Below are 114,365 nucleotides of genomic sequence, written 5' to 3' on the forward strand. Positions count from 1 at the left end.
GGTCGGTGTGCTTAATGACAGCGCAATGTATCCGTTGTTCAAAGCATGGATTTTCTTACTTAAGTTCATATTGCCGGTCATCATAGTTTTAGTATTCATCATGAATATTTTGAATTTCTTTTAAATAATTGAGAACAGGGTGTTAATCATTAATGGTTAACACCCTTTTTATACCCGGTTAAAACAAATGCTGTTGCAACCGTTATCATTTTAGAATATATATAAATTATTGGGGCGAATGGGGGATCTGACATGATAAAATTTTCAATTAAACGGCCGGTTTTGACAATGGTGACGATGCTGCTGGTCATTGTTTTGGGCGCAGTATCACTTGTTAACATACCGCTCAAGTTAATACCTGATATTAATCCGCCGATCGGCGTTGTCGTAGCGACATATGATCAGGCTGGACCGGAAGAAGTGAATGACCAGGTCACGATACCTATTGAAGACAGTTTATCTGCAACTTCCGGTCTGGATATGCTGATGTCAACCGCACAAGAAGGTTCCAGTCTGACTTTGCTTCAGTTTGGATGGGCAACGAATATAGATGATGTGGAAAATGAAATCAGTCAGGCGTTGGACAACGTACAGCTTCCCGATAATGCAGGCGACCCAAGATTTATGAAGTTTGATCCTTCCCAGCTTCCGATCATTCAAATGTCCCTGAGCAGTGAAATGGATGAACTGGAGTTTCAGGGCCTTGTGGAGGATTTAAGTGAGGAACTTGAAAGAATCGAAGGTGTGGCCAGTGTTGATACTGAAGGACTGACTACAGAGACGATTGAGATAAAATTGGATGCGGATGAAGTGGAGCGTCATCAACTTGATATAAATACCATTCAGCAAATGCTGACTGCCAGTGAAATTTCCATGCCCGGCACCAGTATAAATGACGGCACCGACTCGATCACGACAAGGATCCAGGCGCAGATGCAGTCTGTAGAAGATTTGAAAGAATTTAACGTCACAGTTGATCCTGAAGATGGAGAAGCGGTTACTTTAGGGGATATCAGTACTGTAGAAAGGCTGAGTGACAGTGGTGAAACAATTTCCAGGACCAACCGGACTCCATCTATATTAATTAACGTACTTGAAGAATCGAATGGAAATACATCACAAGTATCGAATGAGTTTTTAAGTGTTCTTGAAAGCACGATTGAGCAGCCTAAGTATGATGGGGTGGAAGCGGATATTTTATTCGACCAGGGCGATTATATAAACCGTGCAATACAGGATATAGCGACTGCTCTGATTCTCGGTGCCATTTTTGCAATGGTGGTGTTGTTTTTATTCCTGAGAAACTTCAGGAGCCCGATCATTATCGGTATTGCCATCCCTTACTCTGTAATATTCACGTTTGTACTCATGTATTTTTCAGACTTTACGCTTAACTTACTGACGATGGGAGGGCTCGCTTTAGGGGTGGGCATGCTGGTGGACAACAGCATTGTCGTGATTGAAAATATCAACCGGCATCTCGGACTTGGAAAGGAACCGAAAGAAGCGGCATACGAAGGGGCGAGGGAAGTGGCAGGTGCAATTACTGCCTCGACACTGACAACGATAGCAGTATTTCTGCCGGTACTTTTTATAGAGGGGATTATCGGTCAGATATTTACCCAGTTCTCACTGACGATAGCATTCAGCTTATTAGCCTCACTTATTGTTGCATTGACGGTAGTTCCGATGTTTGCGAGTAAATTTATGAAAGCACCGGATGAATCTCTTGAAGGTAAACGGCAAAGGAGTATATACAACCGTTTCATCCAGAGAATGCTTAAATTCTCGCTCAGATACCGTCTGGTAACATTTTTGATAGTCGGGGCACTGGTGATGCTCGGGGCTTTTGGAATTTATCGTACAGGCATGATTTTTCTGCCGGAAACGGATGAGAGCTTCTTTTCAGCCAATATAGATATGACCTCAGGCACGAACCTTGATACAACAGAAGACGCATTGACTGAAATGGAAGAGTATTTGATGAACATTGATGAAATAGATGTTTTCCTGGCCATGGCAGGCTCATCTGACGCTATGGGTGACGGGGGAGGCGGCGATGACTCAGAGGGTGCAATATATATTACGACCCTGCCGGTGGACGACCGCGGCCGTACAACCAACGAAGTTGCAAATGAAGTCGGAGGAGAACTGCAAAGCATTGCAGAAAACTACGTGGAAGATGCTGAAGTCAGCATTATGACATCAACTTCGACAGGGACCGACTCGTCTGTGCTGACGTTCAATCTGATGAACAGCAGTGAGCAGGATTTGAATGCCGATGAAGAAAAAGTATCCGATGCACTCGGCGAAATGGATGCTGTAGTCAGCGTTTCCAATAATACTACTGAAACGATAGAAGAACTGGCGATAACACTGGACCAGGAGGTGCTGTTTGAAAATCAGCTGTCCGCATCTGAAGTTGGTGCGACCTTTAATAATCTGACCGCAGGTATGGATGTTTTTATGATACTTGATGAAAGTACTGAAGAATATCTGATGGTACGCATGAGTCTGCCTGAAGAGGAAATTGATTCTGAAGAAGAGCTGGGGGAAATGGTAATATCACGGACAGAAGGCGGCGATGCCTTGAGGTTGGATGAAGTTGCTGAGATTGAAAGGCAGCCGTCACCTTCAGCTGTTGAAAGGATCAATGGCCAGCATGCCTACCAGTATGAATTGGAACTGGAGCCGGAGGCCAACCTATCAGAAGCGGTTGTGGAAATGCAGGACATTGTGAATGATCTGGAGCTGTCGGCAGGAAGCGATGTGTCGTTTACAGGAGATCAGGAACTCATTGAAGATTCGATCATGAATATGCTGATGGCGATGGTTCTTGCAGTGGTACTTGTATTCCTTGTGATGGCTGCACAGTTTGAATCCTTTAAATATCCGTTTGTAATCATGTTTACGATCCCCTTATCGGCAATTGGAGTAATGTTGGGCTTATGGGTTACCAATACTCCACTCAGTGTACCGGTCTTTATAGGTCTGCTCGTACTGATCGGGATTGTTGTCAATAATGGAATCGTCCTCGTTGATTTTATAAACCAGCTGAGGGAAAGAGGGAAAAATCCTTATGAGGCAATTGTAGAAGCGGTTGATCTACGTACCAGACCGATTTTAATGACAGCATTTACAACGATACTCGGACTTGTTCCGATTGCTGTCGGGCTCGGTGAAGGGTCAGAAATCAACCAGCCGATGGGTATCAGTGTAATAGGCGGATTGTTGGCAAGTACTTTATTGACACTGTTGGTGGTACCTGTGGTCTACTCATTATTTACAAGAGAAACTTTATCGATGAACCGTAAGAAAAACAGACATAAATTCCACAGAAAATAAAGAACTATTTAGCTGTTTGTATGGCCACTGAAATCATATGATTCCCAGTGGCTTTTTTTGAGATGTTAGATAATCTGACATCGATTATGATTTTGGAAAAAAATGTGCTATTATTTTTTTATGGTTGAGGTGGTAGTCATGAATAATGATAAAAATCGAAGGAATTCTCCTGTTTTCCCAATGTCGTCAGCGATAAAACTAACCGGTTTGACGGCCCGTCAAATACGGCATTATGAAACATGCGGGTTAATTTTTCTTACAAGAAGTGACGGAAACCACAGATTGTTTTCCATGAATAATCTCGAGACACTTTTGACGATTAAACTTTTAATGGAAAAAGGTTTTACGATGAAAAGGATTGGGGAGATTCTCGACAAAGATGATGACTATTCAGCCAAAGGTATTTTTAACTACAAAGAACTGAAGCAGTCCCTGCCAAACCGCGGAGATTTATCAAGATTTTTCTAATACAATAAAGGAGAGTGGATGGATGAAGAACAACTACACAAGGGATGATATTAAACGTATAGCAGAAAGCGAAAATGTCAGATACATCAGACTGCAGTTTACGGATATATTGGGCACAGTCAAAAATGTGGAGGTGCCTCTAAGACAGCTGGATAAAGCCCTTGATGGAGAAATGATGTTTGACGGTTCTTCAATTGAAGGTTTTGCAAGAATTGAAGAGTCGGATATGTATTTGAAACCGGATCTTGAGACATGGTCGATTTTCCCATGGACTGCAGGTAAAGGAAAAGTCGCAAGGTTGATATGTGATATCTATACGGTTGATAATGAACCGTTTGAAGGAGATCCGCGTACAAATTTAAAAAGAGTGTTAAAAGAAATGGAAGACATGGGATATTCTGCATTCAACTTAGGGCCGGAGCCGGAATTCTTTTTATTTAAACTGGATGAAAACGGTCACCCTACTACAGAGTTAAATGATCAGGGTGGTTATTTTGATCTAGCACCTACTGACTTAGGTGAGAATTGCCGTCGTGACATTGTGCTGGAGCTTGAAGATATGGGTTTTGAAATTGAGGCGTCCCACCACGAGGTGGCAGAGGGACAGCATGAGATAGATTTTAAATATGAAGATGCTGTCAGCGCCTGTGATAACATACAGACTTTCAAACTGATCGTCAAAACAGTTGCCAGAAAGCATAATCTCCATGCGACATTCATGCCTAAACCGCTTTTTGGTATAAATGGAAGTGGAATGCATTTCAATGTTTCCTTGTTCAAAGGAAAAGAAAATGCTTTTTATGATGAAAATGATGATTTCGGTCTGAGCAGTGACATGCGATATTTTATGGCAGGAATTTTAGAGCATGCGAGAGGTTTTACGGCAGTCTGCAATCCGATTGTTAATTCATATAAACGCCTGGTACCCGGTTATGAAGCACCTAGCTATATAGCTTGGAGCGGTAAAAACCGATCACCTCTGCTGAGAATACCTTCATCCAGGAAGTTATCGACCAGAGCTGAAATACGTTCTGTCGACCCTGCAGCAAATCCTTATTTGGCCTTGGCGGTTATTTTAAAGTCAGGACTCGATGGTATTAAGAAGAAGGTTAGTTTGCCTGAGCCGGTTAATCTGAATCTTTATGAGATGACACGAGAAGAAAGAGAGGCGGTTGGTGTTGAAGACCTGCCATCAACTTTGTATACGGCTTTGAAAGCATTGAAGGAAGATAAAGTGGTCCAGGATGCTCTCGGACCCCATATCTCAAAAAGGTTTCACAGCAACAAAAGTATTGAGTGGGATATGTACCGTGCCCAGGTGACAGATTGGGAATTAAGACAATACTTGAATCAGTATTGATACAAAAAGCCGGATTGATATTATATCAATCCGGCTTTTTGTTCAAAATATCTTTAAATTCTTTTATATAAATCTCCAGTAATTTGAATTCTTCCTCAGATAACACTTTGTCTTTATAGCGCATCTTTTGATAATACTGAAGCTTGGAGATTGAAATATGATCATCCAGCGACATGCGGTTGAACCATTGCTCGATCGTTTCATCCTCATATCTGCCATAACCTTTTGATGATGCCCATTTTTCAAAATCGAAATACAACTTGCGTCCTTTGTCTGCAGGTGCTTTTTTATTTATTTTTTTATATGTTGAATTCTTATCAGCAAAGGTATGCTTCTGATGACTCACCTTGTTGTCGGTTACAACGTCACGGTTTTTAAAGTATGAACAAATGAATAAAATGATTGCGATGAAAGCGATGGCTAAAATAATAGGGCCGAATGGGATATTCAAGATTTGATTGGTTGCTGAAACGATTTCTTCGGGTGATTCATATCCATCCAGATTGGATTCCTCCTCTTCGAATGGCTCGTCCGGATACTCCAACTCGATATTTTCTAAAAAGCCAAAGAGCGGTCTCAATAGAAATACAAATGCATTCAACAGGAAAATCACCAGATAGCTTAGACCAAATATAACAAATTTATATACATATCCGGTGAAAAATGAGACTGACAGAAATATTGCTGTAAAAACTGAAATCACTTTTAAATACGACGGCAGACCGAAACCGCTGTCCATTGCCAGGCTGACAATCTTACTTATGATATATCCCATTATGGCAAGCACAAATATGAGGTTGAAGGTGCTAAAGTTTGCATCAACTTCTGCTGTGGAGAGCACTGAGATGATGATGAGCCAGATCAGAGATGCCAGTATTGCCAAAGGAGCGAGTGTGTCAGACAGGCTGTAGTGCAGCTGTTCGAGACGCCATACAGGTAAAGCACTGATCAATAATGCAGAAAGGAAGTAATCTCCTGTAAACATCAGAATAATAAAAGTTACGGGGACCAGGATGTAGATGAATTTCAGCTGGAACTTTATATTGATCAGGTGGCTGAGTATATACTGTGTCAGAACGACTGCAAGAAATAAGAGTACATGATTCCTGTCACCAGGTACATTATGAATATTTAAAAAGAGATAAATCATCAGTATAAATGCCATTTCAACAAGATATACACTTACAAATGTGGTGTGAAACTTTAAGAAGCTCATTGGCCCGCCCCCTTTAACGCATTCAGTTTAAATGGTTCCAGACCATGTTCATTCAACTGATAAATGACGGTGCCTCTGTCTATATACATTTGCAGCTCTTTGACAATCAGCGAATCGATTTCACCTGTAAATATGATATGCGTCGGGGTTTTTTCAGTCTGGTGTACAAATTTAAGGAAACGATCAAAGCTGATTGTATATGTAATTGTTTTTATACGGGCTAAAGCCTCCAGTGTTGTTCTGTAATGCATTTTGCCTGAACTTTCATCAAGGGTGAAGAAATGAGCTTGATCAAAAGTCCTCATGTTGGCCATTAACTTAAAAGGAATATTTTCCTTTGTGATTTCACCAAATATATACGCCAGTTTTTCAAAGATGATTTCAATATTATTAGGTGGAGCAAATGACTTCTCCGACCTCAGATTAATTAAAAACAGCCACGACATATGAGTCGCCTTTTCATATTCTTTCGTCATCAGTTCACCGTTTCGTGCACTCAGCTTCCAGTGGACGTCACGCAGACTGTCTGTTCTCTCATATGGCCTGCTGCCGCTTGCAAGCAGCGGGTCGTTGAATAAAGTATTCTTTTCTAAATATAATCCCTGCACGATTTTGGCTTTCAGTGTTTGATTATGTAATGCATACCGATCTGGATAGATGAGTATTTCATGGTTTGAGTGACCGACTTGCTCGAGTTTGATGTCACCGAATCCAAAAAGACGGGGAACACTTATTTTAGTATTTATAATTTTGCTCATCCCCCTGTTTCTAGCTTCGAAAGGGATTTTGATTAACGTTGATTTCCTGGGAAATACAGTGAACATAAAAGTATTCTCTGTAACATTCCTGATTTTCAATGCCTGATCATTATAAAATTTAATGTCGTCGCCAGCTGAGATATGGATTTGTGCAGATAAAATGGGCAGCCATCCCTTTTGAATGATTTTTAATTGCAAAGTGCCTTCCTGACCTTTATATTTTCTGATCTGCATCGGTGAAACTTCCACCGTCAGCTCAGCTGCAACATATTTTTCATAAATTAAGTTCAGCACTGTCATCGTAATGACAATTCCTATAATCAGCTCCAACCAGACGTTCAAATCCACAGTGAATAGCAGGTTGAATATAATCATCACGGCTATGATAAAAAAGAGTGATGCCTCAATTCTGGAATCAGTATGGACGACTCTATAATTCATCTCTTGTGACTCCAAATTCGACTGGAACTTCTGTATTATTTAAAATATTTTCGATTACTTCATCGTGGCTGGTCAGTGTCATGCCTTCGATATTAAGAACGATGCGGTGAGTTAAAACGTATGGTGCGATATACTTTACATCGTCCGGCGTTACATAGTCTCTGCCGTTGATGAGGGCGCTGCCGATACTCGCCCGCATCAGGGCGATTGTTCCGCGTGGCGATGCACCGAGTTCAATATGTTCATGACTGCGTGTCTGATGGACCAGATTGATGATATAATCTTTGACAGTATCATTAATCTCTATTTTACCGGCTAACTCTTGAATTTCCTTTATAGTTTCCAAAGTCAGCACTTGTTCTATTGAAGTTTGAATCTGTTTATTCCTGTGAAGGTCGAGCATCAGCCGTTCTTCTTCAAAAGAGGGGTAACCCAGATCTATTTTCAGAAAGAACCGGTCCATCTGAGCTTCAGGTAAATCGAAAGTCCCCTGTTTCGATTCAATCGGGTTTTGTGTAGCAAGAACAATGAAAGGTTCATCGAGGGGGTAAGTTTTGCCGTCGACGGTCACCTGCCCTTCTTCCATCACTTCCAGCAGTGCTGATTGAGTACGTGGAGTGGCACGGTTGATTTCATCTGCCAATAAAATATTGGTTTGAACAGGGCCGGGATGCAGTTCGAATTCTTTTGTTTTCGGATTGTATATATTCATACCGGTAATATCGGTCGGAAGTACATCGGGTGTAAATTGAATTCTTGAAAAATTGCCGCCCATCACCTTGGAAATGGATTTCGACAGAACGGTTTTACCTGTTCCCGGTACACTTTCAAACAGTATGTGCCCCTTTTGTATGATACTGATGAAAATCAGGTCCACCACTTCTTCCTGACCAACGATCACTTTGCCGATTTCTCTTTTCAAATCATTTAAATATGTAAGTGCCACTATAAATTATCCCCTTTATTTGTAAATTTAGTTAATATTATAACAGAGCATTCATTGGATGAAAAAGATTAATAGCAATAGTGTTCGACATTTACATATTAATGTGAGAAACTTTAATATAAATAATAGACGAAACCCGCTTTGAAGGAGGCGCATTATGTCCGTTGTAATTTTTGATGTTGATGGTGTATTTTTAAGTGAAGAAAGATGTTTTGATGTAGCTGCATTGTCTGTACATGAATTGCTTTTTAATCCAAGATATTTAAATTTGACTCAGGAAAAATTTAAAACATCTTATACGGATGAAGAAATTGCAGAAATTAGAAATAAAATCTTTTTGGACGATAAAGTTTTAAGCCGTTATAAAGAGATGGGATTAAACTCTAACTGGGACATGTTATACATATCGTTCTCGATTATTTATATCAACCTGTTGCAAGATTCAGGTATCAATATAAGCAATGTAAATATTAATAACCTTTACGAGATGGGCGAGATGCTTGGTGATGCCGAGCCGGACTACGGTAAAGTATTAGAATTTCTTGATGGTGACGAGTACACTAAAGAAACGATTTATGATGGCCTGGTAAACTATGCAACTTCGTTGAAATACCTGAATGAAAAAGATGATTTCAGAACAAACAGCAAATTATGGCATTTAGGGCAGCACATATATCAGGAATGGTATCTCGGCAGTGAAAGGATGAGAAAGAAGGACAGCGACCTTCCTATAGAAGGCGATAAGGAAGGCTTCCTTCACCAGGAAGAATGGCTTGCTCCTATTGATGGAATAGAAAGCATGCTGAAAAATCTTCTTGACGCAGATAAGACAATAGGTATTGCCACAGGTCGTTCAAGAGAAGAAACTCTCATACCTTTTGAAGCGGCAGGGCTGCTTAAATACTTTGAAGATCAAAGGATTTCCACAGCTTCTGAAGTAAAAGAAGCAGAAGGCCAAAAAGGAGTGGATCGTCAATTGTCCAAACCGCATCCTTACAGTTACTTGTGGACGCTTTACGAACAGAATGAAGCGTACTTTGAAGAGTCCGTCAAAGGAGAAAATGTATCTGAAGAGAAAGTATATGTTGTCGGAGATTCGGTAGCAGATTACTTCTGTGCGGAGAAGATGGAAGTTGAATTTATAGGAACACTTACAGGTTTGACAGGGGACGACATCATTCCGACTTTCACAGACCTCGGAGTACAAAGAGACAACCTGGTCCCGGACGTTCTCCATGTTGAAAGTTTAGTCAAATAAATAAAAACACCGCCGATATTTGATTTCGGCGGTGTTTTTCGCTGTATTATAAGTTCAAATCCACTTGACGTACATTTTTGAATCCATTTATACCTTTTAAATCTTCCAATGCTTCTTCGCTCACTGCAGAATCCAGTGAAAGTGAAAGGAGGGCAGCGCCGCCTTCATTTGATCTGCCAAGCTGCATGCTGGCGATATTGACTGCATGTTTGCCGAGAATGACACCCATGTCTCCAATGACGCCGGGGCGGTCGATATGGTTGATGATGAGTATATGTCTTGTCGGCTTGATGTCGACCTGGTAGTCATCAACTTTGACGATGCGTTCACCATATCCGTCCAGGACACTTGCGCCAAGAACCAGGTTTTCTTCATTGTTGGACAATTCAACTTCCAGATAATTATTATATCCTTTTGTTTTTCCTTTTTTCTCCACTTTGTATGTGACATCCTGCTCCTGCAGGAAATAGAGCGCGTTGATGATATTCACACTTTCACCGAAATGGGGGCTCAGTAAGCTCGCAATAAATGAGCGTGTGAGCATGCTTGTGTCATCGACAGCAATATCGCCATGATATTTCAATCTGATTTCATTAGGCGGCTGATTCATCAATTGAATGCCCACTGAGCCCATATGATTCGAGATGTTGATATAAGGCTTCAATTCCTTGCTGATATTTTCACTGATACGTGGTGCGTTGACCGCGTGAATAATCGTATTGTTTTCAAGGATCTGTATGATTTCCCGGGAAATGCTGACTGCGACCTTTTCCTGGGCTTCGATTGTTGAAGCACCAAGATGGGGCGTGACCACAACATTTGGATGTGAGAGCAACTCCATCTCAGTCGGAGGTTCCTCTTCAAATACATCCAATGCCGCACCGCCGATTTTACCTTCTTTCAACGCTGTCAGTAAGTCTGCTTCATCAATGATGCCGCCGCGTGCGACGTTGATCAGGCGGAGGTTCGGTTTACAGTTTTCAAAGAAGGCTGCTCCGACGATACCTTTAGTCTGCGGTGTCAGCGGGGTGTGTACTGTAACAAAGTCAGCAACTTGTGCAATCTCATCCACTTCCATCTTCTCTATCTCTGATTCTTTTGCTTTCTCATCGGATAAATAAGGGTCAAAAGCCACTATTTTCATACCGAAAACCTGGGCACGGCGTGCAACACCAAAACCGATTTTACCAAGACCGATGATGCCGAGAGTTTTGCCATATAATTCGACGCCTTTATGTGCACTGCGGTTCCATAATCCTTCCGACAATTCTTTATGAGCTTCAGGAATGTCTCTGGAAAGGGAGAGCATCATGGCCATCGTATGCTCTGTTGCTGAGATTGTATTGCCATCCGGTGCGTTGACTACGATTACACCGAGCTTTGTTGCTGCATCGATATCGATATTATCAACGCCGACACCTGCACGGGCGATCACTCTTAGTGAGCGGGCATGCTGAATGATTTTTTCTGTAATTTTAGTCTGGCTGCGAACAATGACAGCATGATAGTCATAAACAATTTTTATAATTTCATCTTCTGTCAGACCAGTATTGATATCCACCTGATAATTTGGATGATTGATAAGTTCACTGATACCATCTTCGCTTACCGGATCCAGAACAAGAACTTTATAAGTCATTAAAAAATACCTCCTGGGCTTTTGTTATTGCTTTGCCGTAATAATTCTCTTTGCGATACTTGCTTAATATACCTTCCATTGCACTTAAGACGACGATGATATCAGCGGGGAACATATAGCCCATATGGCCGATACGAAGAATTTTGCCTTTCAGATGTTTCTGCCCTCCAGCTATCGTTATACCGAAGTTATTTTTCAACTCATCTTTGATGTGCGAAAGCTCGTCAGACGAGGATTTGAACGCTGTAACAGTAGGCGATGCAAACTCATCTTCTACAAGGAGTTCCAAATCAAGTGCTTTCAGACCAGCTCTTAACATATCTCTCATTTTAAGGTGTCTTTCGAAGACATTTTCGAGGCCTTCTTCTGCGATTGAATCGAGTACGGCTTCCAAACCTTGTATCAGAGATACTGCAGGTGTGAAAGGTGTCGTATCTTTATCCAAAGAATCGAAATACTGATTCAAGTCCAAGTAAAATCTTGGAATCTCGTTGCTCTCTACTTTTTGTTTAGCTGTCTGATTCATGGCAACGAATGCCAGTCCTGGGGGGAGCATCAAAGCTTTCTGACTCCCTGAAATCAGACAGTCGATATTTGATTCCACCATGTTGAATTTTGTACCGCCGACGCTGCTCACTCCATCAACGATAAACAAAGTGTCCTTATTGTAACCTTTGACGATCTGACCGATTTCCGTTATTGGATGTAAAACTGCAGTGGATGTTTCACAAGCCTGTGAAACAACAACTTTTATATTGTCTAACTTAGATAGAAAATCTTTGAAGTGGTCGGGATCTACCGCATTTCCCCACTCCACTTCATAAGTATGGACATTATATGGGTATGTTTCGGCAATTGAACGGAACCGGGCGCCGAAAGCACCACTTACAATAACGACTACATCTTCATCCGGTGCAGCTAAATTCACCATTGCCGCTTCCAATGAACTTGTTCCGCTTGACGATAAGATCACCACATCATCTTTTGTTCCGAATACATCCTTGATCTTCGGCTTGATGCTGCTCATCAAGTCGGTAAAATCACTTGAACGGTGACCGATCATTTCTTCAGCCATACGCTGATTTACATTTTCCGGGATGGGTGTTGGACCGGGGGTCATTAACATTTTCTTTTGCAATCTGAATTCCTCCTATGATTAAGCTTAGTTATATAATATCGTAATTTTTAGAAAATAAACATATTGTTATTAATTATCTTTGCCGTCTGCGAGCATTTTATCTACAAGTGAGTGTGCTTCCTGATAAATATCTTTATATGATGTACCGCTCAATTCGTGAGTCAGCTTCAAAAGATTATTATTTTCGATTTCTTTTAAAAGTTCTTTATAGACGATGTTATCATATTCAACGTCTTCAGCCGGAGGCAATAATAATACAAGGGACCAGTTCTGAAGCTTAATATAATAATCGAATACATCATATAATCGATTGGAAGCTTCATTTGAATCGGACAGTTTGGTCATGACTTTGGCAGTCATGACGTCGGTATCTGCAAAGAAAACTTTTCTGGTTGCAGGTGAATGAATATTTTTCCGGTTGATATCGAACTGGCCGATACCAATGGCATGAAAATCTTTTACATCCAGCTCTTCCGAACGGACCTGATGTTCAACCTGGTAGTCTTTCTTATACTCGACAGAATAACTCGTAGAATAACGCCTTGCCAAATCCTGTACCAGTTTTGATTTACCTGTATTAGGCGCACCGGTAACCAAAACGTTCTGAACAAAGAATCGGCGGAAAGGCCGGGTGACGTAGTCCCAGTTTATCAATGCGGACTCTCTGATATTTGTGCCGCTGATTTTAAGGATTTGTCTGTCTACAAGGATGACATTTGTTGAAACATTTTTCCAATATTTTGTGTAAAAATATTTTAGAGGCTCAATATATTCCTCTTCTCCCACATAAAATGTCAGATCAATCATGTCATCAGATGGATATGGCAGATTGCCCTTAATGATATCAGACATCTTTTCCAGCCACAGTTGCCAGCCTTTCGGATATCTGGGTATTTCCGTTTCATCCAATTTGAGTACTGTGACATTTTCATCACCGGCACATAACTGCCTCATCGCTTTTACGCGGTGATTCAGGTTCATTCCATGTTCGTCCCCGCGGTCTCCTTCATAGCCGCTGACAATGACCAGGGCATGGTCATTTTCCCTTTTCGCACGGATGATCTGTTCGAAATGTCCGACATGACATGGTGCAAATGTACCAAAATAAACGCCTAGACTTTTCATGTATACAACTCCTAAAAAATATATAATGCGTTAACAGCTCCATTATACTCCTAATTCATGAAACTTTAATTTTATTTGTGCTACAATCATTCTATAATATGAAAGCCATGCTAAAAATGAATGAAATTTTACGTTATAAAGAGTGAGGAAATAGTATGTTTAAATGGATGAACCTCTTCAGAGGGTTTTTAATGGGGATTTGTGAAATCATCCCCGGGGTGAGCAGTGGTACAATGGCATTGCTGCTCGGAATATATGAACAGTTTTTAGGCGCGATCGGCCATATTGTCTCAAAACACTATAAGAAATCAATTATATATCTGCTGCCACTGGTAATAGGGATGGGTACTGCAATACTCACAATGTCTTCATTGATGGATTATTTACTGACGCAGTATACTATACCGACCCACTGGTTTTTCATAGGGATGGTACTCGGCGTCATCCCTATGATGTTCAGTATATCGAACTACAAAGTGGAATTTAAATCGATACATTATATTTTGATGGGTTTAGCAATAATACTCTTATATTGGTTATCGACCGCAGGTGAAAATGGTACTTCAATAGAGAGTATCGACATTTCATTATTAATGCTGATCGGATTGTTTTTCAGCGGAATGCTGGCTTCAGCAGTGATGCTGCTTCCCGGAATTTCCGGCTCGCTTGTTTTATTAATAATCGGGGCATACCCGATTATTATGAGAGCAATCAGTGAGTTCACTTCATTAAACTTCGAAGTTTTACCGGTATTGATTGCTACAGGACTTGGAATTGTATCCGGTCTGCTGCTTGCGGGCAGAGGCATTCAATTTTTACTCAGGAATTACACATATATCATGTATGCCATAATCATCGGCCTCTTATTCGGTTCGGTTTTCCCGATATACCCGGGTCTGCCTGATACAGCAAGTATCTGGGCTGCATCGATTGTTTCATTATCTGCAGGATTGGCAATAAGTAATTATATGGGAAGTAAAAACAAACAAAGTATATGATGAGGTGATAGGATGTCACATGAACATCCTTTGGTTGAAGATTTTTTTGAATATGTGAAAAGCTCAATCGATTACAGAATCGCTGTGATTGGGCAGGTGGATGCAGGAAAAAGTGCTTTGATAAGTGCTTTGACAGGTGAAGATTCGCACATATCAACTGAAACCGACGCTACAAGAGATGTAATAGGCTATTCCTATAAAGACAAGGGGCAGCTGCTCGATTTTCCAGGTGTCGGTACGACCGAATTTTCCCCAAAACAATATAAGAAACTTCTGAAAAAATATAAAGTGAAACATGTACTTTATGTTTTTTCATCCAAGATCAGGGACGTAGACGAAAAGATTATAAAGTTTCTTGCTAAAAATAACATTAAAGTTACATTCATCTACAGTAAATTGGATACTTTAACCGATGTTTCAGGTAAATATGACCAGTCCTTACTGATGCAGGAAAAAAACTCGGAATTGCATGTCACTTTTAAAAAGTTGATTAATGATCCACTTAAGTATCACTTTATCAGTGTGAAAGATAATCGGGGTATTGAAGAGTTGAAAACTTCGATTGCAAAGTACTTGAAGTCCAAAGATGAAATATTTCAAAAGCATGTTGAAAGCTCAAAGTATTTCAATAAATTTTTGAATAAAAAAAGCAATGCCCTTGCAGCAAAACTGCTGACACCGGGTTTTAAAGACCTTATATTAAGCAGGGAATTTAAAACGATAGAACAAAAGACGAGAAGTCATTATCATTTAGATGAAGATGATGCAGAAATGGTCGGGGAGCGTCTGCCGCGCGTCATTGATTTCGTCAACGAGGTTAAGGAAAGCAATAAGGCTGAGAGCAATTACCGCAAGATGATCGGTCCGCTGACAACATTGATTTCAACGGTATTGAAAGTCAGAAAGCTGAATGTGATCACATTTATCTTATCCACCTTCGGGGAAGCTGGGGTCAGAGCATTTTATCCCATGCTGCGGGGCGTATTCGAGTATGTGCGTGCAATCAATGATCTGGCAGGCGACGTACTCGAAGCGCATTTAAAAAATAGAGTGATAAGAAGAGACAACTGCTAAAAAGATTTTATAAAAGAGGCGACCAGATGGCTGAATTGAGACTTGAAAATGTAAGGAAAATTTATGACAGTGGTTCGGAAGTTGTACGGGACTTCAATCTGGATATAAGTGATGGTGAATTCATAGTTTTCATCGGTCCTTCCGGGTGCGGGAAATCTACAACTTTAAGAATGATCGCGGGCCTTGAAGAAATCACGGATGGTGATTTTTATATCGATGGCAAAAGAATGAATGAAATTGAGCCGAAAAACCGCGATATCGCGATGGTTTTTCAAAATTATGCATTATATCCCCATATGAGTGTTTATGACAACATGGCATTTGGTCTGAAGATCAGAAAAACCTCTAAAAAGGATATCAAAAAACAAGTTTATGACGCTGCAGGCATTTTAGGGCTTACAGAATATTTGGAACGTAAGCCGAAAGCACTGTCAGGCGGACAGAGGCAGCGAGTTGCTTTGGGAAGAGCGATCGTCCGTAATCCAGGTGTGTTTCTAATGGATGAACCTTTGTCAAACCTCGATGCCAAACTAAGAGTGCAGATGCGCTCTGAAATCATCAAGCTGCACAAACGACTCAATACGACAACGATTTATGTCACGCATGATCAGACTGAAGCTATGACCATGGCTTCCAGAATTGTAGTGCTTGATAAAGGGGATATTATGCAGGTCGGTACACCTAAAGAAGTATATGATCTTCCGGAAAACATTTTTGTTGCAGAATTCATAGGTTCCCCTCCTATGAATATTTTTGACGCAGAGCTTCATGACGGCGATCTTTTTATCGGTAATAATATATTTCAAATACCTGAAGATAAAAAAAAGATGCTGATTGATCAAGGTTATGACAATAAACCGGTTAAATTTGGTATACGACCTGAGGATATAAAGAGTGAAGCACAATATGTCAAAGAATCACACTCAAGCTTTGATGCAGGAGTCAAAGTGTGTGAACTCCATGGTGCGGACACCATGATCTATGCCGATCTATATCATCAGGAATATATGGCAAGAATCGATGCCCGTCATAATATTGAAGCCGGTGATAAGAGAAGGTTCGCATTTGATATGGAATGCGGGCATTTCTTCGATGCCGAATCAGAACAACGTATAACAGTAAAAAAGCTGCAGGAAAAATCCTGTGATGCTTTAAAAACTTAGCATTTCTACAAAAGCCGATATGATTACACATCAGAATGTAATCATATCGGCTTTTTATTTTCATGAAAATGGTATAAAATACATGACAATACAAAAAAGTGCTTAAAATGTTATGATTATATATGAAAATGAGGTGGCTGATTATGATTAAGTTCGATCACATCATACATTATGTAAACCAATTGGATGATGTAAAAGAAGAGGCACCATTGCCCATCCACACAGGCGGTGTCCATACCCGTCTGGGCACAGAGAATCTATTGTCTTATATTGATACACGTTATATAGAATATATATCCATCAAGGATGAGAAACTGTTTACCGATCATGTCCGTGAAGCGGAAGACTCTTTTGCCAAAGCGATCTATAAAACGAACTATACAAATGATTTCATCCGCTATGCACTCGCTGCTGAAGATATCGTCATGCTGCGTGACCGTTACCGGGCACAGGGCTATGAAACGCTCGGCCCGCTGTATATGGAAAGGGAAACAGAAGGTGAAACGCTGCGCTGGTCTTTATTATATATAATGCATGAAAGAATCATGTTCCCATTTTTCATCCAGTGGGAAGAACCGGAAAGTGCACGAATTGAACGTATAAAAAGCTTTGGAGCCGAGATGGAACCTTCAGAGATGATCATTAAGCAGGAAGTTGAAGATGTGGCAGAATGGCGCGCTTTCTTCGATGTGATCGGTGTGTGGCAGGGAGAGATAGACGATCGAACAACGATTGAATTGTCAGAAGGTGATAATCCGGCCATATCCATTGAAGTGGGCATGGCCGGTAAGAGTGGAAAATATATGGGCGCAGATTATAAGTTTATATAAAGCATATAACCCAAATGCGAAAGTGCGGTTAACATAGTGATTATGCTGAATATCCTGATTTCCCGCGAGCCGCCTACCAACAGATAGGCTATAGATAACATAAAAGAGACAATGGAAAGAATGATACGTAAACTTAACAGCTGGATAAAGCCGGTATCGGCGTATTGTCCCATTTCCAACATGCTGGCTACATTCAATAAAATTAAAATGATTAGTATAGTAAGTCTCATATTCAGCCACCTTTCATAAATGGAATTATAACAGATTTATTGGATTGGAGATAACCATGTATAAACGTTTGCATTTAAATGAGGAAGAGCATAATAGATTTATCGAAGAACATCCGAACGGCGACCTGCTTCAGCTGACAGACTGGGCAGAATCGAAAAAGCTTACAGGGTGGTATTTCAGAAGGTTTGCACTGGCAGACGAAAATTCAGAACTAAAAGGCGTCGCGACACTTCTGTTTAAGAAAGTGCCGAAAATAAATACAACACTGTGCTATATATCAAGAGGCTTTGTGTGTGATTACCATGACAACGCCCTGGTGGAAGCGATGTTGAAAGAAGCGATCATAGTTGCCAAAGACGAAAAGGCATATGCTATAAAAATTGATCCGGACCTGCCTGTCGATGAGTATGAAGATGCTTTGGAAAATCTGAAGATATTAGGTTTCAAACATCATGGTTTCCAGGACGGTATGAGCAAGAATACGATTCAGCCTCGTCAGACGATGGTTACTGACATTGATAAGAATGATGCGGAGCTTCTGCAGAGCTTTGAAAGAAACAACCGTACAAAAGTCCGGAGTGCCCTCAAAAAAGGAACGGAAGTATATACGGCTGGAAGAAACGAGCTTAAAACCTTTGTGAATCTGATGGAAGAAACCGGAGAGCGTGACGGCTTTCTGACAAGAGACATCACTTATTTCGAATCGATGTATGACAATCTGCACCCGAATGGCCATATGGAACTGTTCCTGGTCAGACTCAACCCTTCAAAAGTGGAGATATCGGTGAAAGAAGATCTTGAGAAGCTTGAAAATGAGATGAAAAAAGCACATAAGAAAAAAGACAGTGGAAAAAAAGATAATCAGTTAAGAGATTTGAGCAACAGACAGGACAAACTCTATAAACAGCTTCAGGATGCTGAAAAACTTCAGAAAGAGCATCCGGACGGCATAGTATTGTCAGGCGCACTTTTAGCACTTTCAGGACACAAGTCATATTATTTATATGGTGCTTCATCAAACGATTACAGAGATTTTCTGCCGAATCACCATATGCAGTATGCAATGATGCAGTATGCGAGAGATAAAGGCGCAAAAACTTACGATTTCGGCGGTGTCAGTGTGATGCCTGAAAAGGAGTCCCCTCATTTTGGACTATGGCAGTTCAAGAAAGTATGGGGGACGGAAGTTTCCGAAAAGATCGGGGAATTCGATTATATACTCAAACGACCTCTCTACACTGCAGCAGAAGTGGCAATGCCGATTCTTCAAAAGGGAAAAGTCAGATTGAATCAGTTAAGAAAGAAATAATGAGAAAAAAGGTTGGCATCTGATTCGGATGCCAACCTTTTTATAATAAGTAGGGACGTGTGAGAAGCATAAAGAAAATGAACAATACGGACAAGATACTTATGATGGATAAGATTAAGCAGGTTGTTTTGTAAAAAAAGTGATTTTCATATAAGTATGGGCCGTTTTTCCATGAACGGACACCCATCATGATGCCGAATATCGCAGTAAAAGCCCACAAATATAAATTGAAAAACATTACACCTTCATTTAAAAAGTAATTTATGAAAAATAAAAGCTGCATCAAGATTAAAAGTATAGATATAACTCTTCTCATATTTTCACCTTCTGATTTAATTCGTGAAAATCATTATGATCAGGACTGCAGCAAACATCGCTGTAAATGCATAGATTAGAAATACATTGTCACGATCATTTTTATTCTCTTTAAAAGCAGCAATTTCAATTGACAGCATCAAAGATAAGCCGAGTACAAAGACAATGACAGCAGCGGGGTTCACGAGTGACAGGCTGTAGATGAGAATCATCATCATGAATGCGACTCCTGAAATCAATCTGAGTATATCCAGTGTCCGATTTCTCATCATCATCACTGTGGAGTATCCGATCACCAGGTATATCAGCATCATCAGTACGAAGATCATAACGCCACCTGCTTTCTTTTACGGTAATATTGGAAAATGAAGAATGTTGCAAATATGGTCAAGCCTGCTCCGAACCAGAACGGAACGCCAGGTGCCATGACAAATAACAGGTTGAAACTGATTGGCCCGACTATTCTGCCCAGGCTGTCCATTGAATATGTTGTGGAGGTCATGCGTCCCATTTCATGGGATTGTGCTTCCTTCGTGATTTGTGAAGTGACCAAAGTTCTTACCAGAGCGTTGCCTACCATAAGGAAGACGATACAGAAACCGGCATATATCAGGCCGTTCATAAATGGCAGCATGATAAACGCGATGAGTGTAAATGCCTGCCCGATGAGCATGAACGGCATTTCCTGACCATCTTTTAGCCTGCGGATGACTCCGCCTTGGACGATGGCATTGAATATGCCGCCGATAAAGAACAGTATGCCCATTTCAGCAGGCGTAATATTGATTCTTTCAATCCCGAGCAGCTGGAATGTACTTTCCATACCACTGTTGATCAGCATGATTAAAAACGTACATACTAATAAAATGCCCACCGGCTGCAGCAGATACTCTGTGGGCAGCGTGATGTTCTTCCTGACATTTGTTGTGGGCTTATAAGTTTCCTTGATTTTAAATATAGAAAAGATCAAAGTTGCCAAAATGACGAGGGTCGTCATAAAATAGGCTAAGCTCAGACTGATACCGGCGAGCAGCCCTCCGATACCCGGACCGAAAATAAAGCCCATACCGATGGACATGCCTATAAGGCCCATATATTTAGTCCGTGTTTCACGGGTTGTAATATCAGCAACCATACTTGTTGTAGCTGTGTACAGTGCACCTGATGCGGCGCCACCCACTATACGGCTTATGTATAGGATCAACAGATTATCTATAAAAACACCAAATATGAAAAAGCTGAATGCAAAAGCCAATAACCCATATAGCAAAATTTTGCGGCGGCCGACTCTATCACTCAGCCGTCCAAAGTAAGGTGCTGATAGAAAGCTCGCCAATGAGTATATCGCAAGCAGCCATCCCATATGAGTCGTAGATGCACCCAGTTCAGTAACGATTTCCGGTATGACAGGAATAATCATGCTGAAACCGAAGTAGATCAGAAACTGAACAATCATGATTACGGTTATCATTCTCTTCATTTCATGCACTTCCTGGAAACATTATTTTTGTTGCTTGATTTTATTTTTGGTTTCTTTTATCTGATTTTCAATATCTACAAGCTGTTTCTCGAGAGGTATTGTGTTATTGCCGGTATTCTCAACTTTTTCCAGGTCGCCCTGGACACGGACATAATCATATTTCAGTTCTTTCAGTTTGTATTCCAAATCCATGTTTACACCACCTTAAATACTAGTTGTATCATATCATAAAGTTACATTATTAGGGGAAACTCTAAATGACTTTTCGGCTACATCTTAGGTATGATTATAATGAATGGAGGAAATATGATGCATACCTTTGAAATTTATGAAGAATATTATAAATGGAGCCCGCTGCAGGGTGAGGAAGCAGCTGAAATTTATTTATTGGAATATGGTAAAGATGAAGAGCCGAATCAATATGAGCCGACAGAGGCGTTGATTGCAAAGTCATATACAGATGATATGAAAAAAACGAGAAGAGAACATAAGCGTCAGCTATGGTTGGAAATCAACGGAGTAAACGGCGTACCGAAGCCGGTGACATATTATCAGGAAGACTATGCCTACCTTTTTTATATTGCATTGCCTGGTGTCGGCGCAGATTCATTTTTAGAAGATGCAGATCAGGAAAAACGAGCAGGACTTTTAAAACAGGCGGGGCGTTATTTGAGTCTATTACATAAAACCAAGATAGAAGACTGTCCGTTTGTATTTTATGATGAAGAAAATGATATGCATAATGACATCGTTCTCGGACACGGAGATTTTGTTCTGTCGAATGTCATCGTGAATGAAAGTTATATTACAGGGAGTGTTGATGTCATCAATATTGGAATGCGCGACCGTTATGTCGATATCGCAAGTATGGTTAAAAGCATTGAAGACATTATAGGTCCTGAGTATGTCAATCACTTTTATGAAGGATATCGTATATTGAATGATGTCGATTTGGAGAAACTGGAATATTTTAAAGAGCATGGGGACGGGGACCAGCATATTTAATGATGAATGGCGTGATGATGTGATAAAAATACATCATCACGCCATTTTATTTACTAAAATGATACTGAACCATTATCATAATTGAGTTGATTAAAACTATTTTTCACATAAAAATTAAATGATTATAATAAAAAAACATAATACAGAACTTTTACACTTTAACAAAATTAGGAGGCACTTTTTACACATTTACTGTTACAATAGTGTTACAACTATAGTAATATAAAAATATGATTTGGTTTCTCAATACAACATATTTTGTATTGAAAGCACTTTTTCGTCTCTGCACCCATTTTTATCCAATCCAGTATTAACTTGGCTTGGGCTTACATAATCATGTGTGCTTAAGTTTTAAAAATTATATAGGAGGAAATTTATATGAAGAAACTCACTTTATTACTTACTCTTACTGTGGCACTCGTACTCGCTGCATGTGGCAATGGTAACGGCGGCGACTCAGACAACGGTGAAGCTGAAGGTAACGGTGATGACGGCAGAGTAGCTGAACTTCAAGAAGAAGGCACAGTAAACGTCGGTTTCTCTAACGAACCCCCTTATGCATATGAAAACACTGATACAGGGGAGCTTGAAGGGGTAAATATCGAGATTGCAACAGCAGTGTTCGAAGAAATGGGGATAGAGGAAGTGAACGGTCACTTGACAGATTGGGGAGAACTGATCCCAGGTGTTCAGGCTGGACAGTATGATGTTATTACTGCCGGTATGGCGATACTTCCTGACAGATGTGAAAACGCAATTTTCTCAGAACCGGAAATGCAATATGGTGAAGGACTGGTCGTAGCTGCTGGCAATCCGATGGATATCCACAGCTATGCCGACATTGCGGACAACCCTGATGTAACACTTGCATTGATGGAAGGTACAACGCAGTTTGATTTCGTTGATCAGGAAGGCGTGTCTTCTGACCAGATCATGTCAGTAGCGGATATTCCTGGACAGCTTTCTGCTGTACAATCAGGAAATGCTGATGTAACTGCAGCTACAGGACCGACATTAAGAGAAGCATATGAATCATTGGACAGCGATGATGTCGAACTGGTCGAAGATTTCGAACAGCCGGATATTGTCGGTATTCCAAGCTTTGGTGCTGCGGCATTCAACATGGAAGATGAGGAGTTAAGAGATGCTTATAACGAAGCACTTGCAACGTTAAAAGAAGATGGCACAATTGATGAAATTCTGGATAATGACGACGGCTTTACTGCAGACGAAAACAGAGTCGCTGATGGTGAAGTGACTACTGAACAGCTTTGTGCTGGCGAAGAAGGTTAAAAATTATCGGGTCCAGTGATTCCTATGGAAGATCTGGACCTTTTCATTTGATTTTTAAGGGAGTGAGTCGATGTTTGAATCAGGGTTAACCATCCTTAGATATATATCACAAGGCCTGGGTACGACAGTAAGCATCTTTTTGGCTGCTGCTGGTTTAGCTTTCCTTATGGCATTCATTGCCGGCCTGTGCAGATTATCGGGTAATATCATTATTCGGGGATTCACTGCTTTTTATGTAGAGATTTTCAGGGGTACATCATTGATTGTTCAGTTATTCTGGTTATATTATGCAGTTCCGATGCTGTTTGGCATCAACCTCGGAAGTAATTGGTGGATAGGCGTAATCGCCGTTGCATTAAACTACGGCGCATATATGTCCGAGGTTGTAAGAACATCTATAATTTCTGTGGATAAGGGGCAGACGGAAGCGGGTATCGCATTAAATTTGAGCCGTTTCCAAAGGATGAAAGATGTCATATTACCTCAGGCACTCAGACTTATGCTGCCGGAATTCGGCAACTATTCGATACAGATACTCAAAGGTACTGCCTTAGTATCATTAATCGGACTGACTGACCTATTGTATTACGGTGATCTCTACCGTTCTACTAACCTTTCAGAAGGCCCATTGGCATACTTGATGGTACTGGTCATGTACTTCATCATTGCATTGCCTCTCATATGGCTGTCCAGGAAAGGTGAAAAAATCGCTAAGAGAGGGGTGGCCAGCTAATGAATTATTGGAGTTGGGAAACATTTCTTGATGCATTTCCTATAATTGTCATGGCTATCAATGTAACACTCGGCCTGACGGTTACCAGCTTTTTATTAGCCTTGATCGGCGGGTTTGTCTGGCTGATTTTGGAATCGACACCTGTGAAGTCTTTCAACTTTATAATTTACTGGATAAGAGAATTCATCAGGTCGACACCGCCGCTCGTACAGATTTTCTTCCTTTATTTTGCCTGGCCGATGGTACCTTATGTAGGCATGTCATTTACGCCGTTCGTCGCAGCGATGATTGCGCTGGGCATACATTTTTCAACTTATGTCAGTGAAGTTTATCGTTCTGGTATAGAAAGTGTGGATAAAGGGCAGTGGGAAGCGTCAACAGCGCTTAATCTGTCAATGAAAGACAAGTGGTTTAACGTAGTTCTGCCACAGGCGCTGCCGCCGACGATTCCGATGCTGGGAAACTATTTGATCATCCTGTTCAAAGAAGTGCCGTTGGCAGCAACGATTGGCGTGGTCGGCATACTAAGTACTGCGCGCAGCTATGGCGCACAGACATGGTCCTATTTGGAACCGTTGACGATCGTGGCAATTTTATTCTTAGTATTAAGCTATCCATCAGCACTGCTGATCAGAGCTTTAGAGAAAAAAGTGAACCGCCGCTTTGATAAAAAGAAAATGAAAGTGAAGGTGACCGAATAATGGAACCGATTGTTCAATATAATGATGTTCACAAGTCATTTGGTGATACACATGTTTTAAAGGGGATCAATCTGGATATCCGCCCAAGTGAAAAGATTGCAATTATCGGACCGAGCGGATCTGGTAAGACGACAATTATTCGGTTGTTGATGACTTTGGAAGAACCGACGGAAGGCGATATCTATGTTGCAGGAAAAAACTTGTGGAAAATGGAGAAGAACGGGAAAATGGTGGCTGCGAATGAAAAGCACCTTGGCAGCGTACGTAAGGATATCGGCATGGTTTTCCAGCACTTCAATCTGTTTCCGCATAAGACGATTTTGGATAATTGTGCAATGCCGCTTGTAAAAGTTAAGAAAATGAAAAAAACAGAAGCGCGCGAGGAAGCCAAGCAGATGCTGGACCGTGTAGGGCTGGGGGATAAGTATGATGCTTATCCGTCAAATCTGTCCGGTGGCCAGAAACAACGTGTCGCTATGGCGAGAGCTCTGGTGATGAAGCCGAAAATCATGCTCTTTGATGAAGTCACCTCTGCACTTGATCCAGAACTGGTGGGTGAAGTGCTCGAGGTCATCAGAGACCTTGCAGAGAATGACGAGATGGCGATGGTTCTCGTCACACACGAAATGGATTTTGCTCTGGAAATTGCAGACAGGGTTTTATTCTTAGATGAAGGAGTGATTGCTGAATCAGGTACAGCCGACGAAGTGATCAACACTTCCGACAACCCGAGACTGCAGGACTTCTTAAGAAGATTCAGAGACTGAAAAAAGCTTGAACAGGAATTCCTGTTCAAGCATTTTTACTTTGAAATTTAATTGTCCACTTCAATCACTTCGCCGGATTCTGCATTGATTGTCACGTCTGTATCGTTGCCATTGTCAGTGTTGCGTAACTCGACATCGTATTCAAGCTGTCCGTCATCTTTGTCTAAAGTCCAGCTTTCAAGTTCTCCGCCGACTTCATCCATGGCAGTCTGCACCGCTTCATCATGCGGAATTGCATCGCCGTAGCTGAATTGGTCTTCTGTATCATTATTATCTTCAGATTCGGTTTCTTCATTTAATACTGATAAATCATCGGCCGACAAATCGACTTCATATTCTTCAGAATCATTCTCCAAATGTACTTTGTAGACCCATTGTCCGTTATCATCATCCAACTCCAGCTCTGTCAACTCTCCGTCAAAGTTTTCCTGTGCTGCTGAAACTGCATCTTCAGGAGTAGATCCCAGCTCGTCAAGTACTGCAACGCCTGTGCTGTCGGCAGATTCACTGCTCTCATCGGTTGTCTCATCAGTAGTCTCTCCGGTTGTATCCTGTTCACCGTCATCGGAGCCGCCAGTGCCATCTGACGAGTCATCTTCAACTGAGCCCTCAGAATCTGCGGTATCACCGGAAGTTTCTTCTTCTGATGTGTCGTCAGGGGATTCTTCAGTACCCTCCGTATCTTCTTCCGTAGTTGTTGTATCTTCAGTCTCTTCCACAGTAGTATCATCTGACTGGTCTTCAGGCGCCTGAGCCTCGTCATCGCCACCGCATGCACCGAGCAGAAGGCCTGTTGATAAAACTAATGTGGCTAATTTGTATTTGTGATTTTTCATAATAAACAGCTCCCTTTTAAGATAAAATAATTATTAAACTATCATTAATATGTACCTCACAAAATATAATTTCAAACATGTTGAAAAGTTTTTTATCATATCTCCATCATCACTTTGATTTGTCTATTGTTATTTCAGGGGGACAGCTATAAAATATATCTATACGTAGATAGGAGGATACTGATTGCGAAATTCGATAATAAAGCGCTGGATATTTTTTGTCACAGGTATGATTATTTTATCCCTGGGAGTCACACTCACTATAAAAGGCCGTCTTTTGGGTCTGGCGCCGTGGGATGTTCTTCATTACGGCCTATGGCAGACTTTTGGACTTACAATCGGTTCATGGTCAATCATTGTCGGTGCAGTCATTGTTATATTCACTGCAGTGGCATTAAAGCGACTGCCTAAACTGGGTGTATATATAAATATGTTTACGATTGGTATTTTTATTGATATTTTCAACTTTTTACTTCCGGATGTGGATGGCTGGATTATGCATGTCCTTGTATTTACTGTAGGGTTGTTCGTCATGGCTTTCGGAATAGCATTTTATATCACCCCTAATCTTGGTGCCGGCCCTCGCGACACACTCATGTTGTTTTTCATTGAAAAGTTTAATTTGAAGTTATCGAGTGCAAGAAACCTTATGGAGATTTTTGCATTGGTCGCGGGATTTCTACTGGGAGGCCCGGTGTTCATCGGTACGATCATAATAGTCTTTCTGCTCGGCAAGGCCATTGAAAAATTCCTGCCGCTTACCCGCCGGATGCTCGTCAGATTTATCGGCCATGAAGATCCGGATATAATTAAAGTCATATGATGATTGATTTGAAAACTTCCTATTATATAGAGGAAAATTAAAAGAACGGAGAAATGAAATGAAAAAGTATTTTGATTTCAAAGGACACGAAACTAATTACCGTCGTGAAATAATCGGCGGTATAACGACATTCCTGTCAATGGCATACATACTTGCAGTCAACCCATCCATGTTGTCCCTCCAGGGAATCGAAGGTGTCCCTGATGAGATGAAGATGGACATGAATGCAGTTTTCGTTGCGACAGCACTTGCAGCATTTGTAGGAACGTTGATCATGGGCGTATTTGCAAGATATCCTATAGCACTTGCCCCCGGGATGGGACTTAACGCGTTCTTTGCATTCACCGTTGTTCTGACTATGGGCATACCATGGCAGACAGCCCTGACGGGTGTTCTATTTTCCGGGTTAATATTTGTCGTTTTAACTTTGACAGGACTTAGAGAGTACATAATAAACTCCATACCTATGGAAATGAAAATGGCTGTCAGTGCCGGTATAGGTTTTTTCATCACTTTCGTGGGTCTGCAGGGTGCAGGTATCATCGCTGCGGACGAAGCGACACTTGTAAGCCTGGGCCCTGTGCATGATTCAGGCGTGCTTCTCGCAGCCTTTGGACTGCTGGTTACAGTCATTTTGATGGCTAAGAAAATTCCGGGAGCTATATTTGTCGGCATGATTATAACAGCTGTTGCGGGTGTATTGTTGAATCTTGTACCTATGCCTGATGGACTGATCAGCGCAGTGCCGAGTATTGAGCCGACCTTCGGTGCAGCTTTTGAAGCATTTGCAGAACCATCGCAGTTATTGAACACACAGTTTTTAATCGTAGTGCTTACATTTTTATTTGTAGACTTCTTTGATACGGCTGGTACCCTGGTGGGCGTTGCTTCCCAGGCAAACTTCATTAAAGATAATAAACTGCCGCGTGCAAACCGTGCACTATTGTCGGATGCTTTAGCGACAATTACAGGCTCTATATTCGGAACTTCAACCACTACATCATATGTTGAATCCACAGCAGGGGTCGCCGCCGGAGCACGAACCGGCTTTGCCAGTGTTGTAACGGCACTGCTGTTCTTATCTGCCATATTCTTTTCACCACTGCTTGTGACATTTACTTCAGAAGTCACCGCGCCTGCTCTCATCATAGTAGGAGCGTTGATGGCTTCGAATTTGACGAAGATACCGTTCAATCAGTTCGAGATAGCAGTGCCGGCCTTTCTGACAGTGTTCATCATGCCGCTGTCATACAGCATAGCAACCGGTATAGCTGTAGGTTTCATATTTTATCCGGTAACAATGATCATGGCTGGACGGCGTAAAGAGATTCATCCGATGATGTATTGGCTGTTCGTCATATTCATACTGTATTTCATATTTGTATCAGAATGACCGTTGTAATAAGTAACTGAATATCGTATAATAGTGGGGTCCGAAAAACCCAAAGCAAAAAGAGTGAAGAAATCTTAGTTTATCTATTGATTTTCTCACTCTTTTCGTGTATTATATCTAACGTTGGACTAAAAAGGTGGATGACACTGCCTTGACTAAGAAAAGTAGGGCGAACGTTGATGTTGCCGCTTTTCGATATCTAAGAAGCGAGAGGTTACTGACACACCCGGCCGCATTGCCATGGCAATGTGTTGGAAAATTTTCGTGGAGAAGTCTATCAAAACTATTGATGACGACCAAAGGAGGTAAAAATAATGGCAAAACAAAAAATTCGTATTCGTTTAAAGGCGTATGATCACAGAGTATTGGATCAGTCAGCGGAAAAAATCGTAGAAACAGCAAAGCGCTCAGGTGCAGATGTTTCCGGACCGATTCCACTGCCAACTGAAAAGACTGTCTACACAGTTCTTCGTGCGGTGCACAAGTACAAAGATTCACGTGAACAGTTTGAACAGCGTACGCACAAACGTCTTATCGACATTTTAAATCCTACACCGAAAACAGTTGATGCACTAATGGGCTTGAACTTACCATCGGGCGTAGACATCGAAATCAAATTATAATTTATAACAGGAGGTGGACTTTCGATGACCAAAGGAATCTTAGGTAAAAAAGTTGGAATGACTCAAGTTTTCGGAGAAAACGGAGAATTGATTCCAGTAACAGTAGTAGAAACAGCAGGTAACGTAGTAGTACAGAAGAAAGTTGAAGAAACTGACGGCTATAATGCTGTACAAATCGGTTTCGACGATAAACGCGAATACTTTGAAGGTGCTAAATCCAATAAGTATGCAAACAAAGCGGAAGCAGGGCATGCTACAGCTTCCGGAGCTCTCCCTAAGCGCTTCGTTCGTGAATTCAAAAACTTAAACGTTGAAGAATTCGAAATCGGTCAAGAAGTCACTGCAGATACATTTGAAGCAGGGGACTTTGTTGATATAACGGGAACTTCAAAAGGTAAAGGGTTTCAGGGTGCAATCAAGCGTCACAATCAGTCGCGCGGACCTATGAGCCACGGTTCCCATTTTCACAGGTCGCCTGGTGCCATGGCAGCAGCTGCGTATCCAGGAAGAGTTTTTAAAGGTAAAAAATTACCGGGCCGTATGGGCGGTAAAACAATTACCCTTCAAAACTTGGAAATCGTCCGTGTGGACCAGGAGCGCAATGTGTTACTGATCAAAGGTAACGTGCCGGGACCTCGTAAAGGATATGTAAAAATTGCAACTGCAAATAAAAAGAGTGTTAAATAAATAAAAAATCAGGAAGGGAGGATTTAACACATGGCAATCGATGTTTTATCTAAAGATGGATCAAAAGTTAATTCGATAGAATTAAACCAGGATATATTTGGTATTGAACCGAACCAGCACGTATTATTCGAAGCAGTTCAATTGCAGCGTGCATCACTTCGCCGTGGTACACATGCAGTAAAAAACCGCTCGGAAGTTCGTGGTGGAGGAAGAAAACCATTTAGACAAAAAGGAACAGGTAACGCACGTCAGGGTACAATCCGTGCACCTCACTACAGAGGCGGTGGAGTCGTATTCGGACCGACGCCAAGAAGCTATTCTTACAAAATGCCTAAGAAAATGCGCCGTTTGGCACTTCGCTCAGCACTCTCAGCGAAAGCTAATGAAGATGTATTGACAGTAGTGGACAATATCTCATTGGACGCACCAAAAACAAAAGAATTCCAGACAGTACTGGCAAATCTTAAAGCAGATAAGAAAGTTCTATTGGTTTTAGAAAGTGAGAACTTGAACATAGAACTTTCATCCCGCAACTTACAAGGTGTGACGGTAATCACTCCGGAAAACCTTAATGTCCTGGATATCCTTTCTGCAGACCGTGTTATTTTCACGGAAGGTGCAATCACTAAAGCAGAGGAGGTACTTCTGTAATGGATGCTCGCGATATTATCAAACGTCCAGTAATCACTGAACGTTCAGCAGACTTGATGCAAATGGACAAGTACACATTTGATGTGGACGTAAAAGCAAACAAAACACAAGTTAAAAAGGCTGTCGAAGAGATCTTCGATGTAACAGTTGAAAAAGTTAACATTATGAACTATAAGCCGAAGAAAAAACGTATGGGTCGCTACGAAGGCTATACAAATAAAAGAAGAAAAGCGATCGTAACATTAAGAGAAGGCTCGATTGAAATCTTTTAATCAGAGTCATACCATTAAGGAGGTAAAACGAGATGGCAATAAAACATTATAAGCCAACCACGAATGCTCGTCGTAATATGACTGGTTCGGACTATGCTGAAATCACATCAACAACTCCAGAACGGTCATTATTACAGCCGCTGCCGAGAAAAGCGGGTCGTAACAACCAGGGTAGAATGACTGTACGCCACAAAGGCGGCGGACACAAACGTCAATACAGAGTCATTGATTTCAAACGTATTAAAGACGGTGTTCCTGGAAAAATTGCTACGATTGAGTATGATCCAAACCGTTCAGCAAACATTGCATTAGTTCAATATGCTGATGGAGAAAAAAGCTACATTTTAGCACCAAAAGGAATTACTGTAGGTACGGTAATCGAGAGCGGTCCTGATGCTGACATCAAGACGGGTAATGCTCTTGCACTGCAGGATATCCCGGTAGGTACAATGATTCATAATATCGAGTTGAAACCAGGACGCGGCGGACAGCTGGTACGTTCAGCAGGTGCGCGTGCACAAGTGCTTGGTAAAGAAGGAAAATACGTATTAGTAAGACTCAAGTCCGGCGAAGTAAGAATGATTCTTGCAACTTGCCGTGCGACAATCGGTGCTGTCGGCAACGAACAGCATGAACTTATCAACGTTGGTAAAGCCGGCCGTTCCAGATGGAAAGGCATGCGTCCAACAGTTCGTGGTTCTGTTATGAACCCTAACGACCACCCACACGGTGGTGGTGAAGGCCGTACACCAATCGGTATGCCGTCACCATTATCACCATGGGGTAAACCTACTCTTGGTAAGAAGACGCGTAGAGGTAAAAACCGTTCTAACAAGATGATTGTCAGAAAACGTAAAAAATAAATAAAATAAAGCTGTGCGGACTCATACTCCGCACACAATTTTGATAGAGGAGGCTCCCTAATGGCTCGCAGTCTTAAAAAAGGACCTTTCGTCGATGGTCATTTGATGAAAAAGGTTGAAAACTTAAATGAAACCAATAAAAAAAGCGTTATAAAAACATGGTCTCGCCGTTCAACGATTTTCCCTAACTTTATCGGGCATACAATTGCAGTTTATGACGGCCGCAAACATGTACCGGTTTACGTTACAGAAGATATGGTCGGACATAAACTTGGAGAGTTCGCACCAACAAGAACTTTCAAAGGTCACGGCGACGATGACAGAAAAACAAAAAGATAAGAAATAACTGGTTATAAAGGAGGAACGGAACATGCAAGCGAAAGCAGTTGCTAAAACAGTTAGAATTGCTCCACGTAAAGTGAGACTTGTTTTGGATTTAATCCGCGGTAAAGAAGTCGGAGAAGCAATGTCTATCCTACAGCTTACAAATAAAAGATCTTCGCCTGTTGTTGAGAAGTTAATCAAATCAGCAGTAGCGAACGCAGAACATAACTATGACATGGATGTTGACCATCTGATCGTATCAGAAGCATACGCAGATGAAGGGCCAACTCTAAAACGTTTCCGTCCACGTGCTCAAGGTCGTGCGACAAAGATCAACAAACGCACCAGCCACGTAACTATCATTGTTGCAGAACCTGCATCCCTTGAAGAGGATACGGCAGTGGAATCAGAAGAAAACGAAAAAGTAGAAGAAAAAGCTTAAAAATTAAGGAGGGAATTAATTTGGGTCAAAAGATTAATCCAATTGGTCTTCGTACAGGTGTTATCCGTGATTGGGAAGCAAAATGGTATGCAGATAAAGAATTCGCCGATCTATTACATGAAGACTTGAAAATACGTGAGTATATCGAGACAAATCTTAAAGATGCATCTATTTCTAAAGTTGAAATTGAACGTGCAGCTAATCGAGTTAATATCGCTGTTCATACTGGTAAGCCAGGTATGGTTATCGGTAAAGGTGGTAGCGAAATTGATAAATTACGTACTGCTTTGAACAAATTAACTGGTAAGAGAGTTCATATCAACGTTGTTGAAGTTAAGAAAATCGACATGGATGCTAAATTAGTTGCGGAAAGTATCGCTCGTCAACTAGAAAACCGGGTATCATTCCGTAGAGCTCAGAAACAAGCACTTGGAAGAGCACTTAAAGCAGGTGCGAAAGGTATCAGAACGCAAGTATCTGGACGTTTGGGCGGAGCAGATATCGCTCGTTCAGAAGGCTACAACGAAGGAACAGTTCCACTTCATACACTACGTGCAGACATTGACTATGCTCATGAAGAAGCTGACACGACTTATGGTAAATTAGGTGTCAAAGTATGGATATACCGTGGAGAAGTTCTTCCTGTAAAAAAAGATAACAAGTAAAGGAGGAAATTGATTATGTTATTACCTAAAAGAGTAAAGTACCGTCGCCAGCACCGTCCGACTACTAAAGGACAATCAAAAGGCGGTAATCAAGTATCATTTGGTGAATATGGTCTGCAAGCTACGACTACTGCATGGATCACTTCAAGACAGATTGAAGCAGCGCGTATTGCAATGACACGTTTCATGAAACGTGGCGGTAAAGTTTGGATTAATATTTTCCCGCACACGCCGTATACAAAGAAACCATTAGAAGTACGTATGGGTTCAGGTAAAGGTGCAGTTGAAGGATGGATTGCAGTTGTTAAACCTGGAAGAATCATGTTTGAAGTTTCTGGTGTAGAAGAAGAGGTTGCTAAAGAAGCACTTCGCCTTGCCAGTCATAAACTTCCGGTAAAAACTAAAATCGTTAGACGTGAAGAATTAGGTGGTGATACGAATGAAAGCTAATGAAATCCGTGATTTAACTACGTCAGAGATTGAAGATAACGTTAAAGAATTAAAAGAAGAACTATTCAACCTACGCTTTCAGCTAGCTACAGGTCAGCTAGAGAACACTGCTCGTATCAAAACGGTCAGAAAAACTATCGCAAGAATGAAAACAACTATTCGCGAGAGAGAGCTAGAAGAAGCAAAAGCCAATCAATAATATAGGAGGGTTATATAGTGGAAGAAAAAAACGATCGTAAAGTTTATCAAGGCCGAGTAGTATCCGATAAAATGGATAAAACAATCACGGTACTTGTAGAAACTTACAAAAGACACCCTATCATCAACAAACGTGTTAAATATTCTAAGAAATATAAAACACATGATGACAAAAACAGTGCGAAAATGGGCGACGTAGTAAAAATCGAAGAAACTCGTCCGTTATCAGCAACTAAACGTTTCCGTTTAGTAGAAATTGTAGAAGAGTCAGTAATTATTTAAACTACCAGAAGATAAAGGAGGTCCATTCGCATGATCCAACAGGAATCCCGCTTGAAAGTTGCAGATAACTCAGGGGCGCGTGAAGTATTGACAATCAAAGTATTGGGTGGTACGGGACGTAAAACTGCGAATATCGGTGATGTCATCGTTGCAACAGTTAAAAATGCAACGCCTGGCGGCGTTGTTAAAAAAGGTGAAGTTGTTAAAGCTGTCATCGTCAGAACTAAAACCGGCGCTCGCCGTGAAGATGGTTCATACATCAAATTTGATGAAAATGCATGTGTTATCATTCGTGATGATAAAGGTCCAAGAGGTACTCGTATCTTCGGTCCGGTTGCCCGTGAATTACGCGAAGGTAACTTCATGAAAATTATTTCACTTGCACCAGAAGTATTATAATCCCAATTTATATAAGGAGGTGCGATTTTCATGCACGTAAGAACTGGTGATAAAGTCGTTGTTATTAGCGGTAAAGATAAAGGTAAAGAAGGAACTATCCTTAAAGCCATCCCTGCAAAAGAAAGAGTTGTAGTTGAAGGCGTCAATATCGTTAAGAAACACCAAAAACCTTCACAGATGAATCCTGAAGGTGGAATTTTAGAAACTGAAGCTGCGATCCATGTATCTAACGTTATGCACGTTGATCCTGAATCAGGTGAACGTACACGTGTTCGTTATGAGGTCAAAGAGGACGGAACGAAAGTACGAGTTGCAGCAAAATCTGGAAAAGAAATACCAGTAGTTGAAAATAATTAATCAGTATAAATGAAAGGAGGACTTTAAGTGGCTCGTTTAAAAGAAAGATTCAATGAATCAATTAAAACAGAACTTGTAAATAAATTTAATTATTCTTCTGTAATGGAAGTACCAAAGATAGAAAAAATCATTGTTAACATGGGTGTCGGCGATGCAGTACAAAATGCTAAAGTGCTTGATACAGCAGTTGAAGAATTGCAGGCAATTACAGGTCAGAAACCTTTAATTACAAAAGCTAAAAAATCGATTGCGACATTCAGACTTCGTGAAGGTATGCCTATCGGTGCCAAAGTAACACTTCGCGGTGAAAGAATGTATGAATTTCTAGATAAGCTCATTTCAGTTTCACTGCCACGTGTAAGAGACTTCAGAGGTGTTTCTAAAAAAGCATTTGATGGTCGCGGTAACTACACGCTAGGTGTGAAAGAACAATTGATTTTCCCTGAAATTGACTACGATAAAGTTTCAAAAGTAAGAGGTATGGACATTGTAATCGTTACAACAGCAAACACAGATGAAGAGGCAAAAGAGCTGCTGACTCAGTTCGGTATGCCGTTCCAAAAGTAAGCTATTAAGGAGGCGAAAATGTGGCTAAAAAATCAATGATTGCTAAACAGCAAAAGAAACAAAAGTTTAAAGTAAGAGAATATACTCGTTGTGAAAGATGTGGACGCCCACATTCAGTAATTCGTCAATTCAGACTATGCCGTATATGTTTCCGTGAACTTGCTTACAAAGGCCAGATCCCTGGCGTGAAAAAAGCAAGCTGGTAATCGCCATAAATTGAAAGGAGGCAAATTTAAATGACAGTTTCAGATCCAATTGCAGACATGCTGACACGCATTAGAAATGCGAACATCGTCAGACATGAATCATTAGAAATCCCTGCATCAAATATAAAAAAAGAAATTGCCGATATCCTCAAATTAGAAGGATTCGTTAAAAATGTTGAGTACATCGAAGATGATAAGCAAGGTGTCATCCGCATGTTCATGAAATACGGAGGTAATAACGAGAGAGTTATTACTGGCTTAAAGCGTATTTCAAAACCGGGACTTAGAGTTTATGCTCAAAGAGAAGAGCTTCCAAAAGTTCTGAACGGCTTAGGTGTTGCATTAATTTCAACATCAGAAGGCGTACTTACAGATAAAGAAGCACGTAAAAGAAATATTGGCGGGGAAGTTCTCGCATACGTTTGGTAATATATTTTAGGAGGTGTAATCGATATGAGTCGTGTTGGTAAACGCGTCATTGATATTCCAAGTGGAGTAACAGTTGATATTGATGGTTCAACAATTACTGTTAAAGGACCTAAAGGTGAACTAGTAAACACTTTTAATGAAGAAATGACATTTAAACAAGAAGAAAATACACTTGAAGTTGTACGTCCAAGTGATTCTAAAGAACACCGCACAATACACGGAACAACTCGTTCTTTAATCAATAACATGGTTGTAGGTGTTTCTGACGGTTTCAGTAAAGACTTAGAGCTTGTGGGTGTTGGTTACCGTGCTCAAATGCAAGGTAAAAAATTAGTATTGAGCGTTGGACTTTCTCACCCGGTTGAATTTGAACCTTCTGACGAACTGGCTATTTCAGTTGATGGCAACACTAAAGTCAAAGTAGAAGGTATCAACAAAGAATACGTTGGAGCCTTGGCTTCAAAGATCCGTGCTGTAAGACCGCCGGAGCCTTACAAAGGTAAAGGTATTCGTTACAAGGACGAAATCGTTCGTCAAAAAGAAGGTAAAACTGGTAAATAATTAAACAAGTGAGGAGTGAACATCAATGATCTCTAAAGTAGATAAAAACAAAGTGCGTCTAAAAAGACATCAGCGTATCCGTAACGTATTGACAGGGACTGCTGAAAAGCCACGTTTGAACGTATTCCGCTCAAACAAACACATTTACGCACAAGTTATTGATGATAACAGTCAAACGACTTTAGCTAGTGCATCATCCCAAGACCCTGACTTTAAATTAGACAGTGGTTCAAATAAAGATGCAGCTTCAGAAGTCGGTGCATTAGTTGCAAAACGTGCAGTAGATAAAGGCATTGAAAATGTAATATTTGATCGTGGCGGTTATTTGTATCATGGACGCGTCAAAGCGCTTGCTGATGCAGCACGTGAAAATGGCCTACAATTCTAATCAAAGGAGGGAAAGCATAAATGGCTCGTAGAGATGATAAAGTAAAAGAATTCGAAGAACGAGTGGTTACTATAAACCGTATTGCTAAAGTAGTAAAAGGTGGACGTCGTTTCCGTTTTTCAGCATTGGTTATTGTTGGAGACAGAAAAGGACGTGTCGGCTTCGGTACAGGTAAGGCACAAGAAGTTCCGGAAGCTATCAAGAAAGCAGTAGAAGCTGCTAAGAAAGATTTAGTAGAAGTACCAATGGTTGACGGTACTATTCCACATGAAGTGATCGGCAGATTCAGCTCAGGTCAAGTGTTCATGAAACCAGCTGCGCCTGGTACTGGTGTTATCGCTGGTGGACCGGTTCGTGCGGTATTGGAACTTGCAGGTATCACAGATATCCTGAGTAAATCACTTGGTGCAAACACACCTATCAACGTTGTACGTGCAACATTAACAGGCATTTCTGAACTTAAGAATGTCGAAGAAGTTGCCAGACTCCGTGGTAAAACAGTAGAAGAGATCATAAATTAAGGAGGGACAATATAAATGGCGAAAATTAAAATTACCCTCAAAAAAAGTGTCATTGGGAAACCGGAAACTCAGAAGAAAACTGTAGCTTCATTAGGTTTGAAAAAAATCAACCACACAGTTGAACATGAGGATACACCTCAAATCAGAGGCCAGGTGGAAAAAGTCAGTCACCTAGTTACAGTAGACGAAAAATAATGATATTATGAAATAGGAGGTGCGAAGATGAAATTACACGAATTAAAACCTGTAGAAGGCGCACGTAATAAACGTCACCGTGTTGGTAGAGGTATGTCCTCAGGCAGAGGTAAAACTGCTGGACGCGGACATGATGGTCAGAACTCCCGTTCAGGCGGAGGCGTAGGTTTAACGTTCGAAGGTGGACAACTTCCATTATTCCGTCGTATTCCTAAACGTGGTTTCACAAACGTTAACCGCAAAGACTTTGCGATTGTCAACTTAAGTGATTTAAACCGCTTTGAAGATGGAACAGAAGTTACTCCAGAGCTGTTATTGGAAAATGGTATTGTTAAGGCTGAAAAATCTGGTATTAAAGTGCTTGGAAATGGTACGCTAGAAAAGAAATTAACAATTAAAGCTCATAAGTTTTCTGGTTCAGCTGCTAAAGCAATTGAGGAACAGGGCGGAAATTATGAGGTGATCTAATGATTGGAACACTCACCAATTTTTTTAGGATTAAGGAAATACGTAATAAAATTTTCTTTACTCTGATAATGTTAGTCATTTTTAAAGTAGGGACTTACATTCCTGTTCCTGGTGTTGATCCAGGTGTATTCGATATGAATCAAGGCCAACAGGGCGTGCTTGATCTTATGAATACTTTCGGTGGTGGGGCATTGATGAACTTTTCTATTCTCGCGATGGGAATAATGCCTTACATTACTGCATCAATTGTTGTTCAGTTATTACAAATGGATGTTGTTCCAAAGTTTTCAGAATGGGCGAGACAAGGCGAGGTCGGAAGACGTAAACTTGCTCAATTTACTCGTTACTTCACAATAGTACTGGCTTTTATCCAGTCCATCGGGATGAGTTATGCATTTAACCAGATGTTTAACGGAATGCTGATTAACGATAATAATATTGGTTCATATTTATTAATCGCGATTGTTTTAACTACAGGAACCGCATTCTTAATGTGGCTTGGCGAACAAATTACTGAACATGGTGTAGGTAATGGTATTTCAATCATTATCTTTGCAGGGATTCTCTCTGTGTTACCAAGTGCTTTGATCCAGTTATATCAACAGAGATTTACTGGTTCACAAGATACTACATTGGCGATTTTGGAATTAGTCGGTTTAATAATATTCTTATTATTATTAACTGCGTTTGCAGTATTCGTACTTCAGGCAGTTCGTAAAATCCCCATCCAGTATGCAAAACGTCAAAGAACGACATCACAACTTGCACCGCAGTCAACTTTCCTACCATTAAAAGTTAACCCTGCCGGTGTTATTCCAGTCATCTTTGCAATGGCATTCTTCATGCTGCCTCAAACATTTACACTGTTCTTTCCGGACGCAGACTGGGCACAGACGATTGCAAGATTTTCTGATCCGACGAACTATGTGGGTATGATTTTCTACATGCTTATCATCATAGGTTTCACTTATTTCTATTCATTTGTCCAGGTCAACCCTGAAAAGGTTGCTGACAATTTAAAGAAACAGGGGAGCTATGTACCAGGTATCAGACCGGGTAAGACTACAGAAAATTATATAACAAGCGTGTTATACAGACTTGTTTTTGTTGGTTCATTATTCCTGGCAGTAATTGCAATCATACCTTTAGTAGTGACTAATGTTTTAAACTTACCACCAGCTATTCAAGTCGGCGGTACAAGTTTATTAATCGTGATCGGTGTTGCATTAGAAACAATGAAACAATTAGAAGCACAAGCAAACCAACGAGAATACCGCGGCTTTAGAAAGCGCAGGTAGGAGGATTATGTGGATGAATATTATATTGATGGGCTTGCCTGGTGCAGGTAAAGGAACACAGGCCTCGAAGATTATCAAGAAATACCCGATCCCTCATATTTCTACTGGTGATATGTTCCGACTCGCTATTAAAAATGAAACAGAGCTTGGAAAAGAAGCTAAGTCATATATGGATAAAGGTGAACTTGTTCCAGACTCAGTAACTATAGGTATCGTTAAAGAGCGTCTGTCACAGAGTGATGCTAAAGAAGGCTTTTTATTGGATGGATTTCCTCGTACTGTAGAGCAGGCTCAAGCGTTAAATGATATAATGGACGAGTTGGATACTCAAATCGACCGTACAATTAATGTTGACGTTGATGAAGAGGAACTTATGAACCGTCTGACAGGCAGACGTATTTGTGAAATCTGTGGAACAGCTTACCATCTAGTCTTCAACCCGCCCAAACAAGAAGGCGTATGTGACCTTGATGGCGGCAAGCTGTATCAGCGGGAAGACGATAACCCGGAAACTGTCGCAAATCGTCTGGAAGTTAATTTGAAACAAACACAGCCACTGCTTGATTTCTATAAAGAACAGGGTGTTCTTGTCAATGTGGATGGCTCTAAAGACATCGATGATGTATTTGTTGAGATTGATGACATTTTACAAAACTTATAAATGTTCACCTCTAAACAGTACTTTAAGGTGAATATTACGTAACTTATTATAAAAATATATGAGTTCAATATTTATTTGACGTTAAGTGAATGCGATCTTCACCTGAAGTATATTTCGACAGAAATATGAAACTGTAAAGGGGGAATTGAAGTGAGTAAACAGGATGTAATTGAACTTGAAGGTACAGTACTTGATACTTTACCAAATGCAATGTTTAAAGTTGAACTAGAGAATGGACATGAGATTTTAGCACATGTCTCAGGTAAAATCCGTATGAACTATATACGTATTCTTCCTGGCGATAAAGTTACAATTGAAATGTCACCATATGATTTAACACGTGGCAGAATCACTTATCGTTTCAAATAATGGACTCCACATTTTAAGGAGGTAATACTCGTGAAAGTAAGACCATCAGTAAAACCCATCTGTGAGAAATGTAAAGTTATTCGCAGAAAAGGTAAAGTTATGGTAATCTGTGAAAACCCTAAGCATAAACAGAAGCAAGGATAAAATTAACGGAGGTGTAAAACTATGGCTCGTATAGCAGGAGTTGACGTACCACGTGATAAGCGTGTCGTAATTTCTTTAACTTATATTTACGGAATCGGTAACACAAGAGCAGAAGAAATCGTAGCTAAAGCTGGCGTTTCTGATCAAACACGTGTTAAAGATCTGACTGAAGAAGAACTGAACAAAATTCGTGAAGTTATCGACAGTTATAAAGTAGAAGGTGACCTTCGTCGTGAGCAAAACTTAAACGTTAAACGTTTAATGGAAATTGCTTCATACAGAGGTATTCGTCACCGTCGCAGCCTACCAGTACGCGGACAGAAGACAAAAAACAATGCCCGTACTCGTAAAGGTCCAGTAAAAACAGTAGCAAACAAGAGAAAATAATTTAAAGTAAAGGAGGAGTAATGATGGCTCGTAGACAACAAAGTCGTAAGCGTAAGGTGAAAAAGCATATAGAGGCGGGAGTTGCACACATCCGTTCTACATTCAATAACACAATCGTCACGATTACTGATGAATTTGGTAATGCTTTATCATGGTCATCAGCAGGTGCTCTAGGATTTAAAGGCTCTAAGAAATCAACACCATTCGCAGCTCAGATGGCGTCTGAAACAGCTTCTAAAGCAGCGATGGAACATGGCCTTAAAACAGTAGAAGTTACAGTTAAAGGTCCTGGTGCCGGCCGTGAAGCAGCTATTCGTGCATTACAGTCAGCAGGTCTGGAAATCACTGCGATTAAAGATGTTACGCCTGTACCTCACAATGGTTGCCGTCCACCTAAACGTCGCCGTGTGTAAGGTTTAATTTGTGACATCGAATCAAATATAAATAGAACACATGGTTGCATAATATTTTCGGCGTTTAAAGGGAGGAAAAGTAACTAATGATAGAAATCGAAAAACCTAGAATTGAAACAGTGGAAATATCGGAAGATTCTAAGTTTGGTAAGTTTGTTGTTGAACCTTTGGAAAGAGGTTATGGAACAACTCTTGGGAACTCCTTACGTCGCATACTATTGTCATCTTTACCAGGTGCGGCTGTAAAAACGATAGAAATAGAAAATGTACTTCATGAATTCTCAACCGTTGATAATGTAGTTGAAGATGTGACTACAATTATTACCAACATTAAACACCTTGCACTTAAAATTTATTCTGAAGAAGAAAAAACTTTGGAAATCGATGTTTCTGGTGAAGGTGAAGTAAAAGCTTCAGATATCACGCATGACAGTGATGTTGAAATTTTGAACCCTGATCTTAAAATCGCAACTGTAGGCAGCGGCGGCGTATTCAGAATGAGAATGATCGCAAATCGAGGCCGTGGATATACGTTGTCAGATGACAATAAAAGTGAACTATCCATTGGTGTTATTCCAGTGGACTCCATCTATACTCCAATCGAGAGAGTTAACTACACAGTAGAGAACACTCGTGTTGGTCAGATGACCAACTTCGATAAGTTGACATTGGATGTTTGGACCGACGGTTCAATCACTCCACAAGAAGGTGTTTCACTATCTGCTAAAATTATGACTGAGCATTTGAATATTTTTGTCGGCTTGACTGATGAAGCACAAAATGTTGAAATCATGATTGAAAAAGAAGAAGATCAAAAAGAAAAAGTACTTGAAATGTCTATTGAGGAATTAGATTTATCTGTACGTTCCTATAACTGTTTAAAACGTGCAGGAATCAATTCAGTGCAAGAGCTTACTGATAAAACAGAAGCAGACATGATGAAAGTCAGAAACTTAGGACGCAAGTCTTTGGAAGAGGTTAAATTCAAATTAGAAGACCTTGGACTGGGACTCCGCAAAGAAGACTGATAAAGGAGGTTATTTCACATGGGCTACAGAAAATTAGGCCGTACTTCAAGCCAGAGGAAAGCAATGTTACGTGACCTTGCAACTTCATTGATTGTGAGCGAACGCATCACTACAACTGAACAGCGTGCAAAAGAACTGCGCAGTATTGCAGATAAACTTGTAACTCTTGGTAAACGTGGCGATATCGCTGCGAGACGACGTGCAGGTCAAACAGTGCGTAACGTTGAAATTCTTAACGAAGATGGAACAACTCAAGATGCACTTCAAAAATTATTTAATGATATTGCTCCACGTTTTGAAGATCGTCAAGGTGGATATACAAGCATTAAAAAATTAGGCGAACGTCGTGGTGACGGAGCTGAACTTGTTATTATTGAGTTTGTAGAAGGTGCAGTTGCAACTTCAGAAGAAGCTGAATAATTAAAAGCAGAGTGAGTGTTAAAATAAAAAGAACAAGATTCTTTTTGTTTAGCTCTACGTATCCTGCAGGCTATATTGAATAAACGCGCGGCTCTTATGCAGGGTACGCGCTTTTTTTACATAAAAATGGTGGTGGAGAAGATGATGGAAATTAACAATTTAACATATCAGTATCAGGCAGATTCCCCTAAAGTGCTTGATAATGTTTCTCTATCATTCAAATCAGGGGACTGGGTCTCGATCATCGGCCATAATGGCTCAGGAAAAAGTACGCTCGTAAAAATATTGATGGGTATTTTGGAAGATTATGAAGGCGAGATATTCATACGGGGCGATAAACTGACAAAAGATAATATTGCCGGATACCGCGAGAAATTTGCCATCGTATTTCAAAATCCCGACAACCAGTTTGTCGGGGCGACGGTAGAAGATGATGTCGCTTTCGGACTTGAGAATCAAGGCCTTCCGCGCAAAGAAATGATTGAAAAGACCGAGGCGGCACTGACTGCCGTCAATATGCTCTCATACAGAAAGCATGCTCCGGCGAGACTGTCCGGCGGCCAGAAGCAGCGTGTGGCGATTGCAGGAGCGCTTGCGATGGATCCGGATGTATTAATACTGGATGAAGCGACTTCGATGCTTGATCCTGAAGGACGCAAAGATATTTTAGATATACTGGATAATATACATGGTTTAAGACAAACAACATTGATATACATTACGCATGATTTGAGTGAAATTGAAAAAAGTGATTATGCTGTCATTATGAAAGACGGCGAAGTGCTTAATCAGGGATCGATAGAACATATTTTCAATGACACTGACACATTGATAAAAAGCCGGCTTGTGCTCCCTTATCAAATGCAGATATCCCGTGCTTTGCTGAAGGGTGAATATGTTACACATGATGAGTTGGTGGAGAAGCTATGAATATTGAGGTGACTGCGCTGACCAGTATTTACCATCACAGGACCCCTTTTGAACACACGGCTTTGAATGGATTGACGACGACGTTCGAGCAGGGCAGGTATTATGCTGTAATCGGGCGGACAGGCAGCGGGAAGTCTACTTTAATACAGCATTTGAACGGGCTGCTTCTGCCGACAAAGGGTACTGTACAGGTGGGGGATTTGCTGTTGAAGAAAAAGACGAAACAGAAAGTCATCCATCAGATAAAAAAACATGTGGGCATGGTCTTCCAATTTCCGGAACACCAATTGTTCGATGAAACCATTTTAAAAGATGTCATGTTCGGACCGCTGAATATGGGGTTGACTCAGGAGGATGCTAAAGAGAGAGCTGAGAAGTATTTATCACTTCTTGGTGTTCCTCTTGATCAGGTTGAGAGATCTCCGTTCGATCTGTCGGGCGGACAGATGCGTAAAATAGCAATCGCAGGTATACTCGCAATGGAGCCGGAAGTGCTGATTGTCGATGAACCGACAGCCGGACTCGACCCGAAAAGTCATATAGAAACAATGAAGCTGTTCAAACAGATCCAAAAGGAGTACAACATCACCATAATACTTGTCACCCATGATATGAATGATGTGTTTGAATATACGGATGAAGTGAAACTGCTCGGTTCCGGAGAGTTGATAAAAGAGGGTAAAACACTTGATATTTTAACTGACGAAGCGCTGCTGACCAATCACTATCTTGAAGTTCCTGATATTGTCAGACTGACTCATGATGTCAGAAAGAAAGGTGTCGACCTCAACGGAATGCCGCGCAATACAGATGAGTTTATCAGCCTCTATAAGGAATGGAGGGATAGACGTGCTTAGTAATATGCTGCTTGGACGTTATATCCCGGGCGACAGTTTTGTCCATCAGATGGACCCCAGGGCGAAAATTGTTTCAGTGCTGCTCTTTATGGTTATCGTGTTCTTTGCAAACCACTGGCTGGGTTATTTGATACTCATTCTGTTTATGCTTTCAGTGATAAAAATTGCGCAGATTGATATATTCTTTTTATTCAATGGATTGAAGCTGCTGTTTTTCATTCTGATCTTCACATTTCTGCTGCATATATTCTTTACAAGAGGCGGTACGACATTATTCGAGTGGGGGTTTATTCAAATAGACTCTGAAGGGCTCATAACCGGTATATACATTACAATCCGGCTGGTGATGCTGCTGATCGTCACAACGATTCTGACGCTCACAACAAGTCCTATAGAGCTTACAGATGCCATTGAAAACCTTGGAGCGCCGCTTAAGAGATTGAAAGTGCCGATGCATGAACTGGCGATGATGATTTCAATCAGTCTGAGGTTCATACCTACGCTGATGGATGAGACCGAAAAAATCATCAAAGCGCAGAGTGCGAGAGGCTCCACGTTTATGACAGGTAAGCTTAAATCACGGGTCAATGCACTCATTCCGATTTTCATCCCGCTGTTCATCTCAGCATTTAAAAGAGCGGAAGAAATGGCGGTTGCCATGGAAGTGCGGGGCTACAAAGGTGAAGAAGGCAGAACGAGCTACCGTGAACTGAAGTGGGAGCTCAAAGATACGATTGCCATCATAATGATCATACTTTTTGGTGTGATGTTATTTTTAGTAAGGATGTGACACGGGTAAATGCGGATTCTACTCAAGCTCAGTTACAATGGTAAAGATTTTCATGGTTTCCAGTACCAGCACCATTACAGGACCGTCCAGGGTGTTATAGAGAAAGCTTTGAAGAAAATGCATAAGACCTCTGTACGCATTCACGCATCATCACGGACAGACAGAGGTGTCCATGCTCTTGAACAGTACTGCCATTTCGATACGGACCTGGATATCGAACCGGACAAGTGGCAGTATATTTTAAACAGGAACCTCCCTGACGATATGAACATCGAAGCAGTGAAAGAGGTATCGACGGACTTTCATTCCCGTTTCCATTCAAAGGGTAAGACGTACAGGTACAGAATCTATACGACCGAAACAGTCAATCCGTTTTACTTCGGCCTGAAAACCCATTATCCGCATCAGCTGGATAAACTGAAGATGCAGGAAGCGATGGAACCATTCATCGGCACACATGACTTCACGAGTTTTTCAAGTGCAAAAGCTGAAATTAAAAATAAAGTCCGGACCATTTCCGAATTCAGAATGGAAGAAACTCCGGACGGCTTTGATTTTGTCATTACAGGCAGCGGGTTCCTATATAATATGGTGAGGATCATCGTCGCATACGTCGTACAGGTCGGGGCGGGGAAAAGAGAAGCGGAAACTGCAGACATCATCGCACAACAAGACCGGACCATCGTGCCGAGGACAGCACCGGCGGAAGGCTTATATTTGGAAAAAGTATACTTTGACCAAACGATAAAAAGTAACTAAATTAGTAATTAAGATTGACAAATACTCAATATAGTAGTATTATAATTAACGGTATAATTTTATATCATTCCCATGATAAGCCCCGGAAACTTATTGTGAAGAGTATATAGAAAAAGCGAAGATTTTTTTATTTAAAGGGAAATATAGTGTGAATCAGGAGGAAAAATAATGCGTCAGACATTTATGGCAAATGAAGCAAACATTGAACGCAAATGGTATGTTATTGATGCTGAAGGAGAGACACTTGGTCGTCTGTCTTCAGAAGTTGCATCAATCCTGCGCGGTAAATATAAAGCAACTTACACACCACATGTTGATACTGGTGATTATGTAATTATTCTTAATGCAGGTAAAATTGAAATGACTGGTAACAAAGAACAGGACAAAATCTATTACAGACATACAGGTCACGTCGGTAATATGAAATCAATTTCAGCCGGTGAATTAAAAGCGAAAAACCCTGTGCGTTTATTAGAAACATCCATCAAAGGCATGTTACCTAAAAACTCACTTGGACGTAAACAGTTAGGCAAACTTTTTGTGTATGCAGACGATAAGCATCCACATGAAGCACAACAACCAGAAAGCTATACGCTTCGCGGATAAGATTAGGAGGGAATTGATTAAATGGCTAAAGTAGAATATTATGGAACAGGTCGTCGTAAGCACGCAGTAGCACGTGTACGTTTAGTACCAGGAGAAGGTAATGTAACGGTTAATGGCCGTGATATGAGAGAATACCTTCCGTTTGAAAGCTTAATCCTGGATTTAAACCAGCCGTTCACAGTTACAGAAACAGAAGGTAACTACGATGTACTGGTAAACGTTAAAGGTGGAGGATTCACTGGACAGGCACAGGCAATCCGTCACGGAATTGCAAGAGCACTGTTAGAAGCAGATCCGGAGTACCGTGGACCACTAAAAAGAGCAGGTCTCTTAACACGTGACCCACGTATGAAAGAGCGTATGAAGCCAGGCTTCAAGAAAGCTCGTAAATCACCACAGTTCTCAAAACGTTAATAGGATTGTTGATATACCAACGTTTGCGAAGGTTTTTTGGTGCAAGTTGGTGCAAATTAACGTTAATCTTATAAAACATTTAACAGATTTAAAGCATCGGCATCTTGCTGGTGCTTTTTTTCTGGCATTAATTCCAGATAATAATTTTGTGTCGTTTGTATATTTATGTGACCTAATCGTTTAGATACATAAGCAATATCAATGTCTTGAGCAAATAAAAATGATGCGTGCGTATCTCTTAGACCGTGAAAAGTCGTTTTTTTAATATTTAATCCCTGTAATAATTCACCTAATAGCTCGGATTGTTTAAAACCTCCAAAGCTAAAAATATAACCATTTTCTTTCACAGGAATTTTACGAATAAGCTCATAAACCTCTTTGTTTATAGAAACATCTCGTTTTGCATTGTGTGTCTTTAATGAAGTATCGTCAGAAGTAGGACTGATTGAATGTCTAACTTCTATGCCATATTCATAAAGGCTCTCTGGTCGTATTGCTAGTAGTTCTCCACGTCGCATACCTGTTTCTAATGCTAATAATACAAGCACGTTAAATTCATCACTCGTTCATCCACGTGAGGTGTTTAAATCAGCAATACTTAATAACGCAGCAAGTGTCATTGTGGCGCATCAGCATCCAAGCGGTGACATTAAACCATCGATGGAAAATATTAATGTTACAAGACGATTAGTCGAGGTTGGAAAGTTACTAGGTATCGAAGTGCTTGATCACTTAGTAGTAAATAGTGATAATAGTTTTACTAGCCTGAAAGAAAGGGGGTATATTTAAAAGGGAGAAACCACTCCCTTTTTTCTTCAAGGTATATTACAGGGAGAAAAAGGAAAATACATAATAAACTCCGATTAATGTTTAGTACAGAATAAAAATTAAGAGTAATGCAAATTGAATGTTAGAAGGTTGCAAAAAAAGTAAAGGCTTGCCAGCCCCTCAAAATACCCCATCGTTATTGGTGTCGAATCAAAAATAGGAGAGTGAAAGGATGCTAGCAATGCCTGAAATTAATCATTTAAAAAATTAGGGAATGGATAACCGTTATCTATCAATGAAGTTTCACTTTATGCTTTCTTTTTCTCTAATAAAGTCACAATCAAAAGGTAAATTCCAATACCTCCGAACATGATGACTGATTCTAAAATGAGTTGAGTTTCATATGGTAATGATGTCTGACTTAGTAAGTAACCTGGTAATGATATGAATGCAACAACAACAATTAGAATCCACGTTTTGGCCCAAAGGGACATACCTATAATGAAAAGTACTGTAATTATCCCAATAATCACGCTCGCTGTATTACCAAAATTAATAATAGGAGTATCGACTGTTCTATTTAAGAAAATCAAACCAAAGAATAAAGCTCCTGGTAACATCACTATAGGAAGTAATATTCCTATTTGTTTCCAGTTAGATTGCTTCATGGTGGAAATATATTTAAACCCCTTTAGTACTGAGAAAAAGAATATGGCAGTAATGACAAGATTTCCAATAATCTCTAAGATGGAATAGGAGAGCTCTCCTTCTAATACATCTCTAATAATTGTAATAGAAAATGATCCAATAATGATTAGAAAAATGTATTTAAACCAAGTTCGATAGTCAATTGCCATTTCATTGGAAATCGTTTCCATATACTCTTTTGGTGACTTTCCGATAATTTTTTCAATCGGCTTTCCTCTTTTTTCCGCTTCATGTAAATGATTTTCTAGTTCCTGGATAATTTCTTCTATTTCATCTGAATTTTTTCCACTAGAAAATAGGTAGACCCGTAAATTTTCTATAAAAGTTTTACTTTGTTCGGAAAGTTTTATTTCATTTTTCAATCGTTTCATCTCCTTTTCTAAGATTTGTACCTGATTCATGGTATACAACATTATTCACGTTAGTTTGTAGATCACCCCAACGTTTAATGAACATTTCTAATTCCTTCTCTCCTTTTGCTGTTAGAGAATAATATTTCCTTCTTGGTCCTGCTGTAGATTTTTTCAATGTGGAAGTTACCAATTCTTCCTTTTGCATACGCAATAATAATGGATAAATTGTTCCTTCACTAAAGGAATGAAATCCATAACTTTCAAGCTTATCAGCTAATTCATACCCATATACTTCTTTGTTCTTAATAATTGCAAGTAAACAGCCATCAAGTATTCCTTTAAGCATCTGTGTTGTTGACACGTTTCTATCACCTCTTTCATTACCTTGCAATGCAAGGGTTATGGTTAAAAAAAGAAATACCTTGTATTGCAATATATGTTTAGCGTAACATGCTTAATCTTGTAATGGAAGGTATTGTTTAAAAGATTTCACTGCAATTGTTAATTGTATGTAACTGTTCCCCATTTTCAGTGACGAAACAGTGACGACTTCATGGTTATATAAGTCGTTTATGTTCAATTGGTTATCTAAAAACATTGATTTTACTGTTTTTTAGTCGCAAATGTTGCTTATATTTTTTAGATATACCCATGGTAAGATAAACATCATGTAATGTAACAAGAATAGTATTACAAAGAATAAATTAAATTGTATTCAACTAACATCTGTCATGTTGGTTCAAATTGGTTCAAGTAATGTCATTTTCTATCTTTATACATACACTTTTATCCATATAACAATTTCTAAAACGTTGATATAAATGGATTAAGATGTATTCAGTACACTTAGAATTTACTTGTATATTTCTCAAAACGTTAATATATGTTTATATATGGAAAAGCACTTCCCGAAGATGGGGGAGTGCTTTTTTTAATAGTATGGTTAATAACAGAGGAGTATTCATTTAAGGTGACACATTTGGATAAGTGATTGTGAAAATAATATAACTGATATAGAAGTAAAGCCGTTGATGATTTAAAATAAAATTATATCCTCTATGTACATCACTGTATTTTGATTTTTAAAAGATAATATAGAACATTATCCTAAAGTATTTTATTCAGAAGGAATAGAATTAAGTCAGGGTTATCGAGAAGGCGTACCATTTTTAAATAAAAGTTATTAGAAGGATAATTTGAATGCTAAAGGAAGTTGAAACTTTTGAAAGTATCACTGCAGACGAAAATACTGATAATGGTATTATCACTTGTACTCTTTGTCATTATTATTTTAACAGCCTCCTATTCTTATTATGAAGCAAAGGAAATAGAGGAAGAGAGGGGTCAGACAGCATTAAAAATTTCTAAGACGATTTCTTTGATGCCTGAATTGATAGATGTTTTTCAAACAGATGACCCTGCACAAGTGATTCAACCGGCTATGGAAAGAATAAGAAAACAAATAGATGCTGAGTTTATTGTGGTTGGCAATAAAGAAGGCATTCGATACTCTCATACCAGGCCTGAACGAATTGGAGAAGAAATGGTCGGAGGAGATAATCACCGGGCGCTTGAAGACGGTGAATATTATATTTCAAGAGCAGATGGCTCATTAGGACCCTCGCTTCGAGGAAAATCACCGATTTTTAACGCAGATGGCGAAATTATTGGAATTGTGTCGGTCGGATTCCTTGTGGAAGACATTCAGGAGCGGATTTTCGACGATGTAATCAATGTAATCTACAGATCACTTATCGTATTCGTGATCGCCATTATAGGCAGTGTAATGCTGTCAAGAAATATCCGCAAGGAAACGATGGGATTGGAACCTTATCAAATTGCCAAATTATATACAGAAAGGGATGCCATTCTGCAATCAGTCAGAGAAGGTATTTTGTCATATGATATAACGGGTGAGATAACGATGATGAATCACACCGCAAGAAAACTTTTAAGTGTTCAGGAGAGTTATGATGATTCCAAAATTGAGGACTTATTGCCCGGTTCCAATCCTTACCACGTATTTAAAACGGGGGAATCTCAAATGGATCAGGAATTGTTACTTGAGGATAAGACAGTGATTGTAAACCAGACACCGATTTTCCAAAAAGATGAGGTGAAAGAGGTTGTCGCTTCATTCCGTGATAAAACTGAATTTGAACAAATGCTCAATACGATTTCTGAAGTCCAAAATTACTCGGAAGATTTACGTGCCCAAACCCATGAATTTACGAATAAATTATATGTATTATCCAGTTTATTGCAATTGGGTGAGTACGATGAAGCTGTTCATATGATACAGAGTGAAACGACAGATTTGCAGATTAAAAATCGTATACTCTTTAATCAGCTTGAGGACACAAAGATACAAGCCGTATTATTGGGGAAAATGGGGAAAGCATCCGAGCAAAAAATTGCTTTTGATATTGATTCAAACAGCTCGCTCGAATCGTTGCCTGAACATATCAAATTGACCCACCTTATCGTCATCATTGGGAATCTTTTAGATAATGCGTTTGAAGCTGTGGCTTTGAATCATAAGGATTCATATGTAACGTTTTTTGCTACAGATCTTGGGAATGATATCATTTTTGAAGTCCATGATAATGGAACTGGCATTTCCGAAGAAAACAAATCACTTCTTTTTAACAGAGATTTCACGCAAAACAAATCTCATGAACGAAGAGGTTATGGACTGGCAAATGTTCATGAAACCGTCACCCAACTCGGGGGACTGGTTGAAGTTCAAAGTGAAATCGGAGAAGGCTCTGTTTTTACAGTATACTTACCTAAAGAAATAAAATGGGAGGGGAACGACAATGGAGACGATAAAAGTCGCAATCGCGGAAGATGATTTTCGTGTAGCAGATGTTCACGAGAAATTTCTTGAAAAAATATCCGGTGTCGAGGTTGTGGGGAAAGCCTTAAATGCCGAGAAGACGCTAGAGATTTTAGATACAAGAAAAGTCGATCTGCTCCTGCTTGATGTTTATATGCCGGATCAGCTCGGTACTGACATCATTCCGATTATCCGGCAGAAATACGAAAACGTCGATATTATTATGATTACAGCAGCTACGGATAAATTATTCGTTGAAAGGGCACTGCGGAACGGTGTACAAAATTATTTAATCAAACCTATTACAATTGAGCGTTTTACAAATACAATAGAGAAGTATATTCAAAACAGAAGTTTATTACAAAACAAAGAAGAAGTAGATCAAAATGTTGTGGATAAGTTGTTTAGGAATTCAGAAGAACATAAGATAGAAAATGAACAGATGCTGCCAACGGGTATTGATGGTAAGACCCTCCATAATATATTAGAGGTTCTTAAAAGCAATCAGGAAGGTTTGTCCGCAGAAGAAATAGGTGAAAAAATGGGAGCATCCAGAACGACAGCAAGACGATACCTGGAATATTTGATTTCCATAGATGAGTGTCGTTCAGAGGTTAAATATGGGGCAGTGGGACGCCCGGAGCGTAAATATTTATTAGGATGACCCCTTTCAAATACACATGGTTTCTTTATTAGCATAATGGTATTAAACCATTATGCTTTTTGTTCATTAAAACCATAAAGCACATAAAATAGTTTTAAAAAACAATAAAGTCACAACATTACATAGACTGAGTTATGTTATACGATGTTAATAAGATTTTTTAATATTTAGCTGATTCATTATAAAACTCACAAGCGATTTACAGTCATAAATGAAAGCGTGTTCATTTATGGGGGTTTTATTAACAGGAGGAAAGAATATGAGTCTAAGTTTAATTGGAATTTTAACAATATTAACCATTGTTGCATTGCTGATTTGGAACAAAACTTCGCCGGTTATCATAATGATCATCCTGCCGGTCGTCGGCGCTTTAATCGCTGGTTTTGGTGTTGCGGAAATTGGCGTCTTCTTTGAAGATGGTATTGCCCAGGTCATGAATGTTGTTGTCATGTTTATTTTTGCCATAATATTTTTTGGGGTTATGCAGGATGCAGGACTTTTTGAACCGATAATTGATAAAATGATAGATTTATCAGGCGGTAATGTTGTAAAAGTCGCTGTGGCAACCGTGCTGATTGCAATGGTTGGCCAGCTGGACGGTTCAGGTGCATCGACATTTCTGATAACGATACCGGCGCTTTTGCCGCTGTATAAAAGGTTGAAGATGAATCCTTATCTGCTTCTCTTACTGATAGGTGGAAGTGCAGCTATTATGAACATGGTTCCTTGGGGGGGACCGCTGGGACGTGCGGCCTCTGTACTTGGTATGGATCCAAATGAGCTTTGGCAGCCGCTGATTCCCGTTCAAATTGTAGGTTTACTTTTAATGGTTGGACTTGCTGTTTTACTTGGATTCAGGGAAAAGCGCAAAATTGAAAAGGAATACGGAGTGGTTGACGATGCAATGGCCCCGGAAGTGTCGTCCGCAGAAAATGATGAAGAAGTTAATGAAAATAAGGGCAAAGAAACCGACTCGCATGGAAATTCACTGGAAAGACCAAAACTTATTTGGGTGAATTTGATTTTAGCCCTTGCTGTTATTGGTGTTCTGGTCTCAGGTATTGTTCCATCAGGCCTTGTCTTCATGGTAGGTGTCGCTGTTGCCTTGCTGATTAATTACCCGAATGTAACAGATCAAACAGCCAGATTAAGAGCGCATGCACCTAGTGCGTTGACAATGGCAGGCATCATCCTCGCAGCCGGTCTGTTTTTAGGGGTGCTTACAGGATCAGGCATGCTGGATGCGATAGCAGAAGATTTCGTAACGGTTCTTCCCGAAGGCGTAACGCAATATATTCATCTGATTGTCGGCTTTTTGGGCATTCCATTTGATATGCTGTTAAGTACAGATGCTTATTATTTTGCATTATTCCCGGTGATAGAACAGATTGGTACGACAGTTGGAATCGATTCCTTGTCAACTGCCTATGCCATGATTATTGGAAATATCGTCGGTACGTTCATCAGTCCATTAGCACCGGCAGTTTGGCTGGCACTTGGATTATCAGGACTGGAAATGGGTAAACATATCCGTTATTCATTTTTCTGGCTATGGGGACTGAGTCTTATATTGATAGTTGTAGCTATATTGTTTGGAATCATCAGCATTTAAGATAAGTATTTTATATATAATGAAATCGATTGTTTCAGACTGGCCAATACAGCCAAAAGGCAGCTAAATATTGAAGGTATGTTAAGAGCACCGGCCACGGTGCTCTCTTTTTGAATCATGTCTTATTTTATAACGCAGCAATCCGTTCATGGTCGTCTTCTGTCAGCTCAAAGTCAAAGATGTTCAGGCTTTGTGCCTGACGGTCTTTATTGTGGGACTTAGGGATGACGATGACATCGCGTTCGATCTGGTAACGCAATACGACTTGCGCTGCTGTCTTGCCGTACTGGTCACCGATTTCCTGCAGGACCTGTTCTACATCGTCTTTAATCCCGCCTAGCGGTCCCCATGCAATCGTCGCAATATCATTCTTTTTATTATAATCGATCAATTCATCATTCCATTGTCCAACGTTGGATTTAATCTGGTTCGCAACGGGCTTCACGCTGCCTTTTTCAAGGATCAGGCCAAGATGTTCCTCCTCGAAATTTGATCCTCCGATTGATTTGAAGACACCGCGTTCATAGTAGTCTTCCAAGATGCTCCAGGCTTCCACGATCTCATCATGATCATCCCACGGGAAATGGATCAGGAATGAATCGACATAATCAGTCTGTAATTTATCCAGGCTCTTTTCAATCTCGGCATGTGCCCAGTCTGAGCCCTTATAACCGTCGATTGTATTCAGTTTCGTCGTGATGAAGAATTCTTCACGGGGTATGGCAGATTTTTTCAAGCCCTCTCCAACCACTTCTTCATTATTGTATAACTGTGCGGAATCGAAATGACGGTAGCCGTTTTCAATTGCCCAGTCGATTTCTTCAGTGTCGCCTCTCAAGGCGCCTGAATATTCGTTTCCTTCTTTACCATAAGTGTTGGTGCCACTGCCTATAATCGGTATCTCTACTTTATCGTTCAATCTTATATGTTTCATCACAATTCCTCCTATACTGTAATCCCCACATTAGCTATACCCGGATTGGGAATCAATCAATCTGTTCGATGAGTCTTAAAGCATAGTCCTTCGTTCATCGAAGAGCGCTTTTTTGATAGAATGGATATAAATGCTTGATAAATGATTCTGATCAGGAGTGAGAATAGTTATGACTGATATGATATTCAGATTAGGCGGTAAAAGATATAAAATGGATAGTGCCTGGGGAGATGAAAGAAAGCAATACCTCAAAAACGTCTCAGCGGTTTCCAGTGATGGGGACGGATACATCTATGCTCTGCAGAGAAACGATCCTTTTATGCTTATTTTTAACACGGAAGGAAAATTGATGGATGAGTGGAGTAATAAAGAGATTACAGATCCTCATTATCTTGATATCAGCCCGGAAGGTGAAATCTTTGTTGTAGAAAGGGACCATCACAGGGTCGTGGTGTTTAATAAACTGGGAGAAATACTCCGAATCATTGGGGATAAGTATAACCCGGGAAATATCGGAGAGCCGTTCAACCACCCGTCAGATATATCCTTTACAAAAGACGGGGATTTCTTTGTATCCGACGGTTATGGAAATGCCCATGTCCACCACTTTAATAAATCAGAAGAGTTGATCAATACTTGGGGACAACTGGGTACAGACGAAGGCAGTTTCATTACACCGCACGCCGTTTTGTCTGATCAGAAAGACAGGGTGCTGGTGACTGACCGTGAAAATAACAGGGTACAGATTTTCAATCAGAAAGGGGAATACTTGAAGGAATTGTCGCATGTCTTTCATCCGATGGATATATGCCAGGATAATGATGGTTTTATATATGTGACAGACCAGGTCCCGTCTCTGCACGTTTTCAGTCCTGATGATGAGTTCCTCGGCAGATGCCGGACGTTTGGGACATTCGGCCACGGTATCACTGTCGATGAGCACGGTGACATTTATATTGCAGAGATGCTGCCTGACGGTCTGACGAAGATGACAGGTCTATAGTCTGTCATTTTTAGACTGTTATCAGAAACCGGGTGTACCGGAACTTGATATTATATTGATGGTTTTATACAGCGGGCGGCTTTAAAAATTCCGGGAGGTAATAAAATGATTCAGAAAATAGATGAATTTCTAGATTATCCAGCTGAGGATTTGGATGACTTCATCTCAAGTTACATGATGCGTGTCCCTTTTGAGAACATAGATGTTCAGAATAAAGTCCCGATTTCGGTGGAGCTCGGGGATGTATTCAACAAAATAATCACTCGCCGCCGTGGCGGTTTTTGTTATGAAATGAATACTTTATTCAGATATTATTTAAATGAAAAAGGTTTTGACGCCTATAATGTATCGGCAACAGTAAAAAGCCCAACAGGATGGTCGCCTGAGGGGAGCCATATGTCTACACTCGTCAGGCTGGATGAACTGTATGTCGCCGATGTAGGTTTCGGTGATCTGCCAACATGTGCGATGCCGATCCGGCCGGCAGAAGAAGCGGTTGTCATTGATGACGCAGGCGGACGGTTCCGTGCTATTGAGTCTGATGATGGTTTTGAAGTACAGAAAGAAAAAGGGAATGTGTTTGAAACTTTATATAAAGGCCGTTTCACACCACGTAAGACCGAAGAGTTCTATGAGAACCTTGATTATAATCAGCATCATCCGGACTCGATATTCGTTAAGAAACTGATTATCACAATGCCGAAGGCATACGGCCGTGCATCCATGTCGGAAAATCATCTCACACTTACCAGATCCGGTGTGAAAGAGAAGATTGAAATCAATGCTGATAACTATACTGAAATTTTAAAGGATTACTTCGGACTGGATATTAAAATAGACAGACTGGATTCTGCGTTATGATCAAATTTTAGCGATTAGGGGCATTTGTATGTATAAAGCTATTTTTCTGGATATCGATGATACGGTATTTAATTTTAAAAAATGCAGCGAGAGTGCGTTGGAAAAGACATTTTCAGCGATGGAGCTGAATTACGATGAAAGTATCTTTGATGCATTTACTGAGATTGATGAAGGCTTGTGGGTAAAACAGAAAAGAAATCAGCTGACAGTGGATGAAGTTTTGGATGTGCGTTTTGTACATCTCAAGGAAAAGCTTGGAATAGATTATGACAGTGATCAGGTCCAGACACATTTTGGTAATTTACTCGGGGAACAATGTATTATGGAACCGGGAATTGAAAAAGTACTTGAAAGATTGTCTGATGAATATAGAATTTATGCAGCATCCAACGGCGTGCTGACAATGCAGGAAAACAGGCTGCAGCTGTCAGGATTAAGAAAATATTTCACTGATTTGTTTGTTTCCGATGATATTGGCTACGCAAAACCGGATATCAATTATTTTAAAGAATGCATGAACAAGACGGATTTAAAGACATCTGAAATATTGTTGGTAGGCGACAGTCTGATGTCTGATATTGCCGGAGCAAATATCGCAGGAATTGAATCATGCTGGTACAATCCTTATGGTTTGGAAAATAACTCTGAAGTAGAAGCAGATTTTGAGATTAATCATTTAGATGACCTGTTACGTCTTTTGGATGTCTAAGTTATGTTAAACATAAAAATCATGTTAAAATCAGTAATGGAATATAAGAGGTAAAGGAGATTTATACATGCAAAACATAAACGGTAAAACAGCATTGATTACAGGTGCTGGACGAGGCATCGGCCGTGCGACGGCGATCGCTCTCGCACAAGAGGGCGTAAACATCGGACTTGTCGGACGCACGACGGGGAACCTGGAGAAAGTACAGGAAGAACTTAAGAACTACGATGTTAAAACAGCAGCATCTGCAGCAGATGTTTCGGATATGGATGCCATCACTTCAGCGGTGGAGTCAATCCGCACAGAGCTCGGTCCGATTGATATTCTGCTGAATAACGCAGGTATTTCAAAATTCGGCGGCTTTATGGAACTGACGCCTGAAGAATGGACAAATATCATCAATGTCAACGTCAACGGTGTGTACTATACAACACGTGCAGTACTGCCGGAAATGATTGAGCGCAACACTGGTGATATCATCAATATTTCATCGACTGCCGGCCAGAAGGGGGGAGCGGTTACAAGTGCCTACTCTGCATCAAAAGCTGCAGTAATCGGTCTGAGTGAATCTCTGATGATGGAAGTGCGGAAGAAAAATATCCGTGTTGCAACGATGACGCCGAGTACGGTGGCAACGGATATGGCTGTTGAACTTAACTTGACGGATGGCAATCCTGAAAAGGTGATGCAGCCGGAAGATTTAGCTGAGCTGATTGTTGCACAGTTGAAACTGAATCCGCGTGTAGTACTGAAAAATGCAGGATTATGGTCCAACAACCCTTAATTGAATGATAATGATAAAAGACTGTCAGATTGAATTCTGGCAGTCTTTTTTTAGACATCGAAGTTTTACTGGTATAATGAAACCAATAGTTAAAATGAACGAGGGGGATTGAAATATGATACCGACAGGAACATTCGTTGTAATGGGAGTGGTGGGGCTGCTCTCAATATTGCTGCCCTTTATTTTCATACTGATATTGAGACGCAGATTTAAGATTCAGTGGATACCGATACTCATCGGGGCGGGGATCTTTATTCTTTTTGCGATGGTACTGGAACAGATCACTCATATGCTTGTGCTTCGACCTGAAGTGGATGGCACGATACCGTTAATCACAGACTCGCCCTGGTTATATGTGCTTTACGGTGTGCTTGCAGCCGGGATTTTTGAAGAAACCGGCCGGCTTTTTGCATTTCTATTAATGAAAAGGAAGTACAAAGTTGTGGATTCGGCAGTATCCTACGGTATTGGTCACGGGGGTATTGAAGCAATAATCGTTGTCGGCCTCGGCATGCTGAACTCGATAATCATCGGTATTATGATTAACAGCGGCGGAGGGATGGCTGAAAGCCTCCCGGCGGGCACAGCGGAAATTCTCACAGGCACTCCGGTTTATATGTACATACTTTCAATCATTGAACGTGTTTTCGCCATTACAGTGCATATTGCTCTGTCAATTCTCGTCTGGATTGCTGTAATGAAGAAAGCTAAATGGTGGCTCTTTCCACTCGCCATAGTTCTGCATGCACTGACGAATACGACCGCAGCGATGTTTCAGGCAGGTCTTCTGACCAATATATGGCTGATGTACGGCGGCTTTATAGTTATGACCCTGATTACTCTGTGGATTGCATATAATGTCGGGATTAAAAATTCTAATAAAAAAATCACTTAAGTGATGAATGAGAAACTGAGAGAAATCAATCCAGTCTTTCCAAAAATCAGCAAGGAAAACCAAAAAGAACTGAAAGACTATATAGATAAGCTGGAAAAAGAATAAATCATGATACTATCCTCTTTTACACATAGTTATGTGAAGGGGGTTTTTTATTTTAAAAAACTTCAGAAGTGATGAAATTGTTAACTTTCATTAATATTTCATTATTAAGAGAACAAATAATATATAATAGATGTATTATAGATATATGTTTAGGATATTGAACGGAAAAATTATAAGCATGAGGTGATTTGGTGTCTAAAATAATGGAAGATGTAAACAGTATAAAATCTTTGCTGACAAGAGTTCATCATGGTGAACCGATTGACAGTATCAAATCCGATTACAGCGAACAGGTGGAAAAGCTCGATCTGATTGATGTCTTCAAAGCCATCCTGCAGGTGAATCATACAAATAAAGAGATAACGATATATGATATAAAAGAATTTTTTGAGATCCACCAGCATTTATACGGCCATGATGTAAATGAAATTCATATAAGCGATGATGTGAACCATCCTCTGCATGTTTTGAGAAAAGAAAACCATCTCCTGTCGGACTCGTTGAATATCATCCAGCTCCTTGTCGATGATGTTGAAAACGGAGAGAAAAATTTAATCGATACGCTGATTGCTGAAGCGACAAGACTGGGTGAGATAAACTGCCATTTCAACCGCAAGGAAAAATTGTATTTTCCGATACTTGAAAGATACGGCATCTATCCGCTGCCCCGCACTATATGGAAACAGCATGACCAGATCCGTCTGTTAATAAAAGGGCTGGTCAACCGGCTTCATAAAATTGACAGCATAGAGTTCCGCAATATCAGAAGAACTTTTGACGACTTGAAAGTAAAGTGTGAAGAGATGATTATGGAAGAGGACCTGTTGATCATTCCAATCACACAAATATTATTCAAAGAAAGAGACTGGCTGGCCATTGCAGAAGAAAGTTCAGCTTTCGGATATGCTGTGGAAGTGAACGGAGAATACCGGAATTATGTCGGCAGCCAGAGGGTCAAACCGCTTAACCATACAGAGCAGCTGCAGTTTGGCGGCGGCTATCTGACAAGCAGGGAAGCAAATATAATACTGAACAACTTACCGCTCGAGATTACTTTCGTCGATAAAAACGGCTTATTCAAATATTTTAATAACATTGTGGAATCATCAGAAATGATGTTCATAAGGACGCCTTTATCAGTCGGAAGAAATGTTGCAAACTGCCATCCGCCAAAGAGTTTGAAAAAGGTGATGTACGTCATCAGGGACCTGAAGAACAAAGTGAAGGAATCTGAAACGATGTGGTTTAAGACAAAGGACAAATACATACACATCACTTACAAAGCTGTCTTCGACGAAGAGGATGAATTTATGGGAATACTTGAATATGTCCAGGACATCCAGCCGTTCTTTGAACTGCCAAGTGAAGTGAAGCGGAACGTCAGCAAGTAGAAATTACGATGTAAATGAAGAATCACCTTTTTGGATTAGAATAGTTATAAATAAATAACCCCTATCCTTTGATATTTACACTCATTACTATTTATAATGGTTTTAAGAAAGGGAGGTACTCTATATGTTATCAGACAGATTAAAGCAGGCTTTAATTGATCAGATGAATCATGAATTTGCGGCAGCTCATGAATATTTGGCAATGGCATCTTATTGTGAGGACCGCAGCTACGATGGATTTGCGAACTTTTATAAGCAGCAGGCTAAAGAAGAACGATACCATGGAACGAAGATTTATAATTATTTGAACGATCGTGGTGTTCACGCAAAATTCCAAGGCATCCCTGAACCGGAAAATGAATATGACTCACTGCTGGATACTTTCAAACAAGGTCTTGAGCAGGAGCGTACAGTGACTAAAAATTTCTATCAGATCAGTGATATCGCAACGGAAGACCGCGAACATATGACATTATCATTTGTCAGATGGTTCTTGGATGAGCAGGTGGAAGAAGAAGCGATGTTCGAAACGCACATTGATTATTTAGAGCGATTGAAAGATGACGGTAACGCGTTGTACGTGTATGAACAGGACATGGCAAAAAGACAGTTTAATGCTCCGGAAGAGTAGAGTATGGACGGAGTCGGCACTTTCCGATGTGGAGAATGCTTTTTTTATTGAAATAATGAATGAAATTGAAAGATTCAGATATTGAGGGTTGACTTATTACTGAAACCCCTATATATTTTAACTATTCAGTAGCAAATATATTTTGTAGCCAAAGAAAGCTGATGGCGGATGAAAATCAGCACATGATATTTGTGAAGTGGACAGATTTTAAAATTGAAACGATTGATCAAGAGAGAACATTAATTTGTTAATTAAGGTGGCACCACGGTGACGCGTCCTTATTTGGATGTGTCGGCGTGGTGTTTTTTTATTCAGATAAGAATTAGTAATTCAATATTTTATAACTGCAGAAAGTCAGTGGTTGATGCGAACTGACATGAATATTGGATGAAGTGGGTTTTATCGGTGGACAATTTAATAACTGTTAAGCGGGGATTTTATCAGTCCCAATTTAGGTGGTACCGCGTGTAAGCGTCCTATTCTCTAGGAAGCTTATTTTTTTATTTTAAATGGGGGTAATTGGGATGGAAATCATATATGAAACATTGAATGCTGAGTTTACACCGGAAGCGCTGGCACAGATGAGGGAGAAAAAAGTGATTTTCGAAAGTGCTTCGCAGCATGAGATGAAAGGCAGATACTCGATAGTCGCTTTTGATTATTTCGGGAAGGTCACTTTGGACAGTGACACTTTAACGGTCGAGTATCCGGACAGGATCTTCAGCCAGAATGAACATCCTTATGAGGAGCTCAAAGTACTGCTCAATAAATATAAGGCTGATATTGAAAATCCGGTACTTTCTGAGCTGCCGTTTGTCTCAGGTTTTGTCGGCAGCTGCAGCTTTGACCTGGTCCGCCATGCATTTGAAAAACTTCAGAATATAGAACTTGAGGACACGACGGAGGATCTGAGGTTCTACATGGTGGAAAGTGTTTATATATTTGATCATTATAAAGAGAAAATCCATGTCATCACATCGAATTTATTTTCAGGTATCACTTCGTCTGACCTTGAAGGCCGTCTTCATAATATGGTGGAGGAAATAAAATCAATCAGACTGTATCATCCGGAAATAACTTACGATAATACAAACCGGGAAATTGAAACGAATATCTCTGAAAGTGATTTTATAAATACGGTATCATATTTTAAGTCACTGATCCAAAAAGGGGACATGTTCCAGGCGGTACCGTCGAGAATCTACAAATACCGTCACGCTTTTGGTGACAATAAGAACACACTCACTTTTCAGCTGTATAAAAACTTGAAAAGGCAGAATCCGAGCCCGTATATGTACTATTTGAATCTGGATAACCCGATTATTGTCGGCAGCTCGCCTGAGAGTTTTGTTAAAGTGCAAAAAGGAAAAGTGATTACAAATCCGATTGCCGGAACAATCAAAAGAGGAAAAAATGCCGAAGAAGATATAAAAAATGCGGAGCTGCTGGCAAGTGATGAAAAAGAACTCAGCGAACACCGTATGTTGGTAGATCTCGGACGGAATGACGTAAACCGTGTGAGTGAGCAGGGCAGTGTGGAGCTCAACCGCTTAATGGAAATCGAAAGGTATGAGCATGTCATGCATATCGTCAGCGTGGTGACCGGTGAAGTGAAAAAGGATATTTCCCCGATAGATGTGGTGACGAGTCTGCTTCCGACGGGGACTGTATCCGGGGCGCCGAAACTTCGTGCAATCGAACGTATTTATGAAGTAAGACCAGAGAAACGGGGCATATACTCAGGCGGTGTGGGCTATATCAACTGCAATCAGGAACTCGATTTTGCGCTGGCGATACGCACAATGCTGGTCGATGATGAATATGTCAATGTGGAAGCGGGATGCGGCGTCGTTTATGATTCAGTGCCTGAAAAGGAATTGGAAGAAACAAAATTAAAAGTGAAAAGTCTACTGGAGGTGCACCCATGATTCTTGTCATCGATAATTATGATTCATTTACTTATAACCTGATAGATATGCTGGAAGCCTATGATGAAGTCATGATCAGATATCCGGATGATGATGATGTGCTTAATTTGGAAATTGACGGTCTGGTGATCTCCCCAGGCCCCGGACATCCGCTGGACAATGATAATCTGATGGAAATCATCGAAAACTACAGGGATAAACCGATACTCGGGATATGCCTCGGATCCCAGGCACTCACGACATACTACGGCGGCAGGGTTGTTGAAGGCAGTGTCGTCAAGCACGGCAAGATGGATGAAATGAAAGTTGTGGATAATTCGGTCTTGTACGACTCACTCGGTGATTCGATCGAAATCATGAGATATCATTCACTCGTAAGCGAAAGGGAATCATTTCCTGTCGATCTGAAAGTGACCGGGGAAACTGCGGATTCAATACAGTCTTTTGAACATATAGTTATGCCGCATTATGGCATCCAGTACCATCCGGAATCATTCGCATGTGCGTCAGGCATGGATATCATCAGTAATTATATTGACGTTGTAAAAAACCCGAAATTTACAGCGATACGATGATGGAGTGACGAGAGCTGTAATGGTATAATTTACGTAATGAATGATTTTGAATGAATGGATAAGAAATATCAGGCAGTATCTGATTTGGTTATAAGGAGAGTTAATAATGGATTTTATGTCAATGGGGTTACTTCTGCTCGTTTTAGCAGCGGGGTTTATCATTATCGCCCAGCGTAAAGAACTGCAGCACTTGAGAGAGGTCAATGGAAAGCTGCAAGTTAAAGCGGGCCGGGATGAATGGGTCAAACAGACAAGAGAAGTCATGAAAAAGGACGGTCAAGTCAAGGCGGTAAAATATATCAGGGATGAAACCGGCATGTCACTTATAGATGCGAAACAGTTTGTGGATAGTATCGGTAATAAGAAGTAACAGATTCAGTGTAAACACAAGCCCGGAGATGCTGGATAAGATTGCAAATGCAGCAGATAAGAAATTGGAAGTTGAATTTGTATAGTCAGTGAAGATCACTCGAAGCGAGTGGTCTTTTTTCTTGAACTTTATTCTATTCACCAAAACAAGTATAATTGAAGAATATATTGTATGAACGAGAGAGGATGAATATTTTGGCAAAGAGTGTAGTACTTGCTGAAAAACCTTCAGTGGCACGGGACATCGCCCGTGTACTGAAATGCAGTAAAAAAGGAAATGGTTTCCTTGAGGGGAATAATTATATCGTAACATGGGCGTTGGGGCATTTGGTTACACTTCAGGACCCGGAACGTTATGACAAAAAATATCAAAAGTGGGATTTAAACGAGCTGCCGATGCTGCCGAGCCCATTGAAACTGACGCATATCCCGCAGACGACGAAACAGTTCAAGGTTGTACAGACGCAGTTGAAAAGAAAAGATGTAGGAGAAATAATCATCGCGACGGACGCCGGACGTGAAGGAGAGCTGGTCGCCAGATGGATCATCGACTACGTCAAGGTGAATAAACCGATCAAACGCCTGTGGATTTCATCTGTCACTGACAAGGCGATTTCACAAGGGTTTCAAAACCTGCAGCCCGGCAATAAATACCGGAACCTTTATCAGGCAGCCGTCGCGAGAAGTGAAGCGGACTGGTATGTAGGGCTGAACGCAACACGTGCACTGACGACGAAGTTCAATGCACAGCTGAACTGCGGACGTGTACAGACACCGACCCTCGGCATGATTGCTGCACGGGACGAAGAAATTAAAAACTTTAAACCGAAAACATATTACGGTCTGGAAGTCGGCACGGATAAATTGAAGTTCAAATGGAAAGACGGCAATAATTATTCTACTTTCAATGAGGAGAAAGTTGGAGACATCCATAAAAAACTGAAAGCGGACAGTCTGACGGTCAAAGATGTTACCAAGAAGAAAAAGAAGCAGTTTGCACCGGGCCTTTACGACTTGACCGAACTGCAGAGAGATGCAAATAAGATTTACGGCCTGTCTGCCAAAGAAACACTGCAGACGATGCAGAATTTGTACGAGCGTCATAAAGTGCTGACATATCCACGGACGGACTCGAAGTTTATCTCCAATGACATCGTGCCGACTTTAAAAGAAAGAGTGCAGGCAAGCGGAATCGGCAACTTCCGTAAAGTAGGTACGCATATTTTAAGATCTCCGATCAAAGGTAACGGATCATTCGTCAACGATAATAAAGTCAGCGACCATCATGCAATCATCCCGACTGAAAGTACTGTGCATTACAGTGATTTCAGCGAGCGTGAGAAAAGAGTGTACGATTTGGTGATCCAGCGCTTTATGAGCGTTTTATTGCCGCCGTATGAATATGAAGAGACGATTGTGCTGGCGGAAGTTAATGGTGAAACACTGGAAGCCAAATATAACCGCGTACTTCAGCAGGGTTTTAAAATCGTCTATAAAGAAGAAGCTGAAGGAAAGACTGTAGATGTGAAAAAAGGCGAAGAGTTGAAAGTCAGTTCTGTGAACAGAACAACCGGTGAAACCGCGCCTCCGCCGAGATTCACGGAAGCGTCACTGCTTCAGGCAATGGAAAATCCGGCTAAATACTTCAGCATGGATAAAGAACACAAGAAAACGCTGAGCGAATCCGGCGGTCTGGGCACAGTAGCGACAAGGGCAGACATCATCGATAAACTGTTCAATACCTTTTATTTGGAGAAAAACGGGCAGGCAATCAAGATTACATCCAAAGGTAAGCAGCTTCTGGACCTCGCACCGGAGATTTTAAAATCTCCGGTGACGACTGCAGTGTGGGAGAAACAGCTGGAACAGATTGAAAAAGGGCAGCTGGATAAACAGAGATTTATCGAAGACATGAAGAAGCATACGAAGAGTATTGTTGCAGAAGTCAAGAACAGTGAAAAGAGCTTCAAACATGACAATATTTCAGGACGCGACTGTCCGGACTGCGGCAAGCCGCTGCTTGAAGTGAACGGCAAGAAAGGCAAAATGCTCGTCTGTCAGGACAGGGAGTGCGGTCATAGAAGAAATGTCGCCAAAATCACCAATGCAAGATGTCCGAACTGTAAGAAGAAAATGACGCTGAGCGGTGAAGGCGATGGTCAAATATTTACATGTACATGCGGCCACCGTGAGAAACTTTCCAGTTTCAAAGCACGCAGGGATAAAGCCCAAAAAGGAAAAGTCGATAAACGTACGGTGAATAAATATCTGAAAAAAGATGATAAAGAAGAACCGATCAACAATGCATTGGCAGATCAGCTGAAGAAACTGAAACTGGATGAATGATAGAGCAAAGTTTTATGTCCTATCGCTCAAGCGGCGATTTATTTGGCCGGTAGGATTACACAATTAAATGGATTATGAATAAGTCTTTGAAACGAAAGTTTCAGAGACTTATTTTGTTTGAATATAATTTACATATTATAGACAAGAGTTTGAAGTAATACTACTATGTAGATATACGAATAGGGGTGGTTTTTATGACAGACATTAACCAGATGGGGTTTTATTGCTAAAAGTCAACGTGCAAAAAATTAAAAGGGGTTTTATAATGACGCATGTCAGGGAATTATTAATCAACCAGTTTCAGGCGAATGCAGATGATCCAAGTTTCTATGCACCGGTGAGTGCCGCTTTACAAGATTTGACCGAACAGGATGCAGGGTTTAAAGTTCATCCGGAAGCAATGACTATTTTAGAACTAGTGAATCACCTTATTTATTGGAATAGGACGTGGCAGCACCGCTATAAAAATAAAAATTTCAAAAGTGTAGAAAGCATTGATAATGATGATACATTTTTAGATCATGACAATTCTTCTTTTGAAAATAAAAAGAATGAACTTATCGAACTGTTATTATATTGGAATGAATTATTGGAAGAGTCGCAACTGGATGAAGGCGTCGAAGGATTTCCGGTCGACGCAAAATGGTGGGAATTGATCAGTAACGCAGCTGCCCATAATTCTTATCATATTGGACAGATTGTTTTTATAAGAAAAGTGATGGATAGTAAATGGAAGTCTGATATGTGATCATGAGAGACAAAGACAGATGATGTGATCCAGTAATTGCCGGGACAATCCATTAAACGCCTCGCGACTCATCCCGCATGCGCGGAAGGACCGTTAAAATAAACTAACAGAAAGGCAGGCGTATTTTTATGCAGATCATAGTCGATGCGGATGCGTGTCCTGTGAAGGATATTATATTTAAAACAACGAAGAATAAAAATATTTCTGTAACACTCGTTTCGAGCATCTCACATTTTTCCAATCAGGAGGTACCTCCACATGTGGAGACCATTTATGTAGATGCGGGCCGGGATGCGGCAGATTTCAAAATTGTTGCACTTGCATCAAAAGATGATATTGTCGTCACTCAGGACTATGGGCTTGCTTCTTTACTCCTGCCCAAAGGCACGACTGTGCTCCATCATAACGGTTTTGAATATGATGATATGAATATTAATCATCTGTTGAACACCCGCCATATAAGTGCAGCAATCAGACAGGGAGGCGGCAGGACAAAAGGTCCGAAGCCGTTTTCAAAAGATGATCAGCAGGCATTTTTAAAATTGTTTCAAGAGAAGATTGAAAATTAACCCCTCCAATATGGCGGGGTTTTATACTTCATGAAAATAAAAAATAATATGATTTGTTTATCCAGCCGTTAAGTTATAAACTATAGAAATCTTAAGTATAGGTAAAAGGTGAAAAGAATGATTGATTGGTTAACGACTATAATGAATGATTTCGGGTATGCAGGAATCATACTTTTAATAGCGATAGAAAATATATTTCCACCTATTCCGTCAGAAGTGGTATTGACATTCGGAGGCTTTATGACCACAACTTCTGAGCTCACGATTCCCGGTGTGGTCATCTCTGCGACAGGGGGCTCTGTACTTGGTGCAGTGGTTCTTTATTACATCGGTGTTCAGTTGAGTGTCAAAAGGCTGGAAAAAATCATTGATAGATGGGGACATATTCTGCGCGTAACAAAAGAGGACATTAAAAAAGCGGATAAATGGTTTGATAAATACGGCCCATGGACAGTATTCTTCTGCCGCTTCATTCCGCTGATCAGAAGTCTGATTTCAATTCCTGCGGGGATGTCTAAAATGAATGTGCTGTTATTTTTAGGTTTAACGACTTTAGGCACACTGATATGGAATATTGTACTCGTCTACCTGGGTGCTGCTGTCGGCAACTCCTGGGAAGATATAGTGGGTTATATGGACATTTATTCCAATATTGTCTACGCTCTCATTATCATCGGCGTCATTGTCCTGATTGTACTTTACATCAGAAAAAGGAAATCATACAACAATTGATGGCCTTTTACTGTTCTATATATTCAAAAACGACCTCTTCTTTTTCTTCATCGTACTCGACTGATAAATCATGGCCATCAAAAAACCATAGATCAGATTCATTGATATAAAACTCAATACCGTCCTCTTCGTATTCGACCGCTTTTTTCCTGTCATCTTTATCCAGTGTAAAAGCGAGAGAATATCCTTCACGGATTTTACTGTCGCCGTAAATCTGGACAATAAAACGCACCTTACTGCCAGATTCCAATTCCACTTCTTCTTTGAACCAGTCTAATGCATTGTCTGTTACTGTAAGCTTCATATCACACACTCCTTAATGTTGATGCCAACCTATCATTGGTTTTATCCTATAACTATTTATAGAAGAGTGCAAATATTTAGAGCTTTCTAATTTTCTTCTCTATCTTCTGGAGCGTATTCCAGAATATCTCCCGGTTGGCAGTCGAGAGCTTTACATATTGCATCCAATGTTGAAAATCTGACGGCTTTAACTTTACCGGTTTTCAAGTTGGACAGATTGACGATGGACACGCCGATTTCATCGGCCAGTTTTCCGAGTGGCATCTTTCTGTCTGCGAGCACTCTGTCGAGTCTGACTATTATCATGTTAACCACCCTTTCTAAACTGTTGCATCATATTCTTCCTGTAAGAACGCACCATATTTGAATACTTTAGCAAGAATCCAGATGATAATTCCACTGAATAATATCATAAGGTTAAAATTAAGGTCTAACTGGCCGAAAGAAAATATGAACTGATCATCCAGCTCCGTTGTAATTTCCATTACAGAGAAAGTCTGCATCATCAAGTTTTGAACAGCGAGTTTTGCCAGTGCATCAATTATTGTAAATACCATTAGAGTATATCCTGCAAATTCTATGAACCGGCTGTTTTTAAGTGTAAAAATTTCGCCGTGTTTTAAGTTATGCAGCCATCTGTTGATGAAAAATAAAATAAGAGCAACGGTAATGAGATAGAAGAATTGTGATACAAGAGCGAGCATGATTGCAGTCTGGTCCAGGCTGATGGATTCGAGATAAGCCTCAGTAATTTCCAAGGTCAAACCTGTGCTTTCGTATGTTCCGACAACTGGCAGCTGTGTCAGTCTGTCTTCAATCAGATTCAATGGCATAAACGGCACAATGACGATACCTGCGAGTACGGCAAGAACGCCCAGAATTAAAATTATCAAAGGGATGAAAGAGAGAACGTAAAGCACTTTAACCATCGTTCTGAAGCGTTTATGGATTACTGCGTTTTCGGTCATCGGTAAAACCTCCTTTATTTTATATTACCAATATACACTAATGTTTAACTCTTTGCAATAATTATTTAATGATAAACATTAAATATTATACTTATAACATTAAAAGTATAAAGGGGAATACTGTCATCATGGTGTTTCCATAAGATGATTAAAGATTTTATGATTTTAAAATTTTCCGATAAATCATTGACCTTACTTATCCCGAGTGATAATATATGGATTAACTAAATAATACTTTCTTATCAAGAGAGGTGGAGGGACCGGCCCGTTGAAGCCTCAGCAGCAGACCATTATTGGAACTGTGCTAATTCCTGGAGTGCAAGCTCCCAGATGAGAAGAGATGACGGACGTTATCCTCTTTTTATCAAAGATAAGAAGGGGATTTATTTATAATTAAAACACTTTAGGAGCGGATAATATGACAAATGTAAAAACGGGACCTTTCAAAGCGGATCACGTGGGGAGCTTACTCAGACCGGAGCGGATTCATAACGCACGTGAAGCCTATAAGAATAATGAACTTTCATCAAGTGAACTATATGATATTGAAACTGAAGAGATTACTAAAGTCGTTGATAAACAGATTGAAGCGGGATTGAAGGCAGTGACCGATGGTGAATTCAGAAGACGTTTCTGGCACACGGATTTCCTTGAAAATTTAAACGGTGTTGAAGGCTACGTTCCTGAAACCGGTTATGCATTTGTCGGTGAAGAAACCGAAGCCTGGGATGTGCGCAACAAAGGAAAGCTTTCATTCAACGAAGACCATCCGCATGTTAGAGATTTTAAATTATTCAAAGAAATTGTCGGTGACCGTGCTGTTGCAAAACAGACCATCCCGAGTCCAAACCAGTTATTCAATGCAGGTATCAGAGACCATGAATACTATTCTGATGTTGAAGATTATGCAGACGATGTCATTCAGACATACAGAGATGCTGTCAAAGCATTTTATGAGGCAGGCTGCCGTTATCTTCAGTTCGATGATGTGTATATCGCGGGACTGAATGCCGAAGAGCTGCCGTTCAACGACAGCGGTCTGGACAGGGAAAGACTGATTGACCTTGCACTGCGTGTCGTCAACGGCGTGCTTGAAGACAAGCCCGAAGATCTTGTGGTAACAACGCATTTGTGCCGTGGCAACTACCGTTCCAAATGGGCATTTGAAGGCAGTTACTCAAAAATTGCACCGGTTCTGTTTGCCAAAGAAAAAGTGGACGGTTTCTTTTTAGAATATGATGATGACCGTTCAGGCGACTTTCAGCCGCTGGATGAAATTCCGAACAACGGACCGCAGGTGGTCCTTGGACTCTTCACTTCAAAGCATGGTGAACTTGAGAGCAGGGAAACAATCAAGGAACGAATTGAAGAAGCCAAGCAGTTCATCCCTAAAGAGCAGATTTCACTGAGCCCACAGTGCGGCTTCGCTTCGACTCACCACGGAAACATTTTGACTGAAGAAGACCAGTGGAATAAAATCAAATACATCGTTGAACTGTCTGAAGAATTACTGTAATTGAAATGTAAGGCGTGCAGCACATTGAGTGCTGCATGCTTTTTTTATGCTTCTGACTCAGCGCTGTTACAGATGTTAAGAGTTTGTATAATTTTATGATTCATATGGATTAATATGCAAATCACTGGTAAATTTGAAGATATTAACTTTATTATACGGAGGAAAACATGACCAATCATTCAAACTCTAATAACAATAATCAATCAGGCAGCAATCTGATGGAAATCTTACTGACTTCACTGCGCCTCGGTCTGACTTCTTTCGGCGGTCCGGTTGCACATCTCGCTTATTTCAAAGAGGAGTATGTAAATAGAAAGAAATGGCTCGATGATAAATTATATGCGGACATTATCGCTGTCTGCCAGTTCCTGCCCGGACCTGCAAGCTCGCAGGTCGGCATTTCAATCGGTATGCTGCGCGGCGGTATAGCGGGCGGGATATTATCTTTTCTCGGATTCACATTGCCATCTGTTTTAGTACTGATCATTTTTGCACTGCTGTATCAGAACCTGGATTTGGAGGGGGCTGTTTTCATAAACAGCTTGAAAGTCGTTGCTGTGGCAGTCGTGCTGCACGCACTGCTCGGCATGGGTAAAAATCTTGCACCGGACATCCCGAGAATGCTTATGGCGATTGCTGCGGCAGGTTTGATGCTGATCTACCCGAATGCATGGATTCAGATCCTGACAATCTTACTCGGCGGTCTGCTCGGATATTTCCTGTTTAAGAATAAGGCAGAAAATAAAATAACAGATTTTAAATTTAACCTGACACGCAAAATAGGCATCATTTCATTCAGCACACTTATCGGACTGTTGATTCTGCTCCCGTTACTCAATTCACTTTTCGATAACCAGTACTTGAATATATTCGATATATTCTTCCGTGTCGGTTCGATTGTTTTTGGCGGCGGTCATGTTGTCCTGCCGATGATCGAGAGGGAAGTTGTACCTACAGGGCTTGTTTCGGCTGATGAGTTTCTGGCAGGTTACGGAATGGCCCAGGCGGTGCCGGGACCTTTATTTACATTTGCAAGTTATTTGGGAACGGTTATGCTGGGGACGATGGGCGGCATCATCGCAACGATTGCGATGTTCCTGCCATCATTTCTGCTTGTGATGAGTGCATTGCCTTTTTTAAATCTGCTGAGAGGCAATAAGAAATTCCAAAGCATTCTGATGGGAGTCAATGCGACGGTGGTCGGAATTCTGCTTGCAGCATTTTACAATCCGGTGTTTATAAGTGGTATTAACTCCGGCAGTGATTTTTTCCTGGCGTTGTTATTATTCTTCCTATTATATAAAATGAAGGTGCCTGCGTGGATGATAGTTATTCTTGGAGTTGCTGTCGGATATCTATTACAATTGTTACCAGGACTATAGTATTTTCAAGGATAGGAATGAAGCTTTTGTATATTTTATTGTTCGTTTTATTTGCAGGGTTGGTCATCAAGTCATTTTACACCCATTACTTTTCCAAAACAAAGCGCTATTTTGCTTTTGATGATTCGAGATATCGTGAAGAAGATGATTTCTTGAAAATTCACGCACTCAATATTGGTAATCTTGAAAGAATCTTTTTATATTTGATGCTTGTTACATACCTTATTGCTCTGGCCGTATTCATCTTTACCGACCATCCGGCAGCAATCTGGATACTTGCTACGGTTCTGGCCTGGCAGTTTGTACTCAGTTTATTCATCGATTTGAAGCTTTACTCAGCATTTCATGATAAAGGGCATCTTTTCATGGTGGTCATATGGCTGATTTTGATTGTAGTGTTGTATTTTGGATTGTCCAGATTTGATATTTACGCATAATTTATGATTAGGAGCAGTGCATGATATGAGTAATCAGAAAATAATATTCTTTGATATAGACGGAACGCTCTATAACAATGAAAAAGTAGTGCCGCAATCCACTAAAGAGGCTGTGAAGGCTGTAAAGGACGCCGGTCATATTGTGGCTATTGCGACCGGCCGTTCACCGTTCATGTATGAAGACTTAAGGGATTCATTGGGTATCAATACCTTTGTGAGTATGAACGGCAACTATGTGGTGTATGAGGACGAACTGATCTATACCAATCCTTTGGATGCCAAAAGACTGGAAGACATCACAGAAATTGCCATGGAAAATGATCATCCACTTGTATATCTGGATGATCAAAACATGCTGTCCAATATGCCGGAACATGAATATATGACTGAAGGCATTTCAACATTGAAGCTCGGCTTTATGCCCGGACACGATCCGGATTACCACATTGACCGCGATATTTATCAGTCGTTGTTGTTCTGTCCTAAAGGTGAAGAGTACCTTTATAAAAAGCAGTTCGAGGATTCATTCCAGTTTATAAGATGGCATGCCTATTCGATGGATGTCTCGCCCAGAAATGGATCCAAGGCCGAAGGCATAAAAAAAGTCGTGGATAAGATGCGGTTTGACATTAATGATGTATATGCTTTTGGCGACGGTCCGAACGATATCGAGATGTTGCAGTATGTTCCGAACAGCTTTGCCATGGGAAATGCACAGGAAGAAATCAAGATGCAGGCGAGACATGTGACAAAAAGCGTTGAAGATAACGGCATTATGCACGGACTGCAATCAGCGAATCTGATTTAATCAAAAATTTTGTGATGTTTATAATTGAGATTACCGGGAAAATATATAGTGTTGAAGAACAATGAAACTATATATCAGAAGTTGAATAATTAATAAAAATTATTTGGGAAAGGTGATTTCATGGTACAAGTGACAGAAAAGAACAAAGTTATCGAATCATTGAATAAGCAGTTGGCGAACCATACAGTTTTATGGGGAAAGATTCATAATTACCACTGGTACGTCAAAGGCCCTCATTTCTTTTCACTGCATACGAAGTTCGAAGAACTGTATGAATCCACGGCAGTCATAGTAGATGATCTGGCAGAAAGAATTTTAGCGATTGGCGGTCAGCCGATTGGTAAGCTGGCAGAAGCGCTTGAGGAATCCAGTATCGATGAAGGTGAATACGGTTTGAATGCCGAATCGATGGTCAAGCAGCTCGTAGATGATTATGAAGTCATTGCTGCAGAGCTGAGAAGCGGCGTCAAGGAAGCAGAAAATGCAGGAGATGATTCGACTGCAGATATGTTTATCGCATATATCCAGGGTATTGAAAAAGATGTCTGGATGCTGCAGGCTTATCTTGGTGAAGATGTTTCCAAATAGTGATTGGACAACCCCTGCGGGATAGGCTCCTGTAGGGGATTTTTAATATTTTTATAGGTTAAATTGAATGGCTGAAAACTCTTTATTTATAATCATTCTAAATAGTGTTGCGAAAGCATTTTTGGTATGTTATATTATATATAAGTTATTTATAATAATTCTAAATAAGGAAGTGTTTTCATGGTACAAATAACTGAAAAGAACAAGGTCATTGAATCATTGAACAAGCAGTTGGCGAACCATATAGTCTTATGGGGAAAACTTCATAACTTCCACTGGTATGTCAAAGGTGCACATTTCTTTTCCCTGCACACTAAATTTGAAGCGCTTTATGACTCGACTGCAGTCATAGTGGATGATATTGCAGAAAGAATTTTAGCAGTTGGCGGACAGCCTGTAGGTAAGCTGAAAGAAGCACTTGAAGAATCAAGCGTTGAGGAAGCAGAGTACGGACTGGACGATCAGGCGATGGTCGGACAGCTGATAGAAGACTATGAGCTGATCATTGCAGAACTAAGAAGTGGTGTGAAAGAAGCAGAAGCTGCAGGAGATGACTCCACAGCTGATATGTATATTGCTTACATTCAGGAAATCGAGAAGAATAACTGGATGTTACAGGCATATCTTGGTAATGATGTTTCAAAATAATGACATTAAAAAAGAAGGAGCGTCCGCTCCTTCTTTTTATTTTGGTTCAACAAAGAGATAATTGCCAATTGAAATGCTTATTTGTATTTCCATATCATCGCTGTCTTTGAGTGTAATGAGATCAATGGATGTATCTATATCTATGATGGTTATATGGTCCCCTATATTCAAATGCTGATTTTTAAAATATTTAAGCAGTTTTTCTTCATCGACGATTCTTGAAATTACCACTTCAGATCCGGCTTCAGCTTCGGAAATGGTGACAGTATGATTTTCCTGCACATCCATCAGGTCGATTTTTATCGCTCCGCCATGCGGGCAATACTCTGGAAAATTGAGATACGCCTCCAGCTTGTCTGCCACATGATCGCTGGTTGTATGTTCAAGCAGCTCTGCCTCAGCATGGACATCTTCTATACCAAACCCCAGTTTCTCAAATAAAAACACTTCCCACAATCGGTGTTTTCTGATGATTTCTTTAGCATAAGCCGTTCCTTCATCAGTTAAAATACTCCCTTTATAAGGAGTGTACTCCACCCATTCCATTTTGACGAGACTGTTCATCATTTCCGTCACAGTAGGGGGAGAAATATTAAGCCGTCCTGCCACTTCCTTGTTTGACACGCGATTGAAACGCCCGCCAAGCTCAAACAACACTTTTATATAATCTTCTTTCGTCGGGCTCAAACCGTACACCTCCGCTTTATTATAGTGTTAATCATCAATGAGGTTTCAACTCATACTTTATACGGGAATAATGAGTAAATTCTTCACCGCGGAGTGTCAGCATGTATTGATCATCGGTTTTTACAATGTAGCCATCCACTTCCAATATTTCCAGCTGTTTTTCAGTTTCCGCCTGAGTCAGGTTAAAGTGTTTAGATATTTCCTGAAGAGAAATCGTTTCATGTTCATCTTCACTCATCAGCATCAAGATCATTGCATGCATGAATTCTTTTTTCTGACGGCGCTTCTTTATTTTAAGAATGATATAGCCATCGGGTTTGAATAAAAACACCACGATGAAAATTAAAAATGCAACAGTCGCAGTCGCACCGGACATCGACAGGTCAAGATTGTAACCGAGCAGGTATCCGAGTGTGCTGTTTAAAACGGCAAAAAAAGCGGTTAAAAATATCATATGACTCAGCCTTTTTACAAGTAGATAAGCGGTCAGTACCGGCGCAACAAAGAAATTGATGACAAGTATTGCTCCGACTGCATCAAATGCGACCACTGCTGTAACAGATACAAGAGCCATGAGCATATAATAGATCAACGTAGTGCTGAATCCGATGACATAGGCAAATTTAGGATCGAATGTTGAAACTTTGAGCTCTTTATAAAACAGTGCGACAAACCCGGTGTTGATAACCAGTAACAGACCGAGCTGCCAAAGGGCTCTCGGCACACTGTAGCCGAAGATTTCAATTCTGTTAAGCGGTGCGAATAAAACTTCGCCTGCGATGACAATGTCTATATCCAAATGTATATTGTCAGCATATCTGGATATCAGAATGATCGCAATCGCAAACAGTGCCGTAAAGACGATACCGATTGAGGCATCATTTTTAATCAGGTTCGTCTGGTTGATCAGCTGTATCAGGTAAACGGTCAGCACACCGACGAGAGCTGCACCGATGATCAGCCAGGGCGAACGGATATCCTGTGTGATGAAAAATGCAAGAACAATTCCGAGAAGTATTGTGTGACTTATTGCATCTGTCGTCATTGCCTGGTTTTTCAAAACCAGGAACACACCTAAAACACTGGTTGCGAGTGAAGCGATGATGAGTACGAACAGAACTTCTATCATGACGTCTCACCCCGCATTTTCATAATTTGGCGTGTAACCAGGCCTTTTCTGCCAAACAGCATGGAAATGAACACAAATACGCTGAGTACAATGATGATTGACGGTCCTGTAGGAAAACCGGCAAACGCCGTACTGATATAAGTGCCTGTAAATGCAGCAACCGCACCGGCCAGCCCCGCAATCATCATGACCGTATTGAATCGATTGGACCATAATAAGCCAATCACTCCGGGAGCAATCAAAAGATTCACGATCAGTATGGCTCCCACAGCTTTTAAACCCACTGCTATCAATAGTATGGTCATCGATAGAACTAAAAAGTTAATGAGGGAGGGGTTGATACCTACCGTCGAACTGTAGACCGGATCAAAAGTATAAATACGGATCTGGTGGTAAAAGATGATGAATAATAACAGACTGATGATTGAAGCGGTCAATATCAGATAGACATCGAGTCTTAGCATATAAGCGGCCTGGCCGAATATATAATCATCGATACCCTGCGTATTCTGGAATGCCGGGTTGCCCTGGACAAAACTTTTAAGTGCCATTCCGAGACCGAAAAAAGATGACAGTATCAAGGCCAAGGCACCGTCCAAAGTGATTTTGGAATGATTGGTGATCATCTGTATGAAGAAAAATGCGATGATGCCGAAAATGACGGCACCGACGGCCAGTGAGAATGTATCTGTGACACCGACCAGCATAAACGCAAGAATGATTCCCGGGAAAGTTGCGTGACCGATGGCGTCACCAATCAGACTCTGGCCTTTGATGACACTGATGGTCCCGACGATTCCGCTTGCAAATGACAAAAGTGTAGTACCGATGGCGACAATTAAAAATGTGTAGCTTGTCAAAAGTTCCATTATCTCACCGCACTGACTTCGTTGTATGCTTTATCGATGTTTTCACTCGTCCATACTTCGCTGATTTTTCCGCTTGCGACAATGGTTTTATTCATAATGACGACGTGGTCGAAATATTCTTTGACCGTATCAAGGTTATGGTGGACGACCAAAAAGGTCTTGCCCTGTTCCTGCAGCGACTTGATCGTTTTGATAATCAGTTTCTCTGTCGTAATATCAATGCCCTGAAGCGGCTCATCCATAATGTAAATATCAGCATCCTGACAAATTGCACGGGCCAGAAACACACGCTGGCGCTGACCGCCTGACAGCTCGCTGATCTGACGGTTTCTGAACGCTTCCATCTTCATTTCCCTCAGCGCCGACATGGCAATTTTATGGTCTTCCTTGTCAGGTCGTTTGACCCAGCCTTTATGAACGTATCTGCCCATCAATACGACATCGAGTACTGTAGTCGGGAATTCCCAGTTGACTTCGCCCTTTTGAGGCACATAGGCAATGTTCTTCAATGCTTTTTTACTTTTTGAACCGTTGATATGAATCTCTCCTGATACAGGTTTTATCAACTGCATGATCGATTTGATCAGCGTCGACTTACCGGCGCCGTTCGGGCCGACTATTGCAGTGATGCTGTTTTCCTGTAATGTCATATTCAAATGCCATATCGCCGGCTTTTCATCATAAGCAACAATTAGATCTTTTATTTTTATAATATCTTCAGTCATAACAGAGCTCCTATTTTAAATTCTCGACGATTAAATCGATATTGTGCTTGAACATACTGATATACGTATCTCCTGATGAACCTTCCGGTGCGAGTGAGTCGGAAAACAGTGCCCGGTCTTCGCCGCTCACAATTTCGACTTCACCGCCATCTGAAGCAACGATTTCCTGAAGACGCTTCATACGATCCGGATTTGTAGTCGATTCCAGAAATATCGCGTTGATGTTCCGTTCTGCAATCAGATTTGCGGTTTGTTGAATCTGGTTGTTCGACACTTCTGAATCGGTGGAAAACCCCTGCGGTGCGTGTACATCGATATCATAGCTTGTGGCGAGGTATCCAAAAGCATCATGAGGTGTAATAAGAATCCGTGATTCACGCGGCACCTCTTCAATGCGGTTTTCTACATAATCATGAAGGTCATCCAACTCTTCGAAATAAGCATTTAAATTATCCTGATAACTCTCTTCGCCACCTGGATTCTTCTCAACCAGAATATCCAATACATTCGTCATAGATTCTTTATATAAATCTATATTGAACCAAAAGTGCGGATCGACTTCCGAGCCGCCTTCTTCCTCCATCGTCTCAAGCGATGAAGTATCCAAATCATCTGCCACAGGTATTCCGGTTTCAAGCAGGTCGATCATGCGTCCTTCAAAGTTCAGTCCCTGATATAAAATAAAATCCGATTCATTTATCTTTCGCAGATCACTGGCTTTCGGCTGATACACATGCGGATCTTCGCCGGCGGGGATGATGAGTTCAACGTTGAAATGATCGACATCCTCTTCCAGCACCGATACCATGTCATATAAAAATGTTGTTGTGACAGCAATCTGAGTTCTGTCATCCGTTTCAGCACTGTCGCCCTGCGTGCTGCACGCCGTAAGAAACATAGCAGAAACAGCGATGAATAATATCATTTTTCTCATCAATAAACCTCTTTCCAGTGAATATATGTATGTCAATTTGATATTTAGGATACCCTAAACATTTTATTTAGTCAACTCTAAATAAAAAGGCCATTGCAGATTGATTTCCGCAATGGTCTTTTTAAAATCTATTGAGTTAATCGTCTTTTCTGATGTTATATTTCCATGCCTTATCTTTATCCATCATCTTCATGGCGGCAATAATCAGGATGAACTGAATGGCGATGATTGGTATGCCCATCATGCCCGATATCACTTCAAGAGGCTCGAGCCCGCCAATCTGCATCAAGGTCAGTGCAAGCACAGTAATGATTATGGACACCAGTATGCGGACGAATTTGGAAGGATCCTGTTCACTCATATCGTTTTTGCTTGTGTATGCCGCGATTGTAAAAGTTGTAGAATCCAGTGTTGTTGTCAGGAATATTAATGCAATGATGATGAAAATTATCATGACGATGCCAGATAAAGGCAGTGTCTCCAAAATATCCGGTATGATTGAAACCGGGTCATTTTCAGCTGAGAGTGAAAGAGGATCGAGCTGTCCGTTCAGCTGACGGTGTACTCCGATGCCTCCGAGAATACCTGTAGCAAGCCAGGATAATGCTGTCGGAGCCACCAAATAGGTGAGTATCATTTCTTTTACAGTACGCCCTCTTGATATTCTTGCTGCAAAGACACTGTGGAGCATCGCCCAAGTGGCATTATAGGCAAACCAGAAAACCAAATGATTTTTAATGAAAGCTGTTTGTTCTATCACAGTCGATTCTGTAAAGAACGAAAACGTCAAGTAATTGGATAATAGATGGCCGACTGTATCAGTAAAGAAATCCATTATGAATATGCCGGGGCCTATGATGACTACAAACAGTGCAAATGCGCCTGCCATGTACATGTTGAGGACACTCAGGCGTTTAATGCCTTTATCGATTCCCACATATGCACTGATTGAAAATAAAATAACCCATACTATGGTGACGATCAGTGTCATCGTAAACGTCACATCAGTATCGAGTAATGAAGCGAGATTTGAAGTGATGATCGGTGTGCCGAGACCTAATGTCACCGCAGCACCGGATAAAATACTCACTAAGAAAAGGATATCCAGTAATATACCGCCGAGACCGTCAGTGAATTTATCTCCGAACAATACTCTCGTTGCTTCCGAAATACGCATCTTAGGCTTCTTCTTAACATGGATGATATAGGCAATTGCAGGTGCTGCCATGACAAATATTGAGAACGTCTGGAAGCTCCAGATGAACATTGAATAGGAGTTGCCCCACAGCATCGCTTCCGGACCGCCGGCTTCAACGCCGGCAGGCGGGTTGTTTGCGATTTCCGTCCATTGAATCATGCCGGTCCTCATAATTGTTGAGCCGAGGCCCATGGCAATCAACAGGCAGGAGTATTGAAATAAAGTGAAATCAGGTTTTTCTGCCGGATCGCCCAGAACCACTTTCCCGTACTTGGAAAAGGAAAGATACAATCCGATAATAAGTAAAATGTTTGCGTACCAAATATATCCCCAGCCAAAGTTGGTCACAATTGCATCAAATATCTGGTTGAGTAGCTCGAGTGACTCTGATTCATATAAGGCAAAGGGTATACAAATGATTAAAATAATGACGACTGCCGGAATAAGAATCCTTTTATCTATCAGATTCCAACGATTATTATTTCCATCCATACTCTACACATCCTCTTTATATGAAATTTACATACAAGTGTAACATAAAAAGCACGCTTATAAGCGTGCTTTTTATGTTGATTATTTTTCCAGCAAAGCCTCTTCTTCATCACGTGAATGGATTTCGTTCACTATGATGATTGAGCTCGAGTGATCAACAAGTTTCTGAAAATCAATCTCTTTATTTTCCAGTTCCTGCTTCATCAGATCTACAATGATTTTCATGAGATCATGATCACGGGTCAAATGCTGAACTTTATCGTGGAGGTCGGGATTTTTCTTGACTGCCAGAGTGTACAGCCCGTCCTCTTCCTCTTCAGTGTCGGCATGGACGATGATTTTGCCTTCTACAAATTCAATGAATGATTTGATTTCTTCAGTCAAATGCTCATGTTTCTTTTCTATGAGCAGTTCTCTCATCCCTTCAATTCTTTCCTTCGCACCGCCGAGACCTGCATCATGAATCGCCTTATGGGAATCGAACTTTTTTAAAGCGGGTCCTACCATTTTAAAATCCCCTTTCTTAATCTTCTTTTGGTAATGGGTTTGTCGCCCACATTTCAGTGTTTTTAACGAATGTACGCGGATGAATCTTTAAGTTATTAACAATTATATCAGCAATATCCTCAGGCTGGGTCATAGTGTCCTCCTGGAGCGTATTGTTGCCGATCAGAGCGGTATTGACCGCTGAAGGTGTCAAATAAGACATGCGGATGTTATGCGGTCTCATTTCTTTGAGCAGTCCTTCTGTCATTCCGATGACAGCAAATTTTGTTGCCGAGTACAGTGAGCCGCCCGGACCTGAACGGAGGCCTGAAACCGAAGCGATGTTGACGACGTCTCCCTTCTCCTGCGCCACCATTTCAGGCAGAACTGCTTTTAACATATGATATATTCCGAAGACGTTTACCTGCATCATCTTTTCAAAGTTTTCCGTTGTGGACTCTAAAAATGGTCCGCTGCCCATCATGCCGGCATTGTTGATTAAAATATCAATTGAATCAAATTCTGAAGCGATTTTTGATACAGCATCTTTCACATCAGCCTCATCTGCAACATCCGCCTGTACCGTCAGGACTTTGACACCGCTGTCAGCAAGGCCTTTTTCAGCAGTGTCCAATGCACTCTGGTCCCGGCCGATGATTGCCACATTCACACCTTCGCCCGCAAGCCTCAGTGCGGTCTGGTAGCCAATGCCCCGGCTGCCTCCCGTAACAATCGCATTTTTACCCTGTAAACTTTGCATAGAAACACTCCTGTCATCATTTACTGTCATTGTATCAAAGGCGTGCTTATCAATCATTGATAAAGCATTTGTATTTATATAAAATAAAATTAAGATGATATAGTTAACCATAAGGGGAGATGTCATGATGGAGAAATGGTTGGAAATTGCACAGGAACATGACCGAAAAGACAAGATTCATAAATACAGGCAGGAATTTTATATCGGCGAGAATCTATATTATATGGACGGGAATTCACTCGGCCTGATGAGCAAACGCGCCGAACAGTCGACACAGGATGTTTTGAATGATTGGAAAACGCTGGCGATCGAAGGATGGACGAAAGGTGAACGGCCATGGTTTTATATGTCGGAAAAGATTGGCGAGTCCATGGCGGGACTCATCAATGTGGACAAAGAAACAATACTTGCCACAAATTCAACTACGACAAATATTCACCAGACGGTCAGAACGCTTTATCAGCCGACTGAATCAAGAAATAAAATTTTAGTTGATGAGCTGAACTTTCCGTCAGATATTTACGCGGTCCAGGCCGTGCTTGATGATCACGGGTACCCGGACAGTCTGCTGAAAGCAGAGAGCCGTGACGGACATACTTTAAAAACAGAAGACATTATTGAATTGATGGATGATTCTGTTGCCCTCATTCTGCTGCCGGCAGTTTTATACAGAAGCGGTCAGATTCTTGACATGGAAAAATTAACGGATGCAGCTCATGAAAAAGGCATCATCATCGGTTTTGACTTGTGTCATTCAATCGGTGCGATACCTCATCATCTGAAGGCATGGGATGTGGATTTTGCCGTGTGGTGTACTTATAAGCATTTAAACGGCGGACCGGGATCGGTTGCGGGACTTTATGTCCATCCGAAACATCATCATTTGGGAGTGTCGCTGAAAGGCTGGTTCGGAAATAATAAAGAAAGCCAGTTTGATATGAATCACGAATTCGATGGAGCGCCGGATATCAGCCAATATCAGATCGGTACGCCGCATATTCTATCGATGGCACCGCTCGCTGGGGCCCTCTCTTTATTCAACGAGGCGGGAATGGATGAAATACGGAGCAAATCACTGAATCTTACGGATTTCATGCTGGAAATACTGGATGCGGAATTTAAAGAGTTTGATATTGAAATGGTGACACCCCGCAGCCATGAAGAGCGCGGCGGTCATATATTGATCGGTCACAAACATGCTGCCGGCATCAATGAAGCTTTGAAATCAAAAGGCGTGATACCTGACTTCAGGGCTCCGAGCTACGTGCGTATTGCACCGGTTGCACTTTATAATACGTTTGAAGATGTTTATCACACGATGAGAATTTTAAAAGAAATCATGGAAACGAAAAAATATAAAGACTTTGATAATAAACGGGGTGTGGTCGCATAATGTGGATTGATATTACGCAGACGTTAACGAATGATATCGCACACTGGCCGGAAGATACACCGTTCAGTTTCGAAGTGCCGGCAACAAAGCAAGATACCGGTTCAGTCAATATCGGAAAAGTGACAACGAGCAGTCACATAGGCACGCATATTGATGCGCCGTTCCATTTTGATGACAGAGGAGAAACCGTCGAGGCACTGGATATCAACCGCTACATCGGTGAAGCCACAATAATAGAAGTGTATAATCAGAATCAAATTACAGAAGCATTACTTTCTGAACATGATATAAAAGGCACCATATTACTGGTGAAGACACAGCAGTCATATGAGCCGGGCGTCTTTCCGGAAGAAGTGCCGGTTTTAACTGAAGAAGCGGTCAATTATATTTCCAGTATCGGGATAAAGCTGTTCGGTATCGATGTACCGTCAGTGGATGATATTGATTCCAAAGATTTAAAGATTCATCACACACTCTATGAGAACGACATCATGATTATAGAAAATGTTGTACTGGAAGAAGCGCCGGGCGGATATTATGATTTTATCGCTCTGCCGCTTAAGATAGAAGGTGCAGACGGATCACTTGTAAGGGCGGCCGTTAGAAAAAGGGGGAGTGAAGATGTCTGAATATCAGGATAAGACATTGAGCGGGGAAAGCGTCAAGACAGACTTCAAGAAAGACATGACATACGGGGAATACTTGTCATTGGAACAGGTACTCACAGCACAAAAACCTTTATCTGATGAACATGATGAGCAGTTATTCATCATCATCCATCATGTCTCTGAATTATGGATGAAACTGATGATACATGAACTGAATTCAGCAATAGAGGATATCAGTAAAGACGAATTCAGGGTGGCTTTTAAAAAGCTTGCGAGAGTTGCAAATGCACAGAACCAGATTATTACTTCATGGGATGTATTATCAACTTTGACACCGAGTGATTATTTGAAATTCAGGGATATCCTTGCGAATGCTTCAGGGTTTCAGTCCTATCAGAACCGGATGATGGAATATTGTCTCGGATTCAAGACGACTCATGCGCTGAAAATATATGAAAAAGACCCGGAAGTACATGCTCGATTAAAGAAGCAGCTGGAAACCCCGAGCATCTATGATGAAACGATCAAAGCGGTGCACAGAGCAGGATTTGATATTGATGAATCCGTTCTGAACCGTGATATCACACAGGATTATGAACCGAATGACACAGTAAAGGAAGCATTTAAACAGATATACCTTAACCCGGAGGAAAATTTTGAACTGTATGAGCTGCTTGAAAAGCTGGTGGATATTTAAGACAGGTACAGCCAGTGGCGATTCAGACATATGAAGACTGTGCAGAGAATCATCGGTTTCAAAACCGGCACGGGCGGCAGCTCAGGAGTGAATTACTTAAAGAGAGTGATCGACAAATACTTCTTTAAGGAACTGTGGGACTTGCGGACAGAATTATAATGAGGAGGAAGCGCCATGACAGAGTTTGGTCAGACAAACATTTTCGATGATGTCATTAAAGAGGATGAAACGTTTGTAATAGTGGTTCAGGAAATAATCGATGAACCGGGCGGGCTTCAAAAAAGAATGCTGCGGGAATATCCGAGCCTCAAGATGGATCAGATGAAGAATCTATTTGAACATTTGAGAGATTTTTATTTGGAAGAAGAACTTTCTGAAACTGGGAAGTATTTTGCTATTACTGTATATACCAATGAAGATTATGCAGGGGAAAATATATATGCGCACATCAAAAGATACCGTAACAGCAAGGATTGGACGGCTACTACAAAGTAGAAAGATTATATTTAAAACTATAAGTGTGTATAAATTCATCCTACATTAATATATACCTGGAATTTACAAAGATATAACATGTTGTAAAGAGAGAATAATTTGTTAGTGAGAGGATTAATATCTATAATAGATGTGTATACATAAGTATACTTAAAAATTATACGAAGTGAATCGGAGGATGTTCAAATGAGAATTATTGTAGCTGGAGGAGACGGTTTCTGCGGATGGCCGACTGCACTCTATTTATCTGAAAAAGGTCATGAAGTTACCATAGTAGATAACCTGGTTAGAAGAGAGTATGACAAAGAACTTAATTCTAACTCAGTTACACCAATTGCATCGCTGGAAGATCGTGTTGCGAAATGGAAAGAACTGACTGGTAAAGAAATCAAGGTTTACGAAGGTGATTTAAACCATTATGATTTCCTGAGTCTTGTATTCAAACAGGAAAGACCTGAAGCATTTGTTCATTTTGCGGAACAGCGTTCGGCACCATACTCCATGATAGACAGAGAGCATGCAGTGTATACACATCAGAACAACGTCATCGGAAACCTGAATGTACTGTATGCAATCAAAGAATTTGAACCGGACTGCCATTTGATCAAATTAGGTACGATGGGTGAATACGGCCAGCCTAATATTGATATAGAAGAAGGATATATCGAAGTTGAGCACAAAGGAAGGAAAGATGTTCTTCCATTCCCTAAACAACCGGGTTCTTTCTACCATCTGACAAAAGTGCACGACACAGACAATATCATGTTCGCATGTAAAATCTGGGGTATCCGTGCGACAGATCTTAACCAGGGTGTTGTTTACGGTCTGAATACAGATGAAACTTTAAAGGACCCTGTCCTTGTAAACCGTCTGGATTATGATGCGATCTTCGGTACTGCCCTGAACCGCTTCCTGACACAGGCTGCGATCGGTCATGATATTACAGTATACGGTGCAGGCGGACAGACAAGAGGTTACCTGAACATCAAAGATACAGTCCGCTGTGTTGAAATTGCAGCTGAAAATCCTGCAGACCGCGGTGAATTCAGAGTGTTCAACCAGTTCACGGAATCATTCTCCGTTTTGGAACTTGCACAAAAAATACAAAAAGTCGCGAAAGGCCTCGACATAGACGTAGAAGTTTCAAACGTCGAAAACCCGCGTGTTGAAAAGGAAGAACATTATTATAATGCAATCAATACAGCACTGATCGACTTAGGTCTGGAACCGAACCTTCTGACTGATGAAGTGCTTGAAGAGATACTTGAATATTCACTTCAGCATAAAGATAGAATCATAGTGGATAACGTTCTCCCGACAGTGACATGGAAATAAGAGTTTAGAAATGTGGAGGCATTAACGGATGAAGATAGCGATTGTAACAGAAACATTTTTACCATCGACCGATGGAATTGTAACAAGGTTGAAGAAGGCAATCGAATATTTTTTACGTGAAGGCCATGAAGTACTGGTAATCGCACCAGATCTTGGTGTGACAGAGTACAAGGGTGCAAAAGTGATTGGTGTAAAACCGATCACTTTCCCTTTTTACAGGTATAGAAAATGGGGTTTTCCATCACGTAAAGTTTATCATGAGCTGAAGAAGTTTGAACCGGATGTTATCCATGCAGTCAATCCATTGCTGATGGCCACAAGTGCAGTTAAAGCTGCGCAAAAATTGGATCTTCCTCTAGTTTCTTCCTATCATACTCATTTGCCGAAATACCTGGATTTTTACAAAATATATAAACCTGCCAAACCATTACTATGGTGGTATATCAGAAGACAACATAAAAATGCGGATATTAATCTGGTTACTTCTGAAACGATTAAAGAAGAACTGAATACGGAAGGCATCGAACGCCTGTCTGTAATCCCGCGTGGAGTCGACGTTGAAAAACGCCACCCAAAATTTAAAGATGCAGCGATGAGAGAACGGCTTACAAATGGGGAACCTGATAATAAACTTCTTGTCTTTATCGGAAGGCTGGCAATTGAAAAAGAAATACATAAGCTTTTGCCCATGCTTGAAAAGCGGTCGGATATCAGCCTCGCAATCATCGGAGACGGCCCTGCAAGAAATGACCTTGAAAAAGTCTTTGAAGGCACCAAAACGGTTTTCACCGGATTTCTGCATGGTGAAGAGCTTTCTCAAGCATATGCTTCAAGTGATGCTTTCATCTTCCCGAGCATCTCGGAAACACTGGGCTTGGTCATATTGGAAGGCATGGCCTCAGGCCTGCCGGTCATTGCAGCAAAAAGCGGACCGACTATGGAACAGGTTACGCATGAAGTCAATGGCATGCTCTATGAAAATGAGGACCTCAACAGCCTTTTGGATGCTGTTGAAGTCATTGATGACGAAGAGAGATTCAATAATATAAAAGTAGAGGCACGAAAAGAAGCTTTGAAGTTTTCATGGGATAATGCCTCCAAGCGGCTGCTGGATTATTATAAAGATGCAAGAGACCACCATTCGATTGGAAGAAGTAATTAACATTAAAGGAGTGATTTTATGAGAATGGTAGATATTATTGCAAAAAAACGTGATAATCAACCACTGACAAAAGAGGAAATCGAGTTTTTTGTAGATGGCTATACTAATGATGAAATTCCGGATTATCAAGTTTCGAGTATTATGATGGCGATTTTCTTCAATGATATGAATGACGAAGAAAGAGCCGGCCTGACAATGGCGATGGTGGCTTCCGGCGATCAGATAGATCTGTCTGAAATCGACGGTGTGAAAGTGGATAAACACTCGACCGGTGGCGTTGGTGATACAACGACGCTTGTGTTGGCACCGTTGGTTGCGGCGCTGGATGTGCCGGTGGCAAAAATGAGCGGACGGGGACTGGGTCACACAGGCGGCACAATCGATAAATTGGAAGCTGTTGAAGGTTTCCACGTGGAAATTACCGAGCAGGAATTCATCGATATTGTAAACCGCGACAAAGTGGCGGTAATCGGTCAGTCAGGCAATTTGACGCCGGCGGATAAAAAACTTTATGCACTCAGAGATGTTACCGCAACTGTAAACTCGATCCCACTCATTGCAAGTTCGATCATGAGCAAAAAAATTGCAGCAGGCGCCGATGCAATTGTTCTCGATGTCAAAGTCGGAGACGGTGCATTTATGAAAACAACGGAAGATGCAACTGAACTCGCGAGCGCGATGGTATCCATCGGAAATAATGTAGGACGTAATACCATGGCGATTATTTCAAGCATGGAAGAGCCGCTCGGCAGAGCAATAGGAAACGCTCTTGAAGTGAAAGAGGCGATTGAAACGCTTAAAGGGCAGGGGCCGGAAGATCTGACCGAGCTGAGCGTTGAATTAGGCAGCCAGATGGTGGTTCTCGGCGGCAAGGCTGACACACTCGAAGAAGCGCGGACTAAACTCCAGGCAGTAATAGATGATGGCAGTGCTTTAGAGAAATTTAAAGTATTTTTGAAAAATCAGGGCGGAGATGCGTCGATGGTTGATGACTTGAGCAAACTGCCTCAGGCGAAGTATACATTCGAAGTCGAAGCGGAAAAATCCGGATTTGTAGAAAAAATCGGATCGGAAGCGATGGGTGTTGCTTCGAGTATGCTGGGTGCAGGCCGTCAGACAAAAGAAGATGTCATTGATCTGGCTGTGGGGCTGATGCTCAATAAAAAAGTGGGAGACCGTGTAGAAAACGGAGAATCACTGGTCACCATCTACAGCAACTCTGAAGATGTCGAAGCGGTAAAACAAAAAATACTCGAAAATTACAAGATTGGTGACAATGAGACGGAAATCCCCCTCATCCGCAAAGTAATCACTGAATAATCTTATGAGGAGTTTGACTATGATCGAAAAATGGATACCTCAATATAGCAAATTAAATGCACCGGAACAGCAGCAACTGGATGAATCATTTAAAGCATTGGATATCGCACATATTGAAAAAGTGTATGAAGAGACATATGTAAGTCCGAAAACATTGGATATGGAAAAGATAGAAGAGATTCAATACGTATCAACGGATGATATAGATGATTTCCAAAAAGAAAAATTAAGGGAAAGAGCAGAGAGCGCAGTCTTTAAAGGTGAATTTGCCGTTCTTTTGATGGCAGGCGGACAGGGCACACGCCTTCAGCATCCCGGTCCGAAAGGCACATTTTCTTTTGACGGCGTATCATTGTTCGAGCTGCAGGCAAGACAGTTAAAGAAATATATGTCAACAGAGAGTGCCCCGGTGCATTGGTATATCATGACAAGTGATATCAATCATGAAGAAACGTTAAGCTTTTTTGGAGAAAATAAATACTTTGGACTGCCGAAGGAAAATATTCATTTTTTCAAGCAGGAACATTTTCCACCAGTCAGAAAAAATAAAACGTTACTGTTGACTCCAAAAAAAGATATCATGCTGACGCCAAATGGCAACGGCGGCATTTTCGCTTCATTATATAACTCAGGAATGCTTGAGGATATGAAGCGCCGCGGTGTCAAACATGTATTCATGAATAATGTGGATAATGCAGTTGTTAAAGTACTCGATACACTGCTCGCCGGACTGCATTTGGATAATGGCAATGAAATCACTTCAAAATCAATCGTTCCAAAACCGGGTGAGAGTGTCGGACGTCTGAGTTTAGCAGACGGCGTCAAAGCAGTTGTAGAGTATACCGAACTTCCGGAAGGGACGGACAGACAGTTTTTAAACGGCAACATCGGCATCCATATCTTTACGACGGATTTTCTGGATACTGTCGGAAAAGCTGAAATGCCCTACCATCTGGCATTGAAGAAACTTGATTTTTTGGACAATGATTTAAATGAAGTGAAAGAAGAAGTGCTGAAATTCGAGAAGTTTTATTTCGATGCATTCAAATATGCTGTAAAGCACAACACTCTGCAAGTGGACAGAAAAGGTGAGTTCTCTCCGCTGAAAAATAAAGAAGGCAAAGACAGTGTGGAAACAGCATATCAGGATCTTAAATCAGAAGGATTGATCTAATGACTAAAAGTGACGGGACCGTAAAACAGGCAACAGAAAACAAAGAGACAAAGATAGAACGTTCACTGCGCGGCGTCATCCCGTTATCTTTTGGTGAAGAGGTTGGCAACAGTGTCAGTCACGGAGTGGCCGCTTTAATATTCATAATCCTTCTTCCATTTACGGCAGTCTATATGTATATAGGAGGCGGCGTCGAATTTGCAATCGGCGGCTCTGTATATGTCATCAGTATTCTATTGATGTTTCTGACTTCGACTTTATATCATTCGATGGAACACAACACAAAACATAAATATATTATGAGACTTCTTGACCACAGTTTCATATATGTTGCAATCGCAGGGACTTACACACCTATTGCAATTTCTGTCATCGGTGGATTTTGGGGTATGACGACACTGGTCATCCAATGGACTGCAGCTGTACTGGGTATACTTTATAAAGTATTGAGTCCAAAAGTCAGCTCTAAAGTCAGCATGATATTTTATCTTGTGATGGGGTGGATGGCGGTTATATTCACTCCGATCATCATCAGTGAAACAAGCTGGATTTTCATCGGTCTCATCCTGCTGGGTGGTATCAGTTACACGGTGGGTGCATGGTTTTATTCTCAAAAAGAAAGAAAGTACTTCCATATGATATGGCATTTCTTTATAATCATCGCAAGCGGATTACACTACACTGCCATCGTATTTTATATTTAATGCAGATTAAACTTCACTTTTTATATCAGTTTGTTAAGATAAAGCATGGGTCAAAAATTTTAATGGAGTTGATTTGATGAAGATTGTCTTTTACGGTGCAGGAAACATGGCAAGTGCTATTTTTATCGGCATGATCGAGAATCGTGTTGTAGCACCTTCAGATATATACTTGACGAGTAGAAGCATGCAGGAAAAAATAATGTTTTTCAAAGACAACCTGGGTGTCAATGTATCATATGATGATCCGGAACTATTAAAAGATACGGATTATGTGATACTTGCAAGTAAACCGCAGAGTTTTCCTTCTGTTGCAAGTAGAATCCGGCCATATCTGGAACCAAAGACAAAAGTGGTATCAGTCATGGCGGGTACTCAAATTAAGACTATTCGCCGGGAACTTAAAACCGAAAACCCAATTGCGAGAATCATGCCGAATACAAACGCGATGGTGCAGCATTCGGTAAATGGCATATCATATTCCAGCAACTTTACCGACAGGGATGAACTGATAGAGCTGATGGAAAGTTTCGGTACTACAGTGACTGTGGAAGAGGATGAAATGCACAATATAACAGCTGCAACCGGTTCAGGTTCAGCCTTTCTTTACTATATATATGAAATGTATGCCGAAAGTTTGATGGAACTGGGATTTGATGAAGAAGAGGCGATGTTCCTTACCCGCAACCTGGTGATCGGAGCAGGAAAGATGGTTGAGGATTCAGAGCTGTCATTCAGTGATCTGCGCAAGAATATAACGTCCAAACGCGGTACGACTGAGGCTGGACTTGATGCCCTTGACGGAGACGGTCTGAAAAGAATACTGATTAAAACGTTGAATGCTGCGGCAAACCGCAGTGAAGAACTGAGTAAAGATGACGACGAGTGATATTGAAATACTTCATATTATATTCATATAATATGAAGTATTTTTTAAAGGGGACGGTATTTTGAAAACTTTATATAAAAACGGAAAAATTTACAGTATGAATGCTGAAGGTGAGACTTTCGACAGTGTAATGGTGGAAGACGGAATCATCACCGGATTGGATGCTGATGAAAGTGTTGCCGATGAAATCATCGATTTGAAAGGCGCTACTGTGCTGCCGGGGTTAAATGATACACATATGCATCTGGTGATGCTCGGTAAAAAGTTGAAGTCACTTGTTTTATATGATGAAAATGATATTGATCATGTAAAAGAATTGATTAAAGGCCATCATTCCGACAAAGAATGGAATATGATCCTCGGATATGATGAAAACAACTTTGAAAACAACTACCGTCTGAACCGTGCCGAGCTGGATGTTCTGACGGATAAACCGACCATCGTTGCGAGAGTATGCCAGCATGCAGGCATAGTGAACACTAAAGCGCTGGAAGCTCTTGGCATAGATAAAAAGATTGAGGATCCTGAAGGCGGTTCTTATGAAAGAGATGAAGACGGTGAGCTGACAGGTTGGGTTTATGATAAGGCATTCGACCAGTTCAGGGAAGCGCAGGTGGATGACACGGTCGAATCGGTCAGTGATGATATTATACAGGCTGTAAAATATTTATATACACTGGGTGTGACAGGTGTACACACTGAAGATATGGCAGCATACGGTCCGAACGATGTGCCGCTGAATGCCTACTTGAATACGATCGGTAAAGATCAGCTTAAGTTCAGAGTGAATCTTTTGAGACACGAATCGGTTTACGAAGAGATGATAGAGAAAAATCCTGAATTTAAAAAGGATTGGGTAGAGGCTGATGCCATGAAAATCTTTATTGACGGCGCTTTCGGGGGTCAGACAGCTCTTATGAAGGAACCTTATGAAGGGACTGACAATACAGGACTGCAAATACACACCAGGGAAAATTTAGAGAAACTGGTCAAAAAAGCGAGAAAGAATGATGATGCTGTAGCCGTTCATATGATAGGCGACCAGGCAACGGAACTCGTACTTGATGTGATAGAGGAATATCCTGTAAAAAAAGGGCTGTACGATAGACTGATTCATGTGAGTCTGCTCGATGAAAAAATGATGGACAAAATGGCGGAACTTGATGTCATATGCGATGTTCAACCTACATTCCTGACTTCTGATATGCCGTGGGTGGAAGATTATATAGGTAAAGAAAGAGCTGAACGACTGTACAATTTCAGAACCATGTCGGATAAGGGACTTCTCCTTGGCGGCGGTTCGGATGGCCCGATTGAAGATGTGAACCCGCTGCAGGGTGTTCATGCACTCGTTACACGGCATGGTAAAACCGGTGTTTATAATGAAAGTGAAAAAATCAGTGTATTCGAAGCCTTTCAAATGTATACTAAAAATGCGGCTGAGATCGTTCATCGCAGTGATAGATCTGGTCAGATCAAAGAAGGCTGCATGGCAGATTTCACAGTATTCGACAGAGATGTAATGACTGTCGAAACGGATGAGCTATTAGAAACAGAAGTATTATATACAATTATAGATGGCGAAGTGGTTTATCGAAAAGGAGGAATATAGGTGACATTAAAAATTGGTATTTTTGGAGCCGGACATGGCGGTGTAACTGCAGCAGCAGATTTGACTAAATCAGGACATGAAGTGACTTTATATCAATCTGCGGAGTCAAAGAGAAACCTGGAAAAAATCAGTGCAGGCAATGAAATCATATTAAACGGTGAAGCGGTTAAAATACATTCGTTTACGAGAGATGTTGAAGAAGCGGTCAGTGGGCAGGATGTGTTAATGCTGGCGATTCCTGCCCCTGCTGTGGAGAAAGTGACTGCAAATATTGCACCATACCTGGAAGACGGGCAGCACATATATATCAACAGCGCAAGCGCCATGTGCAGTATCAGGCTGCGCAATGTCCTTAAGAATATGGGGATAGAAAAGGATGTCAAAGTAGGGGAATCGATGTCACTCACTTATGCATCAAGGTACAATGCAGAAACGAATGAAGCGAATTTAATCGGTTACAATCAACATAATCTGTTTGCAGCATACCCGGCCAAAGATACTGATGAGATGTTGGAAGTTTTAAGTGAAATGTATGATTTTGTCAAAGCGGACACAATCATAGAAGTGACATTGAATAACGGCAATCCGGAAAGTCACCCAGGCCCTTCAATATTAAACGCGGGACGTATAGACTATGCGGGTGATTCATTTTATTTATACAAAGAAGGTATAACTGAGCATACTGTAAACGTCGTCCATAAAATTGATGAAGAACGCCAGGAAATATGTAAAGTATTGGGCTATGAAGCAGTAGATAAATCTTCCCGCAGTGAGAGAAGCGGTTATTTTGAAAAAGGTAAGCCGCTGCTTGAACAGTTTAATGAATCACCAATGCTGAAAGACATACTCGGACCGACCGATCTTGAAAACCGTTATATCACAGAAGATGTGGAAAGCGGCCTGGTCCTTTGGGCAAGCATTGCTGATGCAGTCGGTGTCGATACTCCCGTCATGGATTCGGTCATCACATTGACGGGCGTACTGCTTGAAAGAGATTATTTTGAAATCGGCTTGACATTGGATAAGCTGGGCATCGATATAAAAGATGCCGGGGAGTTAAATAAAATAATGACAGGTTAAAAAAAGAGCTGCATAAGCAGCTCTTTTTAATTATTCCGTATCTTTTTTATAGTATTTACCTTCTGTATGGAAAAACTCATTATAGAGTTCCACGATTTTAGGAGACATGATAATTACAGCAATCAGGTTGGGCAGTACGACAAAGAATAAAGTCAAGTCGAGCAGCGACCAGAAGAATGTTGCTCCGCCGATGGCTCCAATAATGATGGAAATGATATAGACGACTTTAATCACTTTGCCTGCCCATAGTCCAAATAGGAATTCAGCCTGCCTTGCGCCATAAAATATGACGACTGTAACTGTTGAGAAAACAAAGAAAATCAACGCAACCGCAATCAGGCCGCCTCCAAAAGCTCCAAAAGACTCTTCAAAAGCACGCGCTGTCAATGATTCTCTGACACTGTCCTCATGTGCATCATTATGCTGCCATACACCAGTCATCAAAACGACAAGACCGGTAATTGTACATATGACCAAAGTGTCGACGATGATTTGAATGACAGCCCAAAGTGCCTGTCGGATCGTCGGTTTTTGCGGCGGCATGGGCAATGGGTGAAGTACCGAGTCCGGCTTCATTACTGTATATGCCACGTGCAAATCCCCAACGGATGGATTCAGCCAAAACAACACCGGCACCGCCTCCAAGAGCAGCGGTCGGATTGAAAGCTTCGGTAAATACCAGTGCTAATATTTCAGGTACCATATCGACATTTATTAAAATGATGATGCTGCCTGCAATAATGTAGAATAAAGCCATAAACGGAACTAGATACGAAGTGACCCGGCCAATTCTTTTAACACCGCCGAACACGACAATACCTGCAAGTACAGCGACAATGATACCGGTAATTACCGGCGGGACGGAGAATGTTGTGCTGACTGTACTTGCGACCGAGTTACTTTGAACCATTATGCTTGGTATCAACTCTATCATCAGGAAGAATGCATACCAGACCGCAAGAAATTTACCGATTTTCGGCCACTTGATTCCATTTCTCATATAATACATCGGCCCGCCGACATATTCACCGATCGAATTTTTCTCACGGTAGTAGACACCTAACGTCGTTTCTCCGAATTTCAAAGCCATTCCGAGAAAAGCGATTACCCACATCCAAAACAGTGCTCCGGGTCCGCCGAGCATTATGGCTACAGGAACTCCGACGATATTGGCAGCGCCGATCGTGGATGACAATGCAGTCGTCAATGTCTGGAATGGCGTTACAGTACCTTTACCTTTTGTTTTTTTGCCGACTTGTCCAATGGTTTGCTGGAAAATGTAAAACGGTCTTCTGAATTGGAAAAACTTTAGTCGGAAGGTCAGGAAAACACTCGTCACAAGAAGAGCAATTATAATTGGATAACCCCAAAGAAAGTCAGATATTGCTGTAATTGTTTCCATCTCAAACATCCCCTATATTCAATTTTAAAATTATAAGCACATTACATTTTTCAAATATCTTAAATAAATCTTATAAAATATCGAAAAGAAAATCAATAATATTATCTAAATTTTCGGAATACTTAGGGTATAAAAGTTAGAGAATATAATTGAAATGAGGTTCATAAAGTATGATTAATGCTTATTTAAATTCACTTTGCATGCAAGGTGTATTATAACTAATTACATATTTGAGTTCATTTAGTTAATTTTTACTTTTTTTGGAGGTTTCCGTTTAAATGTCAATTATTAAGGCAAGAGGACTTATATCATGAAAAATAAGGAGAGGTTACATTTATGTCTAACATTGGAAATGCGTTTAACGATATGTTTTCCAACATTATTAATTTTATCCCAAGTTTAATCGCAGCATTATTATACTTACTGCTTGCCTGGATTATTGCCACTGTCATTAAAAACGTTATCGTGAAAGGTTTAGGAGCTCTTGGATTTGAAGAATGGCTTCAGAAAAAAGGTCTTGTGAATGCAACAGAAGGCGGACAGGCTTCTGAGGGCTTCATACAGACACTGGGCAAAATTGCTTATTACCTGGTATTCATTTTATTTTTACCAGCAGTATTCTCAGCATTGAATATGGATTCCGTCGCAACACCAATCAGTCAGATGATGACGAATATACTGAACTTCCTGCCAACACTACTGGTGTCAGCTGTATTGTTAGTACTGGGTCTGTTTATTGCCAAATTGGTAGGTACCCTGGTTCGAAACCTTCTTGCTAATATCAATGCAAGTAAATATAACAAATATGTAAACTTTGGACAGAACAAAGATGCAGTGGATATTCCGTCTGCAACAGGATGGATTGTTACAGCGCTTATCGGCCTGTTCTTCGTAGTGGAAGCTTTAAGTGTATTGAATTTAGAAATCTTGAATACAATCGGCGGGGCAATCATTGCTTACCTGCCACTCGTTCTATCAGCAGCCATCATTCTGGCGCTTGGTTTTGTCGGAGGAAACATCATATCCTCTGTCATCGTTAAAAGTACAGGCAACAGATTCTTTGGTGAAATCGTTAAATATCTACTGATCATTGTTGCAGTGTTCATGACTTTAGATCAGTTGAACTTTGCACAAAGCATTGTAAATGCTGCATTCCTTCTAATACTTGGAGCAATTGCTGTCGCTTTCGCAATATCATTTGGTATCGGCGGACGTTCATTTGCAGAAAAACAGCTTGCTAAGTTTGAACAGAAAGTCCGTTCAGAAGATAACAAAAATGAATAACTAAGACTTAAGTCTGAATATCCAAACATTTATCATAAAGTGTTTGGATATTTTTTAATTTTAGTATATTGATTATGTTATGATTGTTGTATTGAATTTTGTAGATAAAGGAGAAAAACGATGTTATCAAATAAAGAAGTAGAAGAACTTCTAGGCGATATTAATGACCCGGTTTTAAACGTACCTTTGAAAGAAACTGAAGGTATCGTGGAAATTAAGATCAAAGAAGAGAAAGAACACGTCAGTGTAAAACTTGCCATAGGACGTTTAGGCGGACAGGAACAACTGGATTTACAAATGAAAGTTGTTGATTTATTAAAAGAAAATGGTTTTGCTACAGTCGGCATCCGTTTTGAAGAATTGGAAGATGACCTGATCAATGAGCATAGAGGCAACGAAGCATCTCCAATCGAAAGCAAATTCAGTGAAGGAAAAACTGAGTTTATATCAGTAGCTTCAGGTAAAGGCGGCGTTGGTAAATCAACAGTGTCGGTCAACCTGGCTGTATCATTGGCGAAAGCTGGTAAAAAAGTTGGTATTATCGATGCGGACATTTATGGTTTCAGCGTGCCTGATATGATGGGAATTGTAGATAAGCCTGCTGTTGAAGGTGAAAAGATCATTCCGGTAGAACGCTACGGTGTCCAGGTGATATCGATGGCATTTTTCGTAGAAGAGAATACGCCGGTAATCTGGCGCGGACCGATGCTGGGTAAAATGCTGACGAGTTTCTTCAATGAAGTAGAGTGGGGAGAATTGGACTATTTGATTCTGGACTTGCCGCCGGGTACCGGCGACGTTGCATTGGATGTCCATCAGATGTTGCCTCACAGTAAAGAAATTATTGTAACAACACCACATCCGACTGCGGCATTTGTTGCAGCACGTGCCGGCTCTATGGCATTGCACACAGATCATGAAATTATTGGTGTCATTGAAAACATGAGCTACTTTGAAAGTGAAGTGAGCGGACAGAAGGAATATGTATTCGGTACAGGCGGCGGAGAGAAACTTGCTGCAGACCTTGAAGTGCCATTATTAGGACAAGTACCGCTTGGTCAGCCAAAGTGGGACCATGATGATTTTGCGCCATCTATATACAAAGATGATAAAATCAGTGAAATCTACACAGAGATTGCCAATAGTATCATTGCACAAAGTAAAGAATAGTAGGAGAAAGCTTTATGACATCAAAATATTTAGTTAAGTTTTATTTTACTACTTTACTTATTGGTACAGTTATATCTACTGTCATCAGCCTGTTGTTAGAGTATGAGAATGTGACAAGTTATTTATTCACCGGCAACATTGGAGAATTTTTGGCGGGCCTGGTTTGGTTTATCACATTCGGCTTACTGATAGCGACAATCAGTCAGGTAGCATTTTTCATCTATCTTTTTATACACCCTTTAGGATTGGGAATATTTAAGCGTTTCTGGCCATATATTCAATTACTTCTTATAATGTATGCCATTTTCGATTTGTTCTATTTCCGATTTTATGAAGTTGGGGTGGAAGAAGGCTTTGTTTGGGGATTCATGTGGATTCCAATATTGATGATAGTGGTCGGTATAGTTGTGGCACGTTATAAGAATAAGCAGGTTAAAGATGCAAATGTCTTCATACCTTCATTGTTCTTCATGATTTTCATCACAGCTGTTACAATGATTCCTTTCGTAGTTGTTGAAGATACTTCCTGGATTTTCAGATCTGTCTTTGCGATTTTAGTGATGAATGCCTACCAATTGATTAAACTGCCGGATTATATAGCAGCTTCTGAAAGAGAAAAGAAGGAGCGGGGCAGAATCACGAAGAGTGATATCAATGAAGAGAAGCGCAAGAAACTCAGGAAAGAGCGGGATGAGAAAGCTGAACAGGACCGGCTGGCTAAACAAAAGAAGAAAAGCATCAAGGATAATAAACGTAAAACAGCGAAAGAACGTAAAAGAGGCAGCGTCAAGCAAAAAAACAATTAAACAGCAGTGAATAATAATTCAATGTAAAGTCGTATGAAGCCATAAACCGTGGTTTTATACGGCTTTTATATATAGTTTGATGTGAAAGACGGGATATTGGTAAAACTACAATAAAAGATGCGTGAAATGTGTTGACGTTGAATTCAAAACTTGATATTCTTACGTAGTCGCTTTGAACAGGAGCGAAAAAACGTAAAGCTAAATTAACAAATATTAATTTTGTTAAACTTATATTAAATTATCATTGCAAAGATTTCTGAGCTGTGATAAGATATTAAAGCAACACCAAACGAGAACATTGAAAACTGAATGACAATATGTCAACGTTTAATTCCGATAAAGTTCCTATTGAATAGGAACACAAATTGAGGCGAACAATCAAACACGCAAACAGATGATACTAAAGTATCGAAGAGCTCAAGATGAGCTTTCCATTTATGGAGAGTTTGATCCTGGCTCAGGATGAACGCTGGCGGCGTGCCTAATACATGCAAGTCGAGCGCGAGCGATTGGAGCTTGCTCCAATCAATCGAGCGGCGGACGGGTGAGTAACACGTAGGCAACCTACCCATCAGACTGGGATAACCACGGGAAACCGTGGCTAATACCGGATGAACCTTTGAGACACAAGTCTTAAAGTTGAAAGGCGCTTTTGGTGCCGTTGATGGATGGGCCTGCGGCGCATTAGCTAGTTGGTGAGATAGTGGCTCACCAAGGCGACGATGCGTAGCCGACCTGAGAGGGTGATCGGCCACACTGGGACTGAGACACGGCCCAGACTCCTACGGGAGGCAGCAGTAGGGAATCTTCCGCAATGGACGCAAGTCTGACGGAGCAACGCCGCGTGAGTGAAGAAGGGTTTCGGCTCGTAAAACTCTGTTGTTAAGGAAGAATGACACATGGAGTAACTGCCATGTGTGTGACGGTACTTAACCAGAAAGCCACGGCTAACTACGTGCCAGCAGCCGCGGTAATACGTAGGTGGCAAGCGTTATCCGGAATTATTGGGCGTAAAGCGCGCGTAGGCGGTTTCTTAAGTCTGATGTGAAAGCCCCCGGCTCAACCGGGGAGGGTCATTGGAAACTGGGGAACTTGAGTGCAGAAGAGGAGAGTGGAATTCCATGTGTAGCGGTGAAATGCGCAGAGATATGGAGGAACACCAGTGGCGAAGGCGGCTCTCTGGTCTGTAACTGACGCTGATGTGCGAAAGCGTGGGGATCAAACAGGATTAGATACCCTGGTAGTCCACGCCGTAAACGATGAGTGCTAAGTGTTAGGGGGTTTCCGCCCCTTAGTGCTGCAGCAAACGCATTAAGCACTCCGCCTGGGGAGTACGACCGCAAGGTTGAAACTCAAAGGAATTGACGGGGACCCGCACAAGCGGTGGAGCATGTGGTTTAATTCGAAGCAACGCGAAGAACCTTACCAAATCTTGACATCCTCTGACAGCCATAGAGATATGGTTTCCCTTCGGGGCAGAGTGACAGGTGGTGCATGGTTGTCGTCAGCTCGTGTCGTGAGATGTTGGGTTAAGTCCCGCAACGAGCGCAACCCTTAAACTTAGTTGCCAGCATTCAGTTGGGCACTCTAAGTTGACTGCCGGTGACAAACCGGAGGAAGGTGGGGATGACGTCAAATCATCATGCCCCTTATGATTTGGGCTACACACGTGCTACAATGGACAGGTTACAAAGGGCAGCGACGCCGCAAGGCCAAGCGAATCCCATAAAACTGTTCTCAGTTCGGATTGGAGTCTGCAACTCGACTCCATGAAGCTGGAATCGCTAGTAATCGTGGATCAGCATGCCACGGTGAATACGTTCCCGGGTCTTGTACACACCGCCCGTCACACCACGAAAGTCAGTAACACCTGAAGCCGGTGGGCCAACCTTTATGGAGGCAGCCGTCGAAGGTGGGATTGATGATTGGGGTGAAGTCGTAACAAGGTAGCCGTATCGGAAGGTGCGGCTGGATCACCTCCTTTCTAAGGATAATTACAGGAACGGGATTGACGTTTGACATATTGTATTCAGTTTTGAATGTTTTCTCATTGGAGAGGCATTCATATTAAAGATGTACATTGAAAACCGGATAGAGAAGCAAACAAAACAAATGATTTTAACCGAAATCAAAACAAGCGTAGAAAACCGAGAACAAAGAGTTCAAGATACACGCGATGTACTTTAATTAGTACACTCACAAATTCATTACGATTAAGTGATGAAGAGCGCACGGTGGATGCCTTGGCACTAAGAGCCGATGAAGGACGGAACCAACACCGAAATGCTTCGAGGAGCTGTAAGTAAGCTGTGAATCGAAGATGTCCGAATGGGGGAACCCAGCGTCTTATGGACGTTACCAATGCGTGAATACATAGCGCATTTGGAGGTAGACCCGGGGAACTGAAACATCTTAGTACCCGGAGGAAGAGAAAGTAAACACGATTCCCTGAGTAGCGGCGAGCGAAACGGGAAGAGCCCAAACCAGCTTCGGCTGGGGTTGTAGGACACCAATGTGGAAAGTCAATGTTAGTCGAATCATCTGGAAAGATGAACCGAAGGGGGTAACAGTCCCGTAGGCGAAAACGTTGTCGGCCCTAGGTGTATCCTGAGTACGGCGGAACACGAGAAATTCCGTCGGAATCCGGGAGGACCATCTCCCAAGGCTAAATACTTCTTAGTGACCGATAGTGAACCAGTACCGTGAGGGAAAGGTGAAAAGCACCCCGGAAGGGGAGTGAAATAGAACCTGAAACCGTGTGCTTACAAGTAGTCAGAGCCCGTTAATGGGTGATGGCGTGCCTTTTGTAGAATGAACCGGCGACTTACGATGATATGCAAGGTTAAGCAGTGAATGTGGAGCCGCAGCGAAAGCGAGTCTGAACAGGGCGCCATAGTATATCGTCGTAGACCCGAAACCAGGTGATCTACCCATGTCCAGGCTGAAGTCCAGGTAACACTGGATGGAGGGCCGAACCGACTTACGTTGAAAAGTGACCGGATGAGGTGTGGGTAGCGGTGAAATTCCAATCGAACCTGGAGATAGCTGGTTCTCTCCGAAATATATTTAGGTATAGCCTCATGAGAGCATCGTGGAGGTAGAGCACTGTTTGGACGAGGGGCCCATCCCGGGTTACCGAATTCAGACAAACTCCGAATGCCATAGATGCGCTTCATGGGAGTCAGACAGTGGGTGATAAGGTCCATTGTCGAGAGGGCAACAGCCCAGACCACCAGTTAAGGTCCCCAAATATATGTTAAGTGGAAAAGGATGTGGCGTTGCACAGACAACTAGGATGTTGGCTTAGAAGCAGCCATCATTTAAAGAGTGCGTAATAGCTCACTAGTCAAGTGACGCTGCGCCGAAAATGTACCGGGGCTAAACATATTACCGAAACTGTGGATCAATTTATTGATGGTAGGAGAGCGTTCTAAGTGCAGCGAAGCATGATCGTGAGGACATGTGGAGCGCTTAGAAGTGAGAATGCCGGTGTGAGTAGCGAAAGACGGGTGGGAATCCCGTCCACCGAATGACTAAGGTTTCCAGAGGAAGGCTCGTCCGCTCTGGGTTAGTCGGGACCTAAGCCGAGGCGAAGACGCGTAGGCGATGGATGACAGGTAGACATTCCTGTACCGGTGTATATTGTTCGAGTGATGTGGTGACGCAGGAGGATGGTCAGGCATGCCGATGGAAGTGCATGTCCAAGCAACGAGTGGTCAGGGTAGGCAAATCCGCCCTGTGTAACCGTGAGTTGTGACGGGGAGCCGAAATTTAGTAGGCGAAGCTGTTGATTCACACTGCCAAGAAAAGCTGCTAGCAAGATATATACCGCCCGTACCGTAAACCGACACAGGTAGTTGGGAAGAGAATTCTAAGGTGAGCGAGCGAACTCTCGTTAAGGAACTCGGCAAAATGACCCCGTAACTTCGGGAGAAGGGGTGCTCATAGAGATATGAGCCGCAGTGAATAGGCCCAAGCGACTGTTTATCAAAAACACAGGTCTCTGCCAAACCGAAAGGTGACGTATAGGGGCTGACGCCTGCCCGGTGCTGGAAGGTTAAGAGGCGCGCTTAGTTCTTCGGAACGAAGGTGCAAATTGAAGCCCCAGTAAACGGCGGCCGTAACTATAACGGTCCTAAGGTAGCGAAATTCCTTGTCAGGTAAGTTCTGACCCGCACGAAAGGCGCAACGATTTGGGCACTGTCTCAACGAGAGGCTCGGTGAAATCATATTACCTGTGAAGATGCAGGTTACCCGCGACAGGACGGAAAGACCCCGTGGAGCTTTACTGTATCCTGATATTGAATCTTGACATCCCCCGTACAGAATAGGTGGGAGCCTGTGAAGTGTGTACGCCAGTATACATGGAGGCGCCGGTGGGATACCACCCTGGTGATGTTGATATTCTAACCCACGCCCGTGATCCGGGCGGGAGACAGTGTCAGGTGGACAGTTTGACTGGGGCGGTCGCCTCCTAAAGAGTAACGGAGGCGCTCAAAGGTTCCCTCAGAATGGTTGGAAATCATTCACAGAGTGTAAAGGCATAAGGGAGCTTGACTGCGAGACCAACAAGTCGAGCAGGGTCGAAAGACGGACTTAGTGATCCGGTGGTTCCGCATGGAAGGGCCATCGCTCAACGGATAAAAGCTACCCCGGGGATAACAGGCTTATCTCCCCCAAGAGTTCACATCGACGGGGAGGTTTGGCACCTCGATGTCGGCTCGTCGCATCCTGGGGCTGTAGTCGGTCCCAAGGGTTGGGCTGTTCGCCCATTAAAGCGGCACGCGAGCTGGGTTCAGAACGTCGTGAGACAGTTCGGTCCCTATCCGTCGTGGGCGTAGGAAATTTGAGAGGCGCTGTCCTTAGTACGAGAGGACCGGGATGGACATACCCCTGGTGTACCAGTTGTCGTGCCAACGGCATTGCTGGGTAGCTATGTATGGACGGGATAAGTGCTGAAAGCATCTAAGCATGAAGCCCCCCTCAAGATGAGATTTCCCCAATAGATCCCTCAGAGATGATGAGGTAGATAGGTTCGGCGTGTACGTATGGCAACATACTCAGCGGACGAATACTAATCGATCGACGACTTATTCAAAGATTTGTACCGTGTAAAGGGTTTTTACACTTGTGTCTGTTTGCTTCTATCCGGTTTTGAGTGTGACATCGTCACATTCGTTCGATTCAGTCGAACATCCAAAGGACTGAGATTACATTTGATGTATTCGACAGTCAACATTGTCTGGTAGTGATGGCGGAGAGGCCACACCTGTTCCCATGCCGAACACAGTCGTTAAGCTCTCCAGCGCCGATGGTAGTTGGACATTCGTCCCGTCAGAGTAGGACGCTGCCAGGCAATTTTTTTTATTTTATGATTCCACAGTAGCTCAGTGGTAGAGCTATCGGCTGTTAACCGATCGGTCGTAGGTTCGAATCCTACCTGTGGAGCCATTTTTATGTTCATTGATTTTTTATTTCTGGCCCGTTGGTCAAGCGGTTAAGACACCGCCCTTTCACGGCGGTAACACGGGTTCGAGTCCCGTACGGGTCATTATTGGAGAATTAGCTCAGCTGGGAGAGCATCTGCCTTACAAGCAGAGGGTCGGCGGTTCGAACCCGTCATTCTCCACCACGGAGAGGTAGCGAAGTGGCTAAACGCGGCGGACTGTAAATCCGCTCCTTCGGGTTCGGCAGTTCGAATCTGCCTCTCTCCATATCTATCTAATATTGGGCTGTAGCCAAGCGGTAAGGCAACGGGTTTTGGTCTCGTCATGCAAAGGTTCGAATCCTTTCAGCCCAGCCAATTAGAGCCATTAGCTCAGGTGGTAGAGCATTTGACTTTTAATCAAAGGGTCAGAGGTTCGAGTCCTCTATGGCTCATCAGGACACTTATTCAGTTAAGTGTCTTTTTTTATGCATTCATTTATATTTATTAGTCGTTGCATAAACACAACATTTTTTATATCATGTATGTATAGTATTAAAAAAAGGGGAGTATTATATGTACAAAGTTGATATTATAGGAGCGGCAACTACCTTCGGACAACCGAGACTGGGTGTCGATCTGGGTCCTGATGCGCTTCGTTATGCAAATTTAGTCAATGAAATTGAGAAACTTAATATAGAAGTTAATGATAAAGGAAATATACATAGTGATATGAAAGTCAATGTCGCACAACACTCGCATGGTGATGCAAATACGTTGAAGAACTATAATCAGGTTGTAGACTTCAATGAAAAACTTGCATCATCGGTAGATGAATCTGTAGAGCAGGGTGCTTTTCCACTGATTCTTGGAGGCGACCATTCACTGGCGATAGGCAGTCTGGCAGGTATCAGCCGGCACTACGAAAATTTAGGAGTAATATGGTACGATGCTCATGGTGATCTGAATAACAGCCATACATCGCCTTCAGGGAACATACATGGAATGCCTTTGGCAATTTCCTGCGGTGTAGGTGATGAGAAGCTTGTAAACCTTTATAAGGAAGGACCGAAAGTTAAGCCTGAAAATATTGTGCTTATAGGTATGCGCGACCTTGATGAAGGTGAGAAGGAATATATCAGTGAAAATGATATCCTCACTTTTACTATGACTGACATTAAAGAAAAAGGTATATCAGCAGTTATGCAGGAATCATTGGAATACTTGCAGAATAAAACGGATGGCATCCACCTTTCACTTGATGTGGACGCGCTGGATCCGACGGAAACACCGGGCACAGGCACACCTGTAGACGGCGGATTAAGCTTATCTGAAACGTTGTTTGCAATGACTCAACTGCATGATTCACAAAAGATTACATCAATGGATCTTGTTGAAGTGAATCCATTGCTGGATGATAAAAATAAAACGGCAGTAAAAGCTGTATCGATTGCATCCGCCTTTTTCGGCAAAAAACAAAAATAATTAAAATGAAATAAAAAAACGTGGTTAGTTTGCGCTCAACCACGTTTTATTGTTCTTCATAGGGCAATATTTGAATTTTATAATCCAAAACTTTATCACTTTCTTTTTTAGTAGACTGTTCTTTGACGAATTTTCTTAAATCCTTCCTGAATTGCGGCAGCTGTTTCTCTTTTATTTTCAAATGATAGGACATCTTATCCTTCTTTTTCTCTTCCTGCCTATATTGGAGCAGGTTTATATTTGGTACTACTTTTTCAGCTACAGGTTCATAAAATTTTTGTATTATGCTGTTTTTCTCGACAGTTTTTACGACATGGATAATATCGTTTTTAAGTAATTCATTCAAATGGTAATGTATTTTGGCTCTGGGAATCCCTAATTCATCAGCCAGCATCTGACCGGTTTTTGGGTGTTCGCTCAATAAGGTGAGCAACTCGATTCTAAAAGGATCGCTGACACTTTTTAACTGATATAAGTCATTTATAACCAATAATTTTTTCATTTGGAACCCCCTTATATATGTATTTATAGTATGATTAAGAGTAAATAAGTTGTCAAATAAATGGTTACATAATATGAAGTGCACAGGAAAGGGGCACAATTGATGGTCGGGCAGAGGATTAAAGAATCGAGACATAGAAATAATTTGACCCAGGAAGAATTGGCTGAAGGCATCATATCCCGGACATATTTAAGTCTTATTGAAAAAGGGAGTGTCCAGCCGTCAACAAATGTTCTGATTAAATTGAGTGAACGGCTCAACTGTTCTTTAAACGATTTAATGTCAGAAACTTCGAATTTCAGATATAATGATGTAGAAGTGTTTCGTGAAATTGTTTACCATGAATATAAAGTTGAACATGACGACTTCACTACAATTAAAGGGTTGATCAGTAAAGAGTATGACAAGACTGACGAAATATCCGCTGCTGATAAAGGCAGGCTCCATCTGCTTTACGCAAAATACTACAGGCATATGGATGAGAACGAAAAGATGAATTTTCACACTGAGGAAGCGATATCAAGTTTATCAAACAATGTTGTCAATCAATTTTATATCGATGCAGTACTGCTGAAATCCGGCTGTTTGATTGAAGAGGGTCGTATCACGCAGTCTTTGGATATATTGGAAGAGACATATTTCCTCGTCTTTCAAATGAGTGATTTGAAATTAGGCAGGCTGAAATTATTATTTGAAATAATAGAATGTTATTATAAAAAAGAACAGTATTTTACATGCAGAAGATTACTGGATGAATTTACTTATCTTAAAGAAGGCATGCAGGTCCTTTATAAGCAGGAAGAGTATCTGTATCTATTTTCAAAGGTTGCTGTACAGCTGGAGGAATTTGAATTGCTGAACAGCCTTGTAAACATGACAGACAGCGGTCGGATGAGGCTTTTGAAATGCTTTAACCTGTATAAAAAAGATCGGATAAAAGAAGCGGTTAAATTATTTAAGGGGTACCATAAAAATACAGATGAATTGCAAGCAGATCCTTTAATGGACAATATCTACCGGGAATTGGAGGATAGGATCGGTACGTTATAATTCATCGGAAAGGACCGGATGAGTGAATACCACTAATATTTTAGAGAATATAACGACCACGACGATTATTACCAGTGTCATAGATCTAATAATTGTTTGGTACGTTTTTTACTTACTAATCACCGTGATGAGGGGAACAAAAGCCATTCAATTAATAAAAGGTATTTTCTTCATATTAATTGGACGGGGAATCAGTAATGCATTTGATTTAACGACAACGACCGAATTGTTTGATACAGTTTTGGAGTGGGGTTTCCTTGCCATCATCGTTATATTTCAGCCGGAGTTGCGCCGTGCACTTGAGCAGCTCGGACGGGGGAGTCTTTTCCGTACCACTTCAAGCACTGCCGGGGCTGATTATGAGAAGCTGAGGGAAGCGGTTGTCAAATCTATCAGATATATGACTAAAAGGCGCATCGGTGCATTGATTGTATTTGAAAAGGAAACTGGTCTGAAAGAGTATACGGAAACAGGTATAACGGTCGATGCGAATATATCATCTGAACTTCTGATCAACATTTTCATACCGAATACGCCTCTTCATGACGGAGCCATGATAGTGACAGGGGATAAAATCAATTCCGCTGCCAGCTATCTGCCGCTTTCAGACAGCAGTAAAATCGCTAAAAACCTGGGGACGAGACACCGTGCAGCAGTCGGCATTTCAGAAGTCACCGATGCATTTACGGTCGTTGTATCTGAAGAGACGGGTAATATTTCAGTTACATATGGGGGCAAACTGGATAAAGAGATTACTTTGGAAGAACTGGATGAGTTATTGAAGAAGCATTGGAGTATCCTGCCTGCAATCAAGGAAGGAGGCGGTCTCTTTGCTCGAAAGTAAGTGGGGATTGAGATTTGTTGCTTTATTACTCGCGCTGTTCATGTTTTTATCAGTGAATAATGTTTTTGAAAATATCAATCCTTTCAATGAGGAAGGAGAACTAGATGAAACCGAACTGATACAAGGAATGCCTGTTGATATTCTTTATGATGAAGATGACTACTATGTCAGTGGTGTACCGAATCAGGTCAATGTTCAACTGTCTGGGAACACTTCGAACGTCGTCAGGCTGCAGACAACAAGAGATTTTAATGTTCAGCTTGATCTGAGGAACAGGAGCACAGGAGAACACGAAGTTCATTTTACTATTGATGAACTGCCTGAAAATGTAAGTGCAGAAGTGGTTCCGGAAACGGCTACGGTAAACATTCAGGATCTGGTCTCGCAGACTTTTACAGTGCAGGCTGAAGTGAATGGAAGCCGTGTAGGACCGAATCATCAACTGGAAACAGTGACGGTTGAACCGGATACGGTTACCGTCTACGGTGGAGAAAATGAAATCAACCGGATACAATATGTTCGTGCGACTCTCAGTGACAACACCCGTATTACAGACGACCGGGCTGAGGAGGCAGATATTGGGGTCTTTGACTTCCAATTCAATCGGCTGGATGTAAGGACGGAACCATCCAATGTCAGGGTGGAGATAGACGTCAGTGAGTTAAGTAAAACCGTGCCTGTGAACTATACTGTTTCCGGCATGGTGGATAGTGACCATGAACTCGTTGATGTAGAACTGAACTATGAAAATGTAGAAGTGTTCGGCAGTGAAGAAACATTGAGTGGAATCGACTCAGTGGACGTTGAAATTGATGTGGATGATCTCGACAGTTCAACGACACAGGACGTAGAATTGGACTTACCGGAAAGTGTAACTAAAACGGAACCGGCTGTTTTAGAAGCCGATTTGACTATAGAAGAAAATGACTAAAGGAGTAACTCATGGGTAAATATTTTGGAACAGATGGAGTAAGAGGTGTAGCTAACACAGAATTAACACCCGAACTGGCATTTAAATTAGGGCGTTTTGGCGGATATATTTTAGCAGGTGAAAACAACAATAAGCCTACTTTTTTAGTAGGACGTGATACTCGTATTTCTGGAGAGATGCTTGAGTCGGCACTTGTTGCCGGACTGCTTTCAATCGGTGCAGAAGTAATGAGACTTGGAGTCATTTCCACTCCAGGTGTTGCTTATCTGGCAAAAGAAATCGAAGCGGATGTCGGCGTAATGATTTCAGCATCTCATAACCCGGTGAGTGATAATGGTATTAAATTCTTTGGGTCAGACGGGTTTAAACTGACAGATGCCCAGGAAGCCGAAATCGAAGAGATGCTGGATAGTGAAACAGATGATCTGCCAAGACCTACAGGTATAAACTTGGGAAATATATCAGATTACTTTGAGGGCGGCCAAAAGTATGTAAGCTACTTGAAATCTACTGTTGAAGGAGATCTTGAAGGCCTGAAGATAGGTCTGGATGGTGCGCATGGTTCTACACATAAACTTGCACCATATCTATTTGGAGACCTGGAAGCAGATACGGTAACGGTAGGTACAAATCCAGATGGAACAAATATTAATGATGGTGTCGGTTCGACACACCCTGAGAAATTGGTGGAGCTGGTCCAGGAGGAGAAATGTGACCTCGGCCTTGCATTCGATGGGGACGGAGACCGTCTGATCGCGGTGGATGAAAATGGAAACATCGTTGATGGTGATAAAATCATGTTCATCATTGCGCAGCATTTAAAAGAAAATGACGAATTGAAAGATGACATGGTCGTATCAACGGTAATGAGCAACCTTGGCTTTTATAAAGCGCTGAAAGAACATGGACTGAAAAGCGACAAGACCAAAGTCGGAGACCGTTATGTTGTTGAAGAGATGAGAAAACACGGCTACAGCCTGGGTGGAGAACAATCCGGCCATATCATCATGATGAACTATAACACGACTGGTGATGGCTTATTATCAGGCGTTCATCTGGCAGCCATCGTCAAAAAATCAGGTAAGACTTTAGGGGAGCTCGCCAGTCAAGTGGAAACTTTCCCTCAGCGACTGGTCAATGTAAAAGTGACTGACAAGCACAACGTGATCAATAATGAAAAAGTTGCTGCAAAAATCTCTGAAATTGAAGCCGAAATGGATGGAAACGGGCGCATCCTTGTCCGTGCTTCAGGTACCGAGCCTCTAGTCAGGGTAATGGTGGAAGCAGAAACGATCGAACTCGCTGATGAGTACAGTTCTGTTATCGCTGAAGTTGTGGAAGCGGAAATGGGCTTATAATCCAAAACAATCAAATAAGAGATTCGTATACCCTCATTCAAAAAAATATTGTAATGAGGGCTTTTTTTTATTAAAATGGAAACGTTACTTTTAGGAGGTCAGAGAACTAAAATCGGAATAGCGCCTGAGCAGCGATGCTGCTGACGAGGAGGACAGTCATCGACGATCGGCGGATACTGTCCCGGATACTGAAGTATTCGTTACACCAGTTGTTAAAACCATATGGGCAACCATTGGGACAAAGCACTGGTTCATAATTGTAATGTCAAAGGAGCAGATGCTTTATGTGCGGAATTGTAGGATACATCGGAGAACAGGATGTTAAAGAGATTTTATTAAGAGGGCTGGAGAAGCTGGAATACCGCGGTTATGACTCCGCGGGGATCAGTGTGCGAAACGAACAGGAATTAAAAGTTTTTAAACAGGCAGGACGTATCAAAGACTTAAGGGACACAGTGGACGCCGACTTTAATGCTACAACCGGCATCGGACATACCCGTTGGGCCACACACGGCCCGCCCAGTGTGACAAATGCGCACCCGCATCAAAGTGCTGACGGGAGATTTACTTTGGTTCACAACGGTGTAATTGAAAACTATGAACAGATTAAAGAGGAATATCTCCAGGATACGGAATTCATATCCGGTACAGACACGGAAATCATTGTGGCACTCATCTCTAAATTTTCTACAGAGAGTATGGATACAGAAGAAACTTTCAAGAAAACTTTAAATGTACTACATGGTTCATATGCACTGGGTCTCATGGATAAGGAAGATAAAGATGTGATCTATGTCGCTAAAAATAAATCCCCGCTGCTACTCGGGAAAGGCGATGGATTCAATGTCATCACATCTGATGCGATGGCAATGCTGCATTTGACGAATGAGTTTGTCGAGCTTATGGATGGTGAAGTTGTAACACTGAAAAAAGATGAAATTGTCATAAAAGATAAGGCTGGCAAAACTGTAGAAAGGGATTCATACATCGCTGAGATTGATGAAGGTGATATTGAAAAAGGAACATATGACCACTATATGTTAAAAGAGATCAATGAACAGCCGGCAGCGATGAGGAAAATCATCCAGGAATATCAGGATGCAGATGGTGAACTTAAAATCGATCCGGCAGTCATTGACCAGATCAATGATGCGGACCGTGTATACATCATTGCAGCAGGCACCAGCTACCATGCAGGTCTAATCGGTAAAGAGTATTTCGAAAAATGGGCAGGACTTCCGACAGAAGTGCATGTGGCTTCAGAGTTTGTATATAACACACCATTGCTGTCTGAAAAACCGTTGTTCATATTCATCTCACAGTCAGGTGAAACAGCAGACAGCCGTGCTGTACTTGTCGAAGTGAAGAAACTTCAGCATAAAACACTCACAATCACCAATGTCCCCGGCTCGACATTGTCCCGTGAAGCGGAGCAGACGTTAATACTGCATGCAGGTCCGGAAATTGCTGTTGCTTCCACAAAAGCGTATACAGCGCAAATAGCGGTATTATCGATACTGGCCCAGGTTGCAGCACGTGAACTGGGTAAAGACATCAATATCAACTTGATTGAAGAGCTGGCTAAAGTGACCACAGCAATCACTGCCGTCATCGATGATTCAGAGACAATAGAACAGATTGTCAAAAAATATTTGGAAACAACACGAAACGCGTTCTTCATCGGCAGAACAATGGATTATTACGTCGGTCTTGAAGGTGCGCTCAAATTAAAAGAAATCTCCTATATCCAGGCAGAAGGATTTGCCGGCGGGGAACTGAAGCACGGCACAATCGCCTTGATTGAAGAAGGCACCCCTGTGTTTACATTGACCACCCAGGAAAAAGTGAATCTCAATATCAGAGGCAATGCCCAGGAAGTCGAAGCCAGAGGGGCGAACGTCTGCACGATAGCGATGGAGGGGTTGGAAACGGATAATGATGCATACGTCATTCCCAAAGTGCACAGCATGTTGACACCACTGGTCTCCGTCATCGTCTATCAGTTCATTTCCTATTTTGCAGCACTGCACAGAGGCAACGATGTCGATAAACCGAGAAACTTGGCTAAATCGGTGACGGTGGAGTAGGTCTGGAAGATAGCATAATAATCGATGAGTGGAGCAGAGAAAGTCGGGGAATTTGTTTCCAATACGTTTTAAGATAAGATGTGTGGATCTGGAATTATACCTCCAGTACACTGTCCTATATTAATATTTCGATTTTGGATATATAGTTTATCCTACCATAGGATGATATAATAAAATAAATTATTCATGGAAGGGGTGGGCAATACATGAATACAACTAAGGATAAATTGCTTAAAATTATTGATGAGATCCCTGAACAGGAAGTAGATAAAATTCTGGATTTTGCGGAATATTTGAAAGCTAAAAGAGAAGAAAATATATCTGAAGAACTGTCTAAAGCAAGTGAGAGCAGTCTGGATTTTTGGGATAATGACCTCGATGACGAGGTTTGGAATAATGTATAGACAAGGTGATATTGTTTTAATCCCAGTTCCATTCAGCGATTTAAAGTATCAAAAGCAACGTCCTGTACTGATTATTTCAAACAATAGCTATAATGAAGCTGCTTAAGATATCGTAGTGTCAGCCATCACTTCAAAAATAAAAGGACTTGAGTATTCAGTAATGATTGAATCAAAAGATTTAATAGAGGGAGTGCTTAAAGTAACATCAGAAATTAGAACAGATAAAGTGTATACGCTCTCCAAAAATATTGTCAGAAAAAAATTCGGGCAAGTGAATACTGACATTTTGAAAAGTACCCGGGTGAAAATAAACGACCTTATAAAATAAATGATGAAAAGGTTGTGACGTAAGTTACAACCTTATTTGTTTTTTTAAAAGTATGGTATCCACAGACAAACCAACCAATAGCGGTCCGATTAAGCTTGGG

General features: G+C 41.2%; 121 protein-coding genes, 6 tRNA genes, 3 rRNA genes, 5 pseudogenes and 1 riboswitch (1 of these 136 cut by a window edge). Of the genes and pseudogenes, 108 read left to right on the forward strand and 27 right to left on the reverse strand.

Annotated elements, in window-relative coordinates; translation table 11 throughout:
- The 4 genes and pseudogenes from ACY8DT_RS07595 to glnA form a co-directional block, all read left to right on the forward strand.
- Positions 1–124 carry the 3' end of a sodium-dependent transporter gene (locus ACY8DT_RS07595; RefSeq protein ID WP_462419731.1) on the forward strand. The gene continues 1,223 nt to the left of window position 1, outside the view, so only the last 124 of its 1,347 coding nucleotides appear in the window; its start codon lies beyond the left edge, outside the window; the stop codon is at positions 122–124.
- Positions 125–252: 128 nt separating this feature from the next.
- On the forward strand, positions 253–3,345 hold the full coding sequence (locus ACY8DT_RS07600; RefSeq protein ID WP_462419732.1) for an efflux RND transporter permease subunit: 3,093 nt from the start codon (positions 253–255) through the stop codon (positions 3,343–3,345).
- Between the two features lie 138 nt (positions 3,346–3,483).
- Positions 3,484–3,700: pseudogene (locus ACY8DT_RS07605) on the forward strand (MerR family transcriptional regulator); the annotation flags it as partial.
- A 135-nt stretch (positions 3,701–3,835) separates the two neighbouring features.
- Positions 3,836–5,173, forward strand: a complete 1,338-nt coding sequence (glnA, locus tag ACY8DT_RS07610) for a type I glutamate--ammonia ligase (protein WP_462419733.1) — start codon at positions 3,836–3,838, stop codon at positions 5,171–5,173.
- Between the two features lie 25 nt (positions 5,174–5,198).
- Here the strand turns inward: glnA and ACY8DT_RS07615 are convergent, their stop codons facing one another.
- The 3 genes from ACY8DT_RS07615 to ACY8DT_RS07625 are packed head-to-tail and all read right to left on the reverse strand — an operon-like array spanning position 5,199 to position 8,534.
- A complete protein-coding gene (locus ACY8DT_RS07615) occupies positions 5,199–6,389 on the reverse strand; it encodes a hypothetical protein (protein WP_462419734.1) in 1,191 nt (396 codons plus the stop codon).
- Positions 6,386–7,588, reverse strand: coding sequence for a DUF58 domain-containing protein (locus ACY8DT_RS07620; protein WP_462419735.1), 1,203 nt, complete (start codon positions 7,586–7,588; stop codon positions 6,386–6,388). Before ACY8DT_RS07620 ends, ACY8DT_RS07615 begins: the two co-directional genes overlap by 4 nt.
- Positions 7,578–8,534 (reverse strand): AAA family ATPase, encoded by a 957-nt coding sequence (locus ACY8DT_RS07625; RefSeq protein ID WP_462419736.1) that lies wholly within the window; start codon positions 8,532–8,534, stop codon positions 7,578–7,580. The genes ACY8DT_RS07620 and ACY8DT_RS07625 overlap by 11 nt, the downstream gene beginning before the upstream one ends.
- 157 nt (positions 8,535–8,691) lie before the next feature.
- On the opposite strand from ACY8DT_RS07625, the gene ACY8DT_RS07630 reads away from it, so the two are divergent.
- A complete protein-coding gene (locus tag ACY8DT_RS07630) occupies positions 8,692–9,792 on the forward strand; it encodes an HAD family hydrolase (RefSeq protein WP_462419737.1) in 1,101 nt (366 codons plus the stop codon).
- Between the two features lie 46 nt (positions 9,793–9,838).
- Here ACY8DT_RS07630 and serA read toward each other — a convergent pair whose 3' ends face one another.
- From serA to ACY8DT_RS07645, 3 genes are all read right to left on the reverse strand, one after another.
- On the reverse strand, positions 9,839–11,431 hold the full coding sequence (gene serA / locus ACY8DT_RS07635; RefSeq protein WP_462419738.1) for a phosphoglycerate dehydrogenase: 1,593 nt from the start codon (positions 11,429–11,431) through the stop codon (positions 9,839–9,841).
- Positions 11,421–12,557: a pyridoxal-phosphate-dependent aminotransferase family protein gene (locus tag ACY8DT_RS07640; protein ID WP_462422243.1), complete on the reverse strand. Its 1,137-nt coding sequence runs from the start codon at positions 12,555–12,557 to the stop codon at positions 11,421–11,423. Before ACY8DT_RS07640 ends, serA begins: the two co-directional genes overlap by 11 nt.
- Positions 12,558–12,638: 81 nt before the next feature.
- Positions 12,639–13,694: an AAA family ATPase gene (locus tag ACY8DT_RS07645; RefSeq protein WP_462419739.1), complete on the reverse strand. Its 1,056-nt coding sequence runs from the start codon at positions 13,692–13,694 to the stop codon at positions 12,639–12,641.
- 191 nt (positions 13,695–13,885) lie between these two features.
- Between ACY8DT_RS07645 and ACY8DT_RS07650 the strand changes: the two genes are divergently transcribed.
- The 5 genes from ACY8DT_RS07650 (at position 13,886) to ACY8DT_RS07670 (ending at position 19,299) form a co-directional block, all read left to right on the forward strand.
- Positions 13,886–14,692 carry a DUF368 domain-containing protein gene (locus tag ACY8DT_RS07650; protein ID WP_462419740.1) on the forward strand — a complete coding sequence of 269 codons (807 nt, stop codon included), beginning with the start codon at positions 13,886–13,888 and terminating at the stop codon, positions 14,690–14,692.
- A 12-nt stretch (positions 14,693–14,704) separates the two neighbouring features.
- Positions 14,705–15,766, forward strand: a complete 1,062-nt coding sequence (locus tag ACY8DT_RS07655) for a GTPase domain-containing protein (protein ID WP_462419741.1) — start codon at positions 14,705–14,707, stop codon at positions 15,764–15,766.
- Between the two features lie 26 nt (positions 15,767–15,792).
- Positions 15,793–16,929 carry an ABC transporter ATP-binding protein gene (locus ACY8DT_RS07660; protein ID WP_462419742.1) on the forward strand — a complete coding sequence of 379 codons (1,137 nt, stop codon included), beginning with the start codon at positions 15,793–15,795 and terminating at the stop codon, positions 16,927–16,929.
- 143 nt (positions 16,930–17,072) lie between these two features.
- Complete coding sequence (locus ACY8DT_RS07665; RefSeq protein ID WP_462419743.1) at positions 17,073–17,759, forward strand: VOC family protein; 687 nt, start codon at positions 17,073–17,075, stop codon at positions 17,757–17,759.
- A gap of 286 nt (positions 17,760–18,045) precedes the next feature.
- Entirely contained in the window at positions 18,046–19,299 is a 1,254-nt protein-coding gene (locus ACY8DT_RS07670) for a lipid II:glycine glycyltransferase FemX (RefSeq protein ID WP_462419744.1), read from the forward strand.
- Positions 19,300–19,631: 332 nt separating this feature from the next.
- Here the strand turns inward: ACY8DT_RS07670 and mspA are convergent, their stop codons facing one another.
- From mspA to ACY8DT_RS07685, 3 genes are read right to left on the reverse strand one after another with little or no spacing between them, the layout of a single operon-like run.
- Positions 19,632–19,943, reverse strand: a complete 312-nt coding sequence (gene mspA / locus ACY8DT_RS07675; protein WP_462419745.1) for a membrane stabilizing protein MspA — start codon at positions 19,941–19,943, stop codon at positions 19,632–19,634.
- Entirely contained in the window at positions 19,940–21,094 is a 1,155-nt protein-coding gene (locus tag ACY8DT_RS07680; protein ID WP_462419746.1) for an MFS transporter, read from the reverse strand. The genes mspA and ACY8DT_RS07680 overlap by 4 nt, the downstream gene beginning before the upstream one ends.
- 21 nt (positions 21,095–21,115) lie before the next feature.
- A complete protein-coding gene (locus ACY8DT_RS07685) occupies positions 21,116–21,286 on the reverse strand; it encodes an SE1832 family protein (RefSeq protein ID WP_462419747.1) in 171 nt (56 codons plus the stop codon).
- A gap of 117 nt (positions 21,287–21,403) precedes the next feature.
- Between ACY8DT_RS07685 and ACY8DT_RS07690 the strand changes: the two genes are divergently transcribed.
- The 5 genes from ACY8DT_RS07690 to ACY8DT_RS07710 all read left to right on the forward strand — a co-directional run bounded on the left by ACY8DT_RS07690 (position 21,404) and on the right by ACY8DT_RS07710 (position 25,593).
- On the forward strand, positions 21,404–22,099 hold the full coding sequence (locus ACY8DT_RS07690; protein WP_462419748.1) for a phosphotransferase: 696 nt from the start codon (positions 21,404–21,406) through the stop codon (positions 22,097–22,099).
- A 378-nt stretch (positions 22,100–22,477) separates the two neighbouring features.
- Entirely contained in the window at positions 22,478–23,392 is a 915-nt protein-coding gene (gene ehuB, locus ACY8DT_RS07695) for an ectoine/hydroxyectoine ABC transporter substrate-binding protein EhuB (protein WP_462419749.1), read from the forward strand.
- Between the two features lie 70 nt (positions 23,393–23,462).
- The gene (locus ACY8DT_RS07700) at positions 23,463–24,125 is read left to right on the forward strand and encodes an amino acid ABC transporter permease (protein WP_462419750.1); all 663 of its coding nucleotides are present in this window, start codon (positions 23,463–23,465) and stop codon (positions 24,123–24,125) included.
- Entirely contained in the window at positions 24,125–24,826 is a 702-nt protein-coding gene (gene ehuD, locus ACY8DT_RS07705) for an ectoine/hydroxyectoine ABC transporter permease subunit EhuD (RefSeq protein WP_462419751.1), read from the forward strand. Before ACY8DT_RS07700 ends, ehuD begins: the two co-directional genes overlap by 1 nt.
- Positions 24,823–25,593, forward strand: a complete 771-nt coding sequence (locus ACY8DT_RS07710) for an amino acid ABC transporter ATP-binding protein (RefSeq protein ID WP_462422244.1) — start codon at positions 24,823–24,825, stop codon at positions 25,591–25,593. The genes ehuD and ACY8DT_RS07710 overlap by 4 nt, the downstream gene beginning before the upstream one ends.
- A 47-nt stretch (positions 25,594–25,640) precedes the next feature.
- Here ACY8DT_RS07710 and ACY8DT_RS07715 read toward each other — a convergent pair whose 3' ends face one another.
- A complete protein-coding gene (locus ACY8DT_RS07715) occupies positions 25,641–26,429 on the reverse strand; it encodes a PepSY domain-containing protein (protein WP_462419752.1) in 789 nt (262 codons plus the stop codon).
- Positions 26,430–26,613: 184 nt separating this feature from the next.
- Here ACY8DT_RS07715 and ACY8DT_RS07720 point away from each other — a divergent pair, with 184 nt between their 5' ends.
- The 37 genes from ACY8DT_RS07720 to rpsI all read left to right on the forward strand — a co-directional run bounded on the left by ACY8DT_RS07720 (position 26,614) and on the right by rpsI (position 47,269).
- Positions 26,614–27,252 (forward strand): YczE/YyaS/YitT family protein, encoded by a 639-nt coding sequence (locus ACY8DT_RS07720; RefSeq protein ID WP_462419753.1) that lies wholly within the window; start codon positions 26,614–26,616, stop codon positions 27,250–27,252.
- A 58-nt stretch (positions 27,253–27,310) separates the two neighbouring features.
- Positions 27,311–28,645, forward strand: coding sequence for an NCS2 family permease (locus tag ACY8DT_RS07725; RefSeq protein WP_462419754.1), 1,335 nt, complete (start codon positions 27,311–27,313; stop codon positions 28,643–28,645).
- Positions 28,646–28,959: 314 nt separating this feature from the next.
- Positions 28,960–29,268 carry a 30S ribosomal protein S10 gene (gene rpsJ, locus ACY8DT_RS07730; protein ID WP_052255473.1) on the forward strand — a complete coding sequence of 103 codons (309 nt, stop codon included), beginning with the start codon at positions 28,960–28,962 and terminating at the stop codon, positions 29,266–29,268.
- A 24-nt stretch (positions 29,269–29,292) separates the two neighbouring features.
- A complete protein-coding gene (gene rplC, locus ACY8DT_RS07735) occupies positions 29,293–29,955 on the forward strand; it encodes a 50S ribosomal protein L3 (RefSeq protein WP_462419755.1) in 663 nt (220 codons plus the stop codon).
- A 30-nt stretch (positions 29,956–29,985) separates the two neighbouring features.
- Positions 29,986–30,606, forward strand: coding sequence for a 50S ribosomal protein L4 (gene rplD, locus ACY8DT_RS07740; RefSeq protein WP_462419756.1), 621 nt, complete (start codon positions 29,986–29,988; stop codon positions 30,604–30,606).
- On the forward strand, positions 30,606–30,878 hold the full coding sequence (gene rplW / locus ACY8DT_RS07745) for a 50S ribosomal protein L23 (RefSeq protein ID WP_462419757.1): 273 nt from the start codon (positions 30,606–30,608) through the stop codon (positions 30,876–30,878). Before rplD ends, rplW begins: the two co-directional genes overlap by 1 nt.
- A gap of 32 nt (positions 30,879–30,910) precedes the next feature.
- Positions 30,911–31,741, forward strand: a complete 831-nt coding sequence (rplB, locus tag ACY8DT_RS07750; protein WP_462419758.1) for a 50S ribosomal protein L2 — start codon at positions 30,911–30,913, stop codon at positions 31,739–31,741.
- Positions 31,742–31,801: 60 nt separating this feature from the next.
- Entirely contained in the window at positions 31,802–32,080 is a 279-nt protein-coding gene (rpsS, locus tag ACY8DT_RS07755; RefSeq protein ID WP_462419759.1) for a 30S ribosomal protein S19, read from the forward strand.
- A 31-nt stretch (positions 32,081–32,111) separates the two neighbouring features.
- Positions 32,112–32,507 carry a 50S ribosomal protein L22 gene (rplV, locus tag ACY8DT_RS07760; RefSeq protein ID WP_462419760.1) on the forward strand — a complete coding sequence of 132 codons (396 nt, stop codon included), beginning with the start codon at positions 32,112–32,114 and terminating at the stop codon, positions 32,505–32,507.
- 20 nt (positions 32,508–32,527) lie between these two features.
- On the forward strand, positions 32,528–33,172 hold the full coding sequence (gene rpsC / locus ACY8DT_RS07765; RefSeq protein ID WP_462419761.1) for a 30S ribosomal protein S3: 645 nt from the start codon (positions 32,528–32,530) through the stop codon (positions 33,170–33,172).
- 15 nt (positions 33,173–33,187) lie between these two features.
- Positions 33,188–33,622, forward strand: coding sequence for a 50S ribosomal protein L16 (gene rplP, locus ACY8DT_RS07770; protein ID WP_462419762.1), 435 nt, complete (start codon positions 33,188–33,190; stop codon positions 33,620–33,622).
- On the forward strand, positions 33,612–33,821 hold the full coding sequence (gene rpmC / locus ACY8DT_RS07775; RefSeq protein ID WP_052255482.1) for a 50S ribosomal protein L29: 210 nt from the start codon (positions 33,612–33,614) through the stop codon (positions 33,819–33,821). Before rplP ends, rpmC begins: the two co-directional genes overlap by 11 nt.
- Before the next feature lie 17 nt (positions 33,822–33,838).
- Positions 33,839–34,102, forward strand: a complete 264-nt coding sequence (gene rpsQ, locus ACY8DT_RS07780; protein WP_462419763.1) for a 30S ribosomal protein S17 — start codon at positions 33,839–33,841, stop codon at positions 34,100–34,102.
- A gap of 30 nt (positions 34,103–34,132) precedes the next feature.
- Positions 34,133–34,501, forward strand: coding sequence for a 50S ribosomal protein L14 (gene rplN, locus ACY8DT_RS07785; RefSeq protein WP_052255484.1), 369 nt, complete (start codon positions 34,133–34,135; stop codon positions 34,499–34,501).
- Between the two features lie 30 nt (positions 34,502–34,531).
- Positions 34,532–34,858: a 50S ribosomal protein L24 gene (rplX, locus tag ACY8DT_RS07790; RefSeq protein ID WP_092984564.1), complete on the forward strand. Its 327-nt coding sequence runs from the start codon at positions 34,532–34,534 to the stop codon at positions 34,856–34,858.
- Between the two features lie 27 nt (positions 34,859–34,885).
- Complete coding sequence (gene rplE / locus ACY8DT_RS07795) at positions 34,886–35,425, forward strand: 50S ribosomal protein L5 (protein WP_462419764.1); 540 nt, start codon at positions 34,886–34,888, stop codon at positions 35,423–35,425.
- Positions 35,426–35,445: 20 nt separating this feature from the next.
- The gene (locus tag ACY8DT_RS07800) at positions 35,446–35,631 is read left to right on the forward strand and encodes a type Z 30S ribosomal protein S14 (protein ID WP_052255487.1); all 186 of its coding nucleotides are present in this window, start codon (positions 35,446–35,448) and stop codon (positions 35,629–35,631) included.
- Positions 35,632–35,661: 30 nt separating this feature from the next.
- The gene (rpsH, locus tag ACY8DT_RS07805) at positions 35,662–36,060 is read left to right on the forward strand and encodes a 30S ribosomal protein S8 (protein WP_052255488.1); all 399 of its coding nucleotides are present in this window, start codon (positions 35,662–35,664) and stop codon (positions 36,058–36,060) included.
- Positions 36,061–36,084: 24 nt separating this feature from the next.
- Positions 36,085–36,621, forward strand: a complete 537-nt coding sequence (gene rplF, locus ACY8DT_RS07810) for a 50S ribosomal protein L6 (RefSeq protein WP_462419765.1) — start codon at positions 36,085–36,087, stop codon at positions 36,619–36,621.
- A 25-nt stretch (positions 36,622–36,646) separates the two neighbouring features.
- Entirely contained in the window at positions 36,647–37,009 is a 363-nt protein-coding gene (gene rplR / locus ACY8DT_RS07815) for a 50S ribosomal protein L18 (RefSeq protein ID WP_462419766.1), read from the forward strand.
- A gap of 20 nt (positions 37,010–37,029) precedes the next feature.
- Entirely contained in the window at positions 37,030–37,530 is a 501-nt protein-coding gene (gene rpsE, locus ACY8DT_RS07820) for a 30S ribosomal protein S5 (RefSeq protein ID WP_462419767.1), read from the forward strand.
- Positions 37,531–37,545: 15 nt separating this feature from the next.
- Positions 37,546–37,725 (forward strand): 50S ribosomal protein L30, encoded by a 180-nt coding sequence (gene rpmD / locus ACY8DT_RS07825; protein WP_462419768.1) that lies wholly within the window; start codon positions 37,546–37,548, stop codon positions 37,723–37,725.
- Positions 37,726–37,752: 27 nt separating this feature from the next.
- Positions 37,753–38,193, forward strand: coding sequence for a 50S ribosomal protein L15 (gene rplO / locus ACY8DT_RS07830; protein WP_462419769.1), 441 nt, complete (start codon positions 37,753–37,755; stop codon positions 38,191–38,193).
- Complete coding sequence (gene secY, locus ACY8DT_RS07835) at positions 38,193–39,491, forward strand: preprotein translocase subunit SecY (protein ID WP_462419770.1); 1,299 nt, start codon at positions 38,193–38,195, stop codon at positions 39,489–39,491. Before rplO ends, secY begins: the two co-directional genes overlap by 1 nt.
- A 13-nt stretch (positions 39,492–39,504) precedes the next feature.
- Positions 39,505–40,152 carry an adenylate kinase gene (locus ACY8DT_RS07840; protein WP_462419771.1) on the forward strand — a complete coding sequence of 216 codons (648 nt, stop codon included), beginning with the start codon at positions 39,505–39,507 and terminating at the stop codon, positions 40,150–40,152.
- A 150-nt stretch (positions 40,153–40,302) separates the two neighbouring features.
- Positions 40,303–40,521, forward strand: a complete 219-nt coding sequence (gene infA, locus ACY8DT_RS07845; protein WP_052255496.1) for a translation initiation factor IF-1 — start codon at positions 40,303–40,305, stop codon at positions 40,519–40,521.
- A 30-nt stretch (positions 40,522–40,551) separates the two neighbouring features.
- Entirely contained in the window at positions 40,552–40,665 is a 114-nt protein-coding gene (rpmJ, locus tag ACY8DT_RS07850; RefSeq protein ID WP_003156543.1) for a 50S ribosomal protein L36, read from the forward strand.
- Positions 40,666–40,686: 21 nt separating this feature from the next.
- Positions 40,687–41,052 (forward strand): 30S ribosomal protein S13, encoded by a 366-nt coding sequence (gene rpsM, locus ACY8DT_RS07855; RefSeq protein WP_462419772.1) that lies wholly within the window; start codon positions 40,687–40,689, stop codon positions 41,050–41,052.
- Between the two features lie 23 nt (positions 41,053–41,075).
- The gene (gene rpsK / locus ACY8DT_RS07860) at positions 41,076–41,465 is read left to right on the forward strand and encodes a 30S ribosomal protein S11 (RefSeq protein ID WP_092984585.1); all 390 of its coding nucleotides are present in this window, start codon (positions 41,076–41,078) and stop codon (positions 41,463–41,465) included.
- 86 nt (positions 41,466–41,551) lie between these two features.
- Complete coding sequence (locus tag ACY8DT_RS07865) at positions 41,552–42,493, forward strand: DNA-directed RNA polymerase subunit alpha (RefSeq protein ID WP_462419773.1); 942 nt, start codon at positions 41,552–41,554, stop codon at positions 42,491–42,493.
- A gap of 18 nt (positions 42,494–42,511) precedes the next feature.
- Entirely contained in the window at positions 42,512–42,913 is a 402-nt protein-coding gene (rplQ, locus tag ACY8DT_RS07870; RefSeq protein ID WP_462419774.1) for a 50S ribosomal protein L17, read from the forward strand.
- A 141-nt stretch (positions 42,914–43,054) separates the two neighbouring features.
- Positions 43,055–43,843 (forward strand): energy-coupling factor transporter ATPase, encoded by a 789-nt coding sequence (locus ACY8DT_RS07875; RefSeq protein ID WP_462419775.1) that lies wholly within the window; start codon positions 43,055–43,057, stop codon positions 43,841–43,843.
- Positions 43,840–44,700: an energy-coupling factor transporter ATPase gene (locus tag ACY8DT_RS07880; RefSeq protein ID WP_462419776.1), complete on the forward strand. Its 861-nt coding sequence runs from the start codon at positions 43,840–43,842 to the stop codon at positions 44,698–44,700. The genes ACY8DT_RS07875 and ACY8DT_RS07880 overlap by 4 nt, the downstream gene beginning before the upstream one ends.
- Entirely contained in the window at positions 44,693–45,490 is a 798-nt protein-coding gene (locus tag ACY8DT_RS07885; RefSeq protein ID WP_462419777.1) for an energy-coupling factor transporter transmembrane component T family protein, read from the forward strand. The genes ACY8DT_RS07880 and ACY8DT_RS07885 overlap by 8 nt, the downstream gene beginning before the upstream one ends.
- A 9-nt stretch (positions 45,491–45,499) precedes the next feature.
- Positions 45,500–46,249 carry a tRNA pseudouridine(38-40) synthase TruA gene (truA, locus tag ACY8DT_RS07890; protein WP_462419778.1) on the forward strand — a complete coding sequence of 250 codons (750 nt, stop codon included), beginning with the start codon at positions 45,500–45,502 and terminating at the stop codon, positions 46,247–46,249.
- A gap of 168 nt (positions 46,250–46,417) precedes the next feature.
- Positions 46,418–46,855, forward strand: a complete 438-nt coding sequence (gene rplM / locus ACY8DT_RS07895; RefSeq protein ID WP_052255504.1) for a 50S ribosomal protein L13 — start codon at positions 46,418–46,420, stop codon at positions 46,853–46,855.
- Between the two features lie 21 nt (positions 46,856–46,876).
- A complete protein-coding gene (rpsI, locus tag ACY8DT_RS07900; protein ID WP_052255505.1) occupies positions 46,877–47,269 on the forward strand; it encodes a 30S ribosomal protein S9 in 393 nt (130 codons plus the stop codon).
- Positions 47,270–47,337: 68 nt separating this feature from the next.
- Here the strand turns inward: rpsI and ACY8DT_RS07905 are convergent, their stop codons facing one another.
- Positions 47,338–47,787 carry a tyrosine-type recombinase/integrase gene (locus tag ACY8DT_RS07905; protein WP_462422245.1) on the reverse strand — a complete coding sequence of 150 codons (450 nt, stop codon included), beginning with the start codon at positions 47,785–47,787 and terminating at the stop codon, positions 47,338–47,340.
- A gap of 28 nt (positions 47,788–47,815) precedes the next feature.
- Between ACY8DT_RS07905 and ACY8DT_RS07910 the strand changes: the two are divergent.
- A pseudogene (locus ACY8DT_RS07910) lies at positions 47,816–48,058 on the forward strand (JAB domain-containing protein); the annotation flags it as partial.
- Positions 48,059–48,345: 287 nt separating this feature from the next.
- On the opposite strand, the gene ACY8DT_RS07915 reads toward ACY8DT_RS07910, so the two are convergent.
- Positions 48,346–49,107, reverse strand: coding sequence for an HAAS domain-containing protein (locus ACY8DT_RS07915; protein ID WP_462419779.1), 762 nt, complete (start codon positions 49,105–49,107; stop codon positions 48,346–48,348).
- The gene (locus ACY8DT_RS07920; RefSeq protein ID WP_031547092.1) at positions 49,097–49,444 is read right to left on the reverse strand and encodes a PadR family transcriptional regulator; all 348 of its coding nucleotides are present in this window, start codon (positions 49,442–49,444) and stop codon (positions 49,097–49,099) included. The genes ACY8DT_RS07915 and ACY8DT_RS07920 overlap by 11 nt, the downstream gene beginning before the upstream one ends.
- Before the next feature lie 876 nt (positions 49,445–50,320).
- Between ACY8DT_RS07920 and ACY8DT_RS07925 the strand changes: the two genes are divergently transcribed.
- The 3 genes from ACY8DT_RS07925 (at position 50,321) to ACY8DT_RS07935 (ending at position 54,213) form a co-directional block, all read left to right on the forward strand.
- Positions 50,321–51,952, forward strand: a complete 1,632-nt coding sequence (locus tag ACY8DT_RS07925; protein ID WP_462419780.1) for an ATP-binding protein — start codon at positions 50,321–50,323, stop codon at positions 51,950–51,952.
- Positions 51,918–52,601: a response regulator gene (locus tag ACY8DT_RS07930; protein ID WP_462419781.1), complete on the forward strand. Its 684-nt coding sequence runs from the start codon at positions 51,918–51,920 to the stop codon at positions 52,599–52,601. The genes ACY8DT_RS07925 and ACY8DT_RS07930 overlap by 35 nt, the downstream gene beginning before the upstream one ends.
- Positions 52,602–52,860: 259 nt before the next feature.
- Positions 52,861–54,213, forward strand: a complete 1,353-nt coding sequence (locus ACY8DT_RS07935) for a CitMHS family transporter (RefSeq protein WP_462419782.1) — start codon at positions 52,861–52,863, stop codon at positions 54,211–54,213.
- Positions 54,214–54,340: 127 nt separating this feature from the next.
- Here ACY8DT_RS07935 and ACY8DT_RS07940 read toward each other — a convergent pair whose 3' ends face one another.
- A complete protein-coding gene (locus tag ACY8DT_RS07940; protein ID WP_462419783.1) occupies positions 54,341–55,147 on the reverse strand; it encodes an aldo/keto reductase family protein in 807 nt (268 codons plus the stop codon).
- A 169-nt stretch (positions 55,148–55,316) separates the two neighbouring features.
- Here ACY8DT_RS07940 and ACY8DT_RS07945 point away from each other — a divergent pair, with 169 nt between their 5' ends.
- The 14 genes from ACY8DT_RS07945 to ACY8DT_RS08010 all read left to right on the forward strand — a co-directional run bounded on the left by ACY8DT_RS07945 (position 55,317) and on the right by ACY8DT_RS08010 (position 68,793).
- Complete coding sequence (locus ACY8DT_RS07945) at positions 55,317–56,150, forward strand: NHL repeat-containing protein (protein WP_462419784.1); 834 nt, start codon at positions 55,317–55,319, stop codon at positions 56,148–56,150.
- Between the two features lie 105 nt (positions 56,151–56,255).
- Complete coding sequence (locus ACY8DT_RS07950; RefSeq protein WP_462419785.1) at positions 56,256–57,011, forward strand: arylamine N-acetyltransferase family protein; 756 nt, start codon at positions 56,256–56,258, stop codon at positions 57,009–57,011.
- Between the two features lie 28 nt (positions 57,012–57,039).
- Positions 57,040–57,720 carry a YjjG family noncanonical pyrimidine nucleotidase gene (locus ACY8DT_RS07955; RefSeq protein ID WP_462419786.1) on the forward strand — a complete coding sequence of 227 codons (681 nt, stop codon included), beginning with the start codon at positions 57,040–57,042 and terminating at the stop codon, positions 57,718–57,720.
- 67 nt (positions 57,721–57,787) lie between these two features.
- Positions 57,788–58,504, forward strand: coding sequence for a 3-ketoacyl-ACP reductase (locus ACY8DT_RS07960; RefSeq protein ID WP_462419787.1), 717 nt, complete (start codon positions 57,788–57,790; stop codon positions 58,502–58,504).
- 115 nt (positions 58,505–58,619) lie between these two features.
- On the forward strand, positions 58,620–59,399 hold the full coding sequence (locus tag ACY8DT_RS07965) for a YhfC family intramembrane metalloprotease (RefSeq protein ID WP_462419788.1): 780 nt from the start codon (positions 58,620–58,622) through the stop codon (positions 59,397–59,399).
- A gap of 296 nt (positions 59,400–59,695) precedes the next feature.
- The gene (locus ACY8DT_RS07970; protein ID WP_462419789.1) at positions 59,696–60,895 is read left to right on the forward strand and encodes a PAS domain-containing protein; all 1,200 of its coding nucleotides are present in this window, start codon (positions 59,696–59,698) and stop codon (positions 60,893–60,895) included.
- Positions 60,896–61,019: 124 nt separating this feature from the next.
- Entirely contained in the window at positions 61,020–61,526 is a 507-nt protein-coding gene (locus ACY8DT_RS07975) for a ferritin (RefSeq protein ID WP_462419790.1), read from the forward strand.
- Between the two features lie 524 nt (positions 61,527–62,050).
- On the forward strand, positions 62,051–63,454 hold the full coding sequence (locus ACY8DT_RS07980) for an anthranilate synthase component I (protein WP_462419791.1): 1,404 nt from the start codon (positions 62,051–62,053) through the stop codon (positions 63,452–63,454).
- Positions 63,451–64,029, forward strand: coding sequence for an anthranilate synthase component II (locus tag ACY8DT_RS07985; protein WP_462419792.1), 579 nt, complete (start codon positions 63,451–63,453; stop codon positions 64,027–64,029). The genes ACY8DT_RS07980 and ACY8DT_RS07985 overlap by 4 nt, the downstream gene beginning before the upstream one ends.
- 106 nt (positions 64,030–64,135) lie before the next feature.
- Positions 64,136–64,399, forward strand: coding sequence for a hypothetical protein (locus tag ACY8DT_RS07990; RefSeq protein ID WP_462419793.1), 264 nt, complete (start codon positions 64,136–64,138; stop codon positions 64,397–64,399).
- 194 nt (positions 64,400–64,593) lie between these two features.
- Positions 64,594–66,744 carry a DNA topoisomerase III gene (locus ACY8DT_RS07995; protein ID WP_462419794.1) on the forward strand — a complete coding sequence of 717 codons (2,151 nt, stop codon included), beginning with the start codon at positions 64,594–64,596 and terminating at the stop codon, positions 66,742–66,744.
- A 265-nt stretch (positions 66,745–67,009) separates the two neighbouring features.
- On the forward strand, positions 67,010–67,492 hold the full coding sequence (locus tag ACY8DT_RS08000; RefSeq protein ID WP_462419795.1) for a DinB family protein: 483 nt from the start codon (positions 67,010–67,012) through the stop codon (positions 67,490–67,492).
- A gap of 128 nt (positions 67,493–67,620) precedes the next feature.
- Positions 67,621–68,061 carry a YaiI/YqxD family protein gene (locus ACY8DT_RS08005; protein WP_462419796.1) on the forward strand — a complete coding sequence of 147 codons (441 nt, stop codon included), beginning with the start codon at positions 67,621–67,623 and terminating at the stop codon, positions 68,059–68,061.
- 117 nt (positions 68,062–68,178) lie between these two features.
- The gene (locus tag ACY8DT_RS08010; RefSeq protein WP_462419797.1) at positions 68,179–68,793 is read left to right on the forward strand and encodes a DedA family protein; all 615 of its coding nucleotides are present in this window, start codon (positions 68,179–68,181) and stop codon (positions 68,791–68,793) included.
- A 7-nt stretch (positions 68,794–68,800) separates the two neighbouring features.
- Here the strand turns inward: ACY8DT_RS08010 and ACY8DT_RS08015 are convergent, their stop codons facing one another.
- From ACY8DT_RS08015 to ACY8DT_RS08025, 3 genes are all read right to left on the reverse strand, one after another.
- The gene (locus tag ACY8DT_RS08015; protein ID WP_052255539.1) at positions 68,801–69,097 is read right to left on the reverse strand and encodes a HesB/YadR/YfhF family protein; all 297 of its coding nucleotides are present in this window, start codon (positions 69,095–69,097) and stop codon (positions 68,801–68,803) included.
- 86 nt (positions 69,098–69,183) lie between these two features.
- The gene (locus ACY8DT_RS08020) at positions 69,184–69,402 is read right to left on the reverse strand and encodes a helix-turn-helix domain-containing protein (RefSeq protein WP_052255540.1); all 219 of its coding nucleotides are present in this window, start codon (positions 69,400–69,402) and stop codon (positions 69,184–69,186) included.
- Between the two features lie 14 nt (positions 69,403–69,416).
- Entirely contained in the window at positions 69,417–70,064 is a 648-nt protein-coding gene (locus ACY8DT_RS08025; RefSeq protein ID WP_462419798.1) for a DUF2975 domain-containing protein, read from the reverse strand.
- A 236-nt stretch (positions 70,065–70,300) separates the two neighbouring features.
- Positions 70,301–70,401: riboswitch (SAM riboswitch) on the forward strand.
- A gap of 81 nt (positions 70,402–70,482) precedes the next feature.
- On the opposite strand from ACY8DT_RS08025, the gene ACY8DT_RS08030 reads away from it, so the two are divergent.
- The 6 genes from ACY8DT_RS08030 to ACY8DT_RS08055 all read left to right on the forward strand — a co-directional run bounded on the left by ACY8DT_RS08030 (position 70,483) and on the right by ACY8DT_RS08055 (position 75,443).
- A complete protein-coding gene (locus ACY8DT_RS08030; protein ID WP_462419799.1) occupies positions 70,483–71,580 on the forward strand; it encodes a 5-methyltetrahydropteroyltriglutamate--homocysteine S-methyltransferase in 1,098 nt (365 codons plus the stop codon).
- A gap of 167 nt (positions 71,581–71,747) precedes the next feature.
- Positions 71,748–72,962 carry a chromate efflux transporter gene (gene chrA, locus ACY8DT_RS08035; protein ID WP_462419800.1) on the forward strand — a complete coding sequence of 405 codons (1,215 nt, stop codon included), beginning with the start codon at positions 71,748–71,750 and terminating at the stop codon, positions 72,960–72,962.
- Between the two features lie 26 nt (positions 72,963–72,988).
- On the forward strand, positions 72,989–73,399 hold the full coding sequence (locus ACY8DT_RS08040; RefSeq protein ID WP_462419801.1) for a hypothetical protein: 411 nt from the start codon (positions 72,989–72,991) through the stop codon (positions 73,397–73,399).
- Positions 73,400–73,424: 25 nt separating this feature from the next.
- The gene (locus tag ACY8DT_RS08045; RefSeq protein WP_462419802.1) at positions 73,425–74,207 is read left to right on the forward strand and encodes a Cof-type HAD-IIB family hydrolase; all 783 of its coding nucleotides are present in this window, start codon (positions 73,425–73,427) and stop codon (positions 74,205–74,207) included.
- 120 nt (positions 74,208–74,327) lie between these two features.
- Positions 74,328–74,795, forward strand: a complete 468-nt coding sequence (locus tag ACY8DT_RS08050; RefSeq protein ID WP_462419803.1) for a Dps family protein — start codon at positions 74,328–74,330, stop codon at positions 74,793–74,795.
- A 180-nt stretch (positions 74,796–74,975) separates the two neighbouring features.
- Positions 74,976–75,443 (forward strand): Dps family protein, encoded by a 468-nt coding sequence (locus tag ACY8DT_RS08055; protein WP_462419804.1) that lies wholly within the window; start codon positions 74,976–74,978, stop codon positions 75,441–75,443.
- Positions 75,444–75,479: 36 nt separating this feature from the next.
- On the opposite strand, the gene ACY8DT_RS08060 is transcribed toward ACY8DT_RS08055, so the two are convergent.
- From ACY8DT_RS08060 to ACY8DT_RS08095, 8 genes are all read right to left on the reverse strand, one after another.
- Positions 75,480–76,130, reverse strand: a complete 651-nt coding sequence (locus tag ACY8DT_RS08060) for a metal-dependent transcriptional regulator (protein WP_462419805.1) — start codon at positions 76,128–76,130, stop codon at positions 75,480–75,482.
- A gap of 34 nt (positions 76,131–76,164) precedes the next feature.
- Positions 76,165–77,259 (reverse strand): metal ABC transporter permease, encoded by a 1,095-nt coding sequence (locus tag ACY8DT_RS08065; protein ID WP_462419806.1) that lies wholly within the window; start codon positions 77,257–77,259, stop codon positions 76,165–76,167.
- Positions 77,256–78,128: a metal ABC transporter permease gene (locus ACY8DT_RS08070; RefSeq protein WP_462419807.1), complete on the reverse strand. Its 873-nt coding sequence runs from the start codon at positions 78,126–78,128 to the stop codon at positions 77,256–77,258. The genes ACY8DT_RS08065 and ACY8DT_RS08070 overlap by 4 nt, the downstream gene beginning before the upstream one ends.
- Positions 78,128–78,853 (reverse strand): metal ABC transporter ATP-binding protein, encoded by a 726-nt coding sequence (locus tag ACY8DT_RS08075; protein WP_462419808.1) that lies wholly within the window; start codon positions 78,851–78,853, stop codon positions 78,128–78,130. Before ACY8DT_RS08075 ends, ACY8DT_RS08070 begins: the two co-directional genes overlap by 1 nt.
- Before the next feature lie 10 nt (positions 78,854–78,863).
- Positions 78,864–79,787 carry a metal ABC transporter solute-binding protein, Zn/Mn family gene (locus tag ACY8DT_RS08080; RefSeq protein ID WP_462419809.1) on the reverse strand — a complete coding sequence of 308 codons (924 nt, stop codon included), beginning with the start codon at positions 79,785–79,787 and terminating at the stop codon, positions 78,864–78,866.
- 136 nt (positions 79,788–79,923) lie between these two features.
- Positions 79,924–81,477, reverse strand: a complete 1,554-nt coding sequence (locus ACY8DT_RS08085) for a BCCT family transporter (protein WP_462419810.1) — start codon at positions 81,475–81,477, stop codon at positions 79,924–79,926.
- 81 nt (positions 81,478–81,558) lie between these two features.
- The gene (locus ACY8DT_RS08090) at positions 81,559–81,984 is read right to left on the reverse strand and encodes a hypothetical protein (RefSeq protein ID WP_462419811.1); all 426 of its coding nucleotides are present in this window, start codon (positions 81,982–81,984) and stop codon (positions 81,559–81,561) included.
- A 16-nt stretch (positions 81,985–82,000) separates the two neighbouring features.
- Positions 82,001–82,723 carry an SDR family NAD(P)-dependent oxidoreductase gene (locus ACY8DT_RS08095; RefSeq protein WP_462419812.1) on the reverse strand — a complete coding sequence of 241 codons (723 nt, stop codon included), beginning with the start codon at positions 82,721–82,723 and terminating at the stop codon, positions 82,001–82,003.
- Between the two features lie 127 nt (positions 82,724–82,850).
- Here ACY8DT_RS08095 and kynU point away from each other — a divergent pair, with 127 nt between their 5' ends.
- From kynU to ACY8DT_RS08155, 12 genes and pseudogenes are all read left to right on the forward strand, one after another.
- The gene (gene kynU / locus ACY8DT_RS08100; protein WP_462419813.1) at positions 82,851–84,116 is read left to right on the forward strand and encodes a kynureninase; all 1,266 of its coding nucleotides are present in this window, start codon (positions 82,851–82,853) and stop codon (positions 84,114–84,116) included.
- Entirely contained in the window at positions 84,116–84,745 is a 630-nt protein-coding gene (locus ACY8DT_RS08105) for a cyclase family protein (RefSeq protein WP_462419814.1), read from the forward strand. The genes kynU and ACY8DT_RS08105 overlap by 1 nt, the downstream gene beginning before the upstream one ends.
- Positions 84,738–85,580: pseudogene (kynA, locus tag ACY8DT_RS08110) on the forward strand (tryptophan 2,3-dioxygenase). The gene ACY8DT_RS08105 and the pseudogene kynA overlap by 8 nt, the downstream one beginning before the upstream one ends.
- Before the next feature lie 15 nt (positions 85,581–85,595).
- A complete protein-coding gene (locus ACY8DT_RS08115) occupies positions 85,596–85,916 on the forward strand; it encodes a hypothetical protein (RefSeq protein ID WP_462419815.1) in 321 nt (106 codons plus the stop codon).
- A 186-nt stretch (positions 85,917–86,102) separates the two neighbouring features.
- Positions 86,103–87,251, forward strand: a complete 1,149-nt coding sequence (locus tag ACY8DT_RS08120) for an NAD-dependent epimerase/dehydratase family protein (protein WP_462419816.1) — start codon at positions 86,103–86,105, stop codon at positions 87,249–87,251.
- A 28-nt stretch (positions 87,252–87,279) separates the two neighbouring features.
- Positions 87,280–88,413, forward strand: coding sequence for a glycosyltransferase family 4 protein (locus tag ACY8DT_RS08125; protein ID WP_462419817.1), 1,134 nt, complete (start codon positions 87,280–87,282; stop codon positions 88,411–88,413).
- Between the two features lie 18 nt (positions 88,414–88,431).
- Complete coding sequence (locus tag ACY8DT_RS08130; RefSeq protein ID WP_462419818.1) at positions 88,432–89,733, forward strand: pyrimidine-nucleoside phosphorylase; 1,302 nt, start codon at positions 88,432–88,434, stop codon at positions 89,731–89,733.
- A gap of 19 nt (positions 89,734–89,752) precedes the next feature.
- Complete coding sequence (locus ACY8DT_RS08135; RefSeq protein ID WP_462419819.1) at positions 89,753–90,907, forward strand: UTP--glucose-1-phosphate uridylyltransferase; 1,155 nt, start codon at positions 89,753–89,755, stop codon at positions 90,905–90,907.
- Positions 90,907–91,611: a PAQR family membrane homeostasis protein TrhA gene (trhA, locus tag ACY8DT_RS08140; protein ID WP_462419820.1), complete on the forward strand. Its 705-nt coding sequence runs from the start codon at positions 90,907–90,909 to the stop codon at positions 91,609–91,611. Before ACY8DT_RS08135 ends, trhA begins: the two co-directional genes overlap by 1 nt.
- Positions 91,612–91,687: 76 nt before the next feature.
- On the forward strand, positions 91,688–92,497 hold the full coding sequence (gene proC, locus ACY8DT_RS08145; protein WP_462419821.1) for a pyrroline-5-carboxylate reductase: 810 nt from the start codon (positions 91,688–91,690) through the stop codon (positions 92,495–92,497).
- Positions 92,498–92,558: 61 nt separating this feature from the next.
- Positions 92,559–94,109, forward strand: a complete 1,551-nt coding sequence (locus ACY8DT_RS08150) for an amidohydrolase (RefSeq protein ID WP_462419822.1) — start codon at positions 92,559–92,561, stop codon at positions 94,107–94,109.
- A complete protein-coding gene (locus tag ACY8DT_RS08155) occupies positions 94,110–95,189 on the forward strand; it encodes an NAD/NADP octopine/nopaline dehydrogenase family protein (RefSeq protein ID WP_462419823.1) in 1,080 nt (359 codons plus the stop codon).
- A gap of 30 nt (positions 95,190–95,219) precedes the next feature.
- On the opposite strand, the pseudogene ACY8DT_RS08160 reads toward ACY8DT_RS08155, so the two are convergent.
- Positions 95,220–96,591 (reverse strand): annotated as a pseudogene (locus ACY8DT_RS08160) (alanine/glycine:cation symporter family protein).
- 336 nt (positions 96,592–96,927) lie between these two features.
- Here ACY8DT_RS08160 and ACY8DT_RS08165 point away from each other — a divergent pair.
- The 13 genes from ACY8DT_RS08165 to rocF all read left to right on the forward strand — a co-directional run bounded on the left by ACY8DT_RS08165 (position 96,928) and on the right by rocF (position 106,761).
- A complete protein-coding gene (locus ACY8DT_RS08165) occupies positions 96,928–97,875 on the forward strand; it encodes a mechanosensitive ion channel (protein WP_052255568.1) in 948 nt (315 codons plus the stop codon).
- A 120-nt stretch (positions 97,876–97,995) separates the two neighbouring features.
- Positions 97,996–99,045: an iron-sulfur carrier protein/transcriptional regulator SalA gene (gene salA, locus ACY8DT_RS08170; RefSeq protein WP_462419824.1), complete on the forward strand. Its 1,050-nt coding sequence runs from the start codon at positions 97,996–97,998 to the stop codon at positions 99,043–99,045.
- 14 nt (positions 99,046–99,059) lie between these two features.
- Positions 99,060–99,851: a KinB-signaling pathway activation protein gene (locus ACY8DT_RS08175; protein WP_462419825.1), complete on the forward strand. Its 792-nt coding sequence runs from the start codon at positions 99,060–99,062 to the stop codon at positions 99,849–99,851.
- Between the two features lie 434 nt (positions 99,852–100,285).
- Positions 100,286–101,835 (forward strand): 16S ribosomal RNA (locus ACY8DT_RS08180).
- Positions 101,836–102,062: 227 nt separating this feature from the next.
- Positions 102,063–104,949: ribosomal RNA gene (locus tag ACY8DT_RS08185) — 23S ribosomal RNA — on the forward strand.
- Between the two features lie 143 nt (positions 104,950–105,092).
- A 5S ribosomal RNA gene (rrf, locus tag ACY8DT_RS08190) occupies positions 105,093–105,207 on the forward strand.
- Together the 16S, 23S and 5S rRNA genes with 6 tRNA genes alongside form the textbook arrangement of a ribosomal RNA operon.
- A 20-nt stretch (positions 105,208–105,227) precedes the next feature.
- A tRNA-Asn gene (locus ACY8DT_RS08195) sits at positions 105,228–105,302 on the forward strand.
- A gap of 28 nt (positions 105,303–105,330) precedes the next feature.
- Positions 105,331–105,402 (forward strand) — tRNA-Glu (locus tag ACY8DT_RS08200).
- A 5-nt stretch (positions 105,403–105,407) separates the two neighbouring features.
- Positions 105,408–105,483: transfer RNA gene (locus tag ACY8DT_RS08205), tRNA-Val, on the forward strand.
- A gap of 1 nt (position 105,484) precedes the next feature.
- Positions 105,485–105,565, forward strand: a tRNA-Tyr gene (locus ACY8DT_RS08210).
- A 14-nt stretch (positions 105,566–105,579) separates the two neighbouring features.
- Positions 105,580–105,654, forward strand: a tRNA-Gln gene (locus ACY8DT_RS08215).
- Between the two features lie 4 nt (positions 105,655–105,658).
- Positions 105,659–105,731, forward strand: a tRNA-Lys gene (locus tag ACY8DT_RS08220).
- Between the two features lie 121 nt (positions 105,732–105,852).
- Positions 105,853–106,761 (forward strand): arginase, encoded by a 909-nt coding sequence (gene rocF / locus ACY8DT_RS08225; protein WP_462419826.1) that lies wholly within the window; start codon positions 105,853–105,855, stop codon positions 106,759–106,761.
- Positions 106,762–106,807: 46 nt separating this feature from the next.
- On the opposite strand, the gene ACY8DT_RS08230 is transcribed toward rocF, so the two are convergent.
- Positions 106,808–107,263, reverse strand: coding sequence for an ArsR/SmtB family transcription factor (locus ACY8DT_RS08230; RefSeq protein ID WP_462419827.1), 456 nt, complete (start codon positions 107,261–107,263; stop codon positions 106,808–106,810).
- Between the two features lie 102 nt (positions 107,264–107,365).
- Between ACY8DT_RS08230 and ACY8DT_RS08235 the strand changes: the two genes are divergently transcribed.
- From ACY8DT_RS08235 to ACY8DT_RS08265, 7 genes and pseudogenes are all read left to right on the forward strand, one after another.
- A complete protein-coding gene (locus ACY8DT_RS08235; RefSeq protein WP_462419828.1) occupies positions 107,366–108,313 on the forward strand; it encodes a helix-turn-helix domain-containing protein in 948 nt (315 codons plus the stop codon).
- A 22-nt stretch (positions 108,314–108,335) separates the two neighbouring features.
- Positions 108,336–109,157: a diadenylate cyclase CdaA gene (cdaA, locus tag ACY8DT_RS08240; protein WP_462419829.1), complete on the forward strand. Its 822-nt coding sequence runs from the start codon at positions 108,336–108,338 to the stop codon at positions 109,155–109,157.
- Positions 109,144–110,088, forward strand: coding sequence for a CdaR family protein (locus tag ACY8DT_RS08245; RefSeq protein WP_462419830.1), 945 nt, complete (start codon positions 109,144–109,146; stop codon positions 110,086–110,088). Before cdaA ends, ACY8DT_RS08245 begins: the two co-directional genes overlap by 14 nt.
- Before the next feature lie 11 nt (positions 110,089–110,099).
- Positions 110,100–111,446, forward strand: a complete 1,347-nt coding sequence (gene glmM, locus ACY8DT_RS08250; protein ID WP_462419831.1) for a phosphoglucosamine mutase — start codon at positions 110,100–110,102, stop codon at positions 111,444–111,446.
- A gap of 284 nt (positions 111,447–111,730) precedes the next feature.
- A complete protein-coding gene (gene glmS, locus ACY8DT_RS08255; protein WP_462419832.1) occupies positions 111,731–113,533 on the forward strand; it encodes a glutamine--fructose-6-phosphate transaminase (isomerizing) in 1,803 nt (600 codons plus the stop codon).
- Between the two features lie 206 nt (positions 113,534–113,739).
- Positions 113,740–113,937, forward strand: a complete 198-nt coding sequence (locus ACY8DT_RS08260) for a DUF2281 domain-containing protein (RefSeq protein ID WP_462419833.1) — start codon at positions 113,740–113,742, stop codon at positions 113,935–113,937.
- Positions 113,930–114,265, forward strand: a pseudogene (locus tag ACY8DT_RS08265) (type II toxin-antitoxin system PemK/MazF family toxin). The gene ACY8DT_RS08260 and the pseudogene ACY8DT_RS08265 overlap by 8 nt, the downstream one beginning before the upstream one ends.
- The last annotated feature ends 100 nt before the right edge of the window (positions 114,266–114,365 follow it).

Source organism: Salinicoccus sp. Marseille-QA3875 (assembly GCF_054950095.1).

What these genes read in the sequence shown, in the direction of transcription:
- ACY8DT_RS07600 (WP_462419732.1), top strand. Translation starts at nt 253, where the DNA reads ATGATAAAATTTTCAATTAAACGGCCGGTTTTGACAATGGTGACGATG.
- glnA (WP_462419733.1), top strand. Translation starts at nt 3,836, where the DNA reads ATGAAGAACAACTACACAAGGGATGATATTAAACGTATAGCAGAAAGC.
- ACY8DT_RS07615 (WP_462419734.1), bottom strand. Translation starts at nt 6,389, where the DNA reads ATGAGCTTCTTAAAGTTTCACACCACATTTGTAAGTGTATATCTTGTT.
- ACY8DT_RS07620 (WP_462419735.1), bottom strand. Translation starts at nt 7,588, where the DNA reads ATGAATTATAGAGTCGTCCATACTGATTCCAGAATTGAGGCATCACTC.
- ACY8DT_RS07630 (WP_462419737.1), top strand. Translation starts at nt 8,692, where the DNA reads ATGTCCGTTGTAATTTTTGATGTTGATGGTGTATTTTTAAGTGAAGAA.
- serA (WP_462419738.1), bottom strand. Translation starts at nt 11,431, where the DNA reads ATGACTTATAAAGTTCTTGTTCTGGATCCGGTAAGCGAAGATGGTATC.
- ACY8DT_RS07640 (WP_462422243.1), bottom strand. Translation starts at nt 12,557, where the DNA reads ATGTTAATGACCCCCGGTCCAACACCCATCCCGGAAAATGTAAATCAG.
- ACY8DT_RS07645 (WP_462419739.1), bottom strand. Translation starts at nt 13,694, where the DNA reads ATGAAAAGTCTAGGCGTTTATTTTGGTACATTTGCACCATGTCATGTC.
- ACY8DT_RS07650 (WP_462419740.1), top strand. Translation starts at nt 13,886, where the DNA reads ATGGGGATTTGTGAAATCATCCCCGGGGTGAGCAGTGGTACAATGGCA.
- ACY8DT_RS07655 (WP_462419741.1), top strand. Translation starts at nt 14,705, where the DNA reads ATGTCACATGAACATCCTTTGGTTGAAGATTTTTTTGAATATGTGAAA.
- ACY8DT_RS07660 (WP_462419742.1), top strand. Translation starts at nt 15,793, where the DNA reads ATGGCTGAATTGAGACTTGAAAATGTAAGGAAAATTTATGACAGTGGT.
- ACY8DT_RS07665 (WP_462419743.1), top strand. Translation starts at nt 17,073, where the DNA reads ATGATTAAGTTCGATCACATCATACATTATGTAAACCAATTGGATGAT.
- ACY8DT_RS07670 (WP_462419744.1), top strand. Translation starts at nt 18,046, where the DNA reads ATGTATAAACGTTTGCATTTAAATGAGGAAGAGCATAATAGATTTATC.
- mspA (WP_462419745.1), bottom strand. Translation starts at nt 19,943, where the DNA reads ATGATCTTCGTACTGATGATGCTGATATACCTGGTGATCGGATACTCC.
- ACY8DT_RS07680 (WP_462419746.1), bottom strand. Translation starts at nt 21,094, where the DNA reads ATGAAGAGAATGATAACCGTAATCATGATTGTTCAGTTTCTGATCTAC.
- ACY8DT_RS07685 (WP_462419747.1), bottom strand. Translation starts at nt 21,286, where the DNA reads ATGGATTTGGAATACAAACTGAAAGAACTGAAATATGATTATGTCCGT.
- ACY8DT_RS07690 (WP_462419748.1), top strand. Translation starts at nt 21,404, where the DNA reads ATGCATACCTTTGAAATTTATGAAGAATATTATAAATGGAGCCCGCTG.
- ehuB (WP_462419749.1), top strand. Translation starts at nt 22,478, where the DNA reads ATGAAGAAACTCACTTTATTACTTACTCTTACTGTGGCACTCGTACTC.
- ACY8DT_RS07700 (WP_462419750.1), top strand. Translation starts at nt 23,463, where the DNA reads ATGTTTGAATCAGGGTTAACCATCCTTAGATATATATCACAAGGCCTG.
- ehuD (WP_462419751.1), top strand. Translation starts at nt 24,125, where the DNA reads ATGAATTATTGGAGTTGGGAAACATTTCTTGATGCATTTCCTATAATT.
- ACY8DT_RS07715 (WP_462419752.1), bottom strand. Translation starts at nt 26,429, where the DNA reads ATGAAAAATCACAAATACAAATTAGCCACATTAGTTTTATCAACAGGC.
- ACY8DT_RS07725 (WP_462419754.1), top strand. Translation starts at nt 27,311, where the DNA reads ATGAAAAAGTATTTTGATTTCAAAGGACACGAAACTAATTACCGTCGT.
- rpsJ (WP_052255473.1), top strand. Translation starts at nt 28,960, where the DNA reads ATGGCAAAACAAAAAATTCGTATTCGTTTAAAGGCGTATGATCACAGA.
- rplC (WP_462419755.1), top strand. Translation starts at nt 29,293, where the DNA reads ATGACCAAAGGAATCTTAGGTAAAAAAGTTGGAATGACTCAAGTTTTC.
- rplD (WP_462419756.1), top strand. Translation starts at nt 29,986, where the DNA reads ATGGCAATCGATGTTTTATCTAAAGATGGATCAAAAGTTAATTCGATA.
- rplW (WP_462419757.1), top strand. Translation starts at nt 30,606, where the DNA reads ATGGATGCTCGCGATATTATCAAACGTCCAGTAATCACTGAACGTTCA.
- rplB (WP_462419758.1), top strand. Translation starts at nt 30,911, where the DNA reads ATGGCAATAAAACATTATAAGCCAACCACGAATGCTCGTCGTAATATG.
- rpsS (WP_462419759.1), top strand. Translation starts at nt 31,802, where the DNA reads ATGGCTCGCAGTCTTAAAAAAGGACCTTTCGTCGATGGTCATTTGATG.
- rplV (WP_462419760.1), top strand. Translation starts at nt 32,112, where the DNA reads ATGCAAGCGAAAGCAGTTGCTAAAACAGTTAGAATTGCTCCACGTAAA.
- rplP (WP_462419762.1), top strand. Translation starts at nt 33,188, where the DNA reads ATGTTATTACCTAAAAGAGTAAAGTACCGTCGCCAGCACCGTCCGACT.
- rpmC (WP_052255482.1), top strand. Translation starts at nt 33,612, where the DNA reads ATGAAAGCTAATGAAATCCGTGATTTAACTACGTCAGAGATTGAAGAT.
- rplN (WP_052255484.1), top strand. Translation starts at nt 34,133, where the DNA reads ATGATCCAACAGGAATCCCGCTTGAAAGTTGCAGATAACTCAGGGGCG.
- rplX (WP_092984564.1), top strand. Translation starts at nt 34,532, where the DNA reads ATGCACGTAAGAACTGGTGATAAAGTCGTTGTTATTAGCGGTAAAGAT.
- rpsH (WP_052255488.1), top strand. Translation starts at nt 35,662, where the DNA reads ATGACAGTTTCAGATCCAATTGCAGACATGCTGACACGCATTAGAAAT.
- rplF (WP_462419765.1), top strand. Translation starts at nt 36,085, where the DNA reads ATGAGTCGTGTTGGTAAACGCGTCATTGATATTCCAAGTGGAGTAACA.
- rplR (WP_462419766.1), top strand. Translation starts at nt 36,647, where the DNA reads ATGATCTCTAAAGTAGATAAAAACAAAGTGCGTCTAAAAAGACATCAG.
- rpsE (WP_462419767.1), top strand. Translation starts at nt 37,030, where the DNA reads ATGGCTCGTAGAGATGATAAAGTAAAAGAATTCGAAGAACGAGTGGTT.
- rpmD (WP_462419768.1), top strand. Translation starts at nt 37,546, where the DNA reads ATGGCGAAAATTAAAATTACCCTCAAAAAAAGTGTCATTGGGAAACCG.
- rplO (WP_462419769.1), top strand. Translation starts at nt 37,753, where the DNA reads ATGAAATTACACGAATTAAAACCTGTAGAAGGCGCACGTAATAAACGT.
- secY (WP_462419770.1), top strand. Translation starts at nt 38,193, where the DNA reads ATGATTGGAACACTCACCAATTTTTTTAGGATTAAGGAAATACGTAAT.
- ACY8DT_RS07840 (WP_462419771.1), top strand. Translation starts at nt 39,505, where the DNA reads ATGAATATTATATTGATGGGCTTGCCTGGTGCAGGTAAAGGAACACAG.
- rpsM (WP_462419772.1), top strand. Translation starts at nt 40,687, where the DNA reads ATGGCTCGTATAGCAGGAGTTGACGTACCACGTGATAAGCGTGTCGTA.
- rpsK (WP_092984585.1), top strand. Translation starts at nt 41,076, where the DNA reads ATGGCTCGTAGACAACAAAGTCGTAAGCGTAAGGTGAAAAAGCATATA.
- ACY8DT_RS07865 (WP_462419773.1), top strand. Translation starts at nt 41,552, where the DNA reads ATGATAGAAATCGAAAAACCTAGAATTGAAACAGTGGAAATATCGGAA.
- rplQ (WP_462419774.1), top strand. Translation starts at nt 42,512, where the DNA reads ATGGGCTACAGAAAATTAGGCCGTACTTCAAGCCAGAGGAAAGCAATG.
- ACY8DT_RS07875 (WP_462419775.1), top strand. Translation starts at nt 43,055, where the DNA reads ATGATGGAAATTAACAATTTAACATATCAGTATCAGGCAGATTCCCCT.
- ACY8DT_RS07880 (WP_462419776.1), top strand. Translation starts at nt 43,840, where the DNA reads ATGAATATTGAGGTGACTGCGCTGACCAGTATTTACCATCACAGGACC.
- truA (WP_462419778.1), top strand. Translation starts at nt 45,500, where the DNA reads ATGCGGATTCTACTCAAGCTCAGTTACAATGGTAAAGATTTTCATGGT.
- rplM (WP_052255504.1), top strand. Translation starts at nt 46,418, where the DNA reads ATGCGTCAGACATTTATGGCAAATGAAGCAAACATTGAACGCAAATGG.
- rpsI (WP_052255505.1), top strand. Translation starts at nt 46,877, where the DNA reads ATGGCTAAAGTAGAATATTATGGAACAGGTCGTCGTAAGCACGCAGTA.
- ACY8DT_RS07905 (WP_462422245.1), bottom strand. Translation starts at nt 47,787, where the DNA reads ATGCGACGTGGAGAACTACTAGCAATACGACCAGAGAGCCTTTATGAA.
- ACY8DT_RS07920 (WP_031547092.1), bottom strand. Translation starts at nt 49,444, where the DNA reads ATGCTTAAAGGAATACTTGATGGCTGTTTACTTGCAATTATTAAGAAC.
- ACY8DT_RS07930 (WP_462419781.1), top strand. Translation starts at nt 51,918, where the DNA reads ATGGAGACGATAAAAGTCGCAATCGCGGAAGATGATTTTCGTGTAGCA.
- ACY8DT_RS07935 (WP_462419782.1), top strand. Translation starts at nt 52,861, where the DNA reads ATGAGTCTAAGTTTAATTGGAATTTTAACAATATTAACCATTGTTGCA.
- ACY8DT_RS07940 (WP_462419783.1), bottom strand. Translation starts at nt 55,147, where the DNA reads ATGAAACATATAAGATTGAACGATAAAGTAGAGATACCGATTATAGGC.
- ACY8DT_RS07945 (WP_462419784.1), top strand. Translation starts at nt 55,317, where the DNA reads ATGACTGATATGATATTCAGATTAGGCGGTAAAAGATATAAAATGGAT.
- ACY8DT_RS07950 (WP_462419785.1), top strand. Translation starts at nt 56,256, where the DNA reads ATGATTCAGAAAATAGATGAATTTCTAGATTATCCAGCTGAGGATTTG.
- ACY8DT_RS07955 (WP_462419786.1), top strand. Translation starts at nt 57,040, where the DNA reads ATGTATAAAGCTATTTTTCTGGATATCGATGATACGGTATTTAATTTT.
- ACY8DT_RS07960 (WP_462419787.1), top strand. Translation starts at nt 57,788, where the DNA reads ATGCAAAACATAAACGGTAAAACAGCATTGATTACAGGTGCTGGACGA.
- ACY8DT_RS07965 (WP_462419788.1), top strand. Translation starts at nt 58,620, where the DNA reads ATGATACCGACAGGAACATTCGTTGTAATGGGAGTGGTGGGGCTGCTC.
- ACY8DT_RS07975 (WP_462419790.1), top strand. Translation starts at nt 61,020, where the DNA reads ATGTTATCAGACAGATTAAAGCAGGCTTTAATTGATCAGATGAATCAT.
- ACY8DT_RS07980 (WP_462419791.1), top strand. Translation starts at nt 62,051, where the DNA reads ATGGAAATCATATATGAAACATTGAATGCTGAGTTTACACCGGAAGCG.
- ACY8DT_RS07985 (WP_462419792.1), top strand. Translation starts at nt 63,451, where the DNA reads ATGATTCTTGTCATCGATAATTATGATTCATTTACTTATAACCTGATA.
- ACY8DT_RS07990 (WP_462419793.1), top strand. Translation starts at nt 64,136, where the DNA reads ATGGATTTTATGTCAATGGGGTTACTTCTGCTCGTTTTAGCAGCGGGG.
- ACY8DT_RS08000 (WP_462419795.1), top strand. Translation starts at nt 67,010, where the DNA reads ATGACGCATGTCAGGGAATTATTAATCAACCAGTTTCAGGCGAATGCA.
- ACY8DT_RS08005 (WP_462419796.1), top strand. Translation starts at nt 67,621, where the DNA reads ATGCAGATCATAGTCGATGCGGATGCGTGTCCTGTGAAGGATATTATA.
- ACY8DT_RS08010 (WP_462419797.1), top strand. Translation starts at nt 68,179, where the DNA reads ATGATTGATTGGTTAACGACTATAATGAATGATTTCGGGTATGCAGGA.
- ACY8DT_RS08015 (WP_052255539.1), bottom strand. Translation starts at nt 69,097, where the DNA reads ATGAAGCTTACAGTAACAGACAATGCATTAGACTGGTTCAAAGAAGAA.
- ACY8DT_RS08020 (WP_052255540.1), bottom strand. Translation starts at nt 69,402, where the DNA reads ATGATAATAGTCAGACTCGACAGAGTGCTCGCAGACAGAAAGATGCCA.
- ACY8DT_RS08025 (WP_462419798.1), bottom strand. Translation starts at nt 70,064, where the DNA reads ATGACCGAAAACGCAGTAATCCATAAACGCTTCAGAACGATGGTTAAA.
- ACY8DT_RS08030 (WP_462419799.1), top strand. Translation starts at nt 70,483, where the DNA reads ATGACAAATGTAAAAACGGGACCTTTCAAAGCGGATCACGTGGGGAGC.
- chrA (WP_462419800.1), top strand. Translation starts at nt 71,748, where the DNA reads ATGACCAATCATTCAAACTCTAATAACAATAATCAATCAGGCAGCAAT.
- ACY8DT_RS08045 (WP_462419802.1), top strand. Translation starts at nt 73,425, where the DNA reads ATGAGTAATCAGAAAATAATATTCTTTGATATAGACGGAACGCTCTAT.
- ACY8DT_RS08050 (WP_462419803.1), top strand. Translation starts at nt 74,328, where the DNA reads ATGGTACAAGTGACAGAAAAGAACAAAGTTATCGAATCATTGAATAAG.
- ACY8DT_RS08055 (WP_462419804.1), top strand. Translation starts at nt 74,976, where the DNA reads ATGGTACAAATAACTGAAAAGAACAAGGTCATTGAATCATTGAACAAG.
- ACY8DT_RS08065 (WP_462419806.1), bottom strand. Translation starts at nt 77,259, where the DNA reads ATGATAGAAGTTCTGTTCGTACTCATCATCGCTTCACTCGCAACCAGT.
- ACY8DT_RS08070 (WP_462419807.1), bottom strand. Translation starts at nt 78,128, where the DNA reads ATGGAACTTTTGACAAGCTACACATTTTTAATTGTCGCCATCGGTACT.
- ACY8DT_RS08075 (WP_462419808.1), bottom strand. Translation starts at nt 78,853, where the DNA reads ATGACTGAAGATATTATAAAAATAAAAGATCTAATTGTTGCTTATGAT.
- ACY8DT_RS08080 (WP_462419809.1), bottom strand. Translation starts at nt 79,787, where the DNA reads ATGAGAAAAATGATATTATTCATCGCTGTTTCTGCTATGTTTCTTACG.
- ACY8DT_RS08085 (WP_462419810.1), bottom strand. Translation starts at nt 81,477, where the DNA reads ATGGATGGAAATAATAATCGTTGGAATCTGATAGATAAAAGGATTCTT.
- ACY8DT_RS08090 (WP_462419811.1), bottom strand. Translation starts at nt 81,984, where the DNA reads ATGGTAGGACCCGCTTTAAAAAAGTTCGATTCCCATAAGGCGATTCAT.
- ACY8DT_RS08095 (WP_462419812.1), bottom strand. Translation starts at nt 82,723, where the DNA reads ATGCAAAGTTTACAGGGTAAAAATGCGATTGTTACGGGAGGCAGCCGG.
- kynU (WP_462419813.1), top strand. Translation starts at nt 82,851, where the DNA reads ATGGAGAAATGGTTGGAAATTGCACAGGAACATGACCGAAAAGACAAG.
- ACY8DT_RS08105 (WP_462419814.1), top strand. Translation starts at nt 84,116, where the DNA reads ATGTGGATTGATATTACGCAGACGTTAACGAATGATATCGCACACTGG.
- ACY8DT_RS08115 (WP_462419815.1), top strand. Translation starts at nt 85,596, where the DNA reads ATGACAGAGTTTGGTCAGACAAACATTTTCGATGATGTCATTAAAGAG.
- ACY8DT_RS08120 (WP_462419816.1), top strand. Translation starts at nt 86,103, where the DNA reads ATGAGAATTATTGTAGCTGGAGGAGACGGTTTCTGCGGATGGCCGACT.
- ACY8DT_RS08125 (WP_462419817.1), top strand. Translation starts at nt 87,280, where the DNA reads ATGAAGATAGCGATTGTAACAGAAACATTTTTACCATCGACCGATGGA.
- ACY8DT_RS08130 (WP_462419818.1), top strand. Translation starts at nt 88,432, where the DNA reads ATGAGAATGGTAGATATTATTGCAAAAAAACGTGATAATCAACCACTG.
- ACY8DT_RS08135 (WP_462419819.1), top strand. Translation starts at nt 89,753, where the DNA reads ATGATCGAAAAATGGATACCTCAATATAGCAAATTAAATGCACCGGAA.
- trhA (WP_462419820.1), top strand. Translation starts at nt 90,907, where the DNA reads ATGACTAAAAGTGACGGGACCGTAAAACAGGCAACAGAAAACAAAGAG.
- proC (WP_462419821.1), top strand. Translation starts at nt 91,688, where the DNA reads ATGAAGATTGTCTTTTACGGTGCAGGAAACATGGCAAGTGCTATTTTT.
- ACY8DT_RS08165 (WP_052255568.1), top strand. Translation starts at nt 96,928, where the DNA reads ATGTCTAACATTGGAAATGCGTTTAACGATATGTTTTCCAACATTATT.
- salA (WP_462419824.1), top strand. Translation starts at nt 97,996, where the DNA reads ATGTTATCAAATAAAGAAGTAGAAGAACTTCTAGGCGATATTAATGAC.
- ACY8DT_RS08175 (WP_462419825.1), top strand. Translation starts at nt 99,060, where the DNA reads ATGACATCAAAATATTTAGTTAAGTTTTATTTTACTACTTTACTTATT.
- rocF (WP_462419826.1), top strand. Translation starts at nt 105,853, where the DNA reads ATGTACAAAGTTGATATTATAGGAGCGGCAACTACCTTCGGACAACCG.
- ACY8DT_RS08230 (WP_462419827.1), bottom strand. Translation starts at nt 107,263, where the DNA reads ATGAAAAAATTATTGGTTATAAATGACTTATATCAGTTAAAAAGTGTC.
- ACY8DT_RS08235 (WP_462419828.1), top strand. Translation starts at nt 107,366, where the DNA reads ATGGTCGGGCAGAGGATTAAAGAATCGAGACATAGAAATAATTTGACC.
- glmM (WP_462419831.1), top strand. Translation starts at nt 110,100, where the DNA reads ATGGGTAAATATTTTGGAACAGATGGAGTAAGAGGTGTAGCTAACACA.
- glmS (WP_462419832.1), top strand. Translation starts at nt 111,731, where the DNA reads ATGTGCGGAATTGTAGGATACATCGGAGAACAGGATGTTAAAGAGATT.
- ACY8DT_RS08260 (WP_462419833.1), top strand. Translation starts at nt 113,740, where the DNA reads ATGAATACAACTAAGGATAAATTGCTTAAAATTATTGATGAGATCCCT.